Annotated in this window: 103 protein-coding genes, 3 tRNA genes, 1 pseudogene and 1 riboswitch (2 of these 108 running past the window's edge); of the genes and pseudogenes, 44 read left to right on the forward strand and 63 right to left on the reverse strand. The window is 49.1% G+C overall.

All coding sequences use genetic code 11. The features are described 5' to 3' along the window. From VN23_RS08230 to VN23_RS08240, 3 genes are all read right to left on the reverse strand, one after another. A protein-coding gene (locus VN23_RS08230; protein ID WP_046352853.1) for a DUF4280 domain-containing protein crosses the window boundary here: on the reverse strand, window positions 1-270 show its 5' portion. Its footprint begins 126 nt before the window's first position; the window shows 270 of its 396 coding nt (coding positions 1-270); the start codon lies at window positions 268-270; the stop codon falls past the left edge of the window. Window positions 271-463: 193 nt separating this feature from the next. After that, window positions 464-1,546, reverse strand: coding sequence for a 4-hydroxyphenylpyruvate dioxygenase (gene hppD / locus VN23_RS08235; RefSeq protein WP_046352852.1), 1,083 nt, complete (start codon window positions 1,544-1,546; stop codon window positions 464-466). An 83-nt stretch (window positions 1,547-1,629) separates the two neighbouring features. Then, window positions 1,630-2,415 carry a phenylalanine 4-monooxygenase gene (locus VN23_RS08240; protein WP_046352851.1) on the reverse strand — a complete coding sequence of 262 codons (786 nt, stop codon included), beginning with the start codon at window positions 2,413-2,415 and terminating at the stop codon, window positions 1,630-1,632. Window positions 2,416-2,571: 156 nt separating this feature from the next. On the opposite strand from VN23_RS08240, the gene VN23_RS08245 reads away from it, so the two are divergent. The 5 genes from VN23_RS08245 (at window position 2,572) to VN23_RS08265 (ending at window position 11,725) form a co-directional block, all read left to right on the forward strand. After that, a complete protein-coding gene (locus tag VN23_RS08245) occupies window positions 2,572-3,045 on the forward strand; it encodes an Lrp/AsnC family transcriptional regulator (protein WP_046352850.1) in 474 nt (157 codons plus the stop codon). 220 nt (window positions 3,046-3,265) lie between these two features. Then, entirely contained in the window at window positions 3,266-3,691 is a 426-nt protein-coding gene (locus tag VN23_RS08250; RefSeq protein ID WP_046352849.1) for an NfeD family protein, read from the forward strand. Continuing rightward, window positions 3,691-4,641: an SPFH domain-containing protein gene (locus VN23_RS08255; RefSeq protein WP_046352848.1), complete on the forward strand. Its 951-nt coding sequence runs from the start codon at window positions 3,691-3,693 to the stop codon at window positions 4,639-4,641. Before VN23_RS08250 ends, VN23_RS08255 begins: the two co-directional genes overlap by 1 nt. 22 nt (window positions 4,642-4,663) lie before the next feature. Further along, window positions 4,664-5,596 carry an exopolyphosphatase gene (locus tag VN23_RS08260; RefSeq protein ID WP_046352847.1) on the forward strand — a complete coding sequence of 311 codons (933 nt, stop codon included), beginning with the start codon at window positions 4,664-4,666 and terminating at the stop codon, window positions 5,594-5,596. 270 nt (window positions 5,597-5,866) lie between these two features. Beyond that, a complete protein-coding gene (locus VN23_RS08265) occupies window positions 5,867-11,725 on the forward strand; it encodes an AAA family ATPase (RefSeq protein WP_046352846.1) in 5,859 nt (1,952 codons plus the stop codon). Between the two features lie 145 nt (window positions 11,726-11,870). Here the strand turns inward: VN23_RS08265 and nudB are convergent, their stop codons facing one another. Then, window positions 11,871-12,335, reverse strand: coding sequence for a dihydroneopterin triphosphate diphosphatase (nudB, locus tag VN23_RS08270; protein WP_197433061.1), 465 nt, complete (start codon window positions 12,333-12,335; stop codon window positions 11,871-11,873). Window positions 12,336-12,692: 357 nt separating this feature from the next. On the opposite strand from nudB, the gene VN23_RS08275 reads away from it, so the two are divergent. From VN23_RS08275 to VN23_RS08285, 3 genes are read left to right on the forward strand one after another with little or no spacing between them, the layout of a single operon-like run. Continuing rightward, a complete protein-coding gene (locus VN23_RS08275; protein ID WP_046352844.1) occupies window positions 12,693-13,901 on the forward strand; it encodes an aminotransferase class V-fold PLP-dependent enzyme in 1,209 nt (402 codons plus the stop codon). A gap of 37 nt (window positions 13,902-13,938) precedes the next feature. Then, window positions 13,939-14,343, forward strand: coding sequence for a SufE family protein (locus VN23_RS08280; RefSeq protein ID WP_052746705.1), 405 nt, complete (start codon window positions 13,939-13,941; stop codon window positions 14,341-14,343). A 53-nt stretch (window positions 14,344-14,396) separates the two neighbouring features. Then, window positions 14,397-15,146: a basic amino acid ABC transporter substrate-binding protein gene (locus VN23_RS08285; RefSeq protein ID WP_046352842.1), complete on the forward strand. Its 750-nt coding sequence runs from the start codon at window positions 14,397-14,399 to the stop codon at window positions 15,144-15,146. A gap of 140 nt (window positions 15,147-15,286) precedes the next feature. On the opposite strand, the gene VN23_RS08290 is transcribed toward VN23_RS08285, so the two are convergent. Continuing rightward, window positions 15,287-16,972: an ABC1 kinase family protein gene (locus VN23_RS08290; protein ID WP_046352841.1), complete on the reverse strand. Its 1,686-nt coding sequence runs from the start codon at window positions 16,970-16,972 to the stop codon at window positions 15,287-15,289. A gap of 454 nt (window positions 16,973-17,426) precedes the next feature. Here VN23_RS08290 and VN23_RS08295 point away from each other — a divergent pair, with 454 nt between their 5' ends. Both VN23_RS08295 and VN23_RS08300 read left to right on the forward strand, forming a co-directional pair. Then, window positions 17,427-18,320, forward strand: coding sequence for a C40 family peptidase (locus VN23_RS08295; protein WP_046352840.1), 894 nt, complete (start codon window positions 17,427-17,429; stop codon window positions 18,318-18,320). Window positions 18,321-18,565: 245 nt separating this feature from the next. Then, on the forward strand, window positions 18,566-18,901 hold the full coding sequence (locus tag VN23_RS08300) for a hypothetical protein (protein ID WP_046352839.1): 336 nt from the start codon (window positions 18,566-18,568) through the stop codon (window positions 18,899-18,901). A gap of 128 nt (window positions 18,902-19,029) precedes the next feature. On the opposite strand, the gene VN23_RS08305 is transcribed toward VN23_RS08300, so the two are convergent. Beyond that, entirely contained in the window at window positions 19,030-19,443 is a 414-nt protein-coding gene (locus VN23_RS08305; protein WP_052746704.1) for a hypothetical protein, read from the reverse strand. A gap of 245 nt (window positions 19,444-19,688) precedes the next feature. Here VN23_RS08305 and VN23_RS08310 point away from each other — a divergent pair, with 245 nt between their 5' ends. The 11 genes from VN23_RS08310 to VN23_RS08360 all read left to right on the forward strand — a co-directional run bounded on the left by VN23_RS08310 (window position 19,689) and on the right by VN23_RS08360 (window position 29,234). Beyond that, window positions 19,689-20,093: an NUDIX hydrolase gene (locus VN23_RS08310; RefSeq protein WP_046352838.1), complete on the forward strand. Its 405-nt coding sequence runs from the start codon at window positions 19,689-19,691 to the stop codon at window positions 20,091-20,093. A gap of 233 nt (window positions 20,094-20,326) precedes the next feature. Further along, window positions 20,327-21,103, forward strand: a complete 777-nt coding sequence (locus VN23_RS08315) for an EAL domain-containing protein (protein WP_046352837.1) — start codon at window positions 20,327-20,329, stop codon at window positions 21,101-21,103. A gap of 19 nt (window positions 21,104-21,122) precedes the next feature. Further along, the gene (locus VN23_RS08320) at window positions 21,123-21,941 is read left to right on the forward strand and encodes a dienelactone hydrolase family protein (protein WP_046352836.1); all 819 of its coding nucleotides are present in this window, start codon (window positions 21,123-21,125) and stop codon (window positions 21,939-21,941) included. 331 nt (window positions 21,942-22,272) lie between these two features. Continuing rightward, on the forward strand, window positions 22,273-22,806 hold the full coding sequence (locus tag VN23_RS08325) for a GNAT family N-acetyltransferase (protein WP_046352835.1): 534 nt from the start codon (window positions 22,273-22,275) through the stop codon (window positions 22,804-22,806). Window positions 22,807-22,935: 129 nt separating this feature from the next. Next, window positions 22,936-24,339, forward strand: coding sequence for a sensor histidine kinase (locus VN23_RS08330; RefSeq protein WP_046352834.1), 1,404 nt, complete (start codon window positions 22,936-22,938; stop codon window positions 24,337-24,339). A 201-nt stretch (window positions 24,340-24,540) separates the two neighbouring features. Continuing rightward, the gene (locus VN23_RS08335; RefSeq protein ID WP_156455157.1) at window positions 24,541-25,041 is read left to right on the forward strand and encodes a hypothetical protein; all 501 of its coding nucleotides are present in this window, start codon (window positions 24,541-24,543) and stop codon (window positions 25,039-25,041) included. Next, window positions 25,038-26,387 (forward strand): sigma 54-interacting transcriptional regulator, encoded by a 1,350-nt coding sequence (locus tag VN23_RS08340; RefSeq protein WP_046352832.1) that lies wholly within the window; start codon window positions 25,038-25,040, stop codon window positions 26,385-26,387. The genes VN23_RS08335 and VN23_RS08340 overlap by 4 nt, the downstream gene beginning before the upstream one ends. A 484-nt stretch (window positions 26,388-26,871) precedes the next feature. Next, window positions 26,872-27,330: a hypothetical protein gene (locus VN23_RS08345; RefSeq protein ID WP_046352831.1), complete on the forward strand. Its 459-nt coding sequence runs from the start codon at window positions 26,872-26,874 to the stop codon at window positions 27,328-27,330. Between the two features lie 444 nt (window positions 27,331-27,774). Further along, entirely contained in the window at window positions 27,775-28,032 is a 258-nt protein-coding gene (locus VN23_RS08350) for a hypothetical protein (RefSeq protein ID WP_046352830.1), read from the forward strand. Between the two features lie 315 nt (window positions 28,033-28,347). Continuing rightward, on the forward strand, window positions 28,348-28,719 hold the full coding sequence (locus VN23_RS08355) for a lysozyme inhibitor LprI family protein (protein ID WP_046352829.1): 372 nt from the start codon (window positions 28,348-28,350) through the stop codon (window positions 28,717-28,719). A gap of 26 nt (window positions 28,720-28,745) precedes the next feature. Next, on the forward strand, window positions 28,746-29,234 hold the full coding sequence (locus tag VN23_RS08360; protein ID WP_046352828.1) for a hypothetical protein: 489 nt from the start codon (window positions 28,746-28,748) through the stop codon (window positions 29,232-29,234). A 292-nt stretch (window positions 29,235-29,526) separates the two neighbouring features. Here VN23_RS08360 and VN23_RS08365 read toward each other — a convergent pair whose 3' ends face one another. After that, window positions 29,527-30,921 carry a methyl-accepting chemotaxis protein gene (locus VN23_RS08365; RefSeq protein ID WP_052746703.1) on the reverse strand — a complete coding sequence of 465 codons (1,395 nt, stop codon included), beginning with the start codon at window positions 30,919-30,921 and terminating at the stop codon, window positions 29,527-29,529. A 255-nt stretch (window positions 30,922-31,176) separates the two neighbouring features. Here VN23_RS08365 and VN23_RS08370 point away from each other — a divergent pair, with 255 nt between their 5' ends. The 3 genes from VN23_RS08370 to VN23_RS08380 all read left to right on the forward strand — a co-directional run bounded on the left by VN23_RS08370 (window position 31,177) and on the right by VN23_RS08380 (window position 32,335). Further along, the gene (locus VN23_RS08370) at window positions 31,177-31,461 is read left to right on the forward strand and encodes a hypothetical protein (RefSeq protein ID WP_156455158.1); all 285 of its coding nucleotides are present in this window, start codon (window positions 31,177-31,179) and stop codon (window positions 31,459-31,461) included. A 107-nt stretch (window positions 31,462-31,568) separates the two neighbouring features. Continuing rightward, complete coding sequence (locus VN23_RS08375) at window positions 31,569-31,793, forward strand: hypothetical protein (protein ID WP_046352826.1); 225 nt, start codon at window positions 31,569-31,571, stop codon at window positions 31,791-31,793. Between the two features lie 152 nt (window positions 31,794-31,945). Beyond that, the gene (locus tag VN23_RS08380; protein ID WP_046352825.1) at window positions 31,946-32,335 is read left to right on the forward strand and encodes a ribosomal maturation YjgA family protein; all 390 of its coding nucleotides are present in this window, start codon (window positions 31,946-31,948) and stop codon (window positions 32,333-32,335) included. 6 nt (window positions 32,336-32,341) lie between these two features. Here VN23_RS08380 and VN23_RS08385 read toward each other — a convergent pair whose 3' ends face one another. Continuing rightward, entirely contained in the window at window positions 32,342-35,023 is a 2,682-nt protein-coding gene (locus VN23_RS08385; protein WP_156455159.1) for a hypothetical protein, read from the reverse strand. Between the two features lie 610 nt (window positions 35,024-35,633). On the opposite strand from VN23_RS08385, the gene VN23_RS08390 reads away from it, so the two are divergent. Continuing rightward, on the forward strand, window positions 35,634-36,191 hold the full coding sequence (locus tag VN23_RS08390) for a hypothetical protein (protein WP_046352824.1): 558 nt from the start codon (window positions 35,634-35,636) through the stop codon (window positions 36,189-36,191). Window positions 36,192-36,421: 230 nt separating this feature from the next. Then, the gene (locus VN23_RS08395; RefSeq protein WP_046352823.1) at window positions 36,422-38,425 is read left to right on the forward strand and encodes a methyl-accepting chemotaxis protein; all 2,004 of its coding nucleotides are present in this window, start codon (window positions 36,422-36,424) and stop codon (window positions 38,423-38,425) included. Window positions 38,426-38,434: 9 nt separating this feature from the next. Here the strand turns inward: VN23_RS08395 and VN23_RS08400 are convergent, their stop codons facing one another. From VN23_RS08400 to VN23_RS08450, 10 genes are all read right to left on the reverse strand, one after another. Then, on the reverse strand, window positions 38,435-39,229 hold the full coding sequence (locus tag VN23_RS08400; RefSeq protein ID WP_046352822.1) for a substrate-binding periplasmic protein: 795 nt from the start codon (window positions 39,227-39,229) through the stop codon (window positions 38,435-38,437). A gap of 191 nt (window positions 39,230-39,420) precedes the next feature. Then, on the reverse strand, window positions 39,421-40,311 hold the full coding sequence (gene malG / locus VN23_RS08405; RefSeq protein WP_046352821.1) for a maltose ABC transporter permease MalG: 891 nt from the start codon (window positions 40,309-40,311) through the stop codon (window positions 39,421-39,423). Then, window positions 40,311-41,834, reverse strand: coding sequence for a maltose ABC transporter permease MalF (gene malF, locus VN23_RS08410; RefSeq protein ID WP_046352820.1), 1,524 nt, complete (start codon window positions 41,832-41,834; stop codon window positions 40,311-40,313). Before malF ends, malG begins: the two co-directional genes overlap by 1 nt. A 173-nt stretch (window positions 41,835-42,007) precedes the next feature. Continuing rightward, entirely contained in the window at window positions 42,008-43,207 is a 1,200-nt protein-coding gene (malE, locus tag VN23_RS08415; RefSeq protein WP_046352819.1) for a maltose/maltodextrin ABC transporter substrate-binding protein MalE, read from the reverse strand. A gap of 88 nt (window positions 43,208-43,295) precedes the next feature. Continuing rightward, complete coding sequence (locus tag VN23_RS08420) at window positions 43,296-44,405, reverse strand: ABC transporter ATP-binding protein (RefSeq protein ID WP_046352818.1); 1,110 nt, start codon at window positions 44,403-44,405, stop codon at window positions 43,296-43,298. A 3-nt stretch (window positions 44,406-44,408) separates the two neighbouring features. Further along, window positions 44,409-46,025: an alpha-glucosidase family protein gene (locus VN23_RS08425; protein ID WP_046352817.1), complete on the reverse strand. Its 1,617-nt coding sequence runs from the start codon at window positions 46,023-46,025 to the stop codon at window positions 44,409-44,411. Window positions 46,026-46,147: 122 nt separating this feature from the next. Then, window positions 46,148-47,446: a maltoporin gene (locus VN23_RS08430; RefSeq protein WP_052746701.1), complete on the reverse strand. Its 1,299-nt coding sequence runs from the start codon at window positions 47,444-47,446 to the stop codon at window positions 46,148-46,150. Between the two features lie 672 nt (window positions 47,447-48,118). Then, window positions 48,119-49,132 (reverse strand): substrate-binding domain-containing protein, encoded by a 1,014-nt coding sequence (locus VN23_RS08440; protein ID WP_046352815.1) that lies wholly within the window; start codon window positions 49,130-49,132, stop codon window positions 48,119-48,121. Window positions 49,133-49,338: 206 nt separating this feature from the next. Beyond that, on the reverse strand, window positions 49,339-50,922 hold the full coding sequence (locus VN23_RS08445; protein WP_197433063.1) for an ATP-binding protein: 1,584 nt from the start codon (window positions 50,920-50,922) through the stop codon (window positions 49,339-49,341). Beyond that, entirely contained in the window at window positions 50,867-51,937 is a 1,071-nt protein-coding gene (locus VN23_RS08450) for a 5-methyltetrahydropteroyltriglutamate--homocysteine methyltransferase (RefSeq protein WP_046352814.1), read from the reverse strand. The genes VN23_RS08445 and VN23_RS08450 overlap by 56 nt, the downstream gene beginning before the upstream one ends. 286 nt (window positions 51,938-52,223) lie before the next feature. Next, window positions 52,224-52,340: riboswitch (yybP-ykoY riboswitch) on the forward strand. A gap of 92 nt (window positions 52,341-52,432) precedes the next feature. Between VN23_RS08450 and VN23_RS08455 the strand changes: the two genes are divergently transcribed. Next, window positions 52,433-53,425 carry a sodium:calcium antiporter gene (locus tag VN23_RS08455; protein ID WP_046352813.1) on the forward strand — a complete coding sequence of 331 codons (993 nt, stop codon included), beginning with the start codon at window positions 52,433-52,435 and terminating at the stop codon, window positions 53,423-53,425. Window positions 53,426-53,479: 54 nt separating this feature from the next. Here VN23_RS08455 and VN23_RS08460 read toward each other — a convergent pair whose 3' ends face one another. Both VN23_RS08460 and VN23_RS08465 read right to left on the reverse strand, forming a co-directional pair. Next, window positions 53,480-53,929, reverse strand: a complete 450-nt coding sequence (locus tag VN23_RS08460; protein ID WP_046352812.1) for a hypothetical protein — start codon at window positions 53,927-53,929, stop codon at window positions 53,480-53,482. A gap of 391 nt (window positions 53,930-54,320) precedes the next feature. Next, on the reverse strand, window positions 54,321-54,539 hold the full coding sequence (locus VN23_RS08465) for a hypothetical protein (RefSeq protein WP_046352811.1): 219 nt from the start codon (window positions 54,537-54,539) through the stop codon (window positions 54,321-54,323). Between VN23_RS08465 and VN23_RS21960 the strand changes: the two genes are divergently transcribed. Both VN23_RS21960 and VN23_RS08470 read left to right on the forward strand, forming a co-directional pair. Further along, window positions 54,533-54,676 (forward strand): hypothetical protein, encoded by a 144-nt coding sequence (locus VN23_RS21960; RefSeq protein WP_197433064.1) that lies wholly within the window; start codon window positions 54,533-54,535, stop codon window positions 54,674-54,676. The genes VN23_RS08465 and VN23_RS21960 overlap by 7 nt on opposite strands. A gap of 24 nt (window positions 54,677-54,700) precedes the next feature. Continuing rightward, window positions 54,701-55,192, forward strand: coding sequence for a hypothetical protein (locus tag VN23_RS08470; RefSeq protein WP_046352810.1), 492 nt, complete (start codon window positions 54,701-54,703; stop codon window positions 55,190-55,192). A gap of 100 nt (window positions 55,193-55,292) precedes the next feature. Here VN23_RS08470 and VN23_RS08475 read toward each other — a convergent pair whose 3' ends face one another. The 4 genes from VN23_RS08475 to upp all read right to left on the reverse strand — a co-directional run bounded on the left by VN23_RS08475 (window position 55,293) and on the right by upp (window position 59,289). Continuing rightward, a complete protein-coding gene (locus VN23_RS08475; RefSeq protein WP_046352809.1) occupies window positions 55,293-56,135 on the reverse strand; it encodes a methylated-DNA--[protein]-cysteine S-methyltransferase in 843 nt (280 codons plus the stop codon). A 21-nt stretch (window positions 56,136-56,156) separates the two neighbouring features. Next, window positions 56,157-56,921, reverse strand: coding sequence for an SDR family oxidoreductase (locus VN23_RS08480; RefSeq protein WP_046352808.1), 765 nt, complete (start codon window positions 56,919-56,921; stop codon window positions 56,157-56,159). 350 nt (window positions 56,922-57,271) lie between these two features. Continuing rightward, window positions 57,272-58,492: a uracil-xanthine permease family protein gene (locus VN23_RS08485; RefSeq protein WP_046352807.1), complete on the reverse strand. Its 1,221-nt coding sequence runs from the start codon at window positions 58,490-58,492 to the stop codon at window positions 57,272-57,274. 167 nt (window positions 58,493-58,659) lie between these two features. Next, the gene (gene upp, locus VN23_RS08490; protein WP_046352806.1) at window positions 58,660-59,289 is read right to left on the reverse strand and encodes a uracil phosphoribosyltransferase; all 630 of its coding nucleotides are present in this window, start codon (window positions 59,287-59,289) and stop codon (window positions 58,660-58,662) included. Window positions 59,290-59,834: 545 nt separating this feature from the next. On the opposite strand from upp, the gene VN23_RS08495 reads away from it, so the two are divergent. Then, on the forward strand, window positions 59,835-60,887 hold the full coding sequence (locus VN23_RS08495) for a L,D-transpeptidase Cds6 family protein (RefSeq protein WP_046352805.1): 1,053 nt from the start codon (window positions 59,835-59,837) through the stop codon (window positions 60,885-60,887). A gap of 6 nt (window positions 60,888-60,893) precedes the next feature. After that, window positions 60,894-62,162, forward strand: coding sequence for a L,D-transpeptidase family protein (locus VN23_RS08500; RefSeq protein ID WP_052746699.1), 1,269 nt, complete (start codon window positions 60,894-60,896; stop codon window positions 62,160-62,162). Here VN23_RS08500 and tilS read toward each other — a convergent pair. From tilS to fliW, 3 genes are all read right to left on the reverse strand, one after another. Continuing rightward, window positions 62,159-63,472, reverse strand: coding sequence for a tRNA lysidine(34) synthetase TilS (gene tilS / locus VN23_RS08505; protein ID WP_046352804.1), 1,314 nt, complete (start codon window positions 63,470-63,472; stop codon window positions 62,159-62,161). The genes VN23_RS08500 and tilS overlap by 4 nt on opposite strands. Before the next feature lie 32 nt (window positions 63,473-63,504). After that, window positions 63,505-64,473: an acetyl-CoA carboxylase carboxyltransferase subunit alpha gene (locus VN23_RS08510; RefSeq protein ID WP_046352803.1), complete on the reverse strand. Its 969-nt coding sequence runs from the start codon at window positions 64,471-64,473 to the stop codon at window positions 63,505-63,507. Window positions 64,474-64,612: 139 nt separating this feature from the next. Next, entirely contained in the window at window positions 64,613-65,029 is a 417-nt protein-coding gene (gene fliW, locus VN23_RS08515; RefSeq protein ID WP_046352802.1) for a flagellar assembly protein FliW, read from the reverse strand. 642 nt (window positions 65,030-65,671) lie between these two features. On the opposite strand from fliW, the gene VN23_RS08520 reads away from it, so the two are divergent. After that, window positions 65,672-66,463, forward strand: a complete 792-nt coding sequence (locus tag VN23_RS08520; RefSeq protein ID WP_046352801.1) for a transporter substrate-binding domain-containing protein — start codon at window positions 65,672-65,674, stop codon at window positions 66,461-66,463. Between the two features lie 147 nt (window positions 66,464-66,610). On the opposite strand, the gene VN23_RS08525 is transcribed toward VN23_RS08520, so the two are convergent. Beyond that, window positions 66,611-66,907 carry a hypothetical protein gene (locus tag VN23_RS08525; protein ID WP_052746697.1) on the reverse strand — a complete coding sequence of 99 codons (297 nt, stop codon included), beginning with the start codon at window positions 66,905-66,907 and terminating at the stop codon, window positions 66,611-66,613. Window positions 66,908-67,867: 960 nt separating this feature from the next. Here VN23_RS08525 and VN23_RS22420 point away from each other — a divergent pair. Continuing rightward, complete coding sequence (locus VN23_RS22420) at window positions 67,868-68,083, forward strand: helix-turn-helix domain-containing protein (RefSeq protein ID WP_442905431.1); 216 nt, start codon at window positions 67,868-67,870, stop codon at window positions 68,081-68,083. A 268-nt stretch (window positions 68,084-68,351) separates the two neighbouring features. Here the strand turns inward: VN23_RS22420 and VN23_RS08535 are convergent, their stop codons facing one another. Beyond that, entirely contained in the window at window positions 68,352-69,254 is a 903-nt protein-coding gene (locus tag VN23_RS08535; RefSeq protein ID WP_046352800.1) for a hypothetical protein, read from the reverse strand. Window positions 69,255-69,446: 192 nt separating this feature from the next. Next, window positions 69,447-69,872, reverse strand: a complete 426-nt coding sequence (locus VN23_RS08540; protein WP_046352799.1) for a PRC-barrel domain-containing protein — start codon at window positions 69,870-69,872, stop codon at window positions 69,447-69,449. Between the two features lie 335 nt (window positions 69,873-70,207). On the opposite strand from VN23_RS08540, the pseudogene VN23_RS22425 reads away from it, so the two are divergent. After that, window positions 70,208-70,357 (forward strand): annotated as a pseudogene (locus VN23_RS22425) (pyocin activator PrtN family protein); the annotation flags it as partial. A gap of 75 nt (window positions 70,358-70,432) precedes the next feature. Further along, window positions 70,433-70,501 (forward strand): integrase core domain-containing protein, encoded by a 69-nt coding sequence (locus VN23_RS22430; RefSeq protein WP_156455256.1) that lies wholly within the window; start codon window positions 70,433-70,435, stop codon window positions 70,499-70,501. 162 nt (window positions 70,502-70,663) lie between these two features. Here VN23_RS22430 and VN23_RS08545 read toward each other — a convergent pair whose 3' ends face one another. Both VN23_RS08545 and VN23_RS08550 read right to left on the reverse strand, forming a co-directional pair. Beyond that, complete coding sequence (locus VN23_RS08545; RefSeq protein ID WP_052746695.1) at window positions 70,664-71,782, reverse strand: site-specific integrase; 1,119 nt, start codon at window positions 71,780-71,782, stop codon at window positions 70,664-70,666. A gap of 189 nt (window positions 71,783-71,971) precedes the next feature. Then, window positions 71,972-73,981, reverse strand: coding sequence for a M13 family metallopeptidase (locus tag VN23_RS08550; RefSeq protein WP_046352798.1), 2,010 nt, complete (start codon window positions 73,979-73,981; stop codon window positions 71,972-71,974). A 251-nt stretch (window positions 73,982-74,232) separates the two neighbouring features. On the opposite strand from VN23_RS08550, the gene flgM reads away from it, so the two are divergent. Next, window positions 74,233-74,517 carry a flagellar biosynthesis anti-sigma factor FlgM gene (gene flgM / locus VN23_RS08555; RefSeq protein WP_052746694.1) on the forward strand — a complete coding sequence of 95 codons (285 nt, stop codon included), beginning with the start codon at window positions 74,233-74,235 and terminating at the stop codon, window positions 74,515-74,517. After that, the gene (locus VN23_RS08560) at window positions 74,518-74,982 is read left to right on the forward strand and encodes a flagella synthesis protein FlgN (protein WP_046352797.1); all 465 of its coding nucleotides are present in this window, start codon (window positions 74,518-74,520) and stop codon (window positions 74,980-74,982) included. Here the strand turns inward: VN23_RS08560 and VN23_RS08565 are convergent. The 6 genes from VN23_RS08565 to leuC form a co-directional block, all read right to left on the reverse strand. Then, window positions 74,979-75,479, reverse strand: a complete 501-nt coding sequence (locus tag VN23_RS08565) for a C40 family peptidase (RefSeq protein WP_046352796.1) — start codon at window positions 75,477-75,479, stop codon at window positions 74,979-74,981. The genes VN23_RS08560 and VN23_RS08565 overlap by 4 nt on opposite strands. A 20-nt stretch (window positions 75,480-75,499) precedes the next feature. Next, complete coding sequence (locus tag VN23_RS08570; protein ID WP_046352795.1) at window positions 75,500-76,021, reverse strand: GNAT family N-acetyltransferase; 522 nt, start codon at window positions 76,019-76,021, stop codon at window positions 75,500-75,502. Window positions 76,022-76,119: 98 nt separating this feature from the next. Continuing rightward, window positions 76,120-76,854, reverse strand: coding sequence for a glucosamine-6-phosphate deaminase (gene nagB, locus VN23_RS08575; RefSeq protein WP_046352794.1), 735 nt, complete (start codon window positions 76,852-76,854; stop codon window positions 76,120-76,122). 93 nt (window positions 76,855-76,947) lie between these two features. After that, window positions 76,948-77,586 (reverse strand): 3-isopropylmalate dehydratase small subunit, encoded by a 639-nt coding sequence (gene leuD / locus VN23_RS08580; protein WP_046352793.1) that lies wholly within the window; start codon window positions 77,584-77,586, stop codon window positions 76,948-76,950. Continuing rightward, the gene (locus VN23_RS08585; protein WP_062654862.1) at window positions 77,583-77,711 is read right to left on the reverse strand and encodes an entericidin A/B family lipoprotein; all 129 of its coding nucleotides are present in this window, start codon (window positions 77,709-77,711) and stop codon (window positions 77,583-77,585) included. Before VN23_RS08585 ends, leuD begins: the two co-directional genes overlap by 4 nt. Window positions 77,712-77,721: 10 nt before the next feature. Further along, complete coding sequence (leuC, locus tag VN23_RS08590; protein WP_046352792.1) at window positions 77,722-79,128, reverse strand: 3-isopropylmalate dehydratase large subunit; 1,407 nt, start codon at window positions 79,126-79,128, stop codon at window positions 77,722-77,724. Window positions 79,129-79,255: 127 nt separating this feature from the next. Here leuC and VN23_RS08595 point away from each other — a divergent pair, with 127 nt between their 5' ends. From VN23_RS08595 to VN23_RS22275, 3 genes are all read left to right on the forward strand, one after another. Then, window positions 79,256-79,687: a ribonuclease domain-containing protein gene (locus tag VN23_RS08595; protein ID WP_046352791.1), complete on the forward strand. Its 432-nt coding sequence runs from the start codon at window positions 79,256-79,258 to the stop codon at window positions 79,685-79,687. After that, on the forward strand, window positions 79,678-79,959 hold the full coding sequence (locus VN23_RS08600) for a barstar family protein (RefSeq protein WP_046352790.1): 282 nt from the start codon (window positions 79,678-79,680) through the stop codon (window positions 79,957-79,959). The genes VN23_RS08595 and VN23_RS08600 overlap by 10 nt, the downstream gene beginning before the upstream one ends. Window positions 79,960-80,023: 64 nt before the next feature. Continuing rightward, a complete protein-coding gene (locus VN23_RS22275; RefSeq protein ID WP_046352789.1) occupies window positions 80,024-80,233 on the forward strand; it encodes a phage major tail tube protein in 210 nt (69 codons plus the stop codon). A 406-nt stretch (window positions 80,234-80,639) separates the two neighbouring features. Here VN23_RS22275 and VN23_RS08610 read toward each other — a convergent pair whose 3' ends face one another. From VN23_RS08610 to VN23_RS08650, 9 genes are all read right to left on the reverse strand, one after another. Beyond that, window positions 80,640-84,524 carry a translocation/assembly module TamB domain-containing protein gene (locus VN23_RS08610; RefSeq protein WP_046352788.1) on the reverse strand — a complete coding sequence of 1,295 codons (3,885 nt, stop codon included), beginning with the start codon at window positions 84,522-84,524 and terminating at the stop codon, window positions 80,640-80,642. 1 nt (window position 84,525) lies between these two features. Beyond that, window positions 84,526-86,256: an autotransporter assembly complex protein TamA gene (locus VN23_RS08615; protein ID WP_197433065.1), complete on the reverse strand. Its 1,731-nt coding sequence runs from the start codon at window positions 86,254-86,256 to the stop codon at window positions 84,526-84,528. 824 nt (window positions 86,257-87,080) lie between these two features. Further along, entirely contained in the window at window positions 87,081-87,644 is a 564-nt protein-coding gene (locus VN23_RS08620; RefSeq protein WP_046352786.1) for a chalcone isomerase family protein, read from the reverse strand. 72 nt (window positions 87,645-87,716) lie between these two features. After that, window positions 87,717-88,922: an acetyl-CoA C-acyltransferase gene (locus VN23_RS08625; RefSeq protein ID WP_046352785.1), complete on the reverse strand. Its 1,206-nt coding sequence runs from the start codon at window positions 88,920-88,922 to the stop codon at window positions 87,717-87,719. 210 nt (window positions 88,923-89,132) lie between these two features. Further along, entirely contained in the window at window positions 89,133-91,502 is a 2,370-nt protein-coding gene (locus VN23_RS08630) for a 3-hydroxyacyl-CoA dehydrogenase/enoyl-CoA hydratase family protein (RefSeq protein ID WP_046352784.1), read from the reverse strand. 84 nt (window positions 91,503-91,586) lie between these two features. Further along, window positions 91,587-92,894, reverse strand: coding sequence for an OmpP1/FadL family transporter (locus VN23_RS08635; RefSeq protein WP_052746693.1), 1,308 nt, complete (start codon window positions 92,892-92,894; stop codon window positions 91,587-91,589). Window positions 92,895-93,125: 231 nt separating this feature from the next. Beyond that, window positions 93,126-95,672, reverse strand: coding sequence for an acyl-CoA dehydrogenase (locus VN23_RS08640; RefSeq protein ID WP_082752696.1), 2,547 nt, complete (start codon window positions 95,670-95,672; stop codon window positions 93,126-93,128). Window positions 95,673-95,685: 13 nt separating this feature from the next. Beyond that, window positions 95,686-96,333 carry a TetR/AcrR family transcriptional regulator gene (locus VN23_RS22095; protein ID WP_046352783.1) on the reverse strand — a complete coding sequence of 216 codons (648 nt, stop codon included), beginning with the start codon at window positions 96,331-96,333 and terminating at the stop codon, window positions 95,686-95,688. Between the two features lie 150 nt (window positions 96,334-96,483). Then, window positions 96,484-96,894, reverse strand: a complete 411-nt coding sequence (locus VN23_RS08650) for a YchJ family protein (RefSeq protein ID WP_046353070.1) — start codon at window positions 96,892-96,894, stop codon at window positions 96,484-96,486. A 66-nt stretch (window positions 96,895-96,960) separates the two neighbouring features. Here VN23_RS08650 and VN23_RS08655 point away from each other — a divergent pair, with 66 nt between their 5' ends. Continuing rightward, window positions 96,961-97,656, forward strand: coding sequence for an HAD family hydrolase (locus VN23_RS08655; RefSeq protein ID WP_052746692.1), 696 nt, complete (start codon window positions 96,961-96,963; stop codon window positions 97,654-97,656). A gap of 83 nt (window positions 97,657-97,739) precedes the next feature. On the opposite strand, the gene VN23_RS08660 is transcribed toward VN23_RS08655, so the two are convergent. Beyond that, window positions 97,740-98,702, reverse strand: coding sequence for a D-2-hydroxyacid dehydrogenase (locus VN23_RS08660; protein ID WP_046352782.1), 963 nt, complete (start codon window positions 98,700-98,702; stop codon window positions 97,740-97,742). Between the two features lie 33 nt (window positions 98,703-98,735). On the opposite strand from VN23_RS08660, the gene VN23_RS08665 reads away from it, so the two are divergent. Beyond that, window positions 98,736-99,287, forward strand: coding sequence for a DJ-1 family glyoxalase III (locus tag VN23_RS08665; RefSeq protein ID WP_046352781.1), 552 nt, complete (start codon window positions 98,736-98,738; stop codon window positions 99,285-99,287). Between the two features lie 57 nt (window positions 99,288-99,344). On the opposite strand, the gene VN23_RS08670 is transcribed toward VN23_RS08665, so the two are convergent. The 5 genes from VN23_RS08670 to VN23_RS08690 all read right to left on the reverse strand — a co-directional run bounded on the left by VN23_RS08670 (window position 99,345) and on the right by VN23_RS08690 (window position 104,237). Then, window positions 99,345-100,160: a CheR family methyltransferase gene (locus VN23_RS08670; protein ID WP_046352780.1), complete on the reverse strand. Its 816-nt coding sequence runs from the start codon at window positions 100,158-100,160 to the stop codon at window positions 99,345-99,347. A 67-nt stretch (window positions 100,161-100,227) separates the two neighbouring features. Then, window positions 100,228-101,751, reverse strand: a complete 1,524-nt coding sequence (ubiD, locus tag VN23_RS08675) for a 4-hydroxy-3-polyprenylbenzoate decarboxylase (RefSeq protein WP_046352779.1) — start codon at window positions 101,749-101,751, stop codon at window positions 100,228-100,230. A gap of 19 nt (window positions 101,752-101,770) precedes the next feature. Beyond that, window positions 101,771-102,667, reverse strand: a complete 897-nt coding sequence (locus VN23_RS08680; protein WP_052746691.1) for a D-hexose-6-phosphate mutarotase — start codon at window positions 102,665-102,667, stop codon at window positions 101,771-101,773. Window positions 102,668-102,709: 42 nt separating this feature from the next. Then, complete coding sequence (locus tag VN23_RS08685) at window positions 102,710-103,129, reverse strand: MaoC family dehydratase (protein WP_046352778.1); 420 nt, start codon at window positions 103,127-103,129, stop codon at window positions 102,710-102,712. 238 nt (window positions 103,130-103,367) lie between these two features. Next, window positions 103,368-104,237 carry a dienelactone hydrolase family protein gene (locus VN23_RS08690; protein ID WP_052746690.1) on the reverse strand — a complete coding sequence of 290 codons (870 nt, stop codon included), beginning with the start codon at window positions 104,235-104,237 and terminating at the stop codon, window positions 103,368-103,370. Window positions 104,238-104,608: 371 nt separating this feature from the next. Between VN23_RS08690 and VN23_RS08695 the strand changes: the two genes are divergently transcribed. Continuing rightward, entirely contained in the window at window positions 104,609-105,433 is an 825-nt protein-coding gene (locus VN23_RS08695) for an enoyl-CoA hydratase/isomerase family protein (protein ID WP_046352777.1), read from the forward strand. Here VN23_RS08695 and VN23_RS21795 read toward each other — a convergent pair. From VN23_RS21795 to VN23_RS08740, 10 genes are all read right to left on the reverse strand, one after another. Continuing rightward, on the reverse strand, window positions 105,390-105,563 hold the full coding sequence (locus tag VN23_RS21795; protein ID WP_156455161.1) for a hypothetical protein: 174 nt from the start codon (window positions 105,561-105,563) through the stop codon (window positions 105,390-105,392). The two genes, VN23_RS08695 and VN23_RS21795, sit on opposite strands and share 44 nt — an antisense overlap. 142 nt (window positions 105,564-105,705) lie before the next feature. Next, on the reverse strand, window positions 105,706-107,538 hold the full coding sequence (locus VN23_RS08700; protein ID WP_046352776.1) for a peptidylprolyl isomerase: 1,833 nt from the start codon (window positions 107,536-107,538) through the stop codon (window positions 105,706-105,708). A gap of 128 nt (window positions 107,539-107,666) precedes the next feature. Beyond that, window positions 107,667-107,743 (reverse strand) — tRNA-Asp (locus tag VN23_RS08705). A gap of 29 nt (window positions 107,744-107,772) precedes the next feature. Beyond that, window positions 107,773-107,848: transfer RNA gene (locus VN23_RS08710), tRNA-Val, on the reverse strand. Between the two features lie 146 nt (window positions 107,849-107,994). Next, window positions 107,995-108,267 (reverse strand): HU family DNA-binding protein, encoded by a 273-nt coding sequence (locus VN23_RS08715; protein ID WP_046352775.1) that lies wholly within the window; start codon window positions 108,265-108,267, stop codon window positions 107,995-107,997. 84 nt (window positions 108,268-108,351) lie between these two features. Next, window positions 108,352-110,766, reverse strand: coding sequence for an endopeptidase La (gene lon, locus VN23_RS08720; RefSeq protein WP_046352774.1), 2,415 nt, complete (start codon window positions 110,764-110,766; stop codon window positions 108,352-108,354). A gap of 166 nt (window positions 110,767-110,932) precedes the next feature. Continuing rightward, window positions 110,933-112,186, reverse strand: coding sequence for an ATP-dependent Clp protease ATP-binding subunit ClpX (gene clpX, locus VN23_RS08725; protein WP_046352773.1), 1,254 nt, complete (start codon window positions 112,184-112,186; stop codon window positions 110,933-110,935). 127 nt (window positions 112,187-112,313) lie between these two features. Continuing rightward, window positions 112,314-112,946: an ATP-dependent Clp endopeptidase proteolytic subunit ClpP gene (gene clpP, locus VN23_RS08730; protein WP_046352772.1), complete on the reverse strand. Its 633-nt coding sequence runs from the start codon at window positions 112,944-112,946 to the stop codon at window positions 112,314-112,316. Window positions 112,947-113,030: 84 nt separating this feature from the next. Further along, on the reverse strand, window positions 113,031-114,338 hold the full coding sequence (gene tig / locus VN23_RS08735) for a trigger factor (protein WP_046352771.1): 1,308 nt from the start codon (window positions 114,336-114,338) through the stop codon (window positions 113,031-113,033). A 481-nt stretch (window positions 114,339-114,819) separates the two neighbouring features. Next, window positions 114,820-114,904: transfer RNA gene (locus VN23_RS08740), tRNA-Leu, on the reverse strand. Between the two features lie 236 nt (window positions 114,905-115,140). Between VN23_RS08740 and gspL the strand changes: the two genes are divergently transcribed. Next, a protein-coding gene (gspL, locus tag VN23_RS08745) for a type II secretion system protein GspL (protein ID WP_046352770.1) crosses the window boundary here: on the forward strand, window positions 115,141-115,343 show its 5' portion. Its footprint extends 856 nt past the window's final position; only the first 203 of its 1,059 coding nucleotides appear in the window; it begins with the start codon at window positions 115,141-115,143; its stop codon lies beyond the right edge, outside the window.

The raw sequence follows: 115,343 nt of genomic DNA on the forward strand, positions 1-115,343 counted from the left end.
GGGTATCCACGGAGCAACGGTCATTGGAATGCAAGGCATCGGCGTCAACACGCCCAAAGCCGCGGCCGTTGCAGCGATTACCATAGGATTGGCCATGCTCATGCAAGTGCCAAAGGGGGCGACATTCACAATGGGAATATAATCCATCAAATTAGCTGCGGGCATGCCCCCCACCATCACCCGATTAATGGGCAACACCATCAAGGTGCCGGGCGCTGCGCCGAAGCTGCATTGCAAAGAGGCACCGCTGCAAACCTGTGGGCTACCCATTTTTTCTCCTGACAAACCAATATTTGCAATGGCTGTAGGGCGGGTGAAACCCGCGCATGCTTCAGCATTGCTCGCTGGTTACTCCCGCCCTACACTTCCTTATTATCGGAAAATGAAAGAAAAAAGTCAGATTTAAAAATAAAAAACCGCCACAAACGATCGCATGTGGCGGTTTTTAATACACGCAAAAAGCTTACTCTGCGCTTAATACACCACGACGAACCTGATCATCTTCAATCGATTCAAACAGCGCTTTAAAGTTGCCTTCGCCAAAACCTTCATTGCCTTTACGTTGAATAATTTCAAAGAAAATCGGCCCGATCACAGTTTCGGTAAAGATTTGCAGCAAAATGCCGCCGCCTTCGGTTGGCGCGCCGTCAATCAAAATACGGTTTTTGCGCAGACGCTCTAAATCTTCACCATGGCCTGGCAAGCGCGCATCAGTGCGATCGAAATAGCTATCTGGCGTATCTAGGAAACGTGTGCCACTGGCTTTTAATGCTTCTACTGTGGCGAAAATATCGTTACTGGCCATCGCGATATGTTGAATGCCTTCACCTTGGTACTGGCGCAGAAATTCTTCAATCTGGCTTTTATCATCAGACGATTCATTAATAGGAATACGAATCTTGCCGCAAGGGCTAGTCATGGCACGGGAAACAAGGCCAGTCAGCTTGCCTTCGATATCGAAATAGCGAATCTCGCGGAAATTGGCGATGTTTTCATAAAAGCCCGACCAGACATCCATATTGCCGCGCATTACATTGTGTGTAAGATGATCGACCTCGTATAAGCCAACCCCTACTGGATATTGATCCACACCTTCGAGCGGCACGAAATCAACATCATAGATATTCTGGTCTTTGCCATAGCGATCAACAAAATACAGCGCCGAGCCGCCAATCCCTTCCACCGCAGGAATATTTAATTCCATAAAGCCAATCGGGCGGTTATAAGGCTTAGCGCCGTGTGCAATCGCATATTGATACGCACGATCTGCATCCGCTACGCGCCAAGCCATCGCACAAGCGGACGGGCCATGAATGGCGGCAAATTGACTAGCAGGTTGTGTTGGCTCGCCATTGACGATGAAATTAATTTCACCTTGGCGGAATAAGCTGGCGTTTTTGCTTCTGTGTCGCGCAATTTCCACAAAACCCAATGATATAAACAAGGCCTTCAGATTATCTAATGCTTCCTGAGTATTGCCGGTGTATTCAACAAACTCAAAACCATTGGTTTCAAGTGGGTTAATGCTTGGTTTTTCCATTTTCATCTATCTCTCCATAGGTGAAACCCGAATATAAAAATGCCGTGATTCTATTTATAAAAATATCACCACGGCATCACCATATCGGGTTAATTTAGACCGTGCTTAGCGGTCCATTTTGAAAAATCGTCTTCCAATGCATCAAAGCTTTCAATTACAAATAAATCTTCCTGCATATGCCAGATGTCATATGCGGTTTCTGCCACTTTTTCTATATCAAAAGCGTGTTTACGTGTTTGATCAGACAAACTAAACATCACTTCCTGTGGGGACGATGCAATACCCGCACCAAAGATATGCAGGCCATTGGCCTCTTGAATTAAGCCAAATTCAACCGTGTACCAATAAAGGCGCGGCAACCACACTTTAGCGGGGTGATCCAACTCAAAAGCGCGCACACCGGCCTTGCCAAATGCTTCAAAGAAAGCAGCAAAACGAGGGTGAACCAAGAGTGGCGCATGCCCCAATAAATCGTGAAACATATCAGGCGCAGGGGTATAGCCAATTTCATCCGGCTTACGAATAAAATCGGTCGAGGGAAAAATACGCTGGGCTAATAATTTAAAAAAATCTTCATCCGGCACAATGCCCGATACACGGGTGAGTTTCCAACCAGAGAGCGCTTCTATTTTGTCGCTGATTTCCACCAGGCTTGGAATGCGGTCACAGGGGAAACCCACTTTCTCAATGCCCTCTAAAAAAGCATGGCAAAGGCGGCCCGGTAAAACCGCTTGTTGGTTAGCAATCAGGGTGGCCCATGTTTGATGCTCAACGTCGGTGTATTGCGGAATCGGGTAAGAATGAATGTCTAACACGGCGTCCGGCACGGACAATTGCATATCAGCACGTAGGGTTGCTGCTTCATCGGTATACACAAGACATCTCCTAAATGGTATTTTTCACAGCAACTGCTCTACACTAGCTTTTCATTTTACAAAAAGTGGCGAGCAATTTTGTTTCTAAAATGCCAATAAAATAAATATTTATGCAATTTAACACCAATTAAACATAAAACAAGGGGAGATAACACCATGGAACTAGATAGGACTGATATTAAAATTCTTAACGAGCTTCAGTTACATGGCCGTTTAAGCAATGTAGAGCTGGCAGAAATCATCGCTTTGTCTCCTTCACCATGCTTGCGCAGGCTCAAACAACTCGAAGATAGTGGTGTTATTCGCAAATATGTTGCACTTTTGGATCCGCTTTTAATTGGTCTTGGTTTACAGGCTTTTATCCGTGTTTCGCTGGAAAAACGCGGGCATAGTCATCTGCAGGAGTTTGCCTCGGCCATCCAAGAGTGGCCTGAAGTGGTCAACTGTTATGCCATGACCGGCGAGATGGATTATTTGCTACAGGTGTACTTTGAAGACATGACGCACTTTTCTAAATTTGTGATGGGGCAGCTACTGCAACACCCCGGCATTGCCGATATCAAATCAAGCTTTGTGTTAAAAGAATTTAAAAACACCACCAACCTGCCTTTAAGCCATCTGAATCCATAAAACATGGGGCGCGTTGGGCAAGGAGCTGTTCCACCCCTGCTTGGCACGCCCCATTCACGCCCTCATTACTTACAACAAAAACAAAACACAAACGTCATCAAAAGCTTACATACTGTCTGTTTTCCATCAATAAGCTGATGGAAGTCTTCCTTGCTGCTTGCCAGAGCCTAGGTATTTCAGCTATACCAAAGCAGATATTCATATCAAAAGATACCTAGTGATGAGTTTACAAACCCTCTGGCTGATTGCTGCATTGCTGCTTGCCGGGTTAGAAATGCTGACAGGCACTTTTTACTTACTGGCTGTGGCAATCGGTTTAGCCAGTGCCGCTTTGGCTGCATGGCTGGGCTTTAGCTTTACTGTGCAAGCCCTTAGCGCTGGCCTGATCGGCCTTGTAGCTGTCGCCATTTTGCGGCGCTGGCAGCGCCAGCACACCAGCGCCCCTGCTGAGATCAGCAGTGATATTGGCCAGCATGTCGAAATTGTGGAATGGCAGGGCGAACGACGCGCCCGGGTTCGCTATCGCGGCACGCTATGGGATGCAGAGCTGGCTGCCGGCTCTGAAACAGGCCAAAACGATTACCTAATTATTGCCACCCAAGGCAACTCGCTTATTCTTAACCACTCACCACTAAGGCACTCCTAATGGAATTCGGATTTCCCCTTTTTTTCTTAGTTATCGCTGTTATTTTTATCGCCAAAACATTCAAAGTGGTGCCGCAGCAGCACGCCCTGATTATTGAACGCCTTGGTAAATTTCACACCGTATTACAACCGGGGCTGAGCTTTATTGTGCCCTTTATCGATCGCGTTGCTTACAACCTATCGCTTAAAGAAATTCCGCTCGATGTGCCATCGCAAATTTGCATTACAAAGGACAATACCCAGCTGCAAGTCGACGGCCTTTTGTATTATCAGGTTACCGATCCTAAGCTGGCTTCTTATGGCACCTCGGATTACGTGATGGCGATTATGCAATTAGCGCAAACCACGCTGCGATCTGTGATCGGCAAGCTAGAGCTCGATAAAACCTTTGAAGAGCGGGACGACATCAATGCTGCGGTTGTGAATGCGCTCGATGAAGCCGCACGCAGCTGGGGCGTAAAAGTATTGCGCTACGAGATCAAAGACCTCACCCCGCCTAAAGAAATTTTGCACTCTATGCAGCAGCAAATTACTGCTGAGCGCGAAAAGCGTGGCCGTATTGCGCAATCTGAAGGGGTAAAACAAGAGCAAATCAACTTAGCCACCGGCCAGCGCGAAGCCTCTATCCAGCGCTCGGAAGGCGAGCGTCAGGCGGCCATTAATGCTTCTGAAGGCGAAAAACAAGCCGCCATTAATCAGGCAGAAGGTGAGGCAGAAGCACTACGCTTAGTTGCCCGTGCCACAGCCGAAGCCATTCATATGGTGGCACAAACTATTAAACAGCCAGGCGGCTTAGAAGCGGTTAATTTGAAAGTAGCCGAGCAATATGTGGCGGCCTTTGCCAATATTGCTAAAGAAGGCAATACCATGCTGCTGCCCGCCAATGCCAGCGATGTGGCAGGCATGGTCGCTACCGCAATGTCCGTGATTAAACCCCCAGTACAGCCTTAATTTACCGAAGGAAAATAGCGCCATGTCAGAACCCAAATACCGCCTCGTCACCCGCAGTGATTTCGATGGTTTAGTCTGCGCGGTGCTATTAACCGAGCTTGATATGATTGACGATATTTTATTTGTGCATCCTAAAGATATGCAGGATGGAAAAATCGCCATTACCGCCAAGGACATCACCACCAATTTGCCTTATGTGGCGGATGCTTATCTCTCTTTTGATCATCACCTGTCCGAAACGATTCGCACCGTGGGTGAAAAAGCCAATCATATTATCGACCCCAAAGCGCCTTCTGCTGCCCGTGTGGTCTATGACTATTACGGTGGCAAAAGTGCCTTCCCTAAGATCAGCGAGGAGATGATGATTGCGGTAGATAAAGCCGATTCGGCCGAATTTACCCGTGAAGAAATCCTCACCCCCAGAGATTGGGTGCTGCTGAATTACTTAATGGATTCACGTACAGGTTTGGGACGCTTTAAGAATTTCCGAATTTCCAATTACCAGCTGATGATGGATTTAATTAAATACTGTGGTAACCATGGCATTGATGACATCCTTGGCCTACCTGATATTCAAGAGCGTATCGAAGTTTATTTTGAGCACGCTCCGCAAGCCAAAGAGCAGCTAATTAACTGCAGCCGTATTTACGATAATTTGGTTGTACTTGATTTACGCAATGAAGAAACGATTTATGCCACTAATCGTTTTATGATTTATGCACTCTACCCCCAATGCAATATCTCGATTCATATGCTGTGGGGATTGCACCAGCAAAATACTGTTTATGCCACTGGCAAATCAATTATTAACCGCAGCTCACAAACCAATATCGGCGAGCTGATGCTGGAATACGGCGGCGGCGGCCACGAAAATGCGGGCACTTGCCAAGTGGCAAACGAAGACGCCAACCGTGTGCTGCGAGAGCTGGTACTTAAAATTACAGCGGACGGCTGATTCGAGGGATTTCTGCGTGAGTACGCACCATGTACTCACGCACCACGGCGTTTTATCCATGCGTTTCCCTCATACCGTTTTTGGTGCAAATCAAGACCTACACCCAATGAATAGGCCTACTGTAGTGCGGAACGTGGCTCCACGCATTTGCTGCCTTTCCAAAGTCCGCCCCCGCTCTCACCCAAGACCCCGCTTTTCCGCAAGGGAGCCAGTGTGGACATTCCCGGCTACAGTCTAAAAAACACACTTTATCAAGATGTAACAGGGAGCATGGTCCGCGCTGTTCGTGCAGATGGCAACGCCTGCATTTTGCGCATCGCCTCACTGCCCCGAGCCAGCATCACTTTAAAGAGCGAGCGAGATTTACTCGAGCAAATCCAAACCAAACACACTCCCAAGGTGCTCGATTTATTCAAGCATGGCGCGGCTATGGTGCTGGTGCTTAGCGATTGCCCCGGCCGCACCTTAGAAGATTTAATGAGCGAATCCGGCCATACCCCTGGCACCACACTGCAACTGGCCATCACACTGGCCAGAAAACTACAGCGCACCACCGCCATTGCCCAAGCACTGGCCTCCCTACACGCCAGCGGCAAACCGCATGGCAGGCTCTGGCCCGATCACATCATTATTGCGCCTGACCACACCATCCGCTTTGTGGGCATGGCGGACGGTGGCGAAACCGACCCGCAAAAACACCGTGCAGCGTATTTCTCGCCAGAGCAAACTGGCCGTCTACGCTCAGATGTCAACCCACGCAGTGATTTTTATACCTTGGGCGTCATTTGCTACCGGATGTTTACAGGGCAGCTGCCCTTTAATAGCAACGACACGCTCTCTTTAATCCACGCCCACCTCGCAAAAATCCCCACCCCGCCCAACGAGATATCTGACACCCCGCCAGCGCTCTCCGCCATTATTATGAAGCTACTGGAGAAAATCCCGGAGAAGCGTTACCACACCGCGGCAGGGCTGGCCCACGATTTGCAGCGCTGCACCGAGCGGCTTTCAAACGGCTTAACCACCCCTTTTCAGCTGGGGGAGGACGATGAGCCCGGCGTACTTCACCCGTCGAACACTCTTTATGGCCGGGATCATCAGCGATTAAGTCTGTTGAATGCCTTTTCACGCAGCCAGACTCAGGCGGCTGAAGTGGTGCTTATTTCTGGTTACTCAGGAATAGGGAAAAGCTCGCTGGTGCAATCGCTAAGGCCCGATATTATTATGGCGGGCGGCTTTTTTATTGAAGGAAAATTCGATCAGTACCAACGCAGCATTCCCTATGCCGCCCTTTCCACCGCCTTTGATAAGCTCATCCGGCAGTGGCTGGCCGAGCCCAATACCGAACACTGGAAAAACAGGGTTCTCGCCGCAGTAGGTAGCAATGCACAAATTTTGATCGATGCAATCCCTGCCTTGCAATGGCTGATTGGCCCGCAAGCCCCGGTTACAGAGCTCGGCCCTGCTGAGCTGCGCCATCGCTATAACAAAACACTAGTCGACTTTATTCAGGGCATTTGCCATCAGCAATCGCCCCTAGTGTTATTTCTGGACGACTTACAATGGGCCGATCCTGCCAGCCTTGATTTAATGGGCCAGCTACTGACCAATACCCACAATAAGCACTTACTGCTGATTGGCGCCTACCGAAACACCGAAGTCCTCTCAGGCCACCCCCTGCTGCTCGCACAAGCCGAATGGCATACCCAAAATGTGCGCAGCACCTTGCTTGAGCTGGCCCCGCTTACACCCGCCCAAGTCAACGATTTTCTCATCGACGCGCTGCATACAGGGGAGCACACCTTTGCACTGGCCAATCTGATCCATAAAAAGACCGGCGGCAATCCTTTTTTTATTGGCAAGCTATTACGCACGCTGGTAGACGAAGCCTTTATTTATTGGGATAGAGAGACGCGTGCCTGGGTATGGAGCGTCGCCCGCCTTGCCACCCATAATGTGGCAGAAAACGTCGTCGATCTGGTGATCGAGCAATTACACCGGCTGCCTGCTCATGTACAAGAATTAGCCAGCGCAGCTTCCTGCTTTGGCAATTTATGCAGCCTGCCGGATTTAGCCGCCATTACCGGCCTTAGCCAGGCCAAAACACATGAAAGTTTGCAAGTATTGCGCCAAACCGAGCTGATGACCGAAATCCCCAGTGAAGCAGGCAAACCCAAGCAAATTCGTTTTATGCACGACAGAGTGCAGCAAGCCGCCTATTCACTACTCAGTGAAAGAGAGCAACAAGCCACGCATATCCGTATTGCACAGCACTTGGTCAAGGCAAATAACGGCGCACATTTTCAAGAACAGCTTTTTACCATTGCCCAGCAATTTAGCGCGGGCTTAAATGTTTTTCTTAAAGCGGCAGACCCTGAGCAAAACCGCTATCTGGCAGATATATTTTTGCAAGCCGCCAGCAAAGCCTTTGCTTCTGCCGCCCATAGCAGCGCCAGACTCTTTGCAAACAATGCACAGCTGCTGCTGAGCGAAGAACACTACTGGGAAAGCGATTACCCGCTACTCTTGCGCCTTCACTACATTCAGGCAGAGGCGGCTTTTCTTTCTGGTGATTTAGTCACCTCTGAAGCCATCATCCATGCAGCCAGACCCCGGCTGCGCACTGTGCTGGAAAAAGCCGCGTTTCAAAACCTGCTGATCACCGGTAAAACGCTTTCTGCCGATTACCTTGGCGCAATCGAAGCGGGCCGGGAAGCACTAGAATTATTAGGATTGGCTTGGCCTAACGATCCAGAGGCCGCATTTCAAGAAATACTGGCCCAGATTGAAGAAAAAATGCAGAATCGCCAGCCTATAGAGCTGCTGCAATTGCCGCTACTGAGCGACCCGACCCAGCAACTCATTCAAAAAACACTACTCAATCTCGACACCTCCACCTCTTTTGGCCACCCGCGCTACTATCCCTTTATTATTTCCCGCATGGTGCTGACCGCTCTGGAGCACGGCAATTCAATCGAGATTTGCAAGGGCTACGGCACATTTGGTGTATTGCTGGGCAGCCTGTTTGGGCAACGCCAGCGCGGCTTTGAATTTGCCAGCTTGGGATATCAGCTCATCACCCCTCTGGACGCAATGGCGCTCAAGTGTAAAACCGGCTGGCCCTATGCGGTAGGCTGCCTGCCTTGGGTTAAACCGCTGCATGATTCATTGCCACTGATTCAAGACAGTATTAATGCAGGGCTAATGACGGGAGATCAGCAATTCACTGGCTATTTATATTGCGCAGATGTACTGCATCGCTATATCAGCGGCTTGCCGCTCTCTAAATTAAGCGAGCGTATCGAGCAAACCTTGCAATCATCGCTCACCAATAAAAACCAGTGGGCGATTGATACCCTCAATGCCTTACGCTTTTCTGTTGCGGCTTTTGCGGCAGAAACATGGGATGGCAACACACCCAATGAAGCGCAATTTGTTCAAGAGTGCGAACAAAACGACAGCCGCTCATCCCTATGCTTTTATCATATTTACCGCGCCCAGCGCATGCTGTTTGCAGGCCATTATGAAGAAGTGATTTTGCATGCTCGCCAAGGGCTGGCGCTGTGCCGCTATATCATGGGTTTTATCGCCAACTTTGATGCGCACTGGTGCTTAGCCATGGGGCTGGCGAACCGAGCGCCATCAGAAAGCCAAAAAGTAGAAATACAGAACCACCGTGAGCAGCTGGCCGCATGGAGCAAGGATTGCCCTGTTAATTTTTCGCATAAATTACTCTTGCTCGACGCACAAATTGCCCTGCTACAAGGCCAACACGAAGCGGCGCTTTTATACTGCCATCAATCTATTACCGCCGCGCGCAGCCAGGGCTTTACTCAGGATCTTGCGCTGGCAGAAATCCATACCTGTAAATTATGGGTTGAACACGGCTACCCGGTTTACGCCACCCACCACCTTAAAAATGCCATTTCAAACTTGCAGCACTGGGGTGCCATCGGCCTTGCCAAGACACTGCGCCATGAATTTAGCTCGGTATGGCAACTGATCCCTCCTGAAGAAGACGTTTTTCATGGCCGCGCTCTCTCTTCGGCAGGCGTACTCAAGGCCTCACAAGCCATCGCCAGCGAGCTGGCTCTTGATCCGCTACTGGTGCGCCTGACCGAGCTGATGATTGAAAGCGCGGGCGCCACAATGGGTGCACTGATTCTGGCCGAAGACGGACAGCCCAGGCTAAAAACCGTAGGTATTATCGAAAATGATGCCATCACCGTGCGCCCCAGAAACAGCCTCAGCTTGCCGGTTGCCGCATCGATTTTGCAATACGTCTGGCGTACTTTAGAAACCGTTGCCCTTGATGATGCAGGGCTGGATGAGCGCTTTCAGCGTGATTCTTATGTGCACAATACGCGGGTTAAATCGGTGCTGTGCGGCCCCATCATCAAGCAAGGCGTGCTGCTTGGCGTTTACTACCTGGAAAACCCGCTCGCGGCAGGAACATTCACCACGGCAAGGCAAGAAGTCATCCATGCCCTATCCACCCAAGCTGCCATTTCAATGGAAAACGCACGCCTCTATGATGAGCTGGAAAGCCGTGTAGAGATTCGCACCCAAGAATTAAGCGCCGTCAACCAGCACCTGGAAAACGAGCTGGCAGAAAGAAACCGCATCGAAAAAGCACTCAGAGAAAGTGAATCACGCTTTCGCGCCATTGTAGAGAGCATGCTGACGGGCTATATGAAAACTGAACTGGCCAGCGGCAAAATTCTCGCCATAAACTCGGCGATGCTCGAAATTATCGGTGTAAACAATACAGAAGCCTTACTGGGAGAATGCGCCCACAACTTTTTTGAGAACGCACAAGAACACAAACACCTGCAAGAAATGATTCTGAAGCATGAAAGAGTCAGCCGCTACGCCATCAAAATTCGCAATAAAAACGGCAAAATACTGGATGTACTCACCACCAGCCGCCTGCTGTACAACGCAGAAGGCGAGCCCAGCCATATTGAAGCCACCATGATGGATATCACCGAGCTCAATCACGCCAAAGAAGCGGCAGAAGCCGCTACCAAAGCAAAGAGTGCTTTTCTAGCTAATATGTCGCATGAAATTCGTACGCCGCTTAACGCCATTCACGGCATAGCCCATTTACTGAAACACACCGCCTTAAATGAAAAACAAAATGATTACTTACAAAAACTCACGCAATCGACCAATACTTTAATTGCCCTGATTGACGATATTCTTGATTTTTCTAAAATTGAAGCCGATCGGCTCGATTTAGAACACGAAGTGTTTTCCTGCCGCAGTATTGTGGATCAGGTGGCTTCTATCCTTAAATTCAGAGCCGAAGAAAAAGGGCTCAGTCTATTGCTTAGCCTGCCCGAGCATTTTGCCGAATGGCGCAAAGGGGATGCGCTTCGTTTAACCCAGATTCTGATTAATTTATTAGGCAATGCCATTAAATTTACCCAGCAGGGCTGGGTGCATTTAGAGCTCAGTTGCCCCACCGAAACACAGCTGCTATTTACTATTACAGATCAGGGAATCGGCATGACAGAAGCACAGATAAACCGGTTGTTTCAGCCCTTTATTCAGGCAGATAATTCAACAACAAGACAATTTGGCGGCACTGGGCTAGGGCTGTCTATCAGCAAAAAACTGGTCAAGCTGATGGGGGGCGATATTACAGTAAGCAGCCAGCCCGGCAGAGGAAGTCAGTTTAGCTTTCATGTGGAACTAGCCCTTGCCGAGGAGGTAATGGATACGCCAAGCGAAACCATAGAGCAAGCAGAAAACTTTGAAGGCAAACATGTTCTGGTGGTGGACGACGTGGCCATCAATCGTCTTGTTGCCCGCGAGCTGCTATCGCTACTTAAAATCAGCTGCGATGAGGCCAATAATGGCGAAGAAGCACTCGCCAAGCTAAGCAGCCATCACTACGATTTAGTATTTATGGATTTGCAAATGCCCATTATGGATGGCTTGGAAGCCACCCGGCAAATGCGGGCAAGGGGCGACCAAACCCCGGTGATTGCCTTAACCGCCGATGCGCTGGAATCGCATAAAAAAACCTGCGCCGAAGTCGGCATGGACGATCACCTCGCCAAACCGATTATTCCTTTGCAACTCAACACCCTGCTCAAAAAATGGCTCATCAATAAGCCCTAAACCAAGTAAAAAGATCTGTAGACACAGAGAAAAAAAGAACACGGAGCACACAGAGAAACCCTTGAGTACTTTAGGTTTTCTCTGTGTGCTCTGTGTTCTCACCGATCTCTGTGTCTACAAATTTAAGGTTTTTGAAGGGGGGGACTTAGTGCGCGCAGCGCTCTGGCAAGCTGCGGATGGCATCGGCATTTGATGGCGAAAACACCATTTCGGCGGCTTGCGACCAGCTTACCCATTTAAAGCGGCGATGCTCGCCTACTGCCAGTGTAATCGCCAATGGATAGGGGACTTCCAGGCTAAAAACATGCTCGGTATTGTGAGTAGTGCCGGGGGCATAGCGATGACGCCAGATCTCGAAAATTTCGAAATCGTGACTTTGCTGCCAATTGCGTAATGAATACATACAGGCGTCGATGCCGGTTTCCTCAAAGACTTCCCGCCGCGCCGTTTGTTCCAGCGATTCATCGCCTTCCCGGCTGCCTGTTACCGATTGCCAGGCCTCATTAAAATCATTCCGCTCTATAAGCAGCACCTGTAAATCAGGCGTGTGAATCACAATCAGCGCAGACACCGCTTGCTTATACATTGTTGATGAAGTTGGAGTCGTCATAGGAAGAATGCGAGAAGTGGAGAAACAAAGCTTAAACCATGCAGCCGCCCGCTCACAACTTCATCTCAGATATTGCACAGCAAAAACCCAAATCTTGCACCACGGCAGACACAGAGAACACTGAATTTCACGCAGAAAACCAACCATTAGATTGTTGTGCTCTCTGTTTTTACCTTGTGATTTAAGGTTTAGCACTCGATTCTCTTTGTTAAAGGTGCTTTGTTCGCCTATTTCAAATGCTACGCAATATCAGCGAACAACGATGCATTTCACCTTTAAATACACCTTACAATTCTTTCCCATGAGAAAAAACCCTGATCGCGCTACAATCGCGGCCTGTATCGATTTTGAGCCACTATGTTTGATGCCCTCGCCCTTCGCGCCCAGTTTCCTTTATTGCTGCGCGCACCCGAGTTAATTTACCTCGACAACGCCGCCACCACGCAAAAGCCTTTGGTGGTATTGGATGCTGAGCGTCATTTTTATGAAACAACCAATGCCAATGTACACCGTGGCTCGCACCGCCTCGCCGTGGCGGCCACCGATGCATTTGAAGGGGCCAGAGCTAGCGTAGCGCGCTTTATTAATGCAGCATCCAGCGATGAAATCGTTTTTACGCGCGGAGCAACCGAAGCCATCAATTTAGTGGCGCAAAGCTGGGGAGCTGCCCATCTGCACGCAGGCGACGAGATTTTACTCAGCACGCTAGAACACCACGCCAATATTGTGCCTTGGCAAATGCTGGCGGCGCGTTGCGGCGCAATCATCAAGCCTGTGCGCTTACTAAGCGATGGCGGCTTGGATATTGAACACTTTCATTCCCAGCTTTCAGCTAAAACCAAGCTGGTCGGCCTTGCCCATATTTCCAACGCCATCGGCAGCGAGCTGCCCATTGCAGATTTAATCGCAGCAGCGCATCGTGTGGGCGCCAAAGTATTGATCGACGGCGCACAAGCCGTGGCGCATAAAGTAATCGACATACAGCTGCTCGATGCCGATTTTTATGTGTTCTCCAGCCATAAAGTGTATGGCCCTACCGGCATTGGCGCACTCTGGGCCAGAGCCGACATCTTGGCCACCATGCCACCGTGGCAAGGTGGCGGCGAAATGATAGAGCGCGTTTCTTTTGAGGCCACCAGCTACGCCCCAGCCCCAGCTCGTTTTGAAGCAGGCACACCCGCCATTGCCCAAAGCGTTGGCTTTGCTGCCGCTCTAGAATGGTTGCAAGCCCAAGATCGCCCAGCCATTGCCCGCCATGAAGACGCTTTGCGCCTGCAATTAGAGCAGGGCCTGCGCCAAATCGACGGCCTGCGTGTCATTGGGACGAGCGCACAAAAAGGCCCTGTCGTCTCGATCGCGTTTAGCGACGCCCATCCGTACGATGTAGCTCAATTTTTAGACGCCAGAAATATCGCCGTACGCGTAGGCAATCACTGTGCTCAGCCACTACTCAGCAGCCTAGGGCTCAAAGGCACCTTACGCGCCTCGTTTGCCGCTTACAACACCAGTGCTGATGTAGAAGCGCTTCTGGCAGGCTTAAGTGAAACACTAGAGCTACTGGCTTAAAAACCGCCCCAAGAATCAAGCTCTACGGAAAATGGCCATGAATAAAGAAGAAATAGAAATCAAGCTCGCCAGCGCCCATGGCTGGGAAGGTAAAAATCGCTTACTGGTGCAACTCGCAAGGGATTTAGCGCCCTTGCCACGCGATGAATTAAATGAAACAAACCGCGTCGTCGGCTGTGAAAGCACAGCCTGGCTAAAAATCAGCTGGCAAGGTGAATATATCCAATTGGCAGCCGACAGCGAATCACGCATTGTAAAAGGGCTACTGGTTTTATTAATGGCCGCCTACCAAGGCAAAACAAGACCAGAGATTAGTGGCTTTGATTGTGAAGCCTGGCTTATCTCACTAGGGCTAACCCGTTTCCTATCTGCTTCGCGTGGCAATGGGGTAAAAGCCATAATTGGTAAAATTCACAATACAATTATTACTGACGTGCATTGACGTTACTTGTCAGCAAAGTATCCTGTTACACCTCGAACACGAAGGAAGATTTAATGAAAAACTTACGTCAGCTAGTTGCCGCTTTCATCACCAGCAGCGTGATGGCAGTACCCGCATTTGCCGCAGAACGTGTACTGACCGTAGGTTCAGACGCTACCTTCGCTCCTTTTGAAATCTTGAATAAAAAGCAAGAAGTAGAAGGCTTTGATGCCGATTTGATCCACGCCATTGCCAGCAAGGCAGGTATCCAGATCAAGCTGATCAACACCCCTTGGGAAGGCCTGTTTGCAGGTTTAAACAATGGCGAGCGTGATATCGTCATTGCGGCGGTGACCATCACCCCTGAGCGCCAAAAATCAATGGACTTCACCGCCCCTTACTTTGAAGCCAAGCAATTAATCGTGGTATCAGCCAAAAGCCCGATCGGCAAATTAAGCGATCTTAAAACCAAGAAAATGGCAGTACAAAACGGCACCACTGGCGATATCGTGGCGCAAAAGCATTTTGGCAAAGGCAACACCAATATCCGCCGCTTTGAAACCATCGTACTGGCGCTGCAAGAATTAAAAGCAGGCGGTGTGGATGCCGTGATTGGCGACAATAGCGTGGTTAAAAACTACCTGATCAACAATCCAAACTCAGGCTTTAAGCTGATTGACGACACTAGCTTTGATAAAGAGTTTTATGGCATTGCCGTTAAGAAAGGCAATACAGCCCTGCTTGCCAAGCTTAATAAAGGTCTCGCTGATGTAAAAGCAGATGGCTCTTACCAAAAGATTTACGGCAAGTATTTCGGCAAATAATTAGCCCGATTGCTGCACAAAAAAAAATCGCCTTTCGAGGCGATTTTTTATTGGACTAATTTCGTAGGGCGGATGAAACCCGCCGTTTCTCGGCGCATTTCATGCCAAAATCTGGCGGGTTTCAGCCGCCTTACAAAACACTAAATCTCTTCTTTTCCCGATATCCAAATCGACAACACCAGCCAGATTGTATTTAGCACCGCCAACACAAAGCCAATAAAGCCTAGCAAGGGCAAACCAAAAATGGTCGGACCGGCATTAACGGTCATGACAATGGACGAGCCAATAATCAGCGCGCCAGTCACAATCCCCATGGTTAAGCGATTTGCGCTGCGGGTAATTTGCAAACCAAAGTGATCCAGCCGCTTTAAATCCAGATCAATACGCAAATTACCGCGACGCGCCTGCTTAATCAGCTTACCAATATCCCGGGGCAGGCCGCTGAGTAATTGCACCGCTTCAAACACACCCTCTTTGCTTTTTTTGATTAAGGCCCGCGGATGAAAACGGGCCAGAATCACTTCTTTTACAAAGGGCGTTAAATGCGTAACCATCTGAAATTCTGGATCAAGCTGCCTACCTAATCCTTCCAGAGTAATCAAGGCTTTAAACAACAGGGTTAAATCTGATGGCAGGGTAATTTGATGCTCACGCATCATTTGCACCACATCATTGAGTAAATTGCCAAAGCGAATATCTTTTAAAGCGAGGTTTTCATAATCAAACATAAAACCGGCAATATCAGCGGTAAGTTTTTCCTCATCCACCACCGTGTCCCCCGTCCACTCCAGCAATACATTTAAAATACCATGCTCATCACGCTGCGCTAATGCGGCTAATAAATCGACAATTTGATCGCGGCGCGGATGAGGCAAGCGCCCCACCATGCCAAAATCCAGAAAGGCAATTTGATTATCCGGCAAATACTTTACATTGCCCGGATGCGGGTCGGCATGAAAATAGCCATCAATCAGCACCATTTTAAGCACCGCATCCGCACCACGCGATGCCAGAATACAGCGATCCAGCCCTGCAATATCCGCACCCAATAAATCATTACCCGCCACACCGGCAATATAGCTTTGCACATTGAGGCTTTCAGATGTCCATTCCCAATATACTTTAGGAATGACGATATCCAAGTGGGTTTTAAAGTTTTGTGCGAAGCGTTCCGAGTTTCTAGCCTCGGTCGAAAAATTTAATTCACGGCGTAATGATTTAGAAAACTCTTCAGCAATTTTAACCGGCTGATAACGGCGGGACTCAGGAAATTCAAATTCCATTAATGAGGCAATATGCCGCAGAATGCGTAAATCGGCTTCAATTTTAGGAATAATACCGGGGCGGCGAATTTTTAATACCACCTCGCTGCCATCTAATAATTTGGCCCGATGTACTTGCGCAATGGAGGCGGCACCAACAGGATAGGGATCAAGCTCAAGGAAAATATCGGCAGGATCTTTACCCAGCAAGGCGGTTAATTCGGGCAGAATGATCGCAAAATCAACCGGTGGCACATTGCTTTGCAGTTTTTCGAATTCAGCAATCCACTCTGGCGGAAACATATCCACCCTTGTGGCCAGCACCTGCCCTAGCTTGACAAAAGCAGGCCCCAGCTCCTCTAGGGCACGGCGCACCCGCACTGGGGAATCGAGCATCTCGGCCTCATGATTGCCCGGCAAATGCAGCAAATCGCTGGCGCGCTCCAGCCCTTTTGATAGGCCGAGCCTTTGCACTAAGTTTCCCAAACCATGCCGCACCAGTACAGCCACAATTTCACGCACCCGTGGCAAATCGCGCATCACGGTAAAGGTTTCTTTCAGCATTTATTTATCCGTAAAAAAATGAATTTTGCTTATCGTGAACGGTTTGGTTTAAACCCACAGCAAGCTCGCTCCAAACTCAATATGCTGCTGACTGTTTTTATCATAAATGTGCTTTTCAGTGGGTTTACTTTCACAAAAAATATAACCAAATCAATCATTGCCTACAGATAGATGACTATGGCGTTAATCCATCACCTGCTTTTAAATATTCGCATGCGCAATTCGCACACAAGTATTCCAATTTTCCTACCCGAATGAACATGTTAATATTGGCAGCTGCTTACAGTGGGTCGAATTAAAGTCTTAGCCAAGATACCACCCATGACAGGCCCTTATTTTATTTAAGCGCCGTCACTTTGGGTGATTTTAGAAAAGAGCTTCTTCACCCGCTGCTAACCCCCTGACAACCCCAAGCAGGCCAATGCCTGCTCTATTTAGAGCCATCATCCCCCACATGAAATGGATTAGATTAATCAGCACATTATTCGTGGGCATTTGTGCACTTCCGGCCTATGCCGATGAACTGCCCCAAATCGAGATCGATCCTCCTGTTGAGCAAGCTGCTCCGGCAACGACCATCACCAACACCACACGGCCCCGTAAAGCCAAATCTGATGTAAAACCCGATTATGCCCCCGCCCAGGACATGCTTTTACAAGCCATGAGCCTGATTGGCGTGAAATACAAATGGGGTGGCGCCACGCCCGAAGCAGGCCTTGATTGCAGTGGCTTTGTTCGCTATGTATTTCAAAACTCGATGAATATTGCCCTGCCCCACAATGCGTTGGGCATGGCGCAATCAGGGGCAAGTATCAGCAAGGATGAGCTTAAACCGGGCGACCTGGTGTTTTTTAACACGCTGGGGCGTACGTTTTCCCATGTTGGCATTTATATGGGCGACAACCGCTTTATTCATTCGCCCCGCGCCGGTAAAAGCGTTGAAATCACCAACTTTAACCAAAGCTATTGGACTTCACGCTTTAACGGCGCTCGCCGCTACGATGGCACAGGTGGTGCACCCGTCAATATGGCGGCGCTATTAGCCAGCGTTCCCAAAAATGCTGCGGGCACGTCCAAAGGAAATACCGCACTAAGTAGCAAACCTGTATGCAGAACAGTAAAACGCAAAGGCAAAAAACAGCAGATCTGTGAAGCGCCCAGAGCAGCAAGAGAAAGCAGTAGCCCTAAAGCGGCTAAGGGCAAAACCTATAAAAAGAGCAGCAAAACAACAAGCAAGGTTACCAAAACCACCAAGGGCAAAAGTGCGTCAGGCAAATCAAGTAAAGCAGCACCCAAAGCCAAACGCAGCGCGCCATCCAGCACCAAGAAAAAACCAAGTAATAAGTAATTTGCCCGCCATCATCCACACCGCCGCCAGCGGTGTGGATTTTTGCGTCTAAATTAAACACCCCAGCCAGCTTTCTTTACATACACGCGGCCCACGAAACAACGGCGCACTTACCCATACCATAGCCTTGATCTTTATCTTACAACTGTTAGTAGCAAGTTGATCCTCACCGAACAAGCAAGCCAGCGACGACTTTTAAAACAGGCTTACCGCCAAATAAGCTAGCCACCTTATAATGACTAGCTATGAAAAAAATTGCCGCCTCCCTTTTGCTTGCCACAAGCTTCGCTGCATGCTCAGAACACCACCCCAACAAGCCCAATCCCAGCACTCCCCCAGCCGCTAAAGCAAGTAAAGTACCTGCCCACAAAACTAAAAAGATCATGGCGCGTGGCGAAAGTTGCCTGCGTTTTTCGCGCGAATTCGCAGGCGATCAATCGGCAAGAGATAGAGAACTGAACCAAAAAATGGATAAGTTAAAGTGCGACACCATCATCAGCGAGCTGGAAACGCTTCAGCAGCATCTACCCAAAAATTCTCCTCTTAAGGCAAAGGTTCAAGCGCTATTGCTGGAATATTAAAGCCAGAGAGAGGATGTTAAATACCCCTCAAAAAAATGCATCACCTCTTGATAATACAAAAAGCCCCTGCCGATCAAATCGGCAGGGGCTTTTATCGTAGATGGATTTGATCCACCCAAGCTAAAAATTTATACAGCAGATGCCGCTGAAGCAGGCTTTTTCACTGGAGCTTTGTGCACGGCAGAGGCAGCAGAGGCGTGTTTTTTAATCTGAGCCTTGTGTGCCTTGTGCACTGCAGATGCATGAGCATTCGCCGGGGCGTCCTGCGCGGCTGAGGCAGCATGCTTTGCTTGTGCCTTTTGTGCTGCAGGTACAGCAGACGCCGGTGCTTTTACAGGGGCCTTTTGTACCGCAGATGCAGCGGATGCCGCGCTATGCTTTTTAGTAGCGGATTTTTTAACTACATGCTTGCTTGCCGAAGCATTAACCTTACTGGAGTGTGTTTCTACCTTAATAGGGCTAGAGGCAGATTCTGCTGCCATAGCAAAAGCAGTAGTCGCAACAAATACAGTAGCAGCAAGCGTTGTCAGCAGTTTGTTCATGATCTTTGTCCTAAAATCGCCCGGTAGTGAGCGTGTAAATTCAGTATCTACTTGTTCAGATCAGAATTCGATGTGGGTTTGGTAGCGATCTGTAACGAACTGTCTGCAAAATGCAGAAAGCATACAACAAATACATAAACGATCTAGCCCAGCCATTTCTGACATAAAATCAAAACAGAACGTCATTTCAATAAAAGCATAATGTAAAATATTGCCTTCAAAACGAGATGCATGCAGGACACACAATGAAGCCATTGCAATGCGCATGTTTGGTGAATGTGCAAAATCAAAAACTCCTCTTAGTCAGAGTTCGCAATAATCAGCACTGGTATTTACCCGGCGGCAAAATTGAACAAGGCGAATCGCCTGAGCACGCGCTCTGCCGGGAGTTGGCCGAAGAATTAGGCATTACTGTGCTGCCAGCCAACACTCGCTACTTATATACCGTACTGGCCCCCGCCTATGGGCAGGCAGGCGATGTTGAGCTGATTTGCTATTGCGCAGAATGGCAAGGCATACCGCGTGCTTTAGGCGAGATCAGTGAAGTGGCATGGCTGCCTCTGCAAAATCCTGATCTGTTTGCGCCTGCGGTACACGTGCTTTGCCGTGATTTTCTTAATGCGGAACACCTGCATACACAAGCCACCTGAACAGCCACGCAGTATTGGCCGCTTTAGAAAGAAAGATTAATGACATATATAAAACAAGTTGCCCCATGCAATCCGAATAAATCATGACTAGACTATTTATTAAAGCAGCAAATAGGCTTACAAAAAATGCAAATTCATCTGCGGGGCCGAGTGACATCAAGCCCTCTGCGTAAACAGTACATCCGCATTAGCCTTAGTCTGTTTGGGATGATTCACACTCAGAGGTGAGCAAGATGACAACTCAATTTTCCACCCCCTTTCACCCATTCAGCTGCAAAGACTGCAGAGACGCCAAGCATCTGGGCTTTGAATTCACCATGGCTTTCCAGCCCATCATTGATATTGATAGCGGCGCGCCTTACGCATTTGAAGCCTTAGTAAGAGGGATCGATGGCCAGGGTGCAGAATTTATCCTTGAGCAAGTCAATGCAGAAAACCGCTACCGTTTTGATCAGACATGCCGGGTAAAAGCCATTGAGCTTGCTGTGGCCTACGGCATGATTGAAATACCGGGTTGTAAATTAAGTATTAACTTTCTGCCCAATGCAGTTTATCGGGCAGAGACTTGCATCAGAGCCACGCTGGAAGCCAGTGATCGATTTAAATTTCCTGCTGATCGCCTGATGTTTGAAGTGACCGAAGGTGAACGTGTCAGCAATACCCAGCACCTTAAAAATATTTTTGCCGAATACCGTAAACAGGGCTTCACCACCGCAATTGATGATTTTGGCTCTGGCTACTCAGGCTTAAATTTACTGGCCACCTTTCAGCCTCATGTTATTAAATTAGATATGGAATTAACCCGCGATATTGATAGCAGCGATGCCAAGCAAGCGATTGTGGCGGGGGTATTACTCACCGCCACGCGGCTGGGCATTGATATTATTGCCGAAGGAATAGAAACCCCTGCCGAATTAAACACGCTAAGAGAGTTTGGCGTACGCTATTTCCAAGGCTTTTTATTTGCCAAACCCGCAACGGGCCACTTACCACTGAGCACACCCATTTAAAAAAAACCAAGGAGAAGCCATGCCTGCAACAGCACGCCGTACCTTCCTCAAAACCAGCTTACTTGCGGGCTTTGCACTAGCAGTCAAGCCCGTAGCTGCATCCACCATTCAAACCGATACAGCGGGCCTGCAAGCAGGGCCGGTTCAAATTGGTGATCTACCCGCTTATCGGGCGCAGCCTGCACACGCCGTATCACCCCTACCCACAATCATTGTGATTCAGGAGATCTTCGGCGTGCACGAGCATATTCAAGACTTATGCAGGCGTTTGGCTAAACAAGGCTATCTGGCCATTGCCCCCGAGCTTTACTTTCGCCAAGGCGATCCACGGCAGTTTAGCGACACCAGCACACTGGTTAAAGAATTGGTCAGCAAAGTAGCAGATGAACAGGTTCTGGCTGACTTAGACAGTGTGGCCGCGTGGGCTGGCCAGCATGGCGGCAACCCGCAGCGCCTTGCTGTAACGGGCTTTTGCTGGGGAGGCCGAATCACTTGGCTTTATGCGGCGCATAACCCAAAAATCAAAGCCAGTGCGGCATGGTACGGACGCCTGACAGGGCAGACCAGCAGCAGCACCCCCCGCCACCCGATTGATATCGCGCGGCAAATCAAATCACCCGTGCTGGGCTTATATGCGGGCAAAGATCAAGGCATTTCACTTGAATCAGTAGAACAGATGCGCAAAGCACTACGCCCACAACCGCAGCCGTTTAATCTTGTTGTTTACGATAACGCCAGCCATGGTTTTAACGCAGATTACCGCCCCAGCTACCACCCCGCTGCTGCACATGATGCGTGGGAAACAATGCTAAATTGGTTTAAGCGCTTTGGCGTATAAGCTTGCAATAACACCCCCCTGTCGGACGGGGTGTTTGCATCATGCCGCGAATAAACCACCCGCGTGCAACACATCACGGCCCCGCGCACAGGAAAACAAACCATAGATAGAAATAAAGAAAAGCTTTTCTCTTATTTCTTACTCATACCTAATTCACGGATCGTGTTAGTCCCTCAATTGCCCCCAGCGGCATCACTTATTTACTTATTCCAGATCAGCCATTAGACTTCGCGCAAAGTTAGCCTAAGGAATGGCTGGCGTAAGCTAACCCCTATCACTTAAGGCCAGCCCATATGGGGATTGCCCCCCACACAATCACAGGCCCACCAGCATGCCGCTTCATATTCGCAATGTGAATAAATTTGACGATCTCAGCTTACTTACTGAGTTGATTCATGCTGCTTATGCGCCTCATGCCAAAGCGGGGCTTAAGTATTGGGGCACGCATCAGAGCGAGGCCGATACGGCAAAGCGTCTGGCCAGTGGGATAGGGCTGATTGCAGAATGCGACGGGCAATATGTCGGCACCCTCACCCTGCGAGAGCCGCAGCCCCAATCGCCAGTGGCACTCTATACACAAGCAGAGGTTTGGTCCGTCGCCCAGTTTTGTATTGCACCTCACCACAAAGGCAAGGGCTATGGGCAGGCGCTACACCACTATGCCGAAACACTGGCGGCCCGCCACGGTGCCACACAATTAGCTTTAGATACCGCCAAACCCGCACATAGCTTAATCGCCCTCTACCAATCATGGGGCTATAAGATAGTAGATGAATGTGATTGGCGGCCGCATACTAACTACCCCAGTTTGCTACTGGCTAAGCCCTTAACAACTCAGCCCAATTTCCAGCATCAAACCGCTTAAAAACCATGGCAATTTATACCTCCTGTAGCGTGCCTTGCCGATCTTCGCCAACTTATTACTTTGATTGATCGGTCTTTACCAAGGAGGATTGGCCCTGCTCTTACTCTAAATGCAAGGCTTTAAATCCGCATGCTTCGCTACTTTTCCTTTCGCACACTCTTAATTATCGGCTTTGCACTGGTGGCGCTCACCCCGTCGGCTGCGCTGGTGCAACTGCGTTATGGCTTAGCTGGGCTAACCATCAAGGCGCAACAGCAACAAAATCAGGCCAGCGATTGGTCTAATGCAGTGCAACAATCGCAAGAGCAAGCGCTGCATCTGGAGCGGGCCAGCAGGCAATTATTAATTTTGCCAGAGGCTACTTTTTTAAATGCAGCCCACGCTGCCAAAGCCCGCTTGGAAACCGCACAGCATATTTTCAGCCAAAGCCATAACCCACTCCTGATGCAAAGCAGCGAAGGCATCCACCAACTGCTGGCACAGATCACCCCCACGGCAAAGATCAAAAAAGCGCAAGCGAATGCCCTCTTCAGCCAGCTCAGTGAGCAGCTAAAAAAACAAGATCGTTTGATTGAGCAGCAATTAGCAGAACAACGCCGGCAATGGCTGGAAGAAGTCAGCAGCAAGCAAAAACAAGTCGATATGCTGGCGATTTTGTCGCCCGTTGCCGCGCTTAGCTTGGCTATTTTAATGGCGGTAATGTTCAGTTGGCCCATAGGACAGTTAAAACGCCAGATTACCCAGCTGGCACAAGGACAACGCGGGCAAAGCTGGCACTTGGCAGGCCCTGCCGATTTACAAGGATTAGCCAAATCGCTGGCCGAATTAGATTTACGTCTGGTACAGCTGGAGGCACAAAAAGCGCAATTTTTTCGCCATGTATCACACGAGCTCAAAACCCCGCTGGCGGTGATTCATGAAGCCTCATCGCTGCTGCAAGAAGAAGTACTGGGCAGCTTAAATACCCAGCAAAAAGAAATCAGCGCGATGGTGCAAAGCAATGTGCATACCCTGCGCCAACGCGTGGATGCACTATTAGCACACGATGCGGGACGCTGGCTTTCAGCCGAACTGGTCATTGCGCCTTTGGCGCTTGAGGTGTTTCTAGAGCAACGCTTACAACAATGGCGCATTTTACTCAGCAAGAAACTTCTGACTATCCATCAATCCGGCCCAGCCACGCAAAGCTATGCCGATCACGCCAAGCTGGGGATTATTCTGGATAACTTGCTTCTCAACGCTATCCGCTTTAGTCCACCCCATGGCGAAATAAATATCCGCTTTGGGCAAACGGGCCAGCAAAGCTGGCTGGAAATCCAAGATCAAGGCCCCGGCGTAGACAGCCAGGATTCAGAGTTTATTTTTGAACCGTTTCACTGTGGCCCAGCGCCCGAAGGCGAATCCGCTGGCTCTGGCATAGGCCTGACAATGGCCAGAAGTTTTGCCCAGCTTATGCACGGCGATGTTGAGCTGATACCCAGCCCGGCAGGCGCATGTTTTCGTTTGCACTGGCAGCTACAAGGTCACTCATGAAGCCGCTTATTGATCATTTTCCCTTAAAAAGCCTCATGCTCTGCCGCATCGGCCTTAGCGCCAGCCCTTACCCTCTCACGAGCCGGCCTTGGTGCTGGCCGCGGCCAAACGTTTTGCTCAACTTATGCACGGCGATGTTGAACTAATACCCAGCCCGGCAGACGCCTATTTTCGTCTGCACTGGCAGCGACAAGGTCACCTATGAAAGACATACTTTGCACCATGCCCCTAAAACAACTCTGCCTATTACTGTGCAGCATCAGCCTAGCCGCCTGCACTACTACCCTGCCACCGCCTGTTGTCGCGGCACCTGCGCCTGAACCAGAAGCCAAACCGGTCGTTATTGCGCCAGTATGCCGCCTTGAAAGTGCTCTGGCGCAATTAAACAACACCATTTCGGGCAATTGCCCCAGCGATAAGCTGCTGATACTAGCGCAGCAAATGATGAGCAATCATGCCGATCTGAACCGCCTTCAGGCTCAGCTGGAAGCACTGCAAAACACGCTGAATGATCCGGCCAGCCAGAGCATGGCCAAACTATTAGCCAGCCAGCTTGCCGAGCGAAAACGGCTGACCAGCTTGCTGGATAAGCAAACGATCGCCACCAAAGAGCAGCAAAAGCGCGCCAATGATCTGGCCGCCAAGCTGGATGCCTTAAAAGAAATGGAAAAAGACATGCTGGAAAGGAGCAAAAAACCATGAGTAGCAAAATCTTACTGGTTGACGATGATCCGGATCTCTTACGCTTGGTTTCCATCCGCCTGATTGCCGCAGGCTATGAAGTAGAAGCCGCCAGCAGTGCCGAAGCTGCTCTTAATGCGCTCGCCGTGCAACGCGCCGATCTGCTGCTTAGCGATTGGAAGCTGCCCGGCATGGATGGCATGGCGCTATTTGAAGAAGTGCGCCGTCGCTACCCCGCCCTGCCGGTCATTATGCTCACCGCCCACGGCACTGTGCCAGACGCCATTGATGCCATTAGCCACGGCATGTTCGCCTATTTAATTAAGCCTTTTGATGGCAAGGCCCTGCTAGATAAAGTCAGCCAGGCTTTGGTCTTAGCCAGCCCCCCCAGCAACAGCAGTGATAACGACACCTGGCGGGCAGGGTTTATCAGCAGCAGCCCCGTGATGGACGAGCTACTGGCCGAAGCGCGGCTGGTGGCCGTTACCGATGCCAGTGTGCTGATTCGCGGCGAAAGCGGTACGGGTAAAGAAGTGCTGGCCCAAGCCATACACCGCGCCAGCCTGCGCGCCAAGCGCCCCTTTATCGCCGTAAATTGCGGTGCAATCCCTGAAAACCTGCTGGAAAGCGAGCTTTTCGGCCATGAAAAAGGCGCGTTTACCGGAGCCAGCCAAAAACAAAATGGTTTATTTTTAGAAGCCGATGGCGGAACGATTTTCCTCGATGAAATTGGCGATATGCCGCTGCCACTGCAAGTCAAATTGCTGCGGGTGCTGCAAGAGCGCGAAGTGCGCCCGGTTGGTGCGGGCCGCGCCGTGCCGGTAAATGTGCGCGTGCTATCGGCCACGCACCGTGATTTGCAATCCTTGCTACAGGACGGCTCGTTTAGAGAAGATTTGTTTTATCGCCTGAATGTGGTGTCTTTAGCACTACCATCGCTCACCGAGCGGCGAGAAGATATTCCACTACTGGCCCGGCACTTTTTAGCGCAGGTAGTGGAGCGCTATGCCAAGACCGATTGCCACTTTGCCGCCGACGCGCTCAGCTTTTTAAGCACCGCCAACTGGCCGGGCAATATTCGCCAGCTCTCTAATCTGGTTGAGCAATGCTGTGTGCTCGCCACCGGCCCCATCATCACGCTGGCCCAGGTGCAAAAAGCAATGGCCAGCGAATCGGCCGCCATCTTGCCACTCGCTGAAGCCAAACGCCTCTTTGAGCGCGATTATCTGGAACGCCTGCTACGCCTCACTGGCGGCAATGTCAGCGACGCCGCACGCCTTGCCGATCGCAACCGCACCGAATTCTACCGCCTGCTACAAAAACACGACCTTGCCCCCGCCGCTTTTAAAGCAGATATCAGCGCCTAAGGTCTATCGGGCTTAAGCGGTCTTAGCGAAAAACGCCTGATCGAGGCCAGATTTTTTGGGGTTTGCAGCAGCAGCCAGGCATCATCCTTCCATTGTTGAGTGAACAACTAGCCCACCCTGCACAACATTTGCCCTGCTCTTGGCCCTACATTGATAGGGCTGGGGTGAAACCCGCTAGTTTGCTACTCAATTGGCGGGTTTCACCCGCCCCACAATAGATGCAACGCCTGCTGCCACAAGCCCTGAAGCAGCCCTCCTCCATTTGTCGTGTTTTAGCAACAGCCTTTCTACATACAAATCAAGCACTTACAAAACACCTCCTAATACTGTCGTGAGACGGCGACAGATACAAATCCTCCCCACTCAACACACAAAAAGTAAGTCGTTGAATACAAAGGACTTTTAAAGCTGGCACGGTGTTTGCTATAGGTAGTACATCGAACGAGAAATCGTTTATCCGATTACCCACGCAAGGAAACACACCATGAAAAAGAATCTACTGATCGCCGCCCTTTTTGCAACTTGCGCTGCAACTGCAGCTTGGGCTAGCTCCACAGATGCTTCTGCTCCTGCAAGTTTACGTGCTGATGCCAATGATGCTTCCGTCCCTAGCCGTGTTGTAGCCAATGTAACTGATGCTTCCGAACCAGCAGGTTTACGTGCTGATGCCAATGATGCTTCTGTTCCTGCCAGTGTGGTAGCTGAAGCCACTGATGCTTCTACACCAAGCAGCCTGCGCGCTGATGCCAATGATGCATCCGTACCGACCAGCATCGTAGCCGATGCAACGGATGCTTCTGTACCAAGTAGCCTGCGTGCAGATGCCAATGACGCATCCGTACCAAGCAGCATTGTTGCCACTGCAACAGATGCCTCTGCCCCTGCTGGCTTAGTAGCCGATGCCTCAGATGCTTCTGCTCCGGCAAGTGCAAAGATCGTTTAAGCACTCTTCAGCGCAATATAAGCTGCAAAAAAACCACGACGAGAGTCGTGGTTTTTTTGCGTCTTTTTTCAAAGAAAAAACAGGATAAAGCCCTCCGGATGCGCCTTTCTGCACATCAATTGGCCAGCAACTCACCCAATACCCGCTTTAAAAACAGGCTTTTTATCTTACGCATTAATCTCCAAATACCAAGCCCACGGGCACAATCACTACAGCACTGATCGTCGCCAACTAGCAACGCCATTTATATATAAAAATCAACAACTTACAAAAAACATCCGTTTTGTGTCGTGCAATAGAGACAGTAAATCACCGTCCCCCCACCAAAACAACACTAATCCATTGAATAGAAAGAGATTTATTATCTGGCACAGCACTTGCTACAGTAAGTATATCAACGAGAAATCGTTTATATCTTTACTACCACACCAAAGGAAGTACACCATGAAAAAGTATCTACTGATTGCATCCATGATTGCCAGTTTCGCGGCTACTTCTGCCTGGGCAGATATTTCCAAATGGGTGGATAACTCAGATATCCCTAAGGTTGCAGAAATGCATGCCGATGCACGAAGCACCACGCCGCCGGATATGATGACCGACACGCCAAGAAAACCCAATCAGGCAGACGATGCTTCAGCCCCCACTAGCACTGATCCTATCCCTTCATCCCCACTAGATGATGATGGTTTCGGTGATTAAGCCGCAGCGAAAAACAAAAACCACGATTTAGATCGTGGTTTTTTTATGGGCGAAATAATATGCGATGACTAGCGCCACTTAAGCCAATTCTATCAACGTTGCCAGGATTGGCACTTAAGTGCCTGCACCACAAACACGATTCCCTGCTTAAATGGATAGAATTAGCCTGCTAATGTATTGCCAAATAAACAACACCCGCCTTATTTTATTTATCTATCATAATAATTTGCACCAAGGCATGATTAAATGCAGTTCTTGCATTTGCTAACCCCATTCAAAATCAGACATTATTTATTTCGAACAAGGAAACACAATATGAAAAAATTACTCATCGCCCTGCTGCTCGGAACATCAGGCCTAAGCTATGCAAACTCTGCTTGCGATGTACCAAAAAATGATTTTGACGGCCTGTATTGCCTGAATAAGGTTTATCAGGAGGCGGATAAAGAGCTCAATGAGAATTTTAATAAATTAAAAGCAAAGCTCGATAGCAATGGCAAAAGCAGCTTAAAACAAGGCCAATTAGGCTGGATGAAAGAGCGCAATAGTAATTGCTCCAGAAAAGACAGCAGCGGCTTTTACGTTAATCTGGATTGCGCCGCCAGCACCACCATCCAGCGCTCACAATTTCTGCAAGACCGAATTCGCGAATGTGCCAGCTCGGGCTGCCAAAATAGCAAGCTATAAACCTCTCCCCCTAAAAGGTACATCAAATGGCACTTGTTATTAAAAAATGGTACGCAAGCCACACGGCTAACCCTCAGGGCAATTATGTGCATCTCGTTGGCCGGGAAGCGGGCTTATTTGCTTGGTTTTTATCTCTAATCGGTATTGACCCCACAACAGAAATTGAAATTAAAGAAAACTTAATCGTATTTACTGCTGGCTCACTATCCGGCAGAGAAAAGCGTGTGATACCGATGAAATCAGTATGTTCTGCTTATTATGGTTACAAAAAGCCTTGGCAAACCGCTCTGTTAATTGGCATTTTATTACTGCCTCTTTTTGGAATAGGCCTGATAGCAGGGCCTTTATACTATTTTTTAAATAAAGAGCTGACTGTTGGAATAGTTGAAACATCGAGCTGGGTGGGTGGATTTGCTTTTAAACGCTCGGTAATCGAAGGACAAAATATTGAAGAGCAAAATGCCTATGAAGTCATAGATATTATTCGCTCTTTGATTGAAAACAAAACAGCCTAAACAGGGAAGGGGTGAGCATATTATTTGCCCCCTCATAAAATGACACGGCATCACCTCACCTTGCTCACTTGACGCCAAACAGCGCGACCCACTTCACTTATTCACGCATATACAAATAATCATTTTTAACTATGTAAGATCATCCCCCACTGTTTTAATCAGGAAGCCAGTGTAAATACGAGCATTCCGTCATCAACAAACAAGTTTAAAGCAGGCTCTACGCAAAGATGACGAAGCCAAACAAATCAGCGCATCTTTAAAAAAACAAGTCCCCAGCCACGAAGCATAGGCATTATATTTTGAAGTACGCCAACAGTTGCTCTAGATAACGCGCCTGTGCTGCCAACGCATGAGCGGTTGCCGCCAGCTCTTCAGCAGCGGTGCTGCTGGCTCTGCTGGTTTGGTCTGTATTACTCACGCCATTTTTCAGCTGTTCCACCCCCTGATATTGAGTGCCAGACGATTGAGCAATTTGCTGAGCCAGCTGCGCGGCCTGATGAATACCCGGCAAGATGGCAGTAAATAACTGCCCTGTTAGCTCGGCGATCTCTACCGACTCCCGTGCTAAACCTCCAATTTCATGAGCCGCTGCCTGGCTGCGCTCTGCTAAGCGGCGTACTTCCTGTGCCACGATGGCAAAGCCACGGCCATGCTCACCTACTCTTGCCGCTTCAATGGCTGCATTTAGCGCCAAAATATTAGTTTGATAACTAATATCATCAATCGTCTCCACTCGCCCAGCGATTTGCCGAATTGCATTAACCATTTTGCCTACAGCAACGGAGCCTCGTTCTGCTTGCGCAACATTTTGCACGGCAAGCTGATCGGTCATCCGCGCCACATCAATATTTTCAGCAATCAACTGAGATACTTCATGTAAGGCGCTAGACGTTTGAGCCACTTCATTCACTTGACGTGCCGCACGATCAGACAAACTGCTGGCGGTATCGCCAATTTCCGAGGCTGCCGTGTTAAGCGCAGTGGCTGCCGCTCCTGTCTGGCTCAAAATCTGAGCCAAGCGGGCCATCATTTCATCAAGAGCCAGGGCAAGACGGCCCAGCTCGTCATCACGCCTTACCGTCACACTGACTTTTAAATCACCTGCGGCTACTTTTTGCAAAGCATGGGTCACCTCGGTCAGTGGCCGAACAATCAAGAAACGAATAAGCCCAATAAGGCAAACCACAATCGCGGCATCTGCCACAATAATTTGTAACAATAACCACATTAAATTCCTGTTTAATTTATTTTTTATAGGCGCATGGCTAACGCCTAGCCTTAATTCGCCCAGCTCTGTATTGCCCTTGCCCTCTTTATAAAACAGCTTTTGCTTCAGCAGAATATCCGCAGCAGGCAAGCCCCCCCCTTCTTTAAGCGTGCCATCTGCGCCTTTAACAACCGTAATCAGGGGCTTACCACTCACCCACACTTCGATGCTCTGTAACCAAGGCTTATCCATCTCTGCCAATACAATTTTCCTGGCCTGAGGCATCTCAAAATTCCATAGCGGCCCGGGCAAAGACTGCTGCAAGCGAAGTTGTGCGGCACGCATATCTTGCCGAAGAGAATCGTCTAATTCCTGCTTGGTTATCAAGTAACTGGCCATGCCAAAAATAACAAATACCGCAGTAACTACCCCTACAAAAAAAACACTCAGCGTCAGGCTAATGGTTTTAACTTTAAACACAAAAAATTCCCTCTACTTATTTCGGCACACCCCGCACTTCCATCATAGAAGGTGTTTAATTGTAAGATAAGTAAGATTGAAATCATCCAGCCAATATCCAGAAAAAAACAAATAAGAATTATGCTGAATAAGCAAACAGGGGCCAGATCAGGGAGGATGAAAGGAATCAAGCAAAGTGCCGTAATCATGCCTCTTTGCCAGCATCAAGCGCATCGCTACATATATACCCACAGTCGCTATTCACCGGAGCTCAGCGTGCGCTATTTTATTTTTAGCCTTTATTTCTGTTTTTACCCGGCACTAGCAGCAGATTGGTTTCCTGCGGCAGTCATTGCAGATGGCAAGCAAATCGATTACCGTCCGCTGGATAAAGCCACTAAGCCCTGGCGAATTTGCACTTTATTGCCGCATGGCAAAGATAAATACTGGTGGGGTGTGAGCTTTGGCCTGCTTGAAGAAGGCAAACGCCAGCGTATAAAACTAGGGGTGTATCAAGCAGGGGGCTATGAAAATCTTGCACTTCAATCAACAGCAATTTAAAAACTGCTTACAAAAGAAAGCAGATGCCATCATTCTGGCGGCCATTTCGGCCTGCGAATTAGAAACAGAAATCAAGCCTGCGTGCGAGGGTTTTTCCTCGCTCAGCGATGGGGCTGAGGCGGGAAACGTCAACAGACCCTAATAACGCCACCATCTTACAAGCACGTATCGCGATTGATTTGGCCATCCTCATTTTAGAGAAAAAAACCTATGCCAAAAAAGCGAGCCCGGTTATTGAAGTGCTCGATAGCAGCAACCTTGCCAAATATGATCTCGGCAAGCTCCTGCCGCCTAAAGGCCAGCGCATGCAAGAGCAAGAATTGCCTGATTAGGCCATGCAAACAATTCAAGGACTATTTGAAAGCAAACACCAATCAAATCAGGCCGTGATTGTATTTGACTGAATTTGTTTAAAAACGGACAAAAGCTTAAATTTAACTGATAATTCGCTTTAATTGTCGACTCATGCCCGTCTAAGGAATCAATGCCTGCCCGCTCTCTTTATTACTTTATTGCGCTGATTATTTTTCTAATTGAAATCACCATCGCCCGAGGGCTGTTTGGCAATGGATTTATCCGCGGCAGCGTGGGTGATATTCTAGTGATTGCTCTGATTTATTCACTGTTTCGCGCCAACCATATTCCACCTTTACGCAGTTCCCTCTTCTCTATTACCGCAGGCTTTGTGGTTGAAGGACTGCAATATATTCATCTGGTGGATTTACTTGGCCTACAAAAAGGCAGTGTGCTTTATATCGTGATAGGCAATACCTTTAGCCCCCATGATTTACTGATGTATATCATGGGCGGCACATTGGCTTGGGGATTAGACCAAACTATTTTACGAATAAAATCACCGATGCAATCCCGCTAAATTACGCTAAGCCAAGGCCAGTTGCAGTAAATGACTAGCTGGCTCGGGCTGCCCGCCATGCGTTAAATCATGCGCAAGACAAATCTCAATCAGATTGGGCGCAATTGCGCGGGAATATACTTTTTGCCCTTCGCTGCATTGCGGAAAATCGATGCGCTTATAGCGCAAATCAGGATCGCTTCTACCCATACGCTGATCGGTGCGGGCGCGAGGTGAATGGGTGTAAGCCAGATTAAACACGCCATCCATAGGCCGCCCCACCTCATGCCACAAGCCATAAGCACCATGAGCAAGCAGGCAAGGATCGAACTCGCCATTGAGCAATTTACCTACCGAAAATAAAAATGGCGCATCGTCTTTAAGCAAGGATCGGTTAATTACTTTCAGCGTCTCCCCAGGACAAAGCCGCAGCAGGCCAAGCGCCACGCCGGTTTTGGCGGTGGGCTGCCAAGGATTGCCCGGATCAGCCAAGAGAGGCGGATGCACCGAAATCTCTAACTGCTCAAACGCCATAATCGCGCCGATGGGCGAGCCTGTTAAGCCAAACAACTCTGTCACCCAAGGCGAGCGGCAGGCATTGCCCGCCAGCAACACATCCACAGCAAGCGGCATGCCGCCGTGGCTTTTAAACGCAGCTTGCATGGCAGCAAAAAAAGCCATTGCACCGCGCTCTATCCGCGCTCGCAGATAATCGCGCAACTCGTTTTGCGGAATCTGAAACGCCACATCCACTTTTAGCCCGTCCCGATTTAACAGTGGCATCTTGCAAATATCGCCCTCAATCAGCCCTTCTAAATTGCCAGTTTCGCAAAAAGAGCGCAAACGTCCCATCAGCACGATGCTATTGGTCTGTGCCGAGCGGGTTTTCTCTAGGAACATATCCGAGCCTGCAAAATCCTCGGCGTCTTGTGGTAATAAAAAAGCGATTTTATGCTCTCGGCACTGCGGCAAATTGTGGCGAAAGGTGATGTAAGCCAGATTCTCTAGCAACTGCTCCCCGCCCAGCATTCTGTCACCCGACGCGCCAAAGTGCTCGATCACCTCTTCCCAGCCCGCCTCGGCCTCGTCTGCATCGGGTAGGCGATAATAGCCAAAATCAAAATCGGTGGTGCCACCGCCAAAATCAAACACCGCAAACGCCCGCCCCACACCAGCGGCACTGGGTGAGAGCTGCAAAGTTTTTAGCGCGCAAGCGGCATAGGCGGCAGGCTCTGAGCCACGTTCTTCAACTCTAAACTGGGCAATATGCGGGCCGTAAACAAGGCTTTCGGGCAGGCTGCGCTGCAAGCCATGGCGAAACGCGCTAAGGATTTTTTCCTTGGTGTCATGTGGAAAGCTCACCGGAAACGTCATGTAATAGCGCAAAAATATCCCGCGTTGCCGCCAATTAATAAACATCCCCAAAAACCAAGCGTATAGCTCGATCGGGTTAAAATCGGCGTAAACATCGTCCACTTTTTTGCATGGGTACTGCTTAAATGGCGGCAGAATGCGCTCTTCCTGATGGATTTGATCGCTAATCAGGCTAGGAAACTCATCCAGCGCCCACTGCTTCATGCGGCTAAAAATACTGGCAATGCGCTTAGGATCGGTGTGGTTATCGCGCAAATGATCGCGTGCCTCGTGGGCGCAATGGATATCTCGCCAATCGACCAAGGGGCGATACACCTCGGACGTCCACGCCGCCATCAGCGCCTGCCAATCCATCACCTCCAGCACCGTAGGATTTTCATAATCGCTAGCCTGCGGCTGCTCCCATAAATTGCTTTCGCCGATGCGCAGCAGGCGGTCTTGCGCGCCTTCTCTAAACGCCACCACCGTGCTACTGGTGCCAAAATCAATCGCCACATTGGCGTCGCGAATATCCAGCTCGGGGTTGCGCGCCCGCATCTGCCCATCGTTGGCCAAGGCTATTCTTCTGGCGTGCTTGGCGTCTGACACCGGCCATAGCTCCCACAAGCCCTTAGCTGCGTCAGAAAAAGTGCTGCTATCGATATCCGGCAGGCGGGTACTGATGTAATCTAATTTGCGTAATAAGCTAGGCCAATCGGTGGCATTGCTATCCACGGCGTGAAAGCCATCGTTTTCTGACAACGCTAAGGAACGCCATCTTTTCCAAGCGGTGAGTGCCGCATCAAATTTGCTCGACTTTGGAAACCGCGCATTACTCGTCCACGCTCCGAGCCAAGTCCAGCCCAGCTCAAACAGCCCCTGCGGATAGCTGCCAGGCCAATCTGCGCAAAGGGTATCGTCCACCGCAATCATATTGGCCGCGCCATCCGGCCCCATAAATTCATCAGGCTGATCAAGGTATAAGCAGCCTTTGTCGTAAAGCCAGAGCGAGCAATCAAACCAAGCATGCTCTTCGCAAAGCGGAAAGCCCGGCGCGTAGGCAATATCGATCAGCTCGGCTCGAGTCGGCAAACGCCAATTGGCCAGCCCCGCCCATTCAAGCTGCCGCACTTTAGCGTGGGCGCGGGATAAATCCAGCTGCGGCTCTGCCTCGGTAATTTCTTGCCAGATCAAACCCGTCTGCGGATTAAGAATCACCCCCTCGCCATCACGCCGATACATAAACCAGCTAATCCCCGACTGGCTAAACGCATGCCAGGCCTCGCGCCGCGTTTGCAAATGGTGTAGATATAAAAGCTGACACGCTTTAGCGTGAGAAAAAGGAAGCTGCTCCATGTATTCAATCCCAATCAGGCATAGCATCCAGCCTAGGCAAAAATGTGGATGAATGAAGAGGTTTTTCTAAATTATCCATAAATAAAATAGCTATTTATTGCTTCGTGTTTAGAACCGTGTTGCACATAGCTATATGCCATTGATCAATCCGCCTTGCTGTTTAAATCAATGAATATTCATTTGTAATCAGTAGCAGATTAGCCCTCCTACCCACTTAAGATCAAAAACAGACCAAAGCATGGTTTTATGCAGGGTGTGCAGCGAATGTATTGTTGTGCTCCCTGGTAAATGCCGGATCATCTTAGAAAATTGAAACTGATCAGATTAATATCAGCCATCGCTGTAAGAATAGTATTTACCCTTGCCTTACATTTTTGTTTCATTTAATCTTGATTCAGTATTTGCTTATTGTATTTACTTTAAAAGCACTACTCATTATTTTACCAACAAACAATAAATTAAAACCCGAAGGGCTTTTATATATCGCACTTTTCTAAAAAATAAAATAAATACATTAAATAACGCAGGGCCAAGCAAGTACGCGTAATAAGCCACCCCTTTACCGATGATTTTCCTCCGTTTCAATTGCAATCATTTTGGAGTTATTCGCATGGCATTTACCCCCGCTCAGTTTAATCGATTTAAAAACCACCCAAATTTGGATTGGCTACGCCAGCACGCCGCCTCAAGCCGCGCCATTCATCAAAACACCATCAGATTGAAAATAGAACAAGCGATTCGCTCTGCCTATCCCGACCGTGCTACCGAAGACAATATCAGATGGGTTGCCACAGAAGTTGACACTCCGTGGGGTGAGGCTTACCGCGCGCCGGTAGAATATCTGGGACGAGTTCACGCACAAGCCGTTGCAGAAATAGAAGGAAGCAACCCCCAAATGGCCCAAGCAGTGCGCATGGTTTTTAACAATACCGCAGATGGCCGCACAGCCCCTGGCACCAGCGGTATCAACCATATCCATGTGGGCGGCAATGCCCAGCTTAATCTGCTGTTTGATTCGGCCAGCGCCACCATTCTGGGCATTGTTAACGGCCATATGGACAGCCAGATGAAAACATCTTTGCGCACAGAAGCCAGCAGGGTATCCAGCCGCAAAGGCGGTGCCACCATTAATATGAAAGTATCAGGCAATACAGTCAGCCAAGCCTGATCAAGCCTCAAGCAGGGTGAAGCCCGCACAACTTCACCCGATATGCTCCCCCTTCTGCCATATGCAAATCATCGACTTACACTCGATCAATTGATTTGATGTACCAACACCTCCTCCTCAACTCGCATCAAAGCCTTACATAAAACATCTTAAAAAACAAAGCAAACCGTCCTTTTGCCAAGCAGATCCGTCAACTACAATTAAGATATTGTTATTGTGGGATCATTGCGATGAGAGCATTTTTTATACCCGTAGTTCGCTTTGTGTCCAAGCTGCGCTTCGCCCAAAAATTTATTTTGATCGCCTTTGTTTTAGCCATCCCCACCATCTATATGCTAAGCCTGATTTTACTGGGCTTTAATCGAGACCTCGCCACCGCCCGCACCGAGCATCTAGGCTTGCAATACGCCTCTGCACTACGGGAAGTGATGACCTTGGCACAAAGCCATCGCGGCTTAAGCTCATCCTATTTACAAGGCAAAACGGATTTTGGCCCTGATATCGAGGCAGCCGAACAAAAGCTAAGCACGGCCATTCAAGCCACAGATGCTTTAATCAAGCAAAATGACTTTCCTAGCTTAAGCAGCCCTTGGACCCAGTTGAAATCGCAATTGGAATCGCTTATCAGCGGCTGGAAGCAAAGTAAGCCCGCAGAAAACTTTGCATCCCATACCGTGGCGATCAATCAAACCATCAAGCTCACCGTCGATCTAGCCCATATCTCTAGGCTAACACTTGACCCGGAGGCAGAGAGCTACTATCTGCAAGATGTGTATTTCTCTCAGCTGATCCCTGCAGCCGAAGCACTCGCCAAAGCAAGGGGGATTGGTGCGCGTCTGGCCACAGCTAAAGTCGCCAAGGCAGAGGAGATCACGCAAATGAACACCTTGGGCGCCATTGTGACGCTCGCGGCCACCCCCATGACAGAAAAACTAGCCCGCACCCGCTCGACCGCTCTTCAAGCCGAAGGCAAAGCCTTGGCGGAGCAGATGCACGCCGATCATGCCTATCTACTCAAAGAATTTTCAAGCACCGAGATCAGCGTAGAACCGAAGGCCCACTTTGCCCGCCTTACCGCCTCCATCGGGCAAATGAATGCCATGACCGTACATATTTTCGAATCGATTAACGCCACATTAAGCAAACGTGAGCAAACTATTCAGCACGACAGGCAAATAATGCTGAGTCTTGCGGCATTTATGCTACTGCTTGGTGCCTATTTGTTTATTGGCACTTACCTTTCTATCCACGGTGCAGTCAGAAAATTACGCTACGAGGCCGAAGCCTTTGCCAGTGGCGATTTATCCCGCTTGGTGCATCTGGATGTGGCCGACGAGCTGGCCGAGGTCGGCGACAGCTTTAATACTATGGCCAAAAGCCTGCGGCAGATTATTCAGCATATTCACCACAACACACAGGCCGTAGCCAGCGCCGCGCAGCAACTGAATAACAATGCAAGCGCCATGCTCGAAGCCTCACTCACCCAGGCCAATGCATCGGGTGAAATGGCAGCGGCCATAGAAGAAATGTCCGTCAGTATTTCTACCGTATCAGAACATGCCGCCTCATCCGAAGAGCAGGCTCACGCCGCTCAGGATGAGGTCAATCAGGGTCAGCAACTAATGCAGGATGTTTTAAGCGAAATTATTGAGCTATCAGCCAATCTGGAAACACTAGGCGGCAATGTAGACAGCATGAAAATCCACTCTGGAGAGATCGGCAAAATTGTGCAGGTGATTAAAGAAATTGCCGAACAAACCAATCTATTAGCGCTCAATGCCGCAATTGAAGCCGCGCGTGCGGGTGAGCAAGGCCGGGGCTTTGCGGTAGTGGCCGATGAGGTCAGAAAACTAGCCGAAAGAACCGCCGCCTCTACCGGCGAAATCACCGCTCTTGTTGCCACCATCAGACATGACACCGACGCCGCAGCCAAAGGCATGGATGTCGCCCGCCAAGAAATGGAGCGTGGCAGCCAGCGCGTAGAAAAAGCCACTTTTGCCTTTGCCCATATTCAGGACAGCAGCAAGGCCGAGCTAGACGCCGCAGCCGAAATCAACACCGCCATGGCCGAACAAAAAATAGCCAGCCAAACTGTTGCCCAAAGCGTTGAGAAAATCGCCCGAATGGCCGAAGACAATAGCGCCCGCGCCGATCAAAACGCAACACTATCTACCGATCTTCAGCGCAGCGCTGTAGAGCTGGACCGGCTTGTTTCGCAATTTAAACTGGAATAAACCTATGGATCAGTAGCTATTCACATGGTAGCGAAGCTGAATTTTCTTTAAAGACCCGTCTTTCATCATGCTATCGAGCGCCTGCTGAAAAGCCTGAAATACCGGCTCACCCACGCTGATACGGCTAAAAGCAAAGTAGGCATCCTGAGTGCGCCACTCCTGTGCCAGAGGCGCAATCTCGTTGGTTAGTTTTAAATCATAAAGCGCCGCCTGCGTCGCAAATAAATCGCCCAGTACTAAATCAACGCGGCCATGCTGAAGCTTACGTAAGTTAACCGCCATCGTTGGGGCAACATCCACCGCCACACTAGGCGGAGGCGCGTTAAGCCACTGATCCAATTCCTCGCCATAGCTATCCCCACGGGAAACCCCAAGCGTCACAGGCCCTAGCTTGCTTAAATCAGCTAAAGTATTAAAAGACCAGCGTTCTTCTTTTTTCCGCGCAAAAAAATGCACGCTGCTTGGGCGATAAGCCCGTGAAAATAACATCACCCGCGCACGCTCAGGCGTTTTTAGCACCTCCATCGCCAGATCAACTTTGCCAACAGCCAGCTCGTTCAAGGTACGCTTCCAAGGCATTTGAGCAAATCGCAAAGGACAATCCGCCCGCCTTGCCAGCTCTACCAACACCTCCACCGCCAAGCCCCGCATCTGGCCTTGCTCATCCTTAAAATGATAAGGCGGCCAGGTATCCCACCCCACCACCAAAGGCCGCAAGCAGGGGCTGGCCGCAAAGAGGCTGGTGCAAAACACCAGCATGAGCGCACACAGCCAAGCGAACACTTTGCATTTGTAAATCATCATCCATCCTGCTTACAAAATGGGGCCGCAATCACATCAAAGACTTAAACATCCATCTATAGCCACTTTAGAGTACACAGCGGGCAAAGCAATCAATCAAAAAAACGAGCCACCCAATGGCTTAGGTGGCTCACAAGAAACACGCCGCTTAGAGACATACGCCTCAAGCATAAAAAATCGTGCGCTTACACAACTCAGCCCTTCACCCCGCCCGAAGTCAGGCCGGATACCATCCAGCGCTGGGCGAATAAGAACAGCATGCTGATGGGCAGACCAGACAGAATAGCGGCGGCAGCAAAATCGCCCCATAGATAATTTTGGGTGTAAAGATAAAGCTTGGAGCCGACAGCCAGCGTCATTTTGTTTTGCTCATGCAGCAGCACGGATGCAACGGGGTATTCAATGATGCCGCTGATAAAGGCCAGCAAGAACACCACAAATAAAATGGGCACGGCCATCGGCAGCAGCACATAGCGGAAAGATTGAAACGCGGTTGCGCCATCGACTCTAGCGGCTTCTTCGATCTCCACCGGGATGGTGTCAAAATAGCCTTTGATGGTCCAGATATGCAGGGCAATACCACCGGCGTAAGCCAGCACCAGACTACCGTGGGTATCAATGCCCAGCCACGGCACATAGTTGCCAATTTCATCAAAAATGGCATAAATCGCGACCAGCGACAGCACGGCAGGGAACATTTGTAAGAGCAGCAGCGCATTCATGCCAAACACGCGGCCACGGAATTTAAGCCGGGCAAAAGCATAGGCGCAGCTGGTAGACAGCAGCAAGATCACGCCCGCGCTGATAAAGGCCACTTTCACCGAGTTAAACAGCCACAGCAGTACAGGGAATTGCGGCTTAATCAAGACGCCATCGCCATCCACATAGCTAAACCCCAGCGCCAGCTTCCAGTGCTCCAGACTAATGGTGTCAGGAATCAGGCTGCCGGCCGCAAAATTACCCGGCCGCAGCGAGATAGAAATAATCATAAAAAATGGAAACAAAATCAGTAGCAAAAAGGCAATCAGCGCAAGATGCGCGCCCAGCACCCGCCATTTATGTGAACGATCCAGCACCATAGCCATTATCGTTTCTCCTCTTGATTCACACGGGTCAGCCTTAAGTTAATCAAGGACAACACCGCCACTAGCGCAAAAATCACCGTGGAAATCGCCGCAGCCAAACCAAAATTCTGCCCCGAATCCTGAAATGCTAGGCGATAAGTATATGAAACCAAAATATCGGTGGTGCCTGCTGGCACTTTGCTATCAATAAAATCTGGCCTGCCATCGGTTAGCAAGCTGATCAGCACAAAGTTATTAAAGTTAAACGCAAATGAGGCAATCAGGAGCGGCATCATGGGCTTAAGAATCAGCGGCAGCGTGATTTTGAATAAATTAGTCAGCGGGCCAGCACCATTGATCGCCGATGCTTCGTATAAATCACTGGGGATGGATTTAATCAGCCCCGAGCACAGCAGCATAATGTAAGGATAACCCAGCCAGGTATTTACAATCAGTATCATCGCCTTGGCATTAAATGGGTCTGAAAACCAAGCGGGCCGCAAGCCAAACAGGCCATTGAGCACCATATTAATTTCACCAAAGCTTTCATTAAATAAGCCACGGAATACCAGAATCGAAATAAAACCCGGCACGGCGTAAGGCAAAAATAGCAGCGTGCGATACACCCCGCGAAATCGCAGCGCTTCCCAATTTAGCACCACCGCCAAGGCCATGCCCACCACAAAGGTGAACACCACGGTTAGAAATGCGAATAACACCGTCCAGCCAAAGATTTTAAACATTGGCCCCTGAAAATCATCACTGGCAAAAATGCGGGTGAAATTACTAAAGCCCACATTTACTTTAAAGCCCGGAATCAAGTTTTCACCCGCGACTGTTTCGTAAAACCCGGTTTTAAAGTTAGGCTTGATCAGGCTGCCATCCTGAGTATTACGCAGGCTGCCATCCGCATTTTTTTGATATAAAAGCTGGGTAGGCGAAAACTGGCTGAGGCTACTTAAACGCCAAGGCTGGGTTTGATTGGGCAAAGTAAGGCGCAGCGCTTTTAACGCTGATTGTTTGGCAATCACCGTTTTGATAGATTCTTTTTCTGGCAGGTTTTCAGTGCCCGCCGCTTGTAATTGCAGCTGCTGCGGCTTGTTGTCTTCTAATTGAACGAGTGGCGAAACCCAGCTCTGCCCTGCTTCATCGCTTAATTTAAGCCGGTATTGGCCGCCAGCCTGATGCAAGGAAAACGTCATACCTGCGCCATCAGCGGTGGTGGTTTCGCTCAGCATATAGGCCGTTACGCGATCAAAACTCAGCAGATTAGTCGAGCTGTAATTAGTAAAACCAATCCCTGCGGTATACACAGCTGGAAAAACAATAAACACCAGCACCGCAGCTACGCCCGGATAGAGATAGCGATAAGCGTAAGCTTTAGGCGATAAAAAAACCCAGCCGCTTGCCGCCATCACCACCAAACCACCCACGGCGCTCAGCGTATGCCCTGCCTGATAAACGCCAAGCAGCAGCCACAAACCTGCCAAGAGCAGCACCACACCCAGCGAAGCCAATAGCCAGCGCATATTCAATCCGCCCATTATATTTTCCCTTAGTCGCATAAACTGGCTGCGCCCTTGCTATTAAATATTTCAAACATCGAATCATCGTAGGGCGGGTGAAACCCGCGTATTTATTCAATATTGCTCGCGGGTTTCACCCGCCCTACGAGCAGAGCCAGCAGTGGTCTACCCAATCTCAACGCAGCAAATCTTTACTTACTACCTATCCGTGCCGCTGCAGCATCCAGACCCTGCTTAGGGGTTTGGCGGCCTTGCGTTACATTTTGCAGTGCTGATTTTAATGAGGCCCAGAAGCGGCCCATTTCCGGGATATTAGGCATAGGCTGGCCCGCTTTAGCGGATTCCATCGAGGCTTTGATCGCCGGATCAGATTTCAGCTCATTAAAGAACACTTTATTGGCGGGCACGCCCAAAGGCACATCGGCGTTAACCGTTTTAAGGCCTTGCACGGTGAGCATATGGTTTTCTAAAAACTCCACCGCCAGCTCTTTATTCTTGGATGAGCGATTCAGCATCGCACCCAACACACCCACAAAAGGCGCGCCCGGCTTGCCATTAATCGTTGGGATAGGCGCTACGCCCCAGTTGATTTTGCTCTTTTTCAGATTATCCCAAGCCCATGGGCCGTTGATCATCATGGCGATTTTGCCCTGATTTACACCGGCTTCCATATCGGCATAAGTAGCGCTTTTTGGCATGACGCCGGTTTTAATCATTTTATTAATGGTTTCTAAGCCCGCGATCGCACCGGCATTGTTGACGCCCACATCTTTCGCATCGTAAGTGCCATCGGCCTTAGGCTTAAAGGCATATGCGCCACCTGCTGCGAGCAATGGCCAGCTAAAATAAGGCTCGCCGTAATCCCACAGAATGGCTTTTTTGCCCTGCGCGGCCAGTTTTTTATCCAGTGCCATCACATCATCAAAGCTCTTTGGCGGCACAGGCACGAGGTCTTTGTTGTAAATCAGCGCCAGCGCTTCAATCGCAATCGGATAACCCCATTGCTTACCATTTACGGTAAAGGCTTTCCAGGCCAGCGGATCGATCTCGCCCTGCACTTTTTTGGATGGGGTAATCGGGCTAAGCAAGCCTGCTGTCATCCATTCACCCAAGCGATCATGCGGCCAGATCCAGATATCCGGGCCTTTGCCCGCAGCGGCCGCCTGCTGAAATTTAGAAGGCGCATCTTCGGGATGCTCCACCACCACCTCTACCCCAGTGGCCTTAGTAAAAGCCGCGCCCACCTGCTCGATACCCTTATAACCCTTGTCGCCATTCACCCAAATCACCAGCTTATCTGCAGCAAAGGCAGGCCCGGCAAAAGAAAACGCAACTGCTGCTGCGATAGAAGAAACTGCAAACTTGCCAAACTGGCGGCGTGTTGTATTCATAAACCCTCCAAAAAACCAAGCAAAGCCCTTGCCAGAGAAATACCCAGCGCAGGCAAAATAAGGCTGCAATTTTTAATAAGCCAAATGATTATTCGGCCAGTGGGTGAAGACGGCGCATTGCGCTGCCATCGGCTTTAAACAAAAACCCGTGCTCCGGCTTAAAGTGCAGCACGCTGCGCTCGCCCGGTTTAGAGCTAAACAACGCAGGCATACGGGCTACAAAGGTATCCCGCATACCAGGTACTTCTAAATACAACATGGATGCTTCACCCAACTGCTCCAGCGCCAGCGTAATGCCTGCCAGCGCATTACTGCCCGCTGCGGGTGAAATTTTCAAATGCTCGGGGCGCACGCCCAGTGTGACTTCGTCACCGATCTTTGCGCCTACCGCATCCACCGTTACCGCAATCTGGCTGCCATCTGCTAAAGCAACCGTCACGCTGCCTTCATCAATAGCGGCCACTTTGGCACTTAAAGTATTCATTTTGGGCGAGCCAATAAAGCCCGCTACAAACAAATTATCCGGCTGGTAATACAGCTCGATGGGCGTGCCAACCTGCTCTACCTGCCCGGCACGCAACACCACAATCCGGTCGGCCAGTGTCATGGCTTCGGTCTGATCGTGGGTCACATAAATCATGGTGCTGCCCAGCTCGCGGTGTAAACGGGCGATTTCGATACGCATTTGCACCCGCAGCGAGGCATCAAGATTAGACAGCGGCTCGTCAAACAAAAACACCTTAGGCTTTTGCACAATGGCGCGGCCAATCGCTACCCGCTGCCGCTGCCCACCCGACATATCGCGCGGCTTGCGGTGTAAAAGCGGCTCGATTTGCAAGACCTTGGCCACCCGCTCTACCAGCGGCGTGTATTCGGCTTTTTTCATGCCTGCCAGCTTCAGGCCAAAGGCGAGGTTTTCAAACACATCCATATGCGGGTACAGCGCATAGCTCTGAAACACCATGGAAATACCACGTTTTACCGGCGGCAGCTCGTTGACACGCTGGCCATCGATACACATTTCACCATCGGTAATGTCTTCTAAGCCGGCAATGGTGCGCAGCAGGGTCGATTTACCGCAGCCCGAAGGGCCAACAAACACGATAAATTCGCCATCTTTGATTTCTAAATCGATGCCGTGCAGGGTATACACCGAAGAAAACGCTTTTTTAATGCCTTTTAATGAAACAGTAGCCATACCTTACGCCTCTACACGGGCAATCAGCGCGCCCCAATGATCAAACTCAATCACGCCTGACTTAATACTTGCGCCACTCAGGCCCGCATCGGCCAGCAGCGTGAGCTTGTCTTTACACGGCAGCGATTGTTTACTTTCAGATAAATTAAATACACACAGCCAGCGCTCACCATTCAGGCTGCGGCTAAAAGCCAGTAGCGGCTCTGGTGCATCCATAAACTGAATATCGCCCTGCCAAAGCACCGCTTGCGTCTTACGCCATGCAATAAATCGACGATAGAAATTCAAGGTGGATTCAGGGTCATGCTCTTGCGTGCTGACGGCCAGCTGTTGATGCGACTCAGGCACAGGCAACCAAGGTGCGCCGTTGCTAAAGCCCGCAGCGGCAGCATCATCTCGCCAAGGCATCGGTGTGCGGCAACCATCGCGGCCTTTAAACTCCGGCCACATAGCAATACCGTAAGGATCTTGCAATAGCTCAAAGGGAATATCAGCCTCGGGCAGGCCCAGCTCATCCCCCTGCCACAGGCAGGCAGAGCCTCTGAAACACAGCAGCATCGCCAGCATACTGCGCGAAAATCGTGGGTTCTGGCTGTTATTGCCCCAGCGGCTCAGCACACGCATCACATCATGATTGCCAATCGACCAGCAGCCCCAGCCATCCCCTATGCGCTTTTCAAGGTCTTCAATTTGCTTGCGGATATACGCCGCCGTAAAGTCTTTGGTCAGCAAATTAAAGCTATACGCCATATTCAGCTTATCGCCGCCTGTGGTGTATTCGGCCATCACTTTCAGGCTGTCGTCATCCCCCACTTCGCCGACGCTCATTGCGCCGTATTCATCCAGCAGCAGACGCACACGCTTTAGAAAAGCGATGTTTTCCGGCTGGGATTTGTCATGCACATGCGCCTGAAAGCCGTAAGGATTATCAAGGCTAACCGTTTTGGTATCTTTACTTTTAGCGGGCGGATTATTACGCAGCTTGCGATCATGAAAATGGAAATTGCACGCATCAAAACGAAAACCATCTACGCCACGCGCCAGCCAGAAACGAATCGCTTCTAGAATGGCGTCCTGCACGGCAGGGCTATGGAAGTTTAAATCGGGCTGGCTGCTCAAGAAATTATGCAAATAATACTGACAACGACGCGTATCCCAAGTCCAGGCAGGGCCACCAAACACAGACAGCCAATTATTTGGCGCAGAGCCATCGGCCTTAGCATCGGCCCACACATACCAATCGGCCTTGTCATTTGTGCGGCTTTGTCGACTGTCAGCAAACCAAGCGTTTTGATCTGAAGTGTGCGAGAGCACCTGATCGATCATCACTTTTAAACCCAACTCATGGGCTTTAGCCAGCACGGCATCAAAATCAGCTAGCGTGCCAAATAGCGGATCAACCTGACAATAGTCGCTTACATCGTAGCCAAAATCTTTCATTGGCGATTTAAAAAACGGACTGATCCAGACCGCATCTACCCCCAGCGCGGCGATATAGGGCAATTTGCCGAGCAAGCCCTGCAAATCACCCACGCCATCGGCATTAGCATCTGCAAAGCTGCGTGGATAAACTTGATAGATGACAGCACCACGCCACCATTCACGATCGGTCTTGAGCATGACTCAATCCATTTTAAAATTCCGGGTAAGACCCAGAGGGGTTCAACACGCTAAGCCAGCCTGAACACACCGTTCGGGCTGACTTAGCACTTAAATCTTATTTAAGACTGAGCCAGCACAACTTACCACCACACTTCGGCCTGAGCGCCAAAGGTGAAGCCGCTTTTATCATTGCCAAACGGGCCATTGGCCGATAGCGGGTTGTTCACCGCTTTCAGGCCAGCAGCGTCTTGCGCGGCTTGATCCCACTTGGCGTAAGTTGCAAAAAAGCGCAATTGCGGACGGCTCCAGAAGCCTTTTTCTGGCTGCACGAGGAACGCTGCGGTGGTTTTTAACAGATTACGTGCATCGCCTTCTTCTGGCTTAACACGGTCGTAACCCACTTCAATGGCTGCGCCAAGGTTATTGGTAAACATATACGTCGGGCGCACACCAAACGACATCCAGGTCTGACCCTTGCCTGTCGCAGCTGGGTCCGTTTTTTGCCAGATGGCGGCCATCATTCCGGAATAGCGGCTGTTTTCTGGCTGCCACATCAGTTGCTCAACCACGCGATACGCTTTATCGCCCGAATCGGCGTTTACATTTGGATAACCCGAAGCAAAGCTAGAGATATTGCCCTTGGCGTATTGCAGGGCAATCTTATTAAAGCCGCCAAACACACCGTTTTGGGTGTGCATCAGATTCAGCCCCAAGCCATCGGTGGCCTTACCCTGATCTTTGTCGGCCTTATTGGCAAAGCGCAAATCAATACCCACTGTCAGCTCACCATTGGGATTGACTTTAATGCCCGAAAGGCGGAAATCGTGGCCGGACACGCCAATCTTGCGATCCAAGTTCTCGATGCTGGTATCGGATGTGGTGACGGTGTTCTGACGCCATGCGTAGGCAAATTTAGCGAACCCCACATCCACGTTTTCAATCCCGGCGCCAGGGCCAGAGTTATCCCAGAAATAAAAGTCATTGATGTGCACATCCTGGCGATCATAAAAACGCTTACCCGCCCACAGTTTGCTTTCACCCAAGCCTACGCCTTCGGCCGTAACATACATTTCACGGAAAGCAAACTCGGCAGATTTGCCAGAATCACTTTCCCAATCCTGAAACTGCTTGGCAGAAACCGCCAAACGCGATTCAATTCTAAAGCGTGTGCCGGTTTCTTTTTTCTCAAACACATTACCGCCCACAGCAAATTCGGCGTAAGTTTCGCACTCATTGCCTAGGCGATACTTAGAGCCCGCACCATCTAGCTGAAAACAGGATTGCGATCCGCCACCCGTGGCATTCGAGCCAATACCGCTGCGCGCATAGCCATGAAAATCGACCGGCATCGCGAACGCGCTGGTCACAAAACCTAAGCCACAAACAGCCAGCGCTAGCTGAGCCGATGCAAAAATCTGATTTACTGATTTGAACTTCATCTCATCTCTTCCCTGAATAGGTACGGCTATGCCGCTAAAACGAATAAGCAACCTTGTAGTAAATCAATAAATCGCTACAAAACAGCAAATCATATTGCCAAGGCTGATCAAAAGCGCTTTCAATCCATTGTTTTATTTGTTTTAAACGGTTTGAAAGCGATAAAAACAAAGCCAAACCTGATTTCCAAAGCGGTTTGGATTTGATTTTTCGTAAGTTAATCCAGAGCACTACATGATGTAAACTACATTAATAACCCTATTTACATTATTTAAACGTCATTCAAACAACGGTTATTTCCGAGCATAAACAAGTAAAAGGCAATAAAAATGCCCGCTTCCTTACAAAGGAGACGGGCACTCAACAAAACCGAGCTTATATTCAAAACCAACAACAAATAACACGCAATTCACCAAAAAGCCACAGGCCATTAGCGATTCTAAAAAACATTTTTTGAATCGCTAATGGCCTGTGGGATGGGCAAGATAAAGTGCCTTGCCCATCCTACAAAAGATACCTTGTATAGCTTTGCCACCCAACACAGCTTTAAAATCATCACCAAGCTGCATCTTTAGTTTCTATAATGTTCTGCTTTTTAACTCGGCGAGCTCTGTGTCTACAGATCTTAGGTTTTCCCGGCATTTTAATATTTGGGTTTAACGGCTGCAGCCCAATTAAACCAAACAAGCCTGATCGCTCGTGCCCGGTTGCAATAGGGTTGGCCAAAGCACTTGTAAGGATGCAGGGTCTTCCCCTCTCAGCCTTGCCAGCATCAGCGCAGCCAGTGTGATGCCCGCTTCGCGCGGATCAGGCTGACGGATGGCGGTGATGTTTTGCCCCATGGCCAGCTCTGGTGCAACGCCGCCAAACACAATCAGTGAAATATCCGTACCTGCCCTCAGCTCTGCCTGCCTTAGTGCGGCCAGTACGCCCATGGCAGCCAGATTATTATCTACAATCACCGCCGTAGGCCGCTGGCTGAGCTTAAGCAAACGGTACATTAAAGCTTCACCCATTTGCGCCGTCAGCGCACCTTCTTGTAATAAAGCCGGATCAACGACCACACTAGCAGCTTGCATGGCGGCTACAAAACCTTGCTTACGCTGCATGGCAAAATTAAGTGCGAGAGGGGCTGAGATTAAGGCAATTCGCTGATGCCCCAAGACCAAAAGACGCTCTACTGCTGCCCGTGTACCGGCTTCATTATCGTAATCAAACCAGGGATAAGGTGTATCCATTTGCGAGCGGCCGTGCGCTACAAAAGGAAACTGACACGATTGTAAATAACGTAATCGCTCATCAAACACACAGGTGCGCGCCACAATCAGCCCGTCTACCCGGTGCCCGGCGGTAATGCGCTGATAGGTTTGCAGCTCATTATGGTTATCTGCCGAAATCAGCATCAGATCGATACCTGCATCATTAAACTGATCGGTCATTCCGCCCACAATGGCGTGAAAAACAGGATCGTTTAAATCATTAGGTTGCAGCGGATAAATCATGCCCACGCAATCAGTGCGGCCCAGCGCCAGTTTTCGGGCGGTGCTGTTGGGGCGATAGCCATGGCGCTCTGCCGCTGCAGCCACTTTTGACCGCGTTTTTTCGCTGACATCAGAAAAGCCATTTAAGGCACGGCTTACCGTCGTTGGCGATAAATTCAGTAGCTGAGCCAATTCCCGCAAATTCATTATGTTTTCTGTAAGATTTTGATCATTCAGCTTATACCACGCTGCCCGCCGATTACGCCAGAATTCAAGACGCAAACACAGCCATATTAAAGCATCGTCGCAAAAGTCATGCATCAGGCATACAAAACCAAGATTGGCTGATATTCAGATAAAACAAGAAAGAACCCACGGCTAAGCTTTCCCACAGAAGAAAAACCACGTGGCATTCAGGCTATCAGCCATTTTTTAAGCGTGGCTTGTAGAGCATCGATATTAATCGGCTTAGCTAAAAAATCATCCATACCCGCATCAAGGCACAGCTGGCGATCCTGCTCAAATACGCCTGCACTTAAAGCAATAATGGGGGTGCGCGGGCGATGCGCCGTGATTTCCATCTGCCGAATATGACGTGTTGCTTCAAAGCCATCAATCTCGGGCATTTGGCAATCCATAAAAATCAGGGCAGGCATAACACCAGCGGCAAGCCGCTGAATCGCTTCGCGACCATCTTGAGCCAGCTCCAGTGCGAAACCCAGCTTGGATAAAATCGTTTTTATCACGGTTAAATTGAGCGGATTATCATCAACCACCATGATAGGCAGGGTGCATTTTGCTGCAGGGTTTTCATAAAAAATACTGGAGGGCAAAGCGGCCGGCTCCGAGAAATCCAGCGCTACCCGTACACAAAACCAGAAGCAGGATCCCTTACCCAGCTCGCTCTCAACGCCAACCTCGCCCTCCATCAAGCGAGCCAGCTCACGCACAATAGACAGCCCCAGCCCGCTGCCGCCGTATTTGCGGGTATTGCTATTATCCACTTGAGAGAAAGGCAGAAATAACGCCAATTGCTGCTCCGGGCTAATACCAATACCCGAATCGGAGACTCTGAACATCAGCATGGCATGATCGCCCTCACGCTGGCTTTCATACGCCTCCACCGTGACCGTGCCGGATTCTGTAAATTTCACTGCATTGCCCAGCAAATTAGCCAACATCTGCCGTAAACGTGATGCATCACCCAGATAGCGCGGCCTGTCTGCAGCCTGAAGCCAGTTTCGGCGTACGCTGATATTTTTTTGCATCAGACTATAAGCAAACAATGAAAGCGCATCGTCTAATAACTTTTCCGGCTCAAACACCGCGCTGTTCAACTCAAATTTACCCGCCTCTACTTTGGATAAATCCAGAATATCGTTAAGCAGCGTTAATAAGCTCTGGCCTGATTTCAAAATAATTTGCGCGTAATTCAGCCGTTCTTCTTTTTCCAGATCCTCCAGTAAAAGCAGCTGCGCCATACCCAAAATACCATTTAACGGCGTACGAATTTCATGGCTCATGGTGGCCAGAAACTGGCTTTTTGCATGATTTGCAGCGTCTGCCTCTGCTTTGGCCCGCCGCAAAGCGTCTTCTTGGCTGGCTTTTTCGGCCACGATAGTATTAGACATTTGCATCGCGGCCGAGCGCAGCAGGCTGGCCTGATCGACCAACAGCACCCGGCTTAATTGCGCCATACGCACAAATAAGCCTTTGCCTGTCAGCTGCACATCGCCTTCAGCCGAAAACACAGCATTGGAATAATAAAACGGGCCTAAATCACAGGATAAAACTGCAGCCTGACATGCTGTCAGAATTGCATCAATGCTCATGCCCGGTTGTAATTTTGCTGCGGCAAATTCTTCGGCAAAAACAGCATTCCAATCCTGCAATGCACCGGCCTGATCAAACAAAGAGTAGCTATGCAAACTCACGGCGGACTCAGGCGTAGCCCAGCTGCCGCGCTGCAAGCGCGGTACCTTCAATACGGGCCGCAATTTTAGCGAACGCCGTTTCACGGCTGGTACTGGTGTCATCGCAAAAAGGCGAAAAGCCACAATCATCGGTGGTGGCCAGATAGGGATGCGGAATATACCGCGCGGCTTGCAGCACTCTTTCGCAAACAATCCCGGCTGTTTCAATCTGCGGATCAATCACGTCGATCACCCCCACAAAAATCACCTGATCAGGCTTACGATATTGCTGAATAATTTTTAGCACCCTTTCCGGGTCTTTCTCACAGGCCAGTGCAATATAAAAACACCCTGCTCTTATTTCAAACAAACTGGGGAGTAATTCGGCGTAATCCACGTCAGCGCTATGGGTGGAATCATGATCGCTACCGGCGCAGGTATGGATGCCAATTTTTTGCCGCTCCTCAGGGCTAAACCGATCCAGCAGCATATTATTAATATCAATAAAACTGCGTAAAATCTGCCCGCTTGGGTCAAGCTTTACCGACAAACGCCCCTCGGTAAAATCAAGCTGCACTTTACTTACCCCCTGAGCAAAGCAGCCGCGAATTTCTTTTTCCTGTTCGGCCAATAAATCAGCCACAAATTCATCGCGAGGATAATCAGCGATCCCCTGTGCAGGATAAAGCAAGCTTAAAGCCGAGGCCGAGATAATGGCCTGCTTAAACGGCTTTTGCGTATACCGGCGCGCTAGGCCAATCGTTTCATGCGCAAAACGTGCAAACCGAAAAGGCCCGCTGGTTAAGCGGGGCAGCTGGCGAATATGCCCATCATGAAAAGGAATACACAGGCCATCTGCGGCCATATTGCTATTGCCTTCAACCCCATAGGTTGCAAAGCTGTGGGTTTTACGCTGCTCGCCATCCCCCAGCACAGGCGAGCCAACGGCCTCCAGATTCATGATCGTGTCTTTTACCGCCTCATCATAAAAGACCTCCAGCTCGGCAGCGCTCAGCTCACCCTGATCATGCAAAGACAATGCACGCTGCAATTTTGCCGACCGCGGAATGCTGCCAATCGATTCAGTCTTGATACCCATAAAATGGCACTCCCAAATTTAGCTTCCTTTAGTTTAAGTGAGATACAACTACTTGCATAATTCTTTCCTAATAATTTCACAAAACAAAATACACTGGCATGAAACATCAGGGAAAAGTATTCAATTACGCAATACAAACCCCAAAAATGGTCAGATTAAAGACAGTAAAGTCTGATACCTGCATTCAGTCACTTTGCTGCGCCAAGCAACCGTTACCCGCCATTAAACCCCCATGCAAGTGGTAACAAGCACCTTGCCCACCCGCACCACATCTGCCAGACTGCCCCCTCCTGTCATTGGGGAGTAGCTATCCTTCGCGCAAAGCGAGGGAGGTGGCGTCAACAAACTTGCGGTCTGTGACTGCATGGCGTCATTGATCATCAGCCGGTATAGCAGATGATTCAGCGAGACCTTTGGCCTCGATACGTTTGCCTGCCGGGCAAGCCGTGTCGTTGCGCCATTGGTTTAATTGCTTGCCCGGCATTGTGATTTTGCATGTTACTCACCCTGTTCCTGTTTTTCTCCTCGGCCATTGCCATCTATTTAGCCTGTGATTATTTCGTCAACGCCATTGAATGGTGTGGCCGGCATATGAAGCTGGGCGCGACTGCGGTGGGCTCGGTGCTGGCCGCTTTTGGCACGGCGCTCCCCGAAAGCGCGGTCACTTTTACGGCAGTAGTGTTTGGTTCCACACCAGAGCAAAAAGAGATTGGCGTGGGCGCGGCCATGGGCGGCCCTTTGGTCCTGGCAACGATTGCCTATGCCGTGGTGGGCTTGGCGCTCTGGCGCAATCGTCAGCGCTTGGCCCGTACAGATCACTTAATCAAGGTGGATCAAGCACGCCTTAGCCAGGATCAGCTGGCTTTTTTAGCCATTTTTGTATTTAAAGTAGCACTGGGCCTAGTAGCGTTTGCGCTTAAGCCCTATCTGGGGCTGCTATTTCTGATGGCTTATGCTGTGTATGTTTGGCGGGAAATCAATACCGCCGAAACGGCAGCCGAGGAAGAAGAGCTGGAGCCATTAAAGCTGCGCCCAAGCAGCGATAATTGGCGCTGGGCCGCTTTGCAAGTGAGCTTAGCACTGGCGGTGATAGCCCTTGCCTCGCATATTTTTGTATCCCAGCTCGAAAACTTAGGCGCGATGCTGGGCCTAGCACCGCACTTGGTCGCACTTTTACTTAGCCCTGTAGCCACTGAATTACCAGAAATCATGAACACCCTGATCTGGGTGCGACAAGGCAAAGAGCGTTTGGCGCTGGCCAATATATCGGGCGCGATGATGATTCAAGCCACTATCCCCAGTGCGCTGGGTATTTTCTTTACGCCTTGGCTATTCGACGGCCCCTTGCTCGCCTCCGGCATCATCACCACCGTGGCCATTATTGTGCTGTATTTGATGTTTAGGCGCGGCAAAGTCAATTGCAAGCAACTGAGCTGCATTGGCTTTCTTTACGCAGGATTTGCGCTCTACTTAGGCTGGGCAATCTAAAACAGACAATACCCATCGATGCAGATGAACGCCGCATCGATGGGTAGAGAGAGATTAAAGCGAGATGTGTAAGTCAAAACGTGCGCCGTTAGAGAAAGTACAAGTACCTGCTCCTAATTCTGCACTACTCATACTGTAATCACACTTGGCATAGCCGCCTTTATTACCCACAGCGTTTGCATTGCCTTTGGACGATCCCGGTGCACGAGTGGCTTCGCCAGCATAAGCTTCCTTGCCCGCGTTAAAAGCAAACTCGCCATGGCCTTTTTCCGGATTGCTGATTGTGCCGTTAATCCGGCCAATGGCCGCCGCGGCATCATTGGTAGGGTAAAGCCTTGCGGTATACACAGGGCGCGGCGCAACAACTTCTGCCATCGCAACAGGCATAGGCTGGCGCGGAGATGGGCCAGCACCTGCTGTAGCGGGCTGAATAGGCACCACATAACAAGCGGATAACATAGCAGCTACTGATGCAGCAACAAGCAGACCTTTCACTTTAAGCATAAAAATTCCTTTCTATTTTAACCAAGCAATCTTACTTTATTTGGCAGCAGTCTTTCAGCATGGTTTGGCGCTGTCAAGCTGGGTCAAACCAATAGGCTCACAAAACGACAACACAGTGTGTCATTAGCAAAAGGGTGCAATAGCTTACATTTTTGAGAAAAACACAAGAGTGGCTTACCTCAGGCTACTCTGCCCACCCTAGGCTTTATGCCCTTCTCAAGCTCGGCGCTCAAAGAAAATTCAGTAGTTTATTACTGACGAACTCCTTTCTTTTAAAAATTGATACCCAAATGCGCACTTGCCAGGCAAAAATAAAAGCATACAAAACAGCAATATTACCCATCGTTTTCCATACGCATAACAACAACCACGAACCACCAAAGGCTTAGCCCTAGATAAACGCTTCACTGGGCATCACGCTCTTTGCAATGACCCAGGCGCGATTAAACACCGCCATCCTTGCGCAAAACAGCGTCTTGCCTGAGCAAACCTGGCCCGCTTGCTCAGTATAAAACCCTGCGATTTCAACGAGCACCGCAACACGGCTAAGCGCTAAAGCTAAAATCCCTTTATCATCTGCCCATCGGCGCTGTTGTAGCGCCGATGGCATTTATTAATGGGCAACTCAAAGAGCAATTCTTTCTATGCAAGACCAAGCGCAAACAAGATCGCTACCGCAATTATTTTAAAATGCGAGGGGATATTGTGATGCGCAATGCCAGCTTGCGCAGAAGTGATCGTCTTTAAAGATGCCCTAATCAGGATTACCCAATGAATCAAACGCATATCACCGAGTTCTTCGACCTGATCGCCGATGGCGGCCTGGAGCAAAACGACATTCTTGCAATGAGCGCCGAAGTGCTCAAAGCGGCCAACGACGCTGAAAGCTATCTGGCAAACGATAAAGAAAGCGCTTACCAAGCCCATTTTGCAATTCCACTCTGGGAATGGGTACTGATCGAGCAGCTTGAAGACGGCCTACTCTTCCGCGCAAACAAAGCCGACGCACTCTATGCACAGATCGAAGAGGCTTTTGGCGACGGCGAGCTAGAGCTAACCTCCGCAGCGCTCAAAGACCTCAGCAACGCCGACGCTCTGTGCCTTATCCAGAAAGAACTCGATCCTGCCTACACACTCGTCAACTTCAGTAAGCCACTGAATGACGAGATGCAAGTACTACTGATGCGCAGCAACAAGCTGGATCGCTTCTTAGCACTATGCAAAACGCTAGAACTGGCCGCTGCACCAAGCTGCATCAACTAAGCTCGCAAAGCCATTTGCAGGCTCGGTTTATCTAAAAACAAACCGGGCCCTGCTCATCAAAAAGTAGAAAACTCAAAAGCATCGCCCCAAACGCGCCTGCCTATTCCGACAAAAGCACTTCCTCTCTCGCCGATTCCCAAGCATGAATCGCGTGCTTACGTGTTTCTCCCCAGTAATAACCACCCAACTTACCGCTTTGCTGGATCACACGATGGCAGGGGATTAGGAATGCAACAGGGTTTGAACCAATAGCCGTACCCACCGCCCTCGCCGCACTGGGGCTACCAATCGCACTCGCCACCTGGGAGTAACTCACCACGGCGGCAGGTGGAATCTGTAGCAAGGCTTTCCAAACACTGACCTGAAAGTTTGTACCTGCCACATGCAAAGAAATAGGCTTATCCGGCTTTTTTGCCCCGTCAAACATCCCGTCCGATACTTCAAGTGTTGCTTGTCTGTCTTCATACAGCACGGCGTAGGGCCATTTTTTGCATAGATCAGCCAGATGCTCGTCAATCTCTTCACCCTGCAAAAATGAAAACTTACAAATTCCTCGTGGCGTAATCGCAATAAACGCAGGGCCAAATGGCGTGTTATGCACGGCATAGCCTATAGATACACCCGCCCCTGCCTTTTTGTATTCTCCTGGGGTCACCGCCTCCAGATGCACAAAATGATCATAGAGGCGCGAGCCACTGCTCAAGCCCAAGGAATCAGAAACTTCAAGTAATGATTTTGATTCGCGCAATAATTGCTTGGCACGCTCCAAGGTCAGCACTTGCAAAAACCGCTTCGGCGTCACACCTGCCCAGCGGCAAAATAGTCGCTGAAAATGAAAAGGGCTTAAATGTAAGTGTGCTGCAATTTCATCCAAGCCAGGCTGACTATGCACGCGAGTAGAAATAAAATAAATTGCTTTGGCAATGCGTTCATAGTCAGACATTTACCCTTCCTTATTAAGCAATTAAGTACGATTAATTGAAATCCCACCATCCACCAGTAGCGCCGAGCCGGTCGTAAAGCTGGATGCATCGCAGGCAAGATAAAGCGCCGATTGTGCAATCTCATCGGGTAAAGCCAGCCGCTTCATAGCAAAAAGCCCCTGCACAAAAGCTAAAGCTTCTGGCGTGCTGGCAAAGGCGCGGCCCATCGGGGTATCCGTGCCACCCGGTAAAAGCGCATTGACGCGTACGCCCTGAGCACCGAATTCGGTCGCTAATGCCTGCGTCAAACCAATCAGACCGGCCTTACTCGCTGCATAAGCCGCCAGCCCCGGAAAACCAACGGTATAACCCACAAATGAAGAAGTAAAAATCAAAGAACCACCACCTCGCTTCAGCATGGCGGGGATTTGATGCTTAGCCCCAAGAAAAGCACTCGTCAGATTGGTGTCCGCCACCTCATGCCATGCTGCAAGCGAGATATCAGGTGTAGCTCCCGCCTCTCCAATGATACCGGCATTATTAAATGCTACATCCAACCCGCCAAAATGGCCGACGGCTAATTCAACCAGCGCCTTGGCAAAAGCCTCATCCCGCACATCGCCAGCAAGTGCAATTGCCCGCCCACCCGCCAGAGTAATCTCTTCAACCAGCTCATCCAACTTTGCCTGACGCCGCGCCGCAAGTACAACACTCGCACCTTGGCTTGCAAATAGCTTTGCGGTGGCATAACCAATCCCAGAGCTTGCCCCGGTGACTATTGCAACTTTATTAGATAATGCAAACATGATTCAAAGCCTCTCTTCATTGAATGGTGTACCGACAAGAATTGTCTGAACACGAATACAGTGTGAAGATTTAAACCCTAGACAGCGACCCGAATCTTGCTCTGTTTAAAAGATTAAATGGCTGGATGATGGCCCCTGAAAAATGGCGCACAAAAATCCCCCAGCGCATTTTTAAATAGAATTTATTCAAGATGCTTGGGGGCTTTAAAATGAAACCATAAGAAGTTAAATTACGGCAGTTTTTAAAGAGGTGAATTCACGAGTAACTAGCCCTTAGCAAAACGGCTTGTGAATCGCATTTCATTAGGAAAAATCTTTGCGGGCACACAGATGTGCCCGCCCTAGCGATACTATGCAGCAGCCTCTTGCTCAGCAGGCAGCAGTAAATTAATCATAATCGCCAATACACTCACCAAGCCCACGCCAGCTAAATTGAAATCACCGATCTTCAGCATTAAACCGCCAATCCCGCACGTCAGCACCACCGAGACAATCACCAAATTACGCGGTGCCATCAGGTTTACTTTGGCGTCGATCAGCGTTTTTAAGCCGATACTGGCAATCGTACCAAAGAGCAGCACCATAATCCCGCCCATCACAGGCAAAGGAATCGATTGCAGCAAGGCATTAAACTTACCAAAGAAAGCCAGAATAACCGCCAGCACCGCCGCCCAAGTCATAATCACCGGATTAAAATTACGGGTAATCATCAACGCACCCGTGACTTCGGAATAAGTGGTAATTGGCGGGCCACCAATTAAGCCAGCAAAGCACACACCAAAGCCATCCCCTGCCAGCGTGCGATGTAAGCCAGGTGTCTTTGTGTAATCGTCCCCAGTCACCTGCCCTACCGCCATCACTGCACCGATATGCTCGATAGTGGGCGCAATCGCAACCGGCAGCATAAACAATGCCGCAGCCCAATTCACTTCTGGTTTTACAAAGTGGGGCATAGCAAACCAAGGCGCAGCAGCGATGGCCGTAAAATCAATCACGCCCATAAAAGTCGCTGTTACATAGCCGACGATCACGCCGGATAAGATCGGCACGAGGCGCAGCATGCCACCGGCAAATACCGAAACAATAATCGTTGTGCCCAGAGAAATGGCGGCTAAAAACAAAGAGGTATCGTAAGCCACTAATTGCTTGCCACCACCTTGCCCCATCGCCATACCGGAAGCCGCCACCGCCACAGAAAGGCCAATCACCATAATGACGGGGCCAATCACCACGGGCGGTAATAATTTATGAATAAAACCCATGCCGCGCCATTTAATCAGGCCCGCAATCACAAAATACATGAAACCCGCAGCAAATAGACCAAACTGAGTGGCCGCTTGCCCCCATGTGTGCATGGCAAAAATAATCGGCCCGATAAAGGCAAAAGAAGAGCCCAGAAAAATAGGCACTTTACGGCCGGTAATCCATTGAAAAACCAAAGTGCCGACGCCAGCGCCCAATAGCGCCATTGCAGGATTCAAACCCGTGAGCAAAGGCACTAAAACCAAAGCGCCAAACGCTACAAATAAAATCTGTGCCCCAGACACAAATTGCTTCAAAGCAAACCACATCCGCTTTTCTCCCCTAAGTATTTGATCAAACCTCCCCCAACAAGGCATGCCTTTGCTGCCAGTACGACGGCAAGAAAACATAACAATGTGGGAGAATTTTTGTGTAAGTGTTTTTGTATTAGATACAAAAATCCCCCTTCTTCGAGGGGGATGATTTAAAACTTAAATTACTTCGTCGTACCAAAAATCTTATCGCCCGCATCACCCAGGCCCGGAATAATATAGCCCTGCTCATTTAAATGGCTATCCAGCGAAGCAGCCACAATTTCTACATCTGGATGTGCATCGTTGACTAATTTCACGCCCTCAGGCGCGGCCACCATCACAATCGCTTTAATATCCTTGCAACCATTACGCTTCAACATATCGATGGTAGCAACCAAAGAGCCGCCTGTTGCCAGCATCGGATCAATAATCAGCGCAAGGCGATCTTCCAGATTACCCACAAATTTTTCAAAGTAAGGCTCTGGCTGAAGGGTTTCTTCATTACGCGCCAAACCTACCACACTGATTTTGGCTGAGGGCACTAAATCCAGCACCCCATTGAGCATGCCAATCCCTGCACGCAAAATAGGCACTACGGTGAGCTTCTTCCCTTTAACTTGCTGCACTTCTACTGGGCCACACCATCCAGCAATCATGGTCGTCTCTAAAGGTAAATCACGCGTTGCTTCATAAGCCAATAAGCGCGCCAGCTCTTCTGTAAGCAAACGAAATTTATTAGTACTGACATTTTCTGCGCGCAATAGCGCCAGTTTATGTTGGACGAGTGGATGTTTTACGACGGTAATCTGCATGACGAAGCCCAAAAAACTAAGATAAACATTTCAGTGTAGCGCTCCTTACATAAAAGCGCACCGGTGAAAATACTACTTTTCCGAATCATGCCCGAAATTTTTCCGATTCGCTTTGCTATAAAACAAATACAGTGGCGCAATGAGCACCCTCTAAACATAAAACAAACCGCATCTAATAAACACAAACCAGCCCAAAGAAAATCCAACTTATATGACTGATCCATCGCCCGCATAGCAAAAGGAATAAAAAATGATTTCCTGAATCATTTTTAACTGCAGCAAGGTGAATATGGCAAAGCCAATCCACCTGGCAAGCCTTGGAGCAGAAACTCAAAGCAATCCTTAGCTCAGTAAAACCACATCATATCGATGGCTTACTATAGGCAAACTTACGATGCCCGCACCACGCAAGCGTCATAAACGCATAAACTGCAATTAAAAGCAGAATAGATACACGCTAGCGGGTAGGTTCATTGCGACAAGGAGGCTTATTTTTTGTTAAACTCGCGCAGTTTAGCGCCTGACCAACTGTTTCGGATATACACATGACACTGCGTCGCATTGCCTTAGCCTTTGTACCTCTCTTTTTATCCGTCAGCGTTTATGCTGGGGATGCTGAAGATATTCAACAGCTGCTGAAATCCAAACAATTGCCGCAGGCGCTTGATCGTGCGGATAAATTCTTAGCAAAATCGCCAAAAGATCCTTCCATTCGTTTTTTACGCGGGATTATTCTGACTGAAATGGGCAGAACAGAGGAAGGCATCAAGGCGTTTACCCAACTATCGGCAGACAATCCGCAGCTACCTGAGCCTTACAATAATTTAGCCGTGCTTTACGCCCAGCAAAATCAACTGGATAAAGCACGTGCCGCCTTGCTCATGGCGATACAAACTAACCCGGCTTATGCAACCGCCCACGAAAATCTGGGCGACTTATACGCGCGCTTAGCCTCACAAGCATACGATAAAGCATTGCAATTAGAAGGCAGCAGCCCGGCAGTACAAGGCAAGCTAAAAATGGTGGGCAGCCTGTTTGGCAACCCCGTTGCCGGAAAAACCAACACCGCCCCTGCAAAAACGGCGCAAGCCACGCCGAAACCCAGCCCTATTGCAACGCCAGAGCCTAAGCCCATTGCCACACCAAGCCCTACACCTGTAGCGATAGCCAAACCAACGGCAACACCCGTGCCCGTTGTGAAGCCAAGTCCCGCACCAACGCCAGTACCAACGGCTAAGCCTGATGTGCGTGATGCAGAAAAGCAGCAAATTGCAAATGCAGTTGAAGGCTGGGCACAGGCTTGGAGTAAGCAAAATGTAAACGGCTATCTGGCCGCTTACAGCAATAACTTTAAAACCCCGGGTGGGCAAAAATTTAGCGCTTGGAGTGAAGAGCGTCGCAAACGCATCAGCAGCCCTAAGTCAATCGACGTTAAAGTATCAGATATTAAAATTGATATCGGTGACGATGGCCAAGCCAAAGTACGGTTTCGTCAGTTTTACAAAGCCAGCCACTTATCAAGCACCACAGGTAAGACATTAATCCTAGAAAAATCGGGTAGCCGCTGGCTGATCCGAGAAGAGCGAGCGGGTTCATAATCACGTATGCGTAGTTTGTTTATCTGGGGCAAGCGTAGTGCTTGCCTGCTTGCTCTATTGATGCTTGCACCACCTGCCCGCCCTATTGTCTCCGATCCTGCCAAACCCCGCTTTTTAGAAGAAAAAGTGGGCATAGCAAGCAAAGGCTCGCCTGAACAAAGAATATTATCGGCCATTGATCACATCCGCAGCGGCAAGCTAGCCGATGCTCGCGCCACCGTAGATGCCCTACTCAAAGAACAACCCAATTACCGGCTGGCGCATTTATTATCAGGCGATCTTTACGCCATGCGGGCCATGCCGCTCAGCACCATGGGCGCAGGTGCAGGTAAAGTGCCTGCCGACCGACTAGATGACTTGCGTAAAGAAGCGCTGGCCCGTATTAACAACCGCCAGTCGCAAGCGGCACAAACGCGTTTTCCTGCTCATTTACTGGTTTTTGCACCTCAGCAGCAATACGCCATCCTCGTCGATGCGGAAGCATCCCGTATTTACGTGTTTAAAAATGTCGATGGTGTGCCCACTTATGTCACCGATCACTACGCAACCATTGGCAAGCTTGGTTCGGATAAATTCCGCGAAGGGGATCAGCGCACCCCTTTGGGCGTTTATTTTGTAAACAACCATTTATCAAGGCCCTACCTCGATAAAACCCGTGGCGCACAGGCCGATCTATACGGCGTAGGCGCATGGCCCATTTCATTCCCTAATGAAATTGATAAAAGCGAAGGCCGCACCGGCTCCGGCATCTGGCTGCACGGCGTGCCCGCCAATACCTATGCCCGCGCCCCTTGGGCATCCAACGGCTGCGTGGCGATGAGCAACGAAGAAATGCTGGATATCGCACAATATATTCAAGTAGGCCAAACACCCGTGGTGATCGTCCCCAAGGCCGAGTGGGTTTCTAAAGTGGAATGGCAATCAAGACGGGATGCAGCACTCAGTCTGATGGATGGCTGGCGGGAGGACTGGGAATCACTCAAACCCCAGCCTTACCTCAGCCGCTATGCCAAACAATTTAAAAGCGATGATGGTCAGGATCTGGCACGCTGGAGCAGCCAGAAAACAGCCGTGAGCGCAGGAAAAAGCTGGAGCAAAATTCGTCTGGATAATTTAAGTATTTACGCCAGCGGCGGCCCCATCCCTCGCCTCACCACCAGCTTTAAGCAAGATTACCGCAGCAATAATTTAGATAATCAAATGAATAAACGTCAATACTGGCAACAAGAAGACGGCATTTGGAAGATTATTTTTGAAGGCGCGGCAAACGGCTAGCCAGATAACCAATGGGGAGCAAACGCCTGCTGCCCATCGCCCGCCCTGAACGCTGCATCGATCCCCAGCCCCGGCACGGCAGCAAGCGCGCCATCCAGATACACCAGTGGTGTATTCAAACGCAGCCAGGGCGGCACAGCCGCTTCCTGATAAAGCTGCTTTAACGAGCGCCTTGGGCCGTCTGCACGTAAACGTAAACTCTCTCCCCCCATGCGATTGCGTAGCTCCAGTCGGCCTTGCTGAAGGCGATTAATGTCAATGCCAACAGCCGCCTCGCGCCACGCCAATACACCAGACGCTAGGCGCATCTCTGATTGCCAAGACATCGGCACATCAGTAAATACAGCCTGCCTTGCCGCCGTAATATACAGCCCCTGCCGATAACGCCGGATGGCCCGATCACGCCACACCAGTGCAGGCTGAGCATCAATCGCTGCAAAGAGCGCAATCCGGATTAACTCTTCAAAAGCACGGGCATCTAATTGCAGGCCCTGCTGGGTAAGCCAAAAACGCAGTACATTACGCAAGCGCAACAGAGACAGATCAACGCTTAAATCAAACACACCCTCTTTAACGCACAGTGCAAAATCGGCAGTTGCCAATTCTTGCAGCAACTCATCCGCCTCGGCCGCATGCTCCGCCACTCGGGCCAAGGTAGCATTTGCACTGGGCCAAACAGTTCTTAAAGCAGGGAAGATTTCATTACGCAAAAAATTACGGTCGTAGCGGGAATCAAGATTACTTTCATCCTCGACCCAGGCCAACCCCTGCTCTGCTGCATACTTGGCAAGCTCAGCGCGCGAAATATCCAGCAAGGGCCGCAAAATACCCACCTGCTCATTTAAACACCGATATTCAGGCATTGCCGCCAAACCGCGCAAACCACTGCCACGAAGCAGATTCAGCAGCACCGTTTCTGCCTGATCATCACGATGCTGAGCCAAAAGCAACACATCACACGCTTGCCGGGCAAACACTTCATAGCGCGCCTCACGTGCCGCCCCTTCAATACCCTGCTTTAAAAAAGGCGCCAGCGAAACGCGCTCAATATGGCACGCCACACCAAGGCTCGCAGCACGATCAACAGCAAATTGCGCCCATTCATCCGCATGAGCAGACAATCCATGATGCACATGAATCGCACGCAGCATAAAAGGCCGGCGTTGCCTTAAGGCAGCCAGCAAATGCAATAACACAATGGAATCAAGGCCGCCCGACAATCCCACGCAAAGGGTGGAGTGGGGCAAGAAGCGGGAGAGCTTTTGCTCTACCCGCTCTAGCAGCCTGTCGGACTTAAGCGATCGTAACAAGGGGAAGCCCCGTTTGAGACAGCAGCAAACAATCAGGAGATTGTTTCTTCCTTAAACTTGCCATAGCTCATCATTCGCTCGAAACGAGCATCAAGAAGCTCATCAATCGTTTTAGACTGAAGGTTTTTTAAGGTGTCACTCAGATTTTTTCTCATCGTAACCATCATCTGCTGATAATCACGATGCGCACCACCCAAAGGCTCAGAAATCACCTTATCGATGATACCCAGCGTTTTTAAGCGATTAGCAGTAATGCCCAACGCTTCGGCTGCTTCAGGTGCTTTTTCTGCGGTTTTCCACAAAATAGACGCACACCCCTCAGGGGTAATCACCGAGTAAGTCGCGTACTGCAACATCTGCACCACATCGCCCACCGCAATCGCCAGAGCGCCGCCTGAGCCGCCCTCGCCAATCACCGTACAAATCACCGGTATCCGCAGCTTAGCCATCTCAAACAAATTACGGCCAATCGCTTCTGATTGCCCACGCTCTTCCGCCCCCACCCCGGGATAAGCGCCTGGCGTATCCACAAAGGTAATCAGCGGAATATTAAATTTCTCAGCCAGCTTCATCAGGCGCAAAGCCTTACGATAGCCTTCTGGGCGCGGCATACCAAAATTACGGTATTGCCGATCTTTGGTATCCCGGCCCTTTTGATGCCCGATCACCATCACCGACTGGCCGTTAAAACGGGCCAAGCCGCCGATAATCGCAGCATCATCTGCATAGCTACGATCACCATGCAATTCTTCAAAATCGGTAAACAGCGCCTTAATATAATCCAAGGTGTAAGGGCGCTGCGGATGGCGGGCCACCTGTGAAATCTGCCATGTCCCTAATTTTGAATAAATCGTTTTTGTTAACTCTTGGCTCTTTTTTTCGAGATGGCCAATCTCTACAGAAATATCAACGGCGGAATCGTCTTGAACGAAGCGCAATTCTTCGATCTTGTTCTCAAGCTCCGCGATGGGCTGCTCGAAATCGAGAAAGGTCGTTTTCATGCTGCTCTCCTGCTGCGCGCGACTAAAGCAACCTTAAAGCAGGCTGCCCGAAAAATTCGTGGATCATACAGCAAGCAGAGCAAGCACCCAAGATACTCACACTACCTAGCACCACTAAATCATCGTAAAAATTAAAAAATCAGCTTCGGAACACGATATCAGCCCGAATGCCTGTCTTTTGCAAAGCCTTACGGCTCTTGATATTCAACACCACAGGGGCTTGCGTATTGGCAGAAATCTCCCTGCCCTCTTCAAATGGGCGAGAGAGCAAAAGTAACAAAACTGCATCTTCTGCCTGCTCAAGCTCGATCAAAGCGCACTCTTCATCGCTAAGCGACACTTCATAAGATAAGCCCAAATGCTCTACCTGCACCAAACTAAAGCTTAAATCCGCATCATCAAGCGATTGCAACCAGCGCACACGCGGATTAGGCTGCTCTTCATGCAGCAATTTATAACGCGTGCAATCCTCAAAACCCGGCATCCCCCGTGGAAAAGTCAGCACGGTTTCCGGATCAATCTCAATCTCACCAAAACGCGTATTCAATGTTTGCATAATTTATGCCTAGGAAAAGTTAAAAAACAATAAAAACAGGATTCAAGCAAAAAAACCTAAGAATATATTTTGTAAGCTGGCGCAACTATAAGCCGCATCATACTTACACAGCCTTACCAAGCAACAAGCCACATATTATAGATTAAATTAATGCGTTATTTTTCTATTGCTCTTTGCAAGAAATTATATTGATAACTATCAAAATAGAATTGATCATACCAACCCAGCCTTCCTGCATTTTAAAGATGACCGCCCCGCTTACATTCCAATGGCATGGAAAAAATTTAACGTATTAAAACAGCGCTAACAATCAATGCCGCTATCGCCCTCCCAATCACCGTACATTGTTAACCCTATATAAATGGGTAAGCAAATGATTAATAAACATAATCATTCATATTCTTCATTAGACTTCGCAGCCACTTAAGCCATAAACAATCAAACGCTTGTCGCGAGAACAATATAAACCTTCGTTTTTTCAGCAATTAAAGTATAAAATGAGCAATGTTCCAACAAATGAGCACGTCTTTTTCTGAGTGGAACATGGCCTTTATCCATAAAAAAGCCGTTTATTTGCAGCCTGCCCACTCATCTTTTGAAAACTATCATCGCCGATTTAATCAATGGTGATCAAGGTTCTTTATGCTACGTATATTTATCGCAAGTTTATTAAGCGCTATCAGCCTGATGGCCCACGCTGATTTACTCGACACAATCAAGACGCGCGGCGTTTTAATTGTAGGCATTTTGCCTGACAACCCCCCTTTTGCAAGACGCAATGACAATCAAACCTTTTCTGGCTACGACATTGACTATGCATCACTGATCGCAAAAAAAATGGGCGTTACGCTTAAAGTGCAAGATTTAGATCCCGGTGAGCGAATCACAAGCTTAAAATCAGGCAAGGTTGATATCCTAGTTGCCGCGTTTACTAAAACACCTGAGCGAGAACGCGAAGTAAGCTGCAGCCTTGGTTATTTTGTTGCCGCGCAAAAAGCCTTAACACGCAAAGGTCGCTTTACCACATCTGAATCCCTTACAAATGCCCGCCTAGGTGCATCCAAAGGAACAACAGGCGAAAGCGTATCCCGTAAGCTTTACCCTAAGGCCAGCATGACGACCTTTGCCGATATCCCTGATGCTACACGCGCCCTCGAGCAAGGCAATATCGATGCGGTAATGAATGACGAGCCCACTTTGGCCGCAGCATTAAATAAAATGCCAAACAAATCACAATACGAAATCTCAAATTACACCAACACCACCGAAATCCTAGCTGTCGCGACAAAGTTAGGTGAAAAGCGCCTGATGAACCTCATTAACGAATCATTAGTCGAATCAGAACAAAACGGTGAAGCAGTACAAATCTTCAACCGCTGGTTTGGGCCGCACACAAACACCCCATTCCCACGCACCTTCCGCATTCAAAACTAAAGCAACGCTGATTATAAATGGCCATCCCCGAATATTTTTATCGGGGATGCGGTTAGCTATAAATAATGCATGAAGAGCCTGCCCCAATTGCTCGCTTTATATGAAAAGTACACTTAGCCATCTACGCCAATCCATGCCCCCTGCAACTCACAGTAAGAATTTAGCCATAAGCTCGATAATCTCTGCATGGACAACCGCATAACGAGCACTGGACAAGCGCCCTAGCAGGTTTGAGCCATTAGGGCCCACATCGACCGTTTTCCAGCGATCTTTGTCCCCTAAGTTAATCAACAGAATCGGTCGCTTCATCGCTACTGCGCTTTCATTACTTATGGCATAAGTCCAGCCGGGATCGATGGCAACAATCTTGCTGATGCGCTTATCGTAAACATCCGCAGCAAAGCCCGCGGGAAGCTGAGCAAGATTCGCGCCTCCCTTAGCCAAGAACGCACAATCCTGTGCTGTTTGCCCATATGGGTGCAGTAGTCACGATACTTACTGTGATCGAAGCGAGCCCCCGCCAAACCCAGTGCCGTAGCCCCGCCCAATGAAAAACCGGCGACGCTAATATGCGCGGGGTCGATCAAGGCCGAAAAAGTCGAATCCACCAGCAAATAATCTAATGCGGCACTAGATCGGCAGCACGCTCATCCAGCCGCAATGACTGACGCGGGGATGAATCCCCCGACATACTGCCTGGGTGATTGACGGCCAGCACCAACACGCCACGTTGCACCAAAGCGCTAGCAAGCTAAGACAAGCCAATAAGCGCCGCCCTCCCTTAATCTGGATCACGCTGCAAGTCACGGCAATCAGACCTCTAGATATCCGGCTCGATGCTGTGCATCTACTCCCGCCAACTCGTGCGGGATACTGTGTGCTGTTTGCTCCTCCAGCCATTAATCTTGTCGTGTCGGGTGCATTTTTACTCTACGGAATACTGCTATTACATCGCCTACGTTTAGGCCTAGATGGGCTGCCGCTTGTGCCACTTCAAAACGAAGAATTGCCCAGCCGAATATGGAAAGCAGTGGCTTACGCGCTCCTACTCATGGCCGCCAGCGATCTTCTTATCGCCTTAGCTGCACACTATGAGGCACTCTGGATCAAACCATGGGTCATTAGCTCACTATTTGGATTCGCTTTACTGAGCATAGGATTACTAGGGATCGTGCCCGGAGTTGGGCGCATTGAGCAGAGTACGGCGGGGCCAGCGATTGAAACAGCGGGTGCCGCAATAGAGTGCAGCGCCAGAGACGCCGGGTACATGGAAAAATTAGAACGACTCTTGGCACAGCACCCACTCTATCTTGAGCCAGGGCTTACTTTAGATCGTTTATCACGACGACTAGGCATTCCAGCCAAGCCTCTTTCTGCCGCCATTATCGCAGCAGCAATGAGAACGTGTCACGCTACATCAATCGGCACCGTATTCGTCATGCCTGCGAACGACTACAAGCAGGCGACAGCGTCACGACCGCAATGCTTGCCAGTGGCTTCAACGCAAAATCTAACTTTAACCGCGAATTTAGGCGCATCACAGGCCAAGCGCCCAGCGAATGGCTTGCGCATGCCATGGATGAAACAGAGGGTTTAACTTTCGAAATGAAACCAACTTAAATCGGGTAGGCAAAAAGACAGAAAACAGGGGTCAGACCCCAGTTTTTTCGTTCGGCTTTCCGTTTTTCCGGGCAAAAAGTGGCCATCAAAACGTTAGATACGCATGTAGCCTCTATATCGCCGCCGTCTTAGTTGTGCCTGTCATGGCGTGATCCTTTTTGAGGATCTTGCAAAAATGATTACATTAATATAGCAATTAAAATAATGATCGGAATGGGCACGCCAAGTATAAGAAGAAGGATTGAACGCATGGTTTTCTCCAGAAGGCTTACAGAAGTGGGCGCAAGGTAGCGCGATCATGGTCACGAGCTCGCCCACCAAAGGTGGCCGAAAAGCTAGCGATAAATGCCCCCAAGAGGAGTGCAACGAACATCCACAGGGCGGAATGCGCGGCGGCCTTGCGCGCCGTTTCGGCCATTGCCTTGCTCTTAGCTGTCGCCTCTGCAGACGCTTTGGCGGCACGCGCATAGACTTCATCGACTCTATGCTCTGCATCTACTTGGCCAAGGCCAGAGCGCTTGGCAATCAATTGGCCCAGATAGGCGCGATCTTCAGGGCTGATCCCCCCTGACATCACGCCGCTCATCAGTAGAGCTCCAACCTCGGCGCGCAATGAATCCGACACAGGCGCTGCGGCGTTTGAACGTAACATCACGCCCGCAAAATATTCGCTTGAATAGATGGATTGCCCCAGATCGGATCGGCCCATGCTTTGTGTATGGATGGCGAGCGAGGGTGCGCTTACTCCAGCCTCAATGGCGCTACTCAAAACAGCACGTGCGCCGCCAGCGAGAACCGCGACAGTCACCAATGTTGCAAGTGCCCAAGCCAAAAGGCCATGCGCGGTATCACGAAAATGAACCTCATCGCGGTGTACACCGGCCCATTTCACACGCAAGCGACCCGCTATATACCCTCCAATGCCAGACGCCGCCAGTTGCATAAACATCAGCCAAGCGATCGTCGGCAAACCCATTGGGCTCGCACTATAGGAGTAAGGCGAGATGGATGACAAACCAAGACCAACACCTAAAATCAAGAGGATAAACGACAGCGCTGCGGCTACGACGGCCCCTGCTAATACAGCCCCCCAAGCAACGCCAGAGGTTTGGCTATCGACCACAGTTGAATCTGCAAGGAGGCTATTTGGTGCGAGTGGCTGGGCGTCCATGATGCATCCTTTTTTTGACTATTTTATATACTAGGAAATCGTTCTAAATGGATCGATATCTAATAGCGGGGCAGCCACACTACTTGCTCGGCCTCGGCCACTTCACTTGCCGATCCATTCTAATTTCTAACTGTTTTTTGATTTAGATTACAGGCCCAAACAAGACCACCCACATGACGTGAGCGATTTGCTTTAGTTACGGTTCAAAAACGAACCGGGCTCTGTACCATAGTAAGCATGGATGCTCTGCTCCCATGTAGCATCAGCCATGTTCGGCCAATTGTCCTTGTCGAAACCTGGGGCTTTATCGAGCCGATCTTTATTCACGTTCAGAACGAAGCGCTTATTTACTGGATCGAGTTCCAACGCGCTCCATGGCACGGCAAAGAACTTCGTGCCCATGCCAAGAAGCCCGCCAAAAGACAGAACTGCATAGGCAATACGACCGGAAGCCACATCAAGCATAATCTCTTTGATCTGCCCCAAATCCTCGTCTTGCTGATTGTATACATTGTTATACACAAGAGTGTTAGCCCCCATCAGCGCAGGTCCGGGGCCAGCGTCAGCACCACTTTTGTCCTTGTACATGCCATAGACATCACGGTCTGTGTAATTCATGTTTATCTCCAGTCAAGAGCTCAATTCCTAATGTGACATCGGTATCGCGCAGTGCGATAGTGCCAATATCAAGTTAAGCCAACAGTAAACTGGGGTCTGTGCGGTTCCGCACTTAGAATACGACTTGATGAAGGAGGCGCGTGCATATTGAAATGCAATCGGAACAAAAACCACGGCAAGTATTATGGGCGAAATTGCCGCGTGTGATCACATCGCTCGTTCAGGTTTACGAAAGTGAAGATGCGTTTGTGAATACATTGAGGGCTTTCCACTACTTGAAAATGAGCGAGTAATTAGTTTGCTAGGTCTGAGAAAATCGCCCCACTTCGCGCAAAGTTAACGAGCAAGCCGCCCGCAACCGCCAGCCCTTCCCCGCCATCCGCCTAAGCGACAGCAGCCACTTTGTTCGAGTCGAGGAGCTGGCCAACTGGATCGACCATCAGGCAGCCGCCGCGCAAAAGAGCTGGCTGCAGAGCCAAGTGTAAAAGCGACTTAATCAACGCAAAAAACTTATTAATAAAATCATCTAAATAGACTTTATCTTATTTTAAGCAACTGCAATTCAATGGCTTTGGACTTATAATAACGAGCGCCCGCATATGCAATTGGGTGGCATCACCCCGAAATAAAAATGGCCATTACATGCCTGACCACTATTTTTAAGTGGGCATTAAAGCGGGGGTATTACTATATCAGGCGGCGTAAAAAAAATATCTGGCCGCATTCAGCACAAAAAAATCTTCTTGGCGAAATTAACGCTTTAAACAATCAAAATCTGGCGGGTGATAACCTTAGCGCCTATCCCCCCGACCTTCTACCACCACCGATTTAACATCCCGGAGAAGATCCACGGCTCTTAGCTGGGTATAGCGTTTTAGGTTTTTCCAGCTTTTATGACCAGACACCAGTGCTACTTCCTGAATTTGATAGCCTTGCTCAAACAGCCGGCTGATGCCCTCATGGCGAAGGTCGTGGAAGTGCAGGTCTTGAATACCGGCCTTGCTGACAATGCCGCGAAAAGCCACACCAACAGATTCGGATTTATAGGGGAAGATAAAGTCGCTGGTACGAGGCTGCGCCTGGATGATGCTTAAAGAAGTACCGAGCAGCGGCACAGCTTGGTCATTGCCGATTTTCTTCTTTGGGTCTTTTCTATCCCGAATCAGTATGGTGCGATTTTTCTCGTCTAAATCACTCCATTGCAAGCGGGTGATCTCACTGCGGCGCATGGTGGTTTCAATCGCAAAGCGCACCAGATCAGCAATGGGGATTTGCCTGAAATGTTCGGTGGCTTTTGCGCCAGCCAGAATCAAACCTAATTCTGAATCCTGCAATCGTCGCTCGCGCTCAACAGAGCCGCTAATCATGCCCTTTTCTTTTAGGTATTCATTGGCCAATGAATACTGAGCAATATCCACATCTAATTTGGCAAATAATTTGGCTTCTTTTAATACACAGCCCAAATAAATAATATCTTGCTGAATGGATTGCGGCTTTACGCCAAATGATCGGCGATGGCGGACATAATCAATAATCTTATCGGCGGTTAACTCCAAAATAGCCACGTCAGCCATAGGGGAGCGAGCCAGCACATTAAGCACGCTGCGCTTAGACGCCCATAGGTGTTTGTCTTTCTCAAAAAACTCGATGTATTTGCTAATTAAATCTTTAAGAGTTAAGCCTTTTAATTTGCGCTGGGCAATAGCACCTTCCCCACGCATTTTCTCGGTCAGCAGCTCCGCCCACTCCTCCGCCAGGCGTTTGGCCTGTGCCTCGGCACGAATGCCCACCCCTGCGGCAAGAAAGCTTCTGGACTCGTTCAGCAGTAGCTTGCCGCCCCGCTTAAGCCTCACCTGCGCCTGATAAGAAACAGAACCATCTTTGTTTTGTAAGCGAATAATTGAGGCCATAAGTGGGTAAGTGCTATCTCTGTTTTTTGATGCCTCAAGATAGCACTCAGCTAGCACTTTTCCTAACCTAACCCCGCTTTAAGTGCCTTTTTACCGTAACAACACCGGATTAGTGCTAATTATGGCCGCAATAAAATCCGGGCAAAAATAAGGCGTTGATCTCACTCAACGCCTTATTTCAAGCCATTCTTACCAGATACGGATGCGCTCTTTGCTTGGCTTATACATCGCGTCGCCTTCCTTTACGTTAAAGGCTTTATAAAAAGCGTCGCTATTCACTGCTGCGCCATTGGCGCGGAATTGGCCGGGGCTGTGAGGATCGGTGAGTAGTAATTGTAGGGTCATGGGCTCACGCATTTTGCTGGCCCATACTTGGCTCCAGCCTAAAAAGAAACGCTGCTCGCCACTATAGCCGTCAATTTTGGCAGAAGGCTTGCCTGCTAATGACAATTGATATGCCTTATAGGCCACTGCCAATCCGGACAGATCGGCGATATTCTCTCCCAAAGTTAATTTGCCGTTCACATGTTTGCCTGGAATAGCCTCATAGGCGTCGTATTGGGCGACCAATTTACTGGTTAATGCTTTAAATGCTTTGCTGTCTTGCTTGCCCCACCAGTTTTTTAAATTACCATCGCCATCATACTGGCTACCCTGGTCATCAAAACCATGTGAGATTTCGTGGCCGATTACGCCGCCAATTGCGCCGTAATTCACGGCATCATCCGCGCTTGGGTCAAAAAATGGCGCTTGTAAAATAGCGGCAGGGAAAACAATTTCATTCATGCTGGGGTTGTAATAGGCATTAACGGTTTGAGGCGTCATCCCCCATTCTTTGCGATCAATTGGCTTACCCAATTTATCAAAATCTCGTGCACGCTCAAAAAGCTTGGCGCGTTGTAAATTACCCAGCAAATCATCGGCTTTAATGTCTAGTGTTGAATAATCAATCCATTGCTCCGGATAGCCAATTTTCACGGTAAATTTAGATAACTTTTCCTGCGCTTTAAGCATTGTTGCTGCACTCATCCAGCTTAAGTCTTTAATCCCAGTGCGATAAGATGCCATTAGGTTTTTAACCATCACATCCATTTTGGCTTTAGCTTCTGGCGTGAAATGCTTGGCAATATAAAGCTCGCCCACTGCCTCGCCTAAGCTGCTATTGGTTGCGGCAATGGCTTTTTTCCAGCGGGGCTTTTGCTCTGGTACGCCAGACAAGGCCTTGCCATGAAAATCAAATGCTAAATCCACATACGCTTTAGGTAGAGCATTGGCATATTGATCTAAAGTTTTAAATTTCAGCCATACTTTTAATGTTGCCAATGGTGTTTTAGCAATAATCTGGCTCATCGCTTTAATATAACTAGGCTGAGAAACCACAACTGATTCTGCTTTGCCTTGCACGCCCATCGCTTGCCAATATTCATCCCAAGCAAAATCAGGGGCAAGTGTTTTTAACTCAGCCAATGTTTTTTTATTATAGGTTTTTTGCGGATCACGGTTTTCAACCTTGGTCCATTGCCCTTGGGCTAGCTCAGTTTCAAAAGCCAGCAAAGCCGCAACATCAACTTGTGATTCACCCGACAATTTTAATAATCGCTCAAAATAAGTTGCCAATGCTTCGCGTGCGGCCATAAATTTTGCATCTGATTTTAAATAGTAATCACGGTCTGGCAGGCTCAACCCAGTTTGATACACATTGATAATATAAGCCGTTGAATTTTTTTCATCCTGCCCTACATAAACACCAAAGGGCGTATTCAGGCCCAATAGGCTAAGCTGGGCAAATTGCGCTGCGAGTTCTTTTTGATTTTTTAAATCGGCAATTGCCGCTAATGTTGCTTGCAAAGGAGCTAGGCCGCGTTGCTCAACCAGTGCTTCGTTCATATAGCTTTGATATAGATCGCCCACTTTTTTTACAGCAGAGCCCGGCGCACCATTTTGGCTAGCCGCCGTTTCTACAATACTGCGAACTTGCGCTTCGGCCCGGTCACGTAAAATTAAAAATGCACCATGCGATGGCTTATCGCTGGGTATTTCGGTGTTTTTTAGCCATGTGCCATTTACGGAATGATACAAATCATCTTGCACCCGAATACTTTGATCAAAACGCTCTGCATCCAGGCCAGAACGAGAAGTGGCCTGCGCGCCAAAAGCCAGAGTTGCCGCAATAATCGATAAAACGAATTGTTGTTTCATTCAAAAGCCCCGTAAATAAGTGTATCGCTCAATTTAAAATGGCGATGCACGATAATGAGTTCAAGCAATCTGTGGCATATAATGCCTTAAGCCTGTCCGGGCGTGAAAGAAAAACCAAGTAAAACAATAAAAATGCATCAGAGACGCCTTATAAACAGTAGATATGCTAAAGTTTTTACGAATTACGTCGATACTTGGCATAATGACTGTAATAGCAAGTCACACTGGCCCGTGACGAAGGATGAAACACCATGAAAATCGACCAAAGCAAACCACTGAACACGGCACCAAGCCGTAGCAGTGAGCGCGCCCCAAACACCAGCTCCGCAAGTGCCGAGCGAACCAATACGGATAGCGTTACCATCAACCCGCTTGCCGCCAAGCTCAGCCAAATCGAACAAAGCTCAAAACCAAGTTTTGATGCAGAACGGGTTGAATCCCTCAAAAAAGCCATTAGCGAAGGCCGCTTTACCGTGCGCACCGATGCCATTGCTGGCAAGATTATTCAAAGCGCACAAGAACTCCTAGGTAAGTAAATGATCCTCAGCGCGCCTTTAGATGACCTGCTTCATCAGGCAATAAGCAGCATGCAAACCCTGCTTGGCCTATTAAAAGAAGAACAAAGTTATTTAATCTCCAATCAGCTGGATTCCCTGCTTGTACTTACCATCGATAAGCAAACAGCTGCTTTTGAAGCAGAGCAGGCGGGTTTAGCACTCAGCCAGTTTTTTGCAGAGCAAGGCATCAACCCACAAAGTGATATTGATGCTTGGTTTACTGAGCAGCAGCCCAAGGCCTTAGTACAGTGGCACCTATTGCTGGAGCACACCCGGCAGGCAGCGGCTTTTAATACAAGTAATGGCAAGCTGATCGAGACGCGTCAGCAGCTCATCAATACTTTCATGCAACAAGTGCTTGATGCCAGTCAGAATAGCCCGCTCTACGCCCCCGATGGCAAGCTAACATCGCTACCGCAAGGCCAGAGGCGCGATCTGGCCTAGGGATTTTGCGCCAGCAAGCTACGCCCCCCTTCGAAGCGTTGCGCAAAGTAAGGGCTGGACATCGATTCCACCCTGATCTTTCCCTTTGATGAAGGCGCGTGAATAAAGCGCCCGTCACCCAAGTAAATCCCCATATGCGAAAACGAGCGGCCCAAGGTATTAAAAAACACAAGATCCCCTGCCTGTAGCTGCTCGGTCGCCACAGGGCGAGCTAGGCTGGCGATTTGCGCCGCATTATGCGGCAACACCGCACCTACTGCATTTTTGTAGACAAAACTCACCATACCGCTGCAATCCAAGCCTGCCTCAGGATTATTACCGCCAAATTGATAGCTCACATCCAAAAGGCCCAGCGCATACATGACAATCTCCCGGCCTGCACCATCCGCTTGAATATTGCTCAAGGATTTAGAAGCCGAATACGGCACTTTAGTGCGTGATGGCGTGGAGCTGCACGCGCTTAAAACTAGAATACTCAGCAATAAAATCTTCTTCAATCTAAATCCTTTAACAAGCGTTAGCCATCTACTGGATTTGCTGGTGTAGCTAGAATCAATTGATAAAACGCTAAATCCAACCAGCGGCCAAATTTAAACCCTGATTGCGTAATCGTACCTGCGTGACTAAAACCCAATTGCTGATGCAAGGCGATACTTGCGGTATTTTCTGCATCAATTCCACCAATTAAGGTGTGATAGCCCTGCTCTTGGGCTTTTTCAATAAGAAGTAATAATAGTTTTTTACCCAAGCCCTGCCCGCGATGATCAGGGTGGATATAAATCGAATGCTCAATGGAATATTTATAGGCAGGCCGTACACGAAATGCGCCATAAGATGCAAAGCCCAATAAAACACCCGCCTCATTTTCAATCCCTAGCACAGGCAAATGATTTGCTTCTTTATCTGCGAACCAATCTACCATACTGGCTAAAGGCCGCAGGCTATAATCATAAAGCGCCGTAGAGTTAGCAATGGCCTCATTAAATATAAAGAGAATCTGCTCTGCGTGCAGTGCATAAGTACAAGAAACAATCCGCATTATTTACGCTTCGCTCTAATTATTGAATCAAAAAAAAACACCTCAGAATCGCTCCCTCGGTGTTTTTATACATACAGCCTTAGAAAACGGCTTTTAGATCAGGAGTGTGAGCGCTTGTAATCCACATCGCAATCAGTCAGCACAATCACACGAGGATGTGTTTGCAGGAACGATGCAGGCACTTGAGTGGTAATCGGCCCATTTAAAGTGCGATCCAGAATCTCAGCTTTTTCTGCGCCTTTCACTACCAATAGAATAGACTTGGCATGCAAGATCGAACCCATGCCCATCGTTAATGCATGGGTTGGCACATCATCAATGCTATTAAAGAAGCGTTTATTGGCTTCGCGAGTTTCTGGCTTTAAAGTCACTTTATGTGTAAAGCGGGATAAAGATTCATCCGGCTCATTAAAGCCAATATGCCCATTATGGCCAATACCCAGAATCTGCATATCGACCAAACCTTTTTGATAAATCAGCTCATCATAACGACGACCTTCTTCATCCAAATCATCGGCATTGCCATTAGGCACGTAAGTATTTTCCGGCTTAATGTCAATATGATTAAATAAATGGGTTTGCATAAAGCTGCGATATGATTCCGGATGAGAAACAGCCAGACCTGCATATTCATCTAAATTAAACGTTGTTACTTCTTTAAAACTCACCAAGCCCTGCTTGTAGCTTTTTACGATTTCCTGGTAAATGCCAACGGGTGTGCCACCGGTAGCCATACCCAAAATAGCATTAGGCTTAGAACGCACAACAGAGAGTAGTAAGTCTGCGCCAACACGGTTCAGCTCATTTTGGTCTTTGAATTTATGCAAAATCATGATTTTAGGTATTCCGAAATAAGTAAAACAACGTAGATACTATACGCGACTCAACAAACTTTGTTGATGCAAAGCACAACAGAAGTAAAAAAATCAGGAAAATAACCAAGGCTGCTCAATACGGCGCTGAGCCTCAAAAGACTTAATCTCTTCGGCGTGATTCAAAGTCAAACCAATTTCATCCAGACCATTTAATAAGCAATGCTTGCGATGCCCTGTTATATCAAAACCAAAAGTCTGGCCTGATGGCGTAACAACCGTTTGTGCCACTAGATCAACAGTCAAGCGGTAGCCCTCTGCAACTTCACTTTCTGCAAATAGCTGATCAACTACGGCGCTATCTAAAACAATGGGCAACAGGCCATTTTTGTAGCAGTTATTAAAGAAAATATCGGCAAAGCTTGGTGCAATCACAGCTCGAAAGCCAAAATCATCAATTGCCCACGGTGCGTGCTCGCGGCTAGAGCCACAGCCAAAGTTGTCCCTTGCCAGCAACACTTCTGCACCTTGATAGCGCGGAAAATTCAGCACGAACTCGGGATTAGGCTGGCGCTGGCTGTTATCCATGCCCGGCTCGCCGTGATCCAGATAACGCCATTCATCAAACAGATTCGGGCCAAAACCAGAGCGCTTGATCGATTTTAAAAACTGCTTAGGAATAATGGCATCGGTATCCACATTGGCGCGATCCAGCGGGCAAACCAAGCCATTTAATTGAGTAAATGCTTTCATTTATTGGCCGCCTTTTCGATGGCTTCGCCACCTTTTTTAATATCTTTGCCCATGCCCGATACGGTGTTACACGCTGTCAGCCCAAGCATCAGAAACATCAATATCAGTGTTGTAATCCGCTTCATTATTTTTCCTTTAAGCCAGCTGGCGCACATCAACAAAATGACCAGCAATGGCCGCTGCTGCTGCCATTTCCGGGCTGAGCAAATGAGTGCGCCCGCCTTGGCCTTGGCGGCCTTCAAAATTACGGTTGCTGGTAGAAGCACAGCGCTCGCCCGGCTCTAAGCGATCCGCATTCATCGCCAGGCACATCGAGCAGCCTGGCTCACGCCATTCAAAGCCCGCCGCAATAAATATTTTATCCAGGCCTTCAGCTTCCGCCTGCGCTTTAACAAGGCCCGAGCCCGGCACCACCAGCACCAACTTCACATTAGCCGCCTTAGTTTTACCCTTAGCAATACCTGCAGCGGCGCGCAAATCTTCTATGCGGGAGTTGGTACAGGAGCCGATAAACACTTTATCGATCTGAATATCGGTCAGCGGTGTGTTGGCAGTCAGGCCCATATATTGCAATGCGCGCTCGTAACTACCGCGCTTTACTAAATCAGCTTCGGCAGCAGGATCCGGCACAGCGCCGGAAATCCCCAAGACTTGCTCTGGCGATGTACCCCAAGTGAGCTGAGGCTCGATCTCGGCCGCATCAAGTGTCACCAGCGCATCGAATACCGCGCCTTCATCCGACACCAGTGTTTTCCAATGCGCCACAGCGGCATCCCACTGGCTGGCATTTGGGGAATAAGGACGACCTTTCAGGTATTCGATGGTTTTATCATCCACCGCGATCATGCCAGCACGTGCGCCCGCCTCGATCGCCATATTACAGAGCGTCATCCGCCCTTCGATAGAAAGCGAGCGGATCGCCTCACCACCAAACTCGATTGCATAGCCTGTGCCGCCTGCTGTGCCTACCTTGCCAATAATCGCCAGCGCCACATCTTTTGCCGTTACACCACGGCCCAAAACGCCATCCACACGGATCAGCATCGCTTTAGATTTTTTGGCAACCAGCGTCTGGGTGGCCATCACATGCTCGACTTCAGAAGTGCCAATGCCATGCGCCAAGGCAGCAAAAGCGCCGTGTGTAGAAGTATGACTATCGCCACAAACCACGGTCATACCAGGTAAGGTCGCGCCATTTTCCGGGCCCACCACATGCACAATACCTTGCTTCTGATCTTTAAATGGGTAGTAAGCCAGTGCACCGAATTCTTTGATATTGGCGTCCAGCGTTTCTACTTGCAGACGGGAAATCGGATCTTGAATACCCAAATCCCAGTGATCAGTCGGAGTATTATGATCGGCAGTCGAAACAATCGAAGACTTGCGCCATAGCGTTCGGCCCGCTAACTTCAAGCCTTCAAAAGCTTGCGGGCTGGTGACTTCATGCACCAAGTGGCGATCAATATAAATAAGGCAGGTGCCATCGTCTTCGGCGCGAACAACGTGGGAATGCCAAAGTTTGTCATAAAGTGTCTGAGCCATGGCGATAGTCTAGAAAAGTCAGGACCCTCGAAACTAGCATAGAAGCCCTTTTGCCACAACCGCGTAAGCAAGACTTATACCGATGTAGTTTAAATAAAATAGCTACATCCAAACCAGAGGAAACCCAATGCACCGATCACTTCTCACCCTGATACTGCTCGCCGGCGGCTGGGCCCATGCCGCCTCTTGCCAGAGCGTGGCAGAAAACATCAACCGCCAGCTGCGCCCTGACACAAATACCAGTGAGCTGACGGTAATCCTCAGCAGCCTGAATCAACAAAACCGCCTGCCCGCTAAGTTTGTGACCAAACGCGAAGCACAAGCAGCAGGCTGGCGACCCGGCAGCAGCCTCTGGCAAAGCCTGCCGGGCAAATCAATCGGCGGTGATCGCTTTGGCAATCGTGAAAACCGCCTGCCACGCAACCAATATCAGGAAGCAGATTTAGATTACCAAGGCGGCAAACGCGGCGCGAAACGTATTGTTTTTAGCAAAAATGGCCTGCGTTTTATTACCGTAGATCACTACCAAACCTTTACCGAGGTGCCCTCATGTCAATAACTCAGAAAGTTGTACTTAAACACATCCGTAAGCTCAGCGATGCTTACCAGCAATTAACTGAGCAGCTGGATTTTTCTAGCGACCCAATTAACAATCTGGATGCGCTGTACGATGAACTGAGCGCAAGCCTAGAAGGCCCAATCCAAATTACCTGGGAAAACAGCACAGAGGCTAAGGCCACATTAGGAAAAGAAAATTACACAGCACTACTGGCCGTCTTTGAAGACGCAGCTGCAGAGAGGGATGATTTAACGGTAATTATCAAGCCTTAAGCGATTCACGAGCGGGCAAACCACCTTAAATCTTAGCCGTCCGCCCTGCCCGCTGTACTACCACATGCAAAACCAAATATTGAAACTTCAACATCACAGAAAGCACGGGCACTTCTCAGAGAAAATCTATTTCTTTCCCACCAGCTTTTCAGCAACTTATCTCAAACAAGTAATGGGGGGCAAAGAGCTTTTAGAGCTGGATTACATGGCCAACACCTTCCGCGTAAATGGGGAGGATATGCTGGAAACGTATCGGCAGAATATTGGGGGCTAGCGTTGGTAACGCTTTAATACTTAAGCCTACTTCGGTGGGCTTCTTTGCATTCTGTGATCTAGAGTTCTTGCTGAGACAAACGCAAAGCAGTTATTGGATAATTTTGGTTGCTAGGCCCAAAGCTATATCAGCCCAACCTAACGTGCTCAGCTCGGGTTAACAAACCTAACCCACCCTACAGGGCTACATAGGCGGCAGAAAAGGTAGAAGCAAAAACCAATTGGGCGATCTCATCATCCTCATGCCTAAGCCCCAAAAGCAAAGGGGCCAAGCGGCCCCTTTGCTGATAAATATGACATTCTTTTACAAATAGTGAAAAACACAGCCAACCCATTTTTCGCGCCGCGATTCATCCACCACGGTTTAATGTTTGGGTTTTATGCGGAGGAAAGTTTCCCGCTGCCTGTTAATCAAAAGAGAAGGTGTAATAGGCATCACCCGTCGTTTCGTCCGTGCCGATTCGTGAAACCAAGGACCATCCTTTAGTGAGCTGCCAGGTAAATTTCACGGCATCACGTAGGCCATTTATGCTTTTCTCTAGTGAAACCCGTACATTTTTGCTCAGCTGCTTGCCTACAGACACCACCTGAGTTGATGTGCCGTCTTTTTCTTTCTGGCTGCTAAAACCCACATCATCGAGGCCGACTTTGCCAAGAATACCCTCACTAAAGCTGGCGTTATCGCCTGAAGTCAGTAGCGCATTAGCCACTTGCAGCATCAGCGCGCTATCAGATTTATCCATACTATCCGAGCCATGCCCAAACAAGAGCCAGCTGAGTTTTTCACTATCAGGCCGGTTCGGTTCGGAGTAAAGCCTTACCTGCGGCCTTAATGCCGTACCCGACACCTGCACCCCCGCCTCGACTTCCTGCCCGCGCCGCATCGCCAGCACATCTAAGCCAGGATTATCAATCGGCCCCTGAAAAGCCAGCACACCGCGCTCGATATCCAGCTTCTGGCCGTAAGCACTATAGGTACTGCGTGCATTGCCTTCGTTTTCTGCCACTTGCACCACACCATGCGCTGTAGGCGCTTGATTGGCCTGTGTGCGTAGACGCAGTAAACCCGCTAAACGCGCATCCAGACCATAACCCCGGAAGCGAAAGTTTTTCCCTAAATCGATATCCATTTGCAAGGACAACTTAGGCCCTGCATCAACCGGCGCTTTGCTCCGCCCTTTAACCACAACATCATCGGAGAGCTTGGGCACATCATTCGATTGAAAGCGAATATCGCCCTCATCCGCTTTAAGCTGGCCGCTGACGCTCATGGCTTTATCTCTGAGCGTGATATTGCCCTGCCCCGACATCACCACCAGCATATCGGCCTTGCTGATTAAGGTGAGTTTATTTGCCGTAACTTGAGCGCTGGCACTCGGGCTAGGGCCAGCCAAATCAAATGTCCCCTTCGCATCCAAAGTACCTTGCCCGCCTTTAAACTGGAACTGCTGCAAATTAATCAGCCGCTTATCCAGGCTCACTCTGACCTTGCCTTCTTGCAAAGACAAACCCGTGGCCGCATCGCGCATCGACAAATCATCGCCATATACAAAACCTGTCCATTCATTGTCTTTAAGTAAGCCAGTGTGGCGCACTTCAAAGCGGCCACTACCTGCCAAGGATAAATCCGGCCCCAGTAGCGGACCAAACATCGCCAGCTTAGGCAAATCACCTTTAATAAAAACATCTACCGGTGCACGCTCTGCCAAACGCCAATTCACGGCATCTAGCAAAGCACTGCCATTGGCCTGCATCTGCCCGAAACGCCCCGAGCTTAAATTGCCGGTAAAATTCAACACCGATTGCTTCGCATTAATTTGTAACTTTAAATCTTGCAGATCAAACTTTTGCGGCGCGGTGTTGTGCGTTACATATTTTAAATCACCCGATTGCCGGTGAATCTCCAGCTGCCCGTCTAAGCTACCCGCTGACTTCAAAGCCCAGCGTCCGCCCAGCATCAAATTACCGCTCACTTCTTTTTGCCCCAGCAGCGTCAGCCACTGGCCTACGGAAACCTGCTCTAGCTCACCTGCCGTATCTAAACGGCCATCTTGCCAGCTCAATCTTTCGATATGCACCCGCGTGTCGCCCATCAGGAGGCGCGCATCGCCCATGCGGATCAAATTAGCCCCAGCTTCTAACGCCAGCGGTGCGGCCAAATTGAGGGCAATCGGCTGATTCACTTGCAGGCTCTGCACACTACCGCGCCAAACCCACAGCTCGTTTAAGCCGCCTTCAAAGCGCGAACTTACATCAATCAAACGCTCATCCTGCTGCCCCTTTAGCAACAAGCTGGCACTATGCTTGGCCCGGCTACCATCCACTTTCAGGTTCAGGCTTTGTATTTGCACCCCTGCCGCCTTCGCATCGCTCACATCCGCACGGACATGCATCGGGCCTGTTAGATCGGATTGTAATTCAGCCTCTACAGCGGCCTGATTTACCGACACGCCAAATGGCGTTTGCAAACCTGCCACAGCCAGCTGCGTGGCAATTTGCGGGCTCAGCATGGCGCCTTTTAATTGTGCATCGCCGCTGATTTTTCCGGCAAAACCGGGGCCAAACTGCTGCAGCTGCGGCAAATTAATTTTGAGCTTAAGCACATCACTGGCAAGGCCCAGAGCGCCTTGGGCATCGATACGATTCCCTCCCAGCGCCAGCCAGAGATCCGCATTAGAAATACGCGTCTCTTCTATATTAAGCTGCCCCTTGCCGCTTAATACTTCGCCATTAAAGCGGCTATCACCTAGGCTGTAATCTACACTGGCTTTAATCGCAGGCTGCAAAGCTCCCGCTAGTTTAAATTGCCCAGTTATTGATCCCTTAGGGCTAGCCACAAACTCTGCCGGATTAATCCCGGCAAATTCACCGACCAGCTTGAAATCATTTTTTGCTACGCCCTTCGCATCCAGCAAGCCCAATTCGCCCTGCAAAGACACACTGCTGTTTGCTCTGGATAAACGAGCCTGACGCAATGCAATACGGCGCTCATGCTTAGGGTTTAACCAGCCCATATCCAGATCAAGCGCCACATTGCGCTGTGTATCAGCCAGTTTTGCCACCACATCAGGAGCCAGCCACGGGCCTTTTAAGTGGATGGTGCCCCCCAAAGAGGCTGGCGGCTGCCGAGAGAAGAGCTTGGCAGGGTCGATTTTAGCTAAATCAAGCTGCAATTTAAGCTGGCCCTTATCCAGATGGCCCGCCCCTTTAATTTGCCCTTGCCCCAACAGATCTAGCGACATCGCTTTAAGCGTGACTGTTTCTTTTAGATACCCTAATTTACTACTGATCTGGGCAAAGGGCAGCCCGCCCTGATCCACCGTCAGGGGCATGGCATTGCGGATTTCTAAAGAGCCACTGGCGGCATTCTCACCCAGCGGCACAACTGATAAAGATACATCAAGCAATGCTTTAGGCAGCCCTGGCATCAGCACAGCAGGATTAAGCTGCTGAAGCTTAATCTGGCCTTCGCTCAGCAATTGATAGGTATAGGGTGCAAACACATCAAGCCGTGCATTAATCATGGCCTTAAGCTGATTACTTTTCACATCGCCTGTCAGGCGCAATTTACGCAGCTCGCCACTCAATTTGATTTGTGATTGCAAGGGCTGGTTTTCTGCCTTACCGCTTAGCTCTAGCTGGCCGGAAGTCACAAAGGGCAAAGTGCCCACTAGCGCCAGGTTACCTTTCAAAGTGGCATCAATTTGCGGCAGCTTCAGCTTTAGCTGATCCAGAACAAGCTGATGGAAACGACCATTACTCGCCAGCTTAAAGCGCAGCGCTTTAATATCGGGCGAGCCTTTAATGCTTAAGCGATCAATTTGTGCCTGATCGATATGCAGGCCAATGGGCAGCGTTATACTATCTGGCGGCGGCGATGACGGCTTATCTGGCGGGCTAGGCTTGATATCCACTTCTAAATGGCCGATCACCAGCTCATCAAGCGATAAATCACGCGCCAGCAGGCTATATGGGCTCCACGCTAGGCTCACTTTATCAATCGCAATTTTGACCTCGGCGGTGTCCACTACCAAACCACGTAGTGCAAAATCTGACCATAAAGAGCCATCAATAGCGCGCAGCTTAGCCATACCACTCTGATTAACTTGCTTCACCAGCCAATCCCGACCCGTTTGTGAATCAAAAAAAGCCAAAGAAAGGGTCAATAAAAACACCGGCACAAGCAACAAGAGCAGCAATGCACCAATCAAGCGGCGAAACAGAGAGTACTTAGGACGCAAAGGCGGTGTAGCAGCTTGCGCCTCAGGTGTAGGAGCTGGGTTAGTTTGCATTTTAGAAGGTCACTCCCATCGAAAAATGCACCCGGAATTGTTTTTCTTCCACCCCTCTTGCCACATCTAGACCAATCACGCCCACGGGGCTCACCCAACGCGCACCCAGCCCAACCCCGGTCGAGCCGCGCCAGTCTTTCCACTGATCTCCCACACCACCGTGATCAACAAACACCGCACCCAGCCAATCTTTATAAACGGGCGTCTGAAATTCTAAAGAGCTCACCGCCATCACCCGACCAGGGATGGTAGAGCCGCCTGCCGACAAACCCAAGCTTTGATAATCATAGCCACGAACCGAGGAAGAGCCCCCGGTACGGAACAACCAATCAGAAGGCACATTAAAAGATTCTTTAGTAAAGGTATCCCCCAACTCTAAACGCCCCACCACCACACTTTTCTCCCCCACAGGCCAGAACTGCACCCCACGGCCATAAAGGCGCACAAAGCTTTCATCCGACAACAGGCCTTTAAGTGCCCCACCGCCCTCTAAAGTAATGACATTACCCGAACGTGGGTTTCTGATACGGTCTACATCGCGGCGCACCCATTGATACTTGGCTGTTAAAGACTGCGGATCAGACACCGTGCCATCGTTTAACTCCCGGCGCTCCATTTGGTACTCAATCGCGATTAATCGATCAATGCTTTCATCACTGATGCTTCTGGAAACCCCGGTTTTCCATGTGCTGGTCGCTAAACCCTGAATATCTTCACGCACAAAACTACCGTAAACCCGGTGCACATAGCCCGAAGCAAATCGGGGAAAAGTCACCCCGGCATTAAATGACTGCTCTTTTTGCTGCAAACGAAAACCGGTATCGAGTACCCATGCCCGATCCAGCAGATTTAAATAGCGGTAATCAAACGACCCGCGCACACCAGTGTTGGTGCTAAACCCCAAACCAGTGCTGATTTTGCTTAAAGGTGCTTCCTGCACGGTGACTTTCACCGGCGCAATATAAGGCGGATCAGTTGGCAGATCGACATCCACTAAAACAAGGGAAAAATGCGGCAGATTCTGCAAATAGGTTTGCAGCTCTAATAAATCATTGCGGCGGTATTCAGCGCCTTCATGAAACTGAATATTATTGCGAACCAACTTTTCAGGGTAGTGCGATAAGCCGGTAATACTTAATGGCCCGTAGTAATAAGCAGGCCCGCTATCCACATCAACCGTTAAATCTACCGTGTGGTTTTCCGGATCAACGCTCGCTTCGGCATGCAGCATCTTGGCTGCAGGATAACGACGATTCAAAAGTGTACTAATCACACGCCGTTTGCCATCATCCCAGGCGCTTTGACGAAACACGCTGCCTTTAGGCAAAGGCCATGTTTGCTCCTGGCGATCGATCAGGCGCTTCATCCGCGCCTCATCTGGAATAACATCACCGGTGTAATTAACGTCTACATTGCGAACCAGCGTGGGCTGACCTGCATCCACATACAGAGAAACAAGCGCAGGGACACTTGATTCTCCCAGCTTAATTTTAACCGTAGGTGAAAAATAGCCCTCGGTCGATAACAAACCACTCACCGCTTCAGGTGCATTGTCGATCAGGCGTAAAAGCTGCTCTCTCGTCATCCTTTTCTCAGTTTCCATGCGCGACAAATCCAGATGCTTGTCGAGAAGGTCGAACAAATCATCCGGCGCTTCAATCTCTAAAACATAGGGAAAATAGACGTTTTGCGCTGCATCGATAGCAGGCGGCTCATCAGCAAGAGCCAGCACAGGAAATGCCAAAACAAAGACGAAAAATGACCGAACAATCATGAGGGTGATTTTAAAAAGAGACAAGGCTGCTACTTTACCGCATGGGAGGCGCAGCAGACAAAAAAGAACCCGGTCTGTATACGCATCCGAAGACGCAGAACACAGAGCCGGGTAACAAGAAAGACCAGATGAAGAGTCAAAACATACTACACACACAACAACTTACTACTTACCACACTTACAAACAGCTAAACCGACAGATCAACGAGTTGCAATAAAACCTTGGGATTTCAACAGCAGGTTTTGAGCAGATTCGATGTTCTTAAAAATAATTTGCAAGGTACGCATTTGCATCTCCTTAAAAGTTTGGGCCAGAAGTCTGTTCCCAATCAAGCAATGGAGTTACTTTAACAAAACTACAGAGCACCCGCAAGTATTTTTGTAGTAAAACTACTTGTATATTTGCAATAAAACACACTAAAGACTACAAAAAATTGTATTTTTTTTATAAAATACAACTAGATAGCGTGTATTAAAAATAGAAAAAAATAATATTAAAATGTAATTTAACTACAGAAATATTACACTGTCAGCACCAGACGCGGCGCTAGCAAGCGAGCAAAGAACAGAAGACTGGCGTGCGCAAGATCAAAAAATCGACCCTGCTAAATATCGCAACACCCCCCTGATCGCTCTTCGGCATCAAGCGCAACAAACAAGCAGCACAATGACAAATACATGCCAATAACATGCAAAAAACTGCTATGCAGCGCCTGTTTATTGCGCCACCACAGCAGCGATCACAAACGAAGTGACTGTTACAATCACCACTGTGATGTAAATCACTTACCCAGCAAAGCAGACTTCAATGAATCGTTCACTGGCGCTTTACCCAGCCAGATTGACAGCATCGCTGCAGCAAAATCATCGCCCGCAATCGTCGTATAGGTTTTACCGCGCACCGTGACGCGTGTTCCCTGCCCCGGAATAAAATCAAGCAAAATCACATCCCCTTTGGCTGCGGTCTTTACTTGCTTAAACACTTGCTCCAACTCAGCAATTTTTGGCGCCAATGTCACTAAGGCCGCCTCACTTTGATTCGCTTTTAAGCTATCCACAAAACCTTCATGCATTGTTGCGGCCGAAACTTCACGCAGCATGCGTAGCTCCATACGGCGAGGAACTGCACCGTTGACAACCGAGCTTGCATCTTGTGTTTTAACCGGCACATAAAGCGCTGCCAGATACACATCAAAGAATACTTTTTTACGCACGCCTGCACCATTTAGCGCCAAAGACTGGCTGGCCAACTCGGCGCGATCCGCCAGATTCACCCCTGCCACTTCCAAAGCCATGCTGCTTTGTGCCGCGAGCACAAAAGATGCGGTCATCAGTAATTTTTTCATTTTTTCATTTCCTTGAAAAAAAACCCACGGATTTGAATCCGTGGGCAAAAGCCTTGATCTACAAACTAGGCATTACAAGGATTGAATAATCCCTGCCGCACCCATGCCGGTGCCGATACACATGGAAATCATGCCGTATTTACCCGCCATGCCATGACGACGCATACCGTGCACGATGGTTGCCGCGCGAATCGCGCCGGTTGCACCCAGTGGATGGCCTAAAGCAATCGCGCCGCCCAGTGGATTAACTTTGCTCATATCCAGATTAAGATCACGCGCCACAGCCAGGGCTTGCGCCGCAAAGGCTTCGTTCAGCTCGATCCATGATAAATCGTCCTGAGTCAGGCCAGCTAACTTCAGTGCCGCTGGAATCGCTTCTTTCGGGCCAATCCCCATGATGTGCGCTGGTACACCTTTTACTGCAAAGGTCACGTAACGCGCCAAAGGCACAAGGTTAAATTGCTTCAGAATGCGCTCGGAAACCAAGATCACCGCGCCTGCACCATCAGACATTTGCGAGCTATTACCTGCAGTGACTGAGCCTTTAGCCGCGAATACGGTTTTCAGCTTAGCCAAGCCTTCCATCGTTGTCCCCGCGCGTGGGCCTTCGTCGGTATCGCAAATTTTGCTAGTGACTTCAACTTCGCCAGTCGCCAAATTTGGCGTGCGCGCGAATACTTCTAGCGGGCTGATTTCGTCTTTGAATTCGCCTGTGGCAATCGCATGCAGCGCACGACGGTTTGATTCAACCGCGAAAGCATCCTGATCTTCACGGGAAACATTCCACTGCTCGGCTACTTTTTCTGCCGTCAGGCCCATACCAAAGGCAATACCGAGGTTTTCGTTTTTAGTGAAAATCTCAGGATTGAGGGAGATTTTATTTCCCATCATCGGCACTTGCGACATGCTTTCCGTACCTGCCGCAATCATCACATCGGCTTCGCCCAAACGGATTTTATCTGCAGCCATCGCAATGGCATTCACGCCTGAGGAGCAGAAACGATTGATGGTTACACCACCTACCGTATCCGGCAAACCCGCCAGCAGCACAGCCATACGGGCAATATTCATCCCCTGCTCGGCTTCTGGCATGGCGCAGCCAACAATCACGTCTTCGATCAGCTTAGGATCAAGCTGAGGCACTTGCGCCAGCGCACTTCTTAATACATGGGCCAGCAAATCATCAGGGCGAACATTGCGCAACATACCGCGCGGTGCTTTACCAACCGGGCTGCGAGTCGCAGCGACGATATAAGCTTCTTGAATCTGTCTGCTCATTTTGAGCTCCTAAATATGGGGTATTCGCTAAAGCCAAGAATCATCCGTAAACCAAAAGAACCTGTAGACACAAAGAGCACCAAGAACACGGAGAAAACCAGAGTAAAAATACAAAGGATTGCATGGCCCCGTACCTACAGGCCTGCCCTAAGGTCTTACTCTGTGTGCTCTGTGCTCTCCCCGATCTCTGTGCCTACAGAACTTCTCTGTTTAATTACGCAGCGGCTTGTTGTTTTCCAGCATATACATGATGCGCTCTTGCGTTTTGCCGGTTTTCAGCAGCTTCATAAAGCGCTCACGTTCCAGCTTCAAGATCCATTCTTCATCCACCAGCGTGCCCGCATCTACGTCACCACCGGTCATGATTTCGGCGATATGGCCGGCGATCAGGTAGTCGTGCTTAGAGATAAAGCCGCCTTCCAGCATATTGATCAGTTGGCCCTTGATCGTGGCTGCGCCTGCACGGCCCGCTACAGCAAATGCTTTTGGCTTAACCGGTGCTTTGTAGCCTGATTCGCTCATGGCGCGTACTTGCGCTTTGGCTACATAGAGCAATTCATTCGGGTTAAACACAACGATGTCGGAGCTACGCAAATAGCCGATTTGCTGGCCTTCTTCTGCACTCGTACCCACTTTCGCCATGGCAACCGACAGGTAGTAATCTTTCAGTGCGGCAACGATGTCGCCTTTAGCTTCTTGCGAAGCACGCAGTGCAAATTCTTTACAACCGCCGCCTGCTGGCAAGAGCCCCACACCCACTTCAACCAAGCCGATATAGGTTTCTAGGCAAGCCACAACGCGTGAGCAGTGCATTAAGAATTCGCAACCGCCACCAAAGGCATAACCTTGAGCCGCACCAACCACTGGCACAGCTGCATATTTAATGCGCATGCTGGCTTTTTGGAATTCGGCCACCATGTTTTCGATTGAAGCAAAGTCGCCAGTCATAAAGGCTGGGCCCATGCTCATCAAATCTGCCCCCACCGAGAACGGTGCTTCCGGATGCCAAACCACCAAACCAGCGTAGCGCTCTTCAGCGATCGTAACCGCTTGATTTACACCAGCCAATACATCTGGGCCTATGCAATGTGCTTTGGTTTTAAAGCTTAGAACAGCAACATCTTCACCCGGCTGCACCCAGAGGCGAACGCCGTCATTTTCAAAAATAGTTTCGCCATACACTGGTGCTGCATCACCGACCACGGTTGGCGGATAAAGCTGACGCTTATAAACTGGCAAGTTGGAGCGTTGTTTCAGGGCATTGTCTGCCGCGCTGAACGAGCCTTCTGGCGTATGCACTGCATCACGTGAAGCCACCCAAGCTGGCAGAGCTACGTCGCTCATTGCCTGTCCTGCTGCTGAATCTGCAGCAATGGCCGCTGCAATATCTTTCCAACCGGCGGCTTGCCACTGCTCAAACGGGCCTTGATTCCAGCCAAAACCCCAGCGAATCGCAAAATCCACATCGCGCGCATTATCTGCAATCGTATCGAGGTGATAGCTGATGTAATGCCATACATCGCGCATGCAGGCCCAGAGGAATTGCGCTTCTGGGTGAGCCGATTCGCGCAAGGCTTTAAAGCGTGCAGCCGGATCAGTGATTTTCAGCAGCGCCTTAACTTCATCGCTACCCTTTTGTCCGCCAGCAATATAGTCGCCAGTGCTCGGATCAAGCATCAATACATCACGGCCTACTTTCTTGAATACGCCAGCCTTGGTTTTTTGGCCCAAAGCGCCGTTTTCAATCAGCTTTTGCATCCAAGCCGGTACGGTAAAGTATTTGTGCCAAGGGTCTGACGCCAATTGCTCGGTCATGGTTTTAACCACATGAGCAAAAGTATCCAAACCAACCACATCGGCAGTGCGGAAAGTCGCTGATTTCGGACGGCCCAAGCGTGGGCCAGTCAGATCATCAACCACATCAAAACGGATGCCGAGGCGTTCGGCGTGGTAAATCGTTGCCAGCATGGAGAACACACCGATGCGGTTGGCAACAAAGTTCGGCGTGTCTTTAGCGCGTACTACGCCCTTGCCCATGCGGGTAGCAAGGAAGCTTTCCAGCGCGTCCATCATCGCAGGATTAGTCTGGGAATCAGCAATCAACTCAACCAGATACATATAGCGTGGCGGATTAAAGAAATGAATACCGCAGAAACGGCTGCGTAGCTCAGCAGGCACACCGCCCGCCAAGGAATTAATCGATAGGCCGGAAGTATTGGACGCCAGAATAGCGTGTGGTGCTACAAAAGGAGCAATCTTGGCATAAAGATCGAGTTTCCAATCAAGGCGTTCAGCAATAGCCTCAATAATTAAGTCGCAATCTTTTAATTTTTCTAAATCAGAGCCGTAATTAGCTGGCTCAATATGATCCGCACGCATAAGCGATGCTAATGGCGACGGTTTCATTTTTTTAAGATTGGCAATCGCCTTTGTTGCAATGCCATTTGCATCGCCTTCTTTGGCTGGCAAATCAAATAAAACGGTTTTAATTCCCGCATTGGCAAGATGGGCAGCAATTTGCGCTCCCATTACGCCCGCGCCGAGAACGGCAACCTGACGGATATGCACGGTATTGGCCATGTTTAGCCTCGCTAAAAGGAAAGGAAGAGCGGCGAGAGCCGCCCAGAGTCACTAAGCCCTCCCCGAAGGGAGGGATAAAAACGATTAGAAGCGGTAATTCAATTGCGCGCCAAATACATTGGCATACGCAGAAACATCTGCATTCGTTGTTACAGTATTGCTGCTATCAATATTCGCCATGCTTGAATCTTTAAATTTCACGTAGGTATAAGCCACATCCACTGACATATTTTTATCAATGGCGTAATTAAAGCCGGTAGAGAACCAATAACGATCGCTATCTGGCAAGTTAGCAATACGATATTTTGCCTGATCAGCCGGTGATTGATCGTAAGCCAGACCCACACGCAATTTCAAAGGATCGTTATACTGATAGCTCAGACCTAAAGAGAAACGATCAGTATCGCGCCATTTCTGTTCAATATCCGCATTAAAACCTGCATCTGTTTTCAGAATTAAATCTTGAAATTTAGAATGCCAGGTATGCGTCCAATCGCCTGTTAATGCGAATTGATCATTTAATTTTTTATAAAAGTTAATTGCAAATGAATCTGGCGTTTCTAAATCAACCGTACCATTTGAATTAAGCAGTTTTGCACCAACAGCAACGCCCGGTGGAAATACGCTAGGAACGGTAAATTTAGTGTCACCCTGTAGGCTGTGGCTTAAGCTGGAGCGGTATGCCGCACCAAAGCGCAAAGTATCATCTACTTTCCAGGTCACACCCAGATTAAAGCCATAAGCCCAGTCATCACCTTCGTAATCCATTGAGCCATCAAGGGCCGGAGTAGGATTGCCACCCACGGTCGCCTTACCACCCAAATCAATCATCTTCTTAAAGCGTGCTTTCATATATTGGGCGGTAACACCGGCCCCCACAGAAAACTGCTCATTGATTTTGTACGCAACAGAAGGATTGAGTGCTAGCGTCATTAATTCAAGATCGGTACCGTTGTAACGACCGATCCATTTTTCATCAAAATTGGTTTTATCACCAAACGGCACAAACATGGCCAAGCCCACAAATAACTGATCATTTACTTGATGGGTAACATAGCTTTGCGGAACAAACACAGGATCTGTAGGTGAACCGCCATCATTCCCGGTAACAGGCTTACCGCGGCTATTACTCGCATTCAGATTAGAGAAGCTAATGTGTGGATCAACAACAATCAAAGCGCCCGATATATTGGTGCCGCGTAAATTAGTCATGCCCGCAGGGTTGTAAAACAAGACAGAAGCGTCTTCTGCCTCAGCAGCGTTTGAATTGGCAACACCTTGCGAGCTGACACTTTGCACACCAAAGTGATAGCCAGATGCAAGGGCATTACCAGCTATAAATAAGCTTGCCACACCTAAAGTACGAATTGCCATACGAATAGTTCCAGACATCGTCTATCTCCTACTGTGGCCAGTGGCCTGTGGTTTAGTCCTAAGCAGTTTATCTGCAACAAACCCCAAGTACTCTTTGGTACTTTCGCTAAAAGTAAGCTAGCCCCTGCTTATTTTTTGCTTTTAGGGCCGTTTTAATTTAGGTCTTTAAATGAATGCAAGCTTATTTTTATTCAAACAACTGTTTTGGCGCATTAGGGATTTCATCCAAGGATGAAATCCCCCTGCTTTTTATGACACTGGTGGTGTTTCTGTTGCTATTTTTACACTTTCTTGACCGGTGGCCTTAGTTACAACCGCACTATCGCTGACTTTAGCCTGATTCAAAATGTCGCGATGAATGGCGTTGTCATCAGAAGTGCTTAAGGTTGAATCAAAATCATCCACCATAATTACTTCACGACGTAAGCGGCGAGCCCGCTCTACTGCTGCAAACTCAGCAGCAGAAATCAAACCAGTGCTTTGTGCTTCAGCAAGACGCTCAGAAGCGGTAATACTCTTTAAGCTGCCTTTACGCTGTGCATTACGCAACTTGCCTTCCAGCGCTTCAGTTTCAATTACCGCCTTCAGAGCATGCTCTAACACACCAACAGGATCGCTTTCATCTTTAGAACGGTACATATATTGCGTCAGACGGTCGCGTGCTACCGATGGTTCCATCAATAGGCGGGCAATTTGTGTGCCATCGCTATCTGTTGCTGCTTTTAAGCTCAAACCAAGCGGGAACACCAGAACACGCATCAAGAACGCCAACAGACGGCTTGGGTGGTTGGCCATAAAGCCATCCATTGCAACCTGGCAATCGTAAAGCGCCGAATCAACCGCCCAAGCCACAAGTGGCAAGTCTTCTTTAGGCGCGCCATCGTCATTAAATTTCTTCAGTGCAGCCGTCGCAATATAAAGACCTGACAACATATCACCCAAACGAGCCGATAGTTTTTCACGGAACTTCAAGCTGCCGCCCAGTGAAGCCATCCCCATATCTGCCAGGAATGCAAAAGCAGAAGAGAAACGAACTACATTGCGATAACGCTGAGCCATTGCGCCAGATTTTGGCGAGCCGACTAATTTAGCGCCAGTCAAACCCATCACAAAAGCACGTACTGCATTAGATACTGCAAAGCCAATATGGCCAATCACTGCGGTATCAAAAGCGCCTAAATCTTTACTCATTGCAGCGCGTAATTCAGTCAGTACAAAAGGATGGCAACGAATTGCGCCCTGACCAAAGATAATCATGCTGCGCGTCAGAATATTCGCGCCTTCAACGGTAATCGCAACCGGAATTGCACCGTAAGCACCGGCCAGATAGTTACGAGGCCCCGTACATACTGCTTTACCACCGTGCACATCCATCGCATCGTTAATCACCTTACGCATACGCTCGGTGTTGTGATACTTCAAGATACCTGACAAGACGGATGGTTTTTCGCCCATGTCCAGCCCTGCTAATGCTAGGCGCTGCGCAGCGTCCATCTGGTAAGTCATCCCGCCGATACGGCCCAGCGCTTCGTCCACACCTTCAAAGCGGCCAATCGACAAACCAAACTGATTACGAATCCGTGAGTAAGCACCGGTGGTGTAAGACGACACCATACCCGAGGCAACCGACATCGCAGGCAGAGAAATACAACGACCTACCGACAAACACTCAACCAGCATGCGCCAGCCTTGACCCACATAATCTTTACCGCCAATGACCCAATCCAATGGAATAAAGACATCCTTACCCCAGTTTGGACCATTTTGGAACACAGCCGTACCCGGATAATGGCGACGACCAATATGTACGCCTTCGTGCTCGGTAGGAATCAGTGCGCAAGTGATACCAATATCTTCTTTTTCGCTCAATAAATGCTCAGGATCGTAAAGCTTGAACGCCATGCCGAGCACGGTAGCGATCGGGCCCAGCGTGATATAACGCTTTTCCCAAGTCAGTCGAACACCCAGTACATTTTCATGATGAACACCGGTACGTGGGTCGGTATAGCTACCACGGCAAACCTTACCAAAGTCCGGAATACCACCCGCGTCAGAACCGGCATCAGGGCTGGTCAGGGCAAAGCAAGGAATATCAATCCCTTTAGCTAAACGTGGCAGGTAGTAGTTCTTTTGCTCGTCCGTTCCATAGTGCTGCAACAGCTCGCCGGGGCCGAGTGAGTTTGGCACCATGACCGACACAGCTGCCGAACCAGAACGGGTTGCAATCTTGGTCACTACACGAGCATGTGCAGTATTGCTGAATTCTTTACCGCCATACTTCTTCTTGATGATCATGCCCAAGAAGCCTTGATCTTTAATAAACTGCCAAGCATCGGCAGGCAGATCTTTGTGCTGGGTAGAGATTTTCCAATCATCCAGCATCGCGCAAAGCTGCTCGGTTGGGCCATCTAAGAAGGCTTGTTCTTCAGCCGTTAAGGTGGCTTGAGGAATGGCGTGCAAACGATCGAAATCAGGCTTACCCGAGAACAGATCGCGATCCCACCATACCGTGCCGGCATCAACCGCTTCCTGCTCAGTTTGCGACATCGCAGGAGTAATTTTGCGGAATACGCCAAAAATCGGGCCGGTTACCAGCACTTTGCGTAATGGTTTTACATTGGCAACCGCCAAAACCACCAGCGTCACAATCGCCGCGGCGGGATGCCAGCCTAGCAATTGCACGCCCGCTCCAATACCAGCCAGCAAGAGAAGCGATGAAAGCCATAGAGGTGCGCGGCAATAAGCCAGCGCAGCCACAACAACGATGGCAAGGAGCAGACACATTAAGATAGTCATGGAAGTCTCCGGGTTATTTGGCTGCTGGTGCATTCAGCCCAGCAGAAATAAAAGGCATCAATTGACGAACCACCAATGCCGGATCACGGGCATTGACGAGTGAGCTTTCGGTAAAGAGGCGTAAAACATTATTACCAGCGAATGCATTAAACATAGCACTGGATAAAAAGTGGAAACGCCATTGCACATCTAATTCAGACAAATGTGGCAAAGCACGTCCTAATGCCACTAAATAACGCCGGGTTAATTCGCCATAACGCTGTGGCATGGTTGCTTTTAATTCCGGATGCGGCTCAACAAAAGTACGAGCTAACAAACGAACAAACAACAAACCACCGTATTCTGGATTTCTACCCATTTCTAAAGAAGCCATCACAAATGCTTCAGCAACTTGATCTGCAGTAGGATTAGGAATATGACTTTCTAATTCCTCAAGTTTGCCTAATAGCAATCTTGCAAATGGCTCCGCCCTGCGTTCAAATACCGCACGAAATAAACCATCTTTAGAGTGGTAGTAATAATTAACCGCCGCAATATTGACTCGGGCCGATTGCGTAATCATGCGCATGGACGTGGCATCAAAGCCGTGTTCAACAAAAAGAGGCTCGGCTGCATCCAAAATGCGGTTTGCTGTGTCTTGCGCCTTGACCGATTCGACCACTTTAAGACTCCTGCTGGGTGTAGTTGATTTAGAACAATTTCAAACGACCGTTTGAAATTATAAGAAGTTGGGATTATTGTCAAGCCAAGACGTAAAAATAGCGGAAAACCCCTAGGTTTCCCGCCTATCAATGCAACACAATTCTTCCTTTTAGCTTTCTAGCATATCGCCATCGATGTAATACCAACGGCCTTCCTCAAAAACGAAACGACTTCTTTCATGCAATTTCCAAGCTTTACCACCCACTTTATAACGCGCAATAAACTCAACTTCAGCATGTAGTGCTTGTGTCTGAGCGTCTTTAATTTTCAAGCCTATCCAGCGCACAGGCTCTTCATCGCCAAGCGTCGCTGGCCGGGTAGATGAATGCCAAGTCGCCAATAAGTAAGCATGCAAATTCAATACAAAAGCACTATAGCGTGAGCGCATCAATTGTTCTGCCGTCTCTGCTGCAGCGCCCTGGTGAAAAGGCGCACAGCATTTTGCATAAATCCGGCCACTTTCACAGGGGCAATTCGTTTCTTTCAACTTTACAACTCCCACATAAAGCACTTGGCGCATCATACTCATTACTTCCAAATGTCGCCGTAATAATGCACAGAGCCGCAAGCCACGCTCTGGCGTAAAATGAAGCCCTTTTCTGCAAAGGGCCACCGCATGTATCTGATATCCAAACCGCTAGCCGCCCTGTTTGATATGGACGGCCTGATGCTCGATACCGAAAGCATAGGTATTGAATGCTGGACCAGCGCCGCTACCACACTCGGCGTTGACATGCCACGAGCTGTGCTGATTGGCATGATTGGCATGCACTCCAGCAAAACAGATGTTTATCTGCTTGAGCACCTTGGCAGCCATGCCCCGATTGCAGAATTACGCGCCGCCTGCCATGCACTCTATATGGAACGCACCCAGGAGCCGATTGCCCATCGCCCCGGCCTGAGCGATATCCTCGATTGGCTGGAAGCGCAGCATATCCCCAAAGCAGTCTGCACCTCAACACGTCGCAGCATTGCCGAGCATCATTTGCGTGCTGCGGGTCTGTGGTCTCGATTTGAATTTGCCATTTGTGGTGATGAAGTCACCCATCCTAAACCTGCACCTGAAATCTATCAAAAAGCCGCAGCTGCATTTAACTTGCCTCCGGCCTCATGCATCGTGCTTGAGGATTCTGACTTTGGCGTGCAAGCCGCCCATCAAGCGGGCTGCAAAGTTATTATGATTCCCGATTTACGCCCGCCATCGGCACACTCTGTGGCACTCAAAATCCCCATTCTTGGCTCGCTCACCGAGGCAAGGAACTTACTGACCCAAGCCGCCTAAGTGAGCGCTTAAAACACGGCGAGATGGCGAATAATCATGATTTATTTTGCCAAAGCCGTGTTTTTAAATGAGTTGCACTTCAATTACACCACGACATTCTTAGCTTCTCCCGCTAAAAACGCATCAATATTGTGAATCAACTGATCTGCCAATTGCTGCATAGTAAATTGCCCTGCCCATGCAATATGTGGTGTGATAATCAAATTGGGCAGGCTGATATCCAATAAAGCATTGCCATTTCTTGGCGGCTCCGTGATTAAAACATCCAGCCCTGCCCCGCCTAATTGTCCTGTCTGCAAAGCATGCAGTAACGCCACTTCATCCACCAAACCACCTCTTGCCGTATTAATCAGCACCGCATCTTTTTTCATTAAAGCTAATTCTGCCTGTCCAATCAGATTACTGGTTTGCACATTAAACGGGCAATGCAAACTGAGCACATCGGCACGAGAAAGCGCCTCATTAAAATCGACAAAGCCCTGCCGCACTTCCTTTGCATGTTTTCTTTCAGCAAAGAGCACCTCCATACCTAAGGCACGAGCCAAGCTCGCCATCGCCTGCCCCAAAGCACCTGAACCGATTAAAGCCAGCGTGCTGCCTGCTAAATCGTGAATCGGCGCAGAAAAATGACAAAAGCTTTGTGCCTGCTGCCATTGACCGGCCTCAACATCCGCACGGTAAGCCAATAGCTGCCGCCGTAAAGCCAACATCAACATCAGCGCATGCTCAGGCACACCGGCTAAAGCATAATCACGAATATTACAAACGCGAATCCCCCGCGCTTTGCAGGCCACCAAATCAATCTGGTTATAACCGGTTGCGGCAACTGCAATCATTTTTAAATCTGGGCAAGCCGCAATCGTTGCTGCCGTAATTGGTACTTTATTGCTGATGGCAATATCAGCGTACATAAGGCGATCTGCCACCTCGCTCAAAGCGGTATAGGCATATTCCTGCCATTGATGCGGAGCTTTTAAGGGGAGTAAAGTAAGCGGTAAAGAGTCTCTATCTAAAAACACAATCCGTGGCAGAATCCCTTGCAACATATATCGCTCTCAATAAATTTAAAAGGTAGCAAAATGAATCAAGTCGATCTCTTTCTGGCATCCGGTTTTGAAGAAATAGAATTGATCACGGTGGCCGATATTTTACGCCGTGCGGATATGAGTACCCGTCTTATTTCAATTAATAGCCAGCTGGCTGTAACAGGTGCGCATCAAATCACGATCCAAGCGGATGTGACTATGGATGCCGCCGATCACAACGCCCATATATTAGTTCTGCCCGGTGGCGGGCCAGGCACGCAAGCCATGCTGGGCAGTACGGCGCTACATACCCGCTTGCAACAGCACCTTTCAGAGGGCAAACCCATAGCCGCCATTTGCGCCGCACCCATGGTGCTAGCCAAAGCGAATCTACTCAAGGGAATCAATGCAATCTGCTATCCCGGCTGCGAAGCCGCCTTACTTGAGGCGGGCGCAAATATTGTGATGGAAAACGTGGTGGTAGACGGCCTGATCACTACCTCACGCGGCCCCGGCACAGCAGCCGCATTTGCTTTTGAGCTGGTGCGCCAAATCAAAGGCGAGGCTCTATCGCAAAAGCTCAGTAAAGAAATGCTATTTTCCTAAATCATCCATCAAAAAAGCCCGCATTCAGCATGCGGGCCTTCCTTTTAATACGTCGACTCAAACTAATTCATACACCGTTTTACCGCGCAATTTAAATAATTGTGCGGCGTGATAAAGATTTTCAGAATGGCCAACGACCAATAAACCCGATGATTTCATTTGCGGCGCAAAGCGCTCAAGAATTTTAAGCTGCGTGGGTTTATCAAAATAAATCATCACATTGCGGCAAAAAACCACATCAAACGGGCCGCGGATTGTCCAAGTCGCCTCAACCAGATTAAGCCGCTTAAATGTGATCATATCGCGCAGCTCTTGCTTGGCCTGATAGCGCCCATCGGGCAACTTATCAAAGAAACGCTTCACCCTTTGCGGCCCCATGCGCTCGACTTCTTCCCCTGCATAAATACCAATGCGGCCTGTTTCCAATACATTAGTGTCTAAATCAGTAGCCGTAACTTTAACAGGCGGGCGCATGCTATCGAATGCTTCGCAGGCCGTCATAGCAATACTATAAGGCTCTTCCCCGGTGCTTGAGGCCGATGACCAAACATGCAGTGCACCCGCACTGCGATGGGCCAATAAATGCTCAGCCAGAATCGGAAAATGATGTGCCTCACGAAAAAATGAGGTGAGATTCGTCGTAAGCGAATTGGTAAACAATTCAAACTCTTTGCTATTGCCTTTTTCGAGCAGCTGTAAATAATCATTAAATGACTGCAAGCCCAAAGCGCGTAAACGCTTAGCTAGGCGGCCATAAACCATATCTTGCTTAGCAGGAGAGAGCGCAATACCCGCGTAGTTGTAAATTAACTTACGCACTTTTTCAAAGTCTTGCTCTGTAAATTGAAATTCGCGAGAAGGCGTTGGCAGCATGGTGATCCTTTAATCAATTTCTTAGAAACTAAACGGGGCGTACAAAAATATGTTTTATCTAAACGTGTTATAGCCCCAAATCAGACCAAATAGCATCCACGCGTGCTTTTACCACATCGTCCATCTTGATGGTTCTGCCCCACTCTCGGCTGGTTTCACCCGGCCATTTATTAGTGGCATCCAGCCCCATCTTGCCGCCTAAGCCGCTAATCGGTGAGGCAAAGTCCAGATAATCAATCGGCGTGCTTTCTACTAGGGTGGTGTCCCTTACCGGATCCATACGGGTGGTAATGGCCCAGATGACTTCTTTCCAATCGCGAATATCAATATCGTCGTCCACCACCACAATAAATTTGGTGTACATGAACTGACGCAAAAAAGACCACACACCAAACATCACCCGCTTGGCATGACCCGGATAGGATTTTTTAATTGAAACAATCGCCATCCGATAGCTGCAGCCTTCTGGCGGCAAATAGAAATCAGTAATTTCGCTAAATTGCTTTTGCAAAATAGGCACAAACACTTCGTTTAAAGCCACGCCCAGCACCGCAGGCTCGTCTGGCGGCTTGCCAGTATAGGTGCTGTGGTAAATCGGATCTTTACGCGTGGTGATGCGCTCTAAGGTAAAGACTGGGAACCAGTCTTTTTCATTGTAATAGCCGGTATGGTCGCCATATGGGCCTTCCAGCGCATACAAATAACCGCCCACTTCTTTAAGGGGAACCCCCGCCTCACTCACGCCGCTAAAGCCTTTCTCGGCAGGTTGAATATGCCCTTCGAGGATAATCTCGGCCCGGGCAGGCACTTGTAGATCAGAGCCGATGCACTTGACCAGCTCGGTTTTTGAGCCACGCAGCAAGCCTGCAAACTGATATTCAGAAAGCGTATCGGGAACAGGCGTCACCGCACCCAAGATGGTGGCAGGGTCACACCCCAAAACCACAGCAATCGGGAAAGGCTGGCCCAGGTTTTGCAGCGCGTGCTCTCTAAAATCTAAAGCGCCACCGCGATGCGCCAACCAACGCATAATCACCTGATTGCGGCTGATCACTTGCTGGCGATAAATGCCTAAGTTCTGACGCTTTTTATTTGGCCCACGCGTCACCACCAAGCCCCAAGTAATCAGCGGGGCGGCGTCTTCTGGCCAGCAGTGTTGAATCGGAATACGTGCTAGATCAACCGCCTCGCCTTCCCAAACGACTTCTTGGCAGGGGCCATTTTTGACTTCTTTGGGCGCCATGTTCAATATTTGCTTGAGCAGCGGCAATTTATCCCAAGCATCCCGCAAGCCTTTAGGCGGCTCTGGCTCTTTTAAATAAGCCAGTGTCTTGCCGATTTCACGCAGTGCACTAATCTCAGCCGCACCCATGCCATTGGCAACCCTTGTTGGCGTGCCAAATAGATTAGCCAACACAGGCATGCTATGGCCGGGCACATTCTCAAACAAAATCGCCGGCCCTTCTGCTCGCAAAGTGCGGTCACAAATTTCGGTCATTTCAAGGTAGGGCGAGACAGGCACTTTCACCCGCTTTAACTCGCCCCGTTTTTCTAGTTGCTCAATAAAATCACGTAAATCACGATATTGCATAGATAGGCTCTATTGACGATTACTCGGACAAACTCATGGTGGCGCGGTACACGCCGCCTGCAGCAATCGAAACCGCATGATCCAGCACATCGCCGCGCTCGACACAAACAAAGCCTGTGTGATTGCCCTGGCCCACATCAGCCATCTTTGCCGCGTCTTCCCATGGGTTCCAGACAATCGCGCAGTGCGTATCGCTGCTCACATTAATTTGCCCCTCACTATGCCTAATCACTTGCTCGGCAGGCACATCTAAATAAACGCGGTCTGTGAGTGCTTGCATCTGTAAATCGCCCGCTTGCAAACAGCGTGGGCTGCCCTCTAACAGGGCGTCCACATAGGTGCAGCCATCTAAACCACGAATCAACACCTCATTCACATCAGGCACGGCCAGATAGCTATGGAAAGCCTGCGAAAATACTGCCGCGGTATCGCTGCAATTTTCCACCACCAGCTGCAAGGTTAATTCGCGCCCTACCGTCACTTCCAAGCGAAACACAAAAGCATGCGGCCACAATGCAAGGCTTGCTGCTGAATCGCTGAGCTCAAGCACCACTTTAATCTCGGCATCACTCAGTATTTCTACTTCGCAGACATCCCAATTTGAAGTACGGGCAAAGCCATGCGCAGGTAAACCATCTGGATGGCGACCAAACCAAGGCATGCAGAGCGGGATACCCCCGCGAATCGCCTTGCCCGCAGCAAATACGGCTTTAGGCGATCGCCACAACAGCTCACGCCCACCCGCAGGAATAAAAGACAATAAATGCGCACCCTGCAATGCAATCGTCGCCGAGCCTAATTCACTTTGAATTTGCAGCAAAGGCAAACCCGGCTCTTCGCCACCATATAAATCAACAGACGAGCAAAGGCTCATTTCAGGGATAGTCGCCAGCAAGGTGGCCAAATTTGCTTGCATAGATAAACTCCTTAGACATATCAACGATTGATCTGCCTCTATTTATACCGGACGACGAGGCACCCACACCAAGGCATCACCATCAATCACTTTTTCGCCCTTTACCCAACATTCTGTGAGCAAACGAACGCGTTGTTTTTCCTGATTTACTTCAATCACCGTCACTAAAGCCGTCACGGTATCGCCAATTTTAACCGGCTTTAAAAACTTTAAATTTTGCCCCATATAAATGGCACCAGGGCCGGGCAGTCGGGTACCGATAACAGTAGAAATAAGGCTGGCGCTCAGCATGCCGTGTGCAATACGGCCACCAAAGCGGGTGGTCGCCGCAAATTCTTCGTCAATATGCATGGGGTTATTATCGCCAGAGAGCCCAGCGAACAAGACAATATCTGCCTCTGTCAGCGTTTTGCGATATTCAGCGCTTAAATCCGGCTGCAAATCTTCAATGTAATAGCTCATTTAAAACCCTCATCATTGATTGTGTATTTAGTGATTTAATTCTGAGCGTCATGCCATTTGTTTATTTTTTAATAAACAATGTAATGGCACTACCCAAGGAAGAGATCGACAACAACAAATTAGAAATAAACAAGAAAAATGCACCTTACCACTCTGGCAACAAAAGGTAATCATTGTTTTACACGAACTCATGAATCACTTTCTAGTTCATGACATATTAAACACTAGACTTCAATCACTAGGGGCCGGGAGTTTTACTCTGCACTACGCCACCATGACGAGTAGCAGGTGGCACAACAGGCATGCGATTTAAATCAAGCCAAGGCGAAAGCCATTTAAAAGTACGCCGGTATGCATCAGAGCTTGCCTCGGGATTAAACGCAATTGCCACGCTGGAAGCCCCCATCGCCACTCGTTTTACATCGTCCGTTTTTAAACCGAAATTATCAAAATCATGAAACGCATCTGGGTAAGTAATTAAGCGGAAAGTAGGCTGGTCGGCCCGGGCAACTAAAGCACGGCAAGGCTCCGCAGGCGTCCACTCATCTTCCTCCCCTACCAAAAGCAGGAGCGGTGCGGTGACTTGATACTTATCCCGCAATAAATAAGAGCTGCAAGATGGGAAAAAACCAACCGCCGCTCGCACAGAAGGCTGCTTTTGGCCAAGCAAGGCCAATACAGCGCTAGCGCCATGCGACCAGCCGATCACGCCTAGGCGATCACCATCTATTTCTTTACGCGTTTTTAGCCATTCCAGCGCATGGCGAGCGTCTTCTGCCCGCATTCTTGGGCTTATTGTGCGTTTACTCAGCGGCACGCTGCAAATTTCCTGCAAATCCCGGGCTGCAAAGCTATCGAGCATCAGTACGCCATAGCCTTTTTCCTGCAAAAGGCTCGCCATACGATCCGGGCGTGGGTTAATACCCGTCGCTTGTAAACCATTACAGCCATGCAGCAATAAAACAGCAGCAGCGGGGCCAGCCTCAGGAAAAGGAGGAGGCAAGTACTTTGCAGACAAAATGATCTCTGCACCGGGAATCAGGACACGCTCAGCCCTCACAGGCAAAGCAAGCACACTGAGCAGGCAAAACCAGAAAGTAATTCGCATCGCATCTAATAAATCAAACGGAAAACCATTAACAATACATTTTATTTTTGCCCGGCATCAGCACAAGCAAACACAAAACCCCCTGCAACACTGGCTGACTTAAGCATCAGCTTTCAATTCACAGCCAAAATTACTTTATCCAACAACAGCACAGCACAATATTACAAGAAACTTTCCTAATACAAAGCAAAGATGAAGTCAATAATTTCCCTGCCACCCGTCAGTCCAGAGTGGCGCGCACTCTAACACAAGGCACTGTGCTTTACTAAACTGACTCGCCGATCTAATCGTACGCTCTTGTTGTAATACAGCACCTCGTTTTTATTTACCCAAGCCTCCCAGACCAACGCAAGCCTCATTAAGGTGCAAGTATGAGCGATACAATCGACGTCAACTTTAGCCATGGTATCGCCACAATTACACTCAGCAGGCCCGAGATTTGCAATGCCTTTGATGACATGCTGATTGCAGAGCTCACCGCAACCCTCACTGCATTTGGCCAAAACCCGACTCTACGCGTTGTTGTACTCAGCGCCGAGGGCAGCACATTCAGTGCAGGCGCAGATTTAAGCTGGATGCATCACGCCACCCAATTTGATCAACACCGTAATTTTGAGGATGCCTTGAAACTCGCGAGGCTAATGCAAACCTTGGAACGCCTTCCCGTACCAACGATTGCTCGGATTCAAGGACCCGCATTAGGCGGAGGAGTAGGATTGATTGCCTGCTGTGATTTAGCTGTAGCCAGCCATGATGCATGGTTTCGGATTAATGAAGTGCGCCTTGGCTTAATCCCTGCCGTCATCGGGCCTTACATCATTAGCAAAATTGGCATCAGCGCAGCAAGACGCTATATGCTGACTGCAGAACGATTTGATTGCCATACTGCACTTCAACTGGGGCTATTGCATGAGGTAAAAACAGACGAGTTTGCGATGGATCAGCAAGTACAAATATGGATAAACGAGTTACTACAAAATAGTCCGCATGCTCTGACGGCAGCAAAAAGACTCATTACCTCGGTGGTACATCGCCCTATCGACGATGCCATGATCTCTGATACTGCCCACCGCATCGCCCATATCAGAACACACGAAGAAGCGCGTGAAGGAGTCGCCGCCTACTTAGGCAAGCGCTCCCCTTCATGGCACATCAACCGGGCGGTAAAACTAAATGGTGACGAGGTTGGCGGCTAACACTTTCAGACTCTGCAACCGTGAGTAGTTGCAAGCTAGGCAAAGGATGAAAAAATTCGTCCTTGATCGCGAGGATATCCACGTTTTCCAGCTCTACGCTTCCGTCTTCCATATTGAATACGGTCATCATGGCAATATCTCCTCGGGGCTAAAACAAGAATCTAACGCTCTTGCTTATTCTTAATATCGGCATATCAGTAAGAAAATTCAATCCGTATGTAAAAAAAATGGCAAGGCACAAGACCCTGCCATTTTACTACGGCCTGAAAGCATTACTCTAAATTGCTTGCCTTCAGCTTGTAATCCACTTTAATTTGCGATTTCAATGCTTGCAAATAGCTAGCCAGTTCAACCTGACCATACATCTGCACCATACTTTCACTCATCTGGCGGCGCAAACCTGCATCCATCGCAGGCGCTGGCGTTGCCTGAACCACTTTAAACAGTGCAAACCCCTGGCCTTTCACTTCTGCGCCCGCATAAGCAGGGAATTTATCCGCAGATACACGGAAGATATCCTTTACCTGAGCTTCTGGCACAGCAGATTGCCCCATCCGCAACATCGCTTGCGGAGCAGGCCAAGTCAGCGTATCTGCCCCACCCTTTTTCAGCTCAGCCAGTTTTTTAGTGCCTTCATCAACGGCCAGTTTAAGCGCCTTTTCTTGCTTTAACTTTGCAATAATCCCGGCACTCACTGCCTCCAGCTTTTGCGCTTGCGCAGGCTTTGCTTCAAGCACGCGCACCGACACCAGCGTACCTGGGGCCACTTCAATGGCTTCTGAATTATGTTTCTTTTTTAGCACATCATCGCTAAAGGCGGCTTCCCGCAGCTTCTCGTTATTGAGCAGCTCATCCTTAGCTGCGGCGCGGGTAATCCAGTCGCTTTGCTTTACAAGCAGCTTAAATGCCTCTGCAGCAGGTTTTAAACTATTTGCCTCCTGATAAACCAGATCATTAAACTTTTCAACTTGTGACTGGAAGCTCTGGCTTACTTTCTCAAGCTTTAATTTTTGCTCAACATCAGGCTGTACTTCTGCAAATGTTTTGCTGCGAACATCATCAAGACGAATAATATGCAGGCCAAAATCACTGGCAACCACAGCGCTAATTTCGCCTTTTTTAAGCTTAAAAGCCGCTTCATCAAAAGGCTTCACCATCGCACCGCGCGCAAAGAAGCCTAAATCCCCCCCATTGGTCGCAGAGCCGGGGTCTTGCGACTCTTTCTTGGCTAGCTCAGCAAAGCGGGCAGGATTGGCTTTAAGCTCCAGCAAAATAGCATCGGCTTTTGCTTGTGCCGCTTTTTTCGCCTCAGGCTTAGCGTCTTTTGCCAGGGTAATCAAAATGTGGCTGGCTTTACGCTCTTCGCCTGTTAGCTCCACTTTGTGCGCGTCAAAATACTTTTGCACATCGTCCGGGCTCACAGAAACAGTCTTTGCTAATTCCTGTTGCGAAAAAACAAGATATTCTAAGCGAGCCATTTCTGGCGACTTAAATTCTGCCTGATGGCTATCGTAGTATTTTTTGACTTCTGCATCAGATACGGTCACTTGGGACATAAAAGCAGCAGGCGAAATTTGTAACATCGCCACTTCTCTTTTTTCGCCTAATAACTTGGCCATATATTCGGTGACCGCGGTGGATTGAATCCCGCTCGAAAATCCCGCCAATAAATGGCTGCTGGATAAATCATCGCGCACGCGCTGCTGAAAAGTCAGCGGCGTCATTTGCTGTGCAGCAAGCAAATCCTGATAACGCTTTGGGCTAAATTTACCATTTTCCTGGAAATCGGGAATGGCCGCGATCGCATCACGAATCTGATCATCAGACACTTTAAGATGCAATAGACCGGCTTGCTCTAACAACAGCCGCTTTTTAACCAGCTGCTCAAGCACCATCGGTTTCATTTCGTTAGGGATGGCTCGATTACCAATGGCTTCAGCGAGCTCGCGAGGCGTAATCCGTGTTTGGCCTACTTTTGCCAAATACGATTCACCATCCTCCATCGCACTGTAGCCAGTAAGGCCAACGCCAACAACAAGCCCCAGAGACACCAGGCCAAGTACCACCTGAACGGCGGTTTTGTTCTTTTCAACAAAGGAAAACATGAGACAGTCAACTCCGCAAGTGATTCGCGGCATATGATGCCAGATTGACGCCTGCCTGTCTTGCTAAGCAGGGCATAGATAAATAAAAAGCCAAACATTTCTGTTTGGCTTTTTATTTTAATCTTTATTGGCGGAGCGGACGGGACTCGAACCCGCGACCCCCGGCGTGACAGGCCGGTATTCTAACCAACTGAACTACCACTCCACAATGCGACCACATCTTCGTACAGAGAGTGGTGGGTGATGACGGGGTCGAACCGCCGACATTCTGCGTGTAAGGCAGACGCTCTACCAACTGAGCTAATCACCCATTTCCATTCACATCAAAACAAAGCAATCATATGGATGAGCTGCACATGCTTTTATGCGTTAGGCTAAAGCCCTTTTGTTAAAGGGCTTATTTCCTAAGGAACACTTTACTGCACTAAAAAACATTCAGTCAGCAAAGTAAGTCGATTATTGTACTGCATCTTTCAGTGATTTACCAGCCCTAAATTTAGGCTGTTTCGCTGCGGCAATCGCAATAGTCTCACCAGTACGTGGATTACGGCCACTGCGCTCAGCACGCTCAGACACATAGAAAGAGCCAAAGCCGACCAGCGTTACTTCGTCGCCGCCCTTCAGTGCATTGGTAACGGCTTCTACTGTTGCATCCAGAGCTTTACCTGCATCAGCCTTGGAGAGACCAGCGGATTCTGCGATGGCGTTGATGAGTTCCGATTTATTCACTTACGTCCCCTTACAATTCTGATTGGATTGATACGATTAACTATTGACTACAGCTTTATAGCAAGCCACAAAATCTTGTGTCAACTAATGTTTTGTAAGCTGTCCGGTCACTTCCACCCCTGCTTGCGGCAGAACGGGTTCCACACTCACAACTTCTTCCGGCAAAATCTCCGGCAAACGCTCTAAGGCAAACCCCAACACCTGGTCGATCCACTTAACTGGGTGAATGGTAAGTCCGCGCTTCACATTGTCAGGGATCTCGGCAAGATCCTTAACATTGCCCTCAGGAATTAACACCTGCTTAATGCCACCACGGTGAGCAGCAAGCAGTTTCTCCTTTAAACCACCAATTGGCAATACTTCGCCACGTAGCGTGATCTCTCCGGTCATTGCAACATCACAGCGAACCGGAATACCCGACAATACCGACACCATTGCCGTGGCAATACCAATCCCTGCGGATGGACCATCTTTTGGCGTAGCCCCTTCAGGAAAGTGAATGTGCATATCAATTTTCTGATAGAAATCCGGGTCAATCCCCAGCGCTTTAGCGCGGCTACGCACTACCGATAAAGCGGCTTGGATGGATTCTTGCATCACATCTCCCAACTTACCGGTTTGAATCATTTTGCCCTTACCTGGGAATTTTACCGCTTCGATGGTGAGCAATTCGCCCCCCACTTCGGTCCAAGCAAGGCCTGTTACCTGCCCAACTTGATTCGTTTGCTCGGCCACACCGTAGTCAAAACGATGTACACCAAGATACTTTTCCAAGTTTTTCGGGGTAACAGTAATCTTTTTATCGCTTGGTTTCATCAAAAGACTCTTCACTACCTTACGGCAGATGCGAGCAATTTCCCGATCCAAGCTACGCACACCGGCTTCACGTGTGTAGTAACGCACCACATCACGCACAGCTGTGTCGGAGATCACTAATTCACCTTCTTGTACGCCATTCGCCTTAACTTGCTTTGGCACTAAGTACTTTAGGGCAATATTTACTTTTTCGTCTTCGGTATAGCCCGACAAACGAATAACTTCCATCCGATCCAGCAAAGCAGGAGGAATATTTAATGAATTTGCGGTGGCAACAAACATCACATCCGACAAATCAAAATCAACTTCCAGATAATGGTCGCTAAACGCGTGGTTTTGTTCCGGATCCAATACTTCCAGCAAGGCAGAAGAAGGGTCGCCACGGAAATCTGCACCCATCTTATCGACTTCATCAAGTAAAAATAGCGGATTTTTCACGCCAATTTTAGTCATCGACTGCAAAATCTTGCCCGGCATTGAGCCTATATAGGTGCGGCGATGCCCACGAATCTCGGATTCATCACGCACGCCCCCTAAGGCCATGCGTACAAACTTGCGATTAGTTGCGCGTGCAATCGACTCGCCCAAGGAAGTCTTACCCACGCCTGGCGGCCCTACAAGGCACAGAATCGGCGCTTTAAGCTTTTCAACACGGCTCTGTACCGCGAGATACTCAACAATGCGCTCTTTCACCTTCTCTAGGCCGTAATGATCGGTATCGAGCACCAATTCAGCAGCAGGCAATTCCTTGCTGATTTTGGTTTTCTTTTTCCACGGCAAATCGAGCAATGTATCGATGTAATTACGCACCACGGTCGCTTCTGCTGACATAGGCGACATCATGCGTAATTTTTTCAGCTCGGATTCTGCTTTATCGCGCGCTTCTTTACTCATACCAGCGTTCTTGATTTTTTTATCAAGCTCGTCGATATCGGCGTTTTCGTCTAATTCGCCCAGCTCTTTCTGAATCGCCTTAACCTGCTCGTTCAGATAGTACTCACGCTGGCTTTTTTCCATCTGGCGCTTCACGCGACCACGAATACGCTTTTCAACCTGCAAAATATCCAGCTCGGATTCCAGCTGTTTTAATAGCTGTTCCATGCGGCGACGCAGATCAAACATCTCAAGAATAGATTGCTTTTGCTCAAGTTTTAAAGGCAGGTGCGCAGCGATCGTATCAGCCAGACGGTGAGCATCTTCAATCCCGGCGAGAGAAGTCAGAATTTCTGGCGGAATTTTTTTATTGAGCTTAACGAACTGATCAAATTGAGTCAGTAAGGCGCGGCGCATGGCCTCTACTTCATGCCCCTGCTCAGCACTGGCATCAACCGGATGAGCGATGGCGCTATAAAAGCCAGCCTCTTCATCAATATCAGTCACCTCGGCACGCTGACCACCTTCAACCAGCACTTTTACAGTGCCATCGGGCAGTTTCAGCATCTGCAAGATACTGGCAATCGTTCCTACAGGATAAATATCGGCCAAGCCTGGCTCATCTTTCTGGGCGTTTTTTTGCGCAACCAGCAGGATATGGCGGCCATCTTCCATCGCGGCTTCCAGCGCACGAATCGACTTTGGGCGACCCACAAATAGCGGGATAACCATATGCGGAAACACCACCACATCTCGTAGCGGTAGCAGCGGCAAATGGACATCGTCAGCAAACGCAACAGTTTGGGACATCAACAAGGGTCCTCAATAATGGATTTATCCCCCAGATCATGGGGGTGCGGGCAAGGAAATACAATGCCCCAGAACAAAAACTGACCTGAATATTTCAAATACCACAGGGGCATATAAAATATTCAAAATTAAACAGGCACTTGCACACGGCAAGTGCCTTCGCCCTTTAAACTGCAGCCGCTGGATCTGCGTACACAATCGTTGGCGCTGTTGCGTTCTTAATCACCGCCTCATCCACCACTACGCGCTCCACCCCCTTCAAGGAAGGAAGCTCATACATGATATCCAGGAGTGATGATTCAACAATCGAGCGCAAACCACGCGCACCGATCTTACGCTCCATCGCCTTATGCGCAATCGAAGCCAGAGCTTCTTTACCCACTTCCAGCTCAACCCCTTCCAGCGAGAACAATTTCTGATATTGCTTGATCAGCGCATTCTTTGGCTCGGTCAAGATAGACACCAGCGCCGCTTCATCCAGCTCTTCCAGAGTTGCCGTCACCGGCAAGCGACCAACAAACTCGGGAATCAGACCAAAACGAATCAGATCATCAGGCTCAACCGTATGCAGCATTTTGCCAACACTGGTGTTTTCGTCTTTGCTCATCACTTCGGCACCAAAGCCAATGCCACTTTTCACCGAGCGATTACGAATAATCTTGTCTAAGCCTTCAAATGCACCACCACAAATAAATAAGATATTGGTGGTATCAACCTGCGGCATATCTTGATTTGGGTGCTTGCGCCCGCCTTGAGGTGGCACCGAGGCAACCGTGCCCTCTACCAGCTTCAAGAGTGCCTGTTGCACACCTTCACCGGATACATCACGGGTAATCGAAGGATTTTCAGATTTGCGGGCAATTTTATCGATTTCATCGATATAGATAATACCGCGCTGGGCTTTTTCTACATCGTAATCGCACTGGGCTAATAACTTGGCAATGATGTGCTCAACGTCTTCACCCACATAGCCTGCTTCGGTCAGCGTTGTAGCATCCGCAATCACAAACGGCACATCGAGAAGCTTAGCCATCGTTTGCGCAAGCAAGGTCTTGCCTGAGCCTGTTGGCCCAATCAAGAGGATATTAGACTTGGCTAATTCCACATCATTATCGCTCGACTTGTTGCTAGTCAGGCGCTTGTAATGATTGTAAACCGCAACCGCTAAAATCTTTTTAGCGCGCTCTTGCCCGATCACATAGGAATCCAGCGTGGTCCGGATTTCCATCGGCGTAGGCACACGCTTACCATCTGTAACTTGTTCGGCCTCACCGATCACCGCTGCCGCTTCGTCTTTCAGCACATCACGGCAAAGCTCAATGCATTCGTTGCAGATAAAAACTTGTGGCCCAGCAATCAGCTTAACCACTTCGTGCTGGCTTTTACCGCAAAAAGAACAATAAAGGAGTTTTTCTGACATCGCCTAACCTACACCCCAAAAAAACGGGCCATTGCAGCCTGTCTTATTTAAAACCGCCAACCCGACAGGCCACTAGAATAAAAAACCGCCAGGCACGCTGGCGGCATTGTCACGATTCAGTACAAGCTTACTTGCCTGCTACCGTGCTACGAGATTGCAATACTTCATCAATCAGACCGTAATCTTTTGATTCTGCAGCACTCATAAAGTTATCACGATCAGTATCATGCTCAACCGTTTCGATGCTTTGGCCAGTATGCTTGGCCAACATTTCATTCAGGGAGCGTTTAGTTTTGATCAATTCACGGGCATGAATCTCAACATCAGACGCTTGCCCCGATAAACCACCAATCAATGGCTGGTGAATCATAATGCGTGAATTAGGCAAGGCAAAGCGCTTACCCTTAGCACCGCTGGACAATAAGAATGCGCCCATACTGGCAGCCATCCCTACGCACATTGTCGATACATCAGGCTTGATAAAATTCATTGTGTCGTAAATCGCCAGACCAGCCGTTACCGAGCCGCCTGGGGAATTGATATACAGATGAATATCTTTATCTGGATTTTCGGATTCCAAAAACAACATCTGCGCAACAATCAGATTTGCGCTTTGATCGTTTACTGGGCCGACCAAGAAAATAACACGCTCTTTTAAGAGGCGCGAGTAGATATCATAAGAACGCTCGCCACGACCGCTTTGCTCAACGACCATTGGGATATACCCAAGGTTTTGCGGATCAAATTCTTGTCTCGACATCTTTTTCTCTCAGAAATTTAGGGTCATTCAAACGATAAAGTGCCACCTTAATGACACTTTATCGTAGCACCTAACTGAGAATGATTAGCCTTGTTGGCCCATCAGTTCTTCAAAGGACATGCCTTTTTCAGTTACTTGTGCCTTAGCTAATACAAACTCAACCACATTGTCTTCCAATGCCATTGATTCTGGACCCGCCAAACGCTCACGATCTTCAAAGTACCAAGCTACAACTTCGCTTGGATCTTCGTAATTCTGCGCCAAGTCTTCAACGACAGCTTTCACTTGTTCTAGCTTAGCTTCTAAAGCATTGCCTTTCACCAGTTCAGCTAAAGCCAAACCAAGGTGAACACGGCGCTGAGCTTGCGCTTCGAACATTTCTGGCGAGAACGGAACATACTTTGGGTCGATACCGCGAGCTTTCAAGTCTGCTAATGCACCTTCAGCCAAACGACCGATTTCTAATTGCACTAAAGCCTTAGGCAAATCAACTGGCGCAGCAGCAATCAGCGCCGTCATTACGTTTTCTTTAGCACGTGCTTTCAGACGGAAGCGTACTTCGCGCTCCAGATTGCCACGTACTTCAGCACGCATTTTCTCTACATCGCCATCGACAATACCGAGGCTTTTTGCGAACTCTGCATCGACTTCCGGCAAAATTGCAGCAGCAACGTTTTTAACTGTGATTTCGAATACTGCAGTTTTGCCTGCAACATCGGCACCATGGTAATCAGCAGGGAATTCAACGCTCACCGATTTGGTTTCGTCTTCTTTCATGCCAATCACACCGGCTTCGAAACCTGGCAACATCTGACCCTTGCCCAGCAAGAAAGCGTGGTTTTCAGCAGAGCCGCCGTCAAACAATACGCCGTCGATCGAGCCTTTGAAATCAACAATCACGCGATCGCCATCAGCTGCTTCGCGCTCTACGCGCTCAAAGCGAGTACGCTGGCGGCGCAGGATATCAACCGTTTTTTCTACTTCAGCATCAGATAAATCCAATACTGGTTTTTCAATTTGAGCGGCAGCTAAATCGCCGATCACCACTTCTGGGTACACTTCAAAAGTAGCCGAGAACTGGAAATCGCCTGTTTCGGTCGCCGCATCTTTTGGCTCGAAACGTGGATAGCCCGCTACGCGCAGCTTTTGCTCTTGCACAGCCTGACCAAAACTTACTTCAACCGTTTCACCCAACACTTCTTCTTGGATACGGAAGCCGTAGTTTTGCGCAACGATCTTCATCGGTGCTTTACCTGGGCGGAAACCAGCAATTTTTGCCGTTTTTGCAACATGCTTTAAGCGTGCGTTAACTTGTTCGGTAATTTCTTCCCGAGGCACGGAAATAGACAGGCGACGCTCGAGTTGATTCAGGGTTTCTAGTTGTACTTGCATTTCAAACCATTCCTATGGGGGATCAACGCGCGTACACGCATCTTAATAAATAGGGGATAAAGCCAGCTCATCAGCAGCAATACGCAAGATCTGTGGGATCTTCAAGTGCCAACCCGCCCAAAAAGAGCAAGCAGACGCCTAGCGCCCAGTGCGACTTACCAACAAAGTCGGTAAGTTTAGCGCACAACAGGGCGCAAATCCAAACAGAATTATTAACCAGCAGCAAGACGGCCCCAAACACAGCCCCAATCAGGCTTTAAGCCAGCAAAAAACTGAGCATGATTGATCACGGGCAGATTGGAATTGGGCTAAAGACGAGACCTGGTTTTTTAGAGCTGAAAGGCATTATTAAAAACAAGGACAGGAAATATTTCTTACTGCAGATTATTTTTAGCCGCTCGCCAGCAACCCAAAACACACAAAGATTACACGCATGAAAAAAGCCGCAAGAGCATCGCTCTTGCGGCTTTTTCAGAATATTTGGTGGGGGATAAGAGACTCGAACTCTTACACCTTACGGCGCTGGAACCTAAATCCAGTGCGTCTACCAATTCCGCCAACCCCCCACTTCTCTTCGCTGCGTTTGCTTGTGCACCGAAGGAAGACCCGCATTCTAGGTGAAGAACTCAACCTTGCCAAGTGTTTTTTCAAAAATATTTCAAAAAACTTTTTCAAATACCATCAAGAACACGATTATGTTTAATATATCAGTAAGATAATCGCAATCTACCACAGCCCATAAAAAGTTTATGTCATACTCCGCACAGCTTTTCACCCCTTACACTCTAACGTCACTCTGCCCGTGAACGATCATATACATACACTCCTACGCATTCTTCCTGCTTGTGATCTTGCAACGACAGAAGTCCGCTGGTTTACCGAGCAGGCATCCGGCTCGGCAACACTTAGCGCACTCCCTCCTGCACAGCGCATCGAGCTTATTGTCCCTGCGGCACTTTCCAATATCTATATCGCCGAGCTGCCTAAGCAATCTTTAGCACGGCG

It is taken from the genome of Janthinobacterium sp. B9-8 (genome assembly GCF_000969645.2).
Lineage (GTDB): Bacteria > Pseudomonadota > Gammaproteobacteria > Burkholderiales > Chitinibacteraceae > Iodobacter.

Bases quoted from the DNA above. Each gene is read 5' to 3' on its own strand.
- lon (WP_046352774.1), bottom strand. From the start codon at position 110,766: ATGTCCCAAACTGTTGCGTTTGCTGACGATGTCCATTTGCCGCTGCTA.
- VN23_RS08475 (WP_046352809.1), bottom strand. From the start codon at position 56,135: ATGTCTGACTATGAACGCATTGCCAAAGCAATTTATTTTATTTCTACT.
- VN23_RS08450 (WP_046352814.1), bottom strand. From the start codon at position 51,937: ATGGGTATCAAGACTGAATCGATTGGCAGCATTCCGCGGTCGGCAAAA.
- malG (WP_046352821.1), bottom strand. From the start codon at position 40,311: ATGGCTATGGTGCTGGATCGTTCACATAAATGGCGGGTGCTGGGCGCG.
- VN23_RS08585 (WP_062654862.1), bottom strand. From the start codon at position 77,711: ATGAAGCGGATTACAACACTGATATTGATGTTTCTGATGCTTGGGCTG.
- VN23_RS08420 (WP_046352818.1), bottom strand. From the start codon at position 44,405: ATGGCTACTGTTTCATTAAAAGGCATTAAAAAAGCGTTTTCTTCGGTG.
- VN23_RS08325 (WP_046352835.1), top strand. From the start codon at position 22,273: ATGCCGCTTCATATTCGCAATGTGAATAAATTTGACGATCTCAGCTTA.
- VN23_RS08610 (WP_046352788.1), bottom strand. From the start codon at position 84,524: ATGCAAACTAACCCAGCTCCTACACCTGAGGCGCAAGCTGCTACACCG.
- VN23_RS08540 (WP_046352799.1), bottom strand. From the start codon at position 69,872: ATGAATTACACAGACCGTGATGTCTATGGCATGTACAAGGACAAAAGT.
- VN23_RS08295 (WP_046352840.1), top strand. From the start codon at position 17,427: ATGAAATGGATTAGATTAATCAGCACATTATTCGTGGGCATTTGTGCA.
- VN23_RS08330 (WP_046352834.1), top strand. From the start codon at position 22,936: ATGCTTCGCTACTTTTCCTTTCGCACACTCTTAATTATCGGCTTTGCA.
- VN23_RS08275 (WP_046352844.1), top strand. From the start codon at position 12,693: ATGTTTGATGCCCTCGCCCTTCGCGCCCAGTTTCCTTTATTGCTGCGC.
- VN23_RS08690 (WP_052746690.1), bottom strand. From the start codon at position 104,237: ATGCGAATTACTTTCTGGTTTTGCCTGCTCAGTGTGCTTGCTTTGCCT.
- VN23_RS21960 (WP_197433064.1), top strand. From the start codon at position 54,533: ATGGCATTTATTAATGGGCAACTCAAAGAGCAATTCTTTCTATGCAAG.
- upp (WP_046352806.1), bottom strand. From the start codon at position 59,289: ATGCAGATTACCGTCGTAAAACATCCACTCGTCCAACATAAACTGGCG.
- VN23_RS08260 (WP_046352847.1), top strand. From the start codon at position 4,664: ATGTCAGAACCCAAATACCGCCTCGTCACCCGCAGTGATTTCGATGGT.
- VN23_RS08495 (WP_046352805.1), top strand. From the start codon at position 59,835: ATGACACTGCGTCGCATTGCCTTAGCCTTTGTACCTCTCTTTTTATCC.
- hppD (WP_046352852.1), bottom strand. From the start codon at position 1,546: ATGAAAATGGAAAAACCAAGCATTAACCCACTTGAAACCAATGGTTTT.
- malE (WP_046352819.1), bottom strand. From the start codon at position 43,207: ATGAATACAACACGCCGCCAGTTTGGCAAGTTTGCAGTTTCTTCTATC.
- VN23_RS08385 (WP_156455159.1), bottom strand. From the start codon at position 35,023: ATGGAGCAGCTTCCTTTTTCTCACGCTAAAGCGTGTCAGCTTTTATAT.
- ubiD (WP_046352779.1), bottom strand. From the start codon at position 101,751: ATGCAATATCGTGATTTACGTGATTTTATTGAGCAACTAGAAAAACGG.
- VN23_RS08685 (WP_046352778.1), bottom strand. From the start codon at position 103,129: ATGAGCTATTACATTGAAGATTTGCAGCCGGATTTAAGCGCTGAATAT.
- VN23_RS08520 (WP_046352801.1), top strand. From the start codon at position 65,672: ATGCTACGTATATTTATCGCAAGTTTATTAAGCGCTATCAGCCTGATG.
- VN23_RS08700 (WP_046352776.1), bottom strand. From the start codon at position 107,538: ATGTTTTCCTTTGTTGAAAAGAACAAAACCGCCGTTCAGGTGGTACTT.
- clpX (WP_046352773.1), bottom strand. From the start codon at position 112,186: ATGTCAGAAAAACTCCTTTATTGTTCTTTTTGCGGTAAAAGCCAGCAC.
- VN23_RS08300 (WP_046352839.1), top strand. From the start codon at position 18,566: ATGAAAAAAATTGCCGCCTCCCTTTTGCTTGCCACAAGCTTCGCTGCA.
- VN23_RS08640 (WP_082752696.1), bottom strand. From the start codon at position 95,672: ATGACTATCTTAATGTGTCTGCTCCTTGCCATCGTTGTTGTGGCTGCG.
- VN23_RS08345 (WP_046352831.1), top strand. From the start codon at position 26,872: ATGAAAAAGAATCTACTGATCGCCGCCCTTTTTGCAACTTGCGCTGCA.
- VN23_RS08280 (WP_052746705.1), top strand. From the start codon at position 13,939: ATGAATAAAGAAGAAATAGAAATCAAGCTCGCCAGCGCCCATGGCTGG.
- fliW (WP_046352802.1), bottom strand. From the start codon at position 65,029: ATGCAAACATTGAATACGCGTTTTGGTGAGATTGAGATTGATCCGGAA.
- VN23_RS08315 (WP_046352837.1), top strand. From the start codon at position 20,327: ATGACAACTCAATTTTCCACCCCCTTTCACCCATTCAGCTGCAAAGAC.
- VN23_RS08695 (WP_046352777.1), top strand. From the start codon at position 104,609: ATGAGCGATACAATCGACGTCAACTTTAGCCATGGTATCGCCACAATT.
- VN23_RS08395 (WP_046352823.1), top strand. From the start codon at position 36,422: ATGAGAGCATTTTTTATACCCGTAGTTCGCTTTGTGTCCAAGCTGCGC.
- VN23_RS08255 (WP_046352848.1), top strand. From the start codon at position 3,691: ATGGAATTCGGATTTCCCCTTTTTTTCTTAGTTATCGCTGTTATTTTT.
- VN23_RS08335 (WP_156455157.1), top strand. From the start codon at position 24,541: ATGAAAGACATACTTTGCACCATGCCCCTAAAACAACTCTGCCTATTA.
- VN23_RS08265 (WP_046352846.1), top strand. From the start codon at position 5,867: ATGGTCCGCGCTGTTCGTGCAGATGGCAACGCCTGCATTTTGCGCATC.
- VN23_RS08665 (WP_046352781.1), top strand. From the start codon at position 98,736: ATGAATCAAGTCGATCTCTTTCTGGCATCCGGTTTTGAAGAAATAGAA.
- VN23_RS08655 (WP_052746692.1), top strand. From the start codon at position 96,961: ATGAAGCCCTTTTCTGCAAAGGGCCACCGCATGTATCTGATATCCAAA.
- VN23_RS08350 (WP_046352830.1), top strand. From the start codon at position 27,775: ATGAAAAAGTATCTACTGATTGCATCCATGATTGCCAGTTTCGCGGCT.
- tig (WP_046352771.1), bottom strand. From the start codon at position 114,338: ATGCAAGTACAACTAGAAACCCTGAATCAACTCGAGCGTCGCCTGTCT.
- VN23_RS08620 (WP_046352786.1), bottom strand. From the start codon at position 87,644: ATGAAAAAATTACTGATGACCGCATCTTTTGTGCTCGCGGCACAAAGC.
- VN23_RS08535 (WP_046352800.1), bottom strand. From the start codon at position 69,254: ATGGACGCCCAGCCACTCGCACCAAATAGCCTCCTTGCAGATTCAACT.
- VN23_RS21795 (WP_156455161.1), bottom strand. From the start codon at position 105,563: ATGATGACCGTATTCAATATGGAAGACGGAAGCGTAGAGCTGGAAAAC.
- VN23_RS08460 (WP_046352812.1), bottom strand. From the start codon at position 53,929: ATGCTTAAAGTGAAAGGTCTGCTTGTTGCTGCATCAGTAGCTGCTATG.
- VN23_RS08545 (WP_052746695.1), bottom strand. From the start codon at position 71,782: ATGGCCTCAATTATTCGCTTACAAAACAAAGATGGTTCTGTTTCTTAT.
- nudB (WP_197433061.1), bottom strand. From the start codon at position 12,335: ATGACGACTCCAACTTCATCAACAATGTATAAGCAAGCGGTGTCTGCG.
- VN23_RS08305 (WP_052746704.1), bottom strand. From the start codon at position 19,443: ATGAACAAACTGCTGACAACGCTTGCTGCTACTGTATTTGTTGCGACT.
- VN23_RS08550 (WP_046352798.1), bottom strand. From the start codon at position 73,981: ATGAAACAACAATTCGTTTTATCGATTATTGCGGCAACTCTGGCTTTT.
- VN23_RS08680 (WP_052746691.1), bottom strand. From the start codon at position 102,667: ATGCAAGCAAATTTGGCCACCTTGCTGGCGACTATCCCTGAAATGAGC.
- VN23_RS08380 (WP_046352825.1), top strand. From the start codon at position 31,946: ATGCCTGCCCGCTCTCTTTATTACTTTATTGCGCTGATTATTTTTCTA.
- VN23_RS08595 (WP_046352791.1), top strand. From the start codon at position 79,256: ATGCACCGATCACTTCTCACCCTGATACTGCTCGCCGGCGGCTGGGCC.
- malF (WP_046352820.1), bottom strand. From the start codon at position 41,834: ATGGGCGGATTGAATATGCGCTGGCTATTGGCTTCGCTGGGTGTGGTG.
- VN23_RS08375 (WP_046352826.1), top strand. From the start codon at position 31,569: ATGGGGCTGAGGCGGGAAACGTCAACAGACCCTAATAACGCCACCATC.
- VN23_RS08470 (WP_046352810.1), top strand. From the start codon at position 54,701: ATGAATCAAACGCATATCACCGAGTTCTTCGACCTGATCGCCGATGGC.
- VN23_RS08570 (WP_046352795.1), bottom strand. From the start codon at position 76,021: ATGCGGATTGTTTCTTGTACTTATGCACTGCACGCAGAGCAGATTCTC.
- VN23_RS08650 (WP_046353070.1), bottom strand. From the start codon at position 96,894: ATGCGCCAAGTGCTTTATGTGGGAGTTGTAAAGTTGAAAGAAACGAAT.
- VN23_RS08670 (WP_046352780.1), bottom strand. From the start codon at position 100,160: ATGCTGCCAACGCCTTCTCGCGAATTTCAATTTACAGAGCAAGACTTT.
- VN23_RS08440 (WP_046352815.1), bottom strand. From the start codon at position 49,132: ATGAATTTGCGGGAATTGGCTCAGCTACTGAATTTATCGCCAACGACG.
- VN23_RS08250 (WP_046352849.1), top strand. From the start codon at position 3,266: ATGAGTTTACAAACCCTCTGGCTGATTGCTGCATTGCTGCTTGCCGGG.
- VN23_RS08320 (WP_046352836.1), top strand. From the start codon at position 21,123: ATGCCTGCAACAGCACGCCGTACCTTCCTCAAAACCAGCTTACTTGCG.
- nagB (WP_046352794.1), bottom strand. From the start codon at position 76,854: ATGATTTTGCATAAATTCAAAGACCAAAATGAGCTGAACCGTGTTGGC.
- VN23_RS08400 (WP_046352822.1), bottom strand. From the start codon at position 39,229: ATGATGATTTACAAATGCAAAGTGTTCGCTTGGCTGTGTGCGCTCATG.
- VN23_RS08290 (WP_046352841.1), bottom strand. From the start codon at position 16,972: ATGCTGAAAGAAACCTTTACCGTGATGCGCGATTTGCCACGGGTGCGT.
- VN23_RS08625 (WP_046352785.1), bottom strand. From the start codon at position 88,922: ATGAGCAGACAGATTCAAGAAGCTTATATCGTCGCTGCGACTCGCAGC.
- flgM (WP_052746694.1), top strand. From the start codon at position 74,233: ATGAAAATCGACCAAAGCAAACCACTGAACACGGCACCAAGCCGTAGC.
- VN23_RS08390 (WP_046352824.1), top strand. From the start codon at position 35,634: ATGGCATTTACCCCCGCTCAGTTTAATCGATTTAAAAACCACCCAAAT.
- VN23_RS08355 (WP_046352829.1), top strand. From the start codon at position 28,348: ATGAAAAAATTACTCATCGCCCTGCTGCTCGGAACATCAGGCCTAAGC.
- VN23_RS08600 (WP_046352790.1), top strand. From the start codon at position 79,678: ATGTCAATAACTCAGAAAGTTGTACTTAAACACATCCGTAAGCTCAGC.
- VN23_RS08635 (WP_052746693.1), bottom strand. From the start codon at position 92,894: ATGTCTGGAACTATTCGTATGGCAATTCGTACTTTAGGTGTGGCAAGC.
- VN23_RS22275 (WP_046352789.1), top strand. From the start codon at position 80,024: ATGCAAAACCAAATATTGAAACTTCAACATCACAGAAAGCACGGGCAC.
- VN23_RS08660 (WP_046352782.1), bottom strand. From the start codon at position 98,702: ATGTTGCAAGGGATTCTGCCACGGATTGTGTTTTTAGATAGAGACTCT.
- VN23_RS08485 (WP_046352807.1), bottom strand. From the start codon at position 58,492: ATGTGGTTTGCTTTGAAGCAATTTGTGTCTGGGGCACAGATTTTATTT.
- VN23_RS08500 (WP_052746699.1), top strand. From the start codon at position 60,894: ATGCGTAGTTTGTTTATCTGGGGCAAGCGTAGTGCTTGCCTGCTTGCT.
- clpP (WP_046352772.1), bottom strand. From the start codon at position 112,946: ATGTCGAGACAAGAATTTGATCCGCAAAACCTTGGGTATATCCCAATG.
- VN23_RS08430 (WP_052746701.1), bottom strand. From the start codon at position 47,446: ATGAAGTTCAAATCAGTAAATCAGATTTTTGCATCGGCTCAGCTAGCG.
- VN23_RS08560 (WP_046352797.1), top strand. From the start codon at position 74,518: ATGATCCTCAGCGCGCCTTTAGATGACCTGCTTCATCAGGCAATAAGC.
- leuC (WP_046352792.1), bottom strand. From the start codon at position 79,128: ATGGCTCAGACACTTTATGACAAACTTTGGCATTCCCACGTTGTTCGC.
- VN23_RS08465 (WP_046352811.1), bottom strand. From the start codon at position 54,539: ATGCCATCGGCGCTACAACAGCGCCGATGGGCAGATGATAAAGGGATT.
- VN23_RS08480 (WP_046352808.1), bottom strand. From the start codon at position 56,921: ATGTTTGCATTATCTAATAAAGTTGCAATAGTCACCGGGGCAAGCTCT.
- VN23_RS08245 (WP_046352850.1), top strand. From the start codon at position 2,572: ATGGAACTAGATAGGACTGATATTAAAATTCTTAACGAGCTTCAGTTA.
- VN23_RS08510 (WP_046352803.1), bottom strand. From the start codon at position 64,473: ATGAAAACGACCTTTCTCGATTTCGAGCAGCCCATCGCGGAGCTTGAG.
- VN23_RS08310 (WP_046352838.1), top strand. From the start codon at position 19,689: ATGAAGCCATTGCAATGCGCATGTTTGGTGAATGTGCAAAATCAAAAA.
- VN23_RS08425 (WP_046352817.1), bottom strand. From the start codon at position 46,025: ATGCTCAAGACCGATCGTGAATGGTGGCGTGGTGCTGTCATCTATCAA.
- VN23_RS08360 (WP_046352828.1), top strand. From the start codon at position 28,746: ATGGCACTTGTTATTAAAAAATGGTACGCAAGCCACACGGCTAACCCT.
- VN23_RS08285 (WP_046352842.1), top strand. From the start codon at position 14,397: ATGAAAAACTTACGTCAGCTAGTTGCCGCTTTCATCACCAGCAGCGTG.
- VN23_RS08630 (WP_046352784.1), bottom strand. From the start codon at position 91,502: ATGGCCAATACCGTGCATATCCGTCAGGTTGCCGTTCTCGGCGCGGGC.
- VN23_RS08455 (WP_046352813.1), top strand. From the start codon at position 52,433: ATGTTACTCACCCTGTTCCTGTTTTTCTCCTCGGCCATTGCCATCTAT.
- VN23_RS08340 (WP_046352832.1), top strand. From the start codon at position 25,038: ATGAGTAGCAAAATCTTACTGGTTGACGATGATCCGGATCTCTTACGC.
- leuD (WP_046352793.1), bottom strand. From the start codon at position 77,586: ATGAAAGCATTTACTCAATTAAATGGCTTGGTTTGCCCGCTGGATCGC.